The following is a 113,260-nucleotide window of genomic DNA, read 5'->3' on the forward strand; positions in this document are numbered from 1 at the left end:
CGCCCGACGTGCCCGGTTGACCCGGGCGATGTCGGTCTGGTCTCCACCGGGATCCGACGGGTCGCCGGGCTACGCCACCTCTCGGCGTCGGTGCTGGCCTCCGTGGCCCGGGCCCTCGACCTGGAGCCGGACGCCCACGACCATCTCTTCCGGCTGGCCGGGCTCTCCCCGGCGAGCAGCCGACAGGCGACCGCTCCCGGGTCGAGCAGAGCCTGCGGGACCTGCTCGACGCCTGGCCGGACACCCCGCCTTCGTCCTCGACCGTCGGCTCGACCTGCTGGCCGGCAACGCCCTGGCGGACGCCCTCTCCGCGGACTTCACCGAGGCGGACAACCTGGTCCGGATGACCTTCCTGGACCCAGCCGGTTCGACGTTCTTCGCCGACCGGCGACGGGCCACTGAGGCGTGCGTGGCGAACCTTCGGCTGGCCCTCGGTCACGACTCGCAGGACCGGCGGGCGCGGGACCTGGTCGAGGAGGTGGGCGCGGCCAGCGCGGAGTTCCGCCGACTGTGGAGACGTCATGACGTGCAGGGCAAGACGCACGGGGCGAAGACGTTGCGGCACGGCGCGGTGGGTGAACTGACGTTGTCGTACCACGCGTTCGAGGTCCGGGAGGCCCCCGGACAGCAGTTGATCGTCTACCGCGCCCAGCCGGACAGCCGCAGCGCCGAGGCGCTGCGACTGCTGGGCACCCTGGCCGCCAGCGGTTGGCTGCGATGACCCAGCAGGAGCAGGCGCCGGCGGGTCCCGCTGAGCACGGCCAGGTACGACTTCGATCGGTCAGAGGTGCGGAAAAGGCGTCGCGGTCGGTGCTGGTGGCCATCTAGTCTCGGTTTCGCCATGTCGACCACGGTAGGTATCCCGCCGGTGAAGAGCCTGGTCCTGGTACTCCCAGCAAGATCGCGGCCGGGCGGATAGCCGGACCGCACACCCGGGCCGCAGGGTACGTGGCACTCCCCTATGAGGTGGTTGCCTGATGTCCGATTCCTTCGTCGTCTGCTCGAACCTGAGCTTCTCCTGGCCGGACGACACCCCGGTGTTCCAGGACCTGTCCTTCACCGTCGGTGGGGGTCGCACCGGGCTGATCGCGCCGAACGGTGCCGGCAAGAGCACCCTGCTCAAGTTGATCGCCGGCGAGTACCGGCCCACCGCCGGATCCGTCTCGGTCCAGGGGGTGCTGGGCTACCTCGCGCAGGATCTGCCGCTGGTCGGTGACCGTACCGTGGCCGAGGTGCTGGAGATCGCTCCCCTGCTCGCGGCGCTGCACACCATCGAGTCCGGGGACGCCGACGAGGAGCACTTCACCACGATCGGCAACGACTGGGACATCGAGGAACGGACCCGTGCGCAGCTGGCTCGGCTCGGCCTCGGTGACCTCGCCTTCGATCGACGTCTGGACACCCTCAGCGGCGGGCAGGTCGTCTCCCTCGGTCTGGCCGCGCAGCTGCTGAAGCGGCCCGACGTGCTGCTGTTGGATGAGCCGACCAACAATCTCGACATCGAGGCCCGGCAGCGGCTCTCCGAGGTGCTGGAGCAGTGGACCGGTTGCCTGCTGCTGGTCAGCCACGACCGGGCGCTGCTGGACCGGATGGACCGGATCGCCGAACTGGACCGCGGCGAGCTGCGATTGCACGGCGGAAACTTCACCGCGTACGAGGCGGCGGTGCGGGCCGCGCAGGAGGTGGCGGAGAAGAACCTCCGCAACGCCGAGCAGGAGTTCAAGCGGGAGAAGCGGGAGTTGCAGGAGGCGCGTGAGCGGGCGGCGCGGCGGGCCGGCAACGCCTCCCGCAACCTCAAGAACGCGGGCCTGCCGAAGATCTTCGCCGGCACCCTGAAACGCAACGCCCAGGAGTCGGCGGGCAGGGCGGAGGAGCTGCACTCCGCCCGGGTCGGCGAGGCCAAGGCCCGGCTGGAGGAGGTGGGGCAGGCGCTGCGCAACGAGCAGCAGCTTTCCCTGGAGCTGCCCAACACCCAGGTGCCGGCCGGGCGTACGCTGCTGGCCGCGCAACGGTTGCAGGTCCGCTACGGCGGGCGGGCGGTCTTCGCCGGTGACGGCGTCGACCTGACGATCCGGGGTCCGGAGCGGATCGCCCTGCTCGGTGCCAACGGTGCCGGCAAATCCACGTTGCTGCGCCTGGTCACCGGCACCCTGGAGCCCGAGGGTGGCCGGATCAGGCGGGCCGAGGGCCGCATCGCGTACCTGTCGCAGCGGCTGGACCTGCTGGACGCCGACCGTACGGTGGCGGAGAACCTGGCCGCGTTCGCGCCGCAGGCACCGGACGCGCAACGGATGCACCTGCTCGCCCGTTTCCTGTTCCGGGGTGCCCGAGCGCACCTGCCGGTCGGGGCCCTCTCCGGTGGGGAGCGGCTGCGCGCCACCCTGGCCTGCGTCCTGGGCGCGGAACCGGCACCGCAACTCCTGCTGCTCGACGAGCCGACGAACAACCTGGACCTGGTCAGTGTCGGTCAGTTGGAGAGCGCGCTCAACGCCTACCAGGGTGCGCTGCTGGTGGTCAGCCACGACGAACGGTTCCTCGCGGAGATCAAGGTGAGTCGCTGGCTGCGGCTCGCCGAGGGACACCTGTCAGAGACCGGTCCCCCACACCTCGGACCGGGCGTGGCCATCGACGCAGGCTGAAGTTGCGGGGCGAGTCGCCGGTCGCGTTGAATGGGGCGATCGATTCGGTACGCAAAGGGCGGCACGATCTCGGTGATGGGTGCTCAAGGGCCGACGTTCGGCGCGGACACGTTCGGTGACGCGCTGAACAAGGGGCTGCCGCCGCTGTGCATGATGGCCGGCGGGCGCGAAGGTGCCGGGCCGGCGTCGTACTCGGCCGGCCCGACGTGATGCGCGCGCCAACTCCACCCTCGGTGCAGCGGCCGGTCATGCACAACGAGTGGAATTCGCTCACCTTCATCCACTGGCGCTATCCGCCGGATCTGATTCAGGCCCTGCTGCCCACCGGACTGACGGTGGAGACCGTCGACGGATCGGCCTGGGTCGGACTGGTCCCGTTCCTCATGGAGGGAGTCAGGCCGCCGGGGGTGCCCCGGCTGCCCTGGCTGTCGGCGTTCCCGGAGACGAACGTCCGGACCTACGTGCGGGACGACCGCGATCGCAGCGGGGTCTGGTTCCTATCCCTGGACGCGGCGCGACTGCCCGCAGTCGTAGCTGGGCGGACCAGCTACGGACTGCCCTACTTCTGGTCCGAGATGACGGTACGCCGCAGCGAGGACGTCATCTCCTACCGATGCTCCCGCCGCTGGCCCGCACCCCGCGGAGCCCGCTGCGACGTGGACGTACGGCTCGGCCCAGCGCTGAACGAACGAGAGCTGGACGAGCAGGCGTACTTTCTCACCGCCCGCTACCGGCTCTTCTCGGTCGTCCTCGGTCGGCTCGTCGCCGCCGAGGCCGAACACGTCGACTGGCCCCTGCACCGTGCCGAACTGCTGCACCTCGACCAGGACCTGCTGCCCGCGGCAGGTCTGCCGGCGCCCGACGGGCAACCCCTGCTCCATGCCTCACCTGGCGTGCCGGTGCGGCTGGGGATGTGGCATCGCTGATCGTGCACCGCTCGGCGTAGGTGTCGACTCGGACGACGCCCGCCGTCACCGTCGATCTCGGCAGCGCCAGCGCCGTCGCGGGCCGCCGCCGCAGCGGGATCTCTCCTCGGCGACGTCGACCGTGGTGGCGAAGACGGCACTGAAGGGTTGGCCCAGGGCCGGCGGCAGCGGGGTCCTGCTGACGCAGCGACGCAGCCGGGGCAGGGTCTGCCGGCCTCGTGCCGCATCGAGCAGGGCCGCGTACATCGCCGAGGTGCCGTGGAAGACGGTGACCTCCTCGCGGAGCATGAGGTCCAGTGCCGCCGCGCCGGTGAAGCGGCCCAGCAGCACCAGGCTCGCCCCGGCGGCGAAGGTGCCGGTCAGCGCGACGTCCTGCCCGAACCGGCCACCCAGCGGCAGACAGCTGAGCACCACATCGGTGTCGTCCGCCTCGACCGCGATCCGGCTCGCCGGTGCGCTGGCCGGGTCCGGGTCCGCGCCGATGCGGCCGGGTGCGGGGTCGCTGAGGTCTTCCAGCCGGGGTACGCCGGACGGGCCGCGGGTCGGTCCGATGGTGACCAGCGGTACGCCCGCCCGGGTGCTGACCCACTGCCCGGCGGCCAGTTGTGAGGTGTGGCAGACGAGCAGCCGCGCGCCGCGCAGCAGGTGAACCGTCTGCGGGCTGGTCGGCGCGCCGATCGGCACGGCGTGCGCACCGGCGGCGAGGGCGGCGTAGTAGACCCGGGGAAAGTCGACCACGTTCGGCGCGAGCAGGGCCACCGTGTCACCGGGGCGTACCCCGGCGGCGCGCAGCCCGGTGCCGTAGCACCGGGCCTCCCACCAGAGTTCGGCGTACGTGACGCGGACCCGACCGTCGACGACGGCCACGGTGTCGGCGTGCCGACGGGCGGAACCGGCCAGCACGGTCGCCGGGGAGAGCGTGGTCATTCCGGCGGCGCGGTGTACAGCCGGCTCACCGTCTCGGCCACGCAGACCGGCTTGTCGCCGCCGTCGCTCTGCACGGTCACCGCGGCGACCAGCTGCGCCCCGCCGTCGAACGGGGTGACCTGGTCGATGGTGGCGACGACCCGCACCGCGCTGCCGACCCGTACCGGGGCGGGGAACCGGACCCGGTTGAGGCCGTAGTTGACGCCCATCCGTACCCCTTCGACCCGGTACAGCTGGCCGACCAGGGCCGGCAGCAGGGAGAGGGTCAGGAAGCCGTGGGCGATGGTGCCGCCGTACGGTCCGGCTGCCGCCCGTTCCTGGTCGAGGTGGATCCACTGGTGGTCGTCGGTGGCGTCGGCGAACAGGTCGACCCGGCTCTGGTCGATGGGAAACCACGGGCCGGGGCCGAGGGGCTCACCGATCGCCCCGGCCAGTTCCTCGATGCTGGCGAAGGTCCTCATCCCAGGTGTCCTCCGATCTTGGTGAAGCCGCGCAGCAGGTCGCGGGAGATGATCAGGCGCTGCATCTCGTCGGTGCCCTCGAAGATCCGGTACAGCCGCACCTGCCGGTACCAGCGTTCGATCGGCAGTTCCCGGGTGTAGCCCATGCCGCCGTGGATCTGCATGACCCGGTCGACCACCCGGTTGACCATGCCTGCCCCGTAGAGCTTCGCCATGGAGGAGGAGTGCCGGGGGTCCATTCCGGCGTCGACCGTCCAGGCGGCCCGCAGGATCAGCCAGCGGGCGGCCTCCAGCTCGGTCTCCGAGTCGGCGATCATCCACTGGATGGCCTGGTTGGTGCCGATCTTGGCACCGAAGGTCTCCCGGGTGTTGGCGTGCTCGATGGCCATCTGCAGGGCCCGTTCGGCGATGCCGATGGCGTGCGAGGGGATGATGTAGCGCCCCTTGCCGATCCACTTCATACCCAGGGTGAAGCCCTCGCCCGGCTCGCCGAGGATGTTGCGGTGTGGCACCCGTACGTCGTCGAAGATCAGGGAGGCCGGACCCCCCTCGCCCATGGTGGGGATGAACTCCGACCGCCAGCCCATCGACCGGTCCACCAGGAAGGCGGTGGCTCCGCCGTTGCGGGCGCCCCGCTCCGGGTCGGTGACCGCGATGACGATGGCGAAGTCGGCCTCGTTGCCGCCGGTGATGAAGGTCTTCTCACCGTTGAGGATCCAGTCGTCGCCGTCACGGCGGGCCCGGAACCGGATGTTGGCCGCGTCGGAGCCGGCGCCCGGCTCGGTAATGGCGAAGCAGGAGATCCGGTCACCGGCGATGGTGGGCAGCAGGAACTCCTCCCGCTGCTCCTCGGTGGCGTGGAACAGGATGTTGTCCGCCTCGCCACCGAAGCGGAACGGCACGAAGGTGCGGCCGATCTCCGTCCAGATCAGGGACTGCATGACGGCGGGCAGGTCCATGCCGCCGTACTCCTGCGGGGTGGCCAGGCCCCAGAAGCCGAACTTCTGGGCCTTGAGCTGTAGTTCGCGCAGCTCGGAGCGCTCCAGGCCGGGCTGGTGGGCCCGCTCCCGGCGCAGCAGCTCCTGCTCCAGCGGCATGACCTCCCGGGTGATGAAGTCGCGGGCGGTGTCGCGGATGGCCCGTTGTTCGTCGGACAGCCCGAAATCCATGTGCTCACGGTTCCTCTCGGTCAGAAGGCGTTGACGCCGGTGAGCGCCCGCCCGATGAGTAGCTGCTGAATCTGGCTGGTGCCCTCGTAGAGGGTGGCGACGCGGGCGTCGCGCAGGTACTTGCCGACCGGGTACTCGTCGATGTAGCCGTACCCGCCGAAGACCTGGATGGCGTCGTTGGCCGCGCGGACGGAGGCCTCGCTGGCGAACAGTTTCGCCATCGATGCCTCGGTGGCGAACGGCTGCCCCCGGTCGATCAGGTCGGCCACCTGCCAGACCAGCAGCCGCGCCGCGGCGGTGTCGACCGCGATGCCGGCCAGCAGTTGCTGCACGAGTTGGTGCCCGGCGATGGGTTTGCCGAACTGGGTGCGGGTGCCGGCGTAGTCGACCGCGGCGTTCAGGCAGCCCTGGGCGATACCGACACATCCGGCGGCGACCGACATGCGTCCCTTGGCCAGGGTGCCCAGGGCCAGTCGGAAACCGGCCCCGCACTCGCCGAGCCGGGCGGCGTCGGGCACCCGTACCTCGTCGAGGGCCAGTTCGGCGGTGGCCTGTCCGCGCAGGCCCAGCTTGCCCTTGATCTCCGATCGGGACAGTCCCGGGCTGTCGGTCGGCACCAGGAAGGCGGTGATGCCCCGGTGCCCCGGGCCGCCGGTGCGGGCGAAGACGATCGCCACGTCGGCCGTGGTGCCGTTGGTGATGAAGATCTTGCGGCCGGTGAGCAGCCAGTCGTCGCCGTCGCGGACCGCCCGGGTGGCCAGGGCCGCCGCGTCCGAGCCGCTGTCCGGTTCGGTCAGGGCGAAGCAGCCCAGGGCGGCCCCCGAGCAGAGGGCGGGCAGCCACTGCTCGCGTTGCTCTCGCGTGCCGTGGGTGGCGATCGACTTGGCGACCAGGCCCAGGGAGACCGAGACGATGCCGCGTACGGCGGAGTCACCCCGGCCGAGTTCCTCCAGCACCAGGCAGTACGCGAGATGGTCGCCGCCGGAGCCGCCGTACTTCTCGTCGATGGTCAGGCCGAGGAAGCCCAGGTCGCCGAGCTTGCCGACGATGCCGGGGTCGACCGCCTCACGCCGGTCCCAGGTCGCCGCGTGCGGCACCACCTCGCGGTTGACGAAGTCGGCGGCGAGTTCCCGGACCGCGACCTGCTCGGCGGAGAGGTGAAGGTCCATGCGATTAAACTAGCGCTGCAAGTTTTATGCTGTCCAGACCCCGGTGTGGCACAGTTCCCGCGAACCACCCATCCGAAGGAGGACGCCCATGCCCCGGCCTCGACAGGCGCTGCTCAGCCGGGAGCGGATCGTCGAGACCGCCGCCGCGTTGATCGACGCCGACGGACTCGACGCGTTCTCCACCCGCCGACTCGCCGCCGCGCTCGGCGTCCGCGGGCCCTCGCTCTACAACCACTTCGCCACCAAGGACGAGATCCTCGACGCGGTAGCGGACAGCATCACCGGCCAGGTGGACGTGTCGTTCTTCGGCCAGGTCGACTGGCGCGAGGCCCTACGTCGCTGGGGGCACGGATTCCGCGCCGCCCTGGCGGCCCACCCGAACATCGTGCCCCACCTGGCGCAGGGCCCCGGTCGACGTCCGGCAGCCCTGGCCATGGCCGACGCCGTCTACGGCGGACTGGTCGCGGCCGGCTGGCCGCCCGCCCGGGCGACCCACATCGGTGCCCTGATGCGCTACTTCGTGACGGGTTCGGCGCTCGGGTCCTTCGCCCGGGGCTTCGTGGAGGACCCGGGCCTGTACGCCGCGCAGTACCCCCATCTGCGCCAGGCCCACCGGCTGGCCGAGCACCAGCAGCGGGTCGACGAGGGCGCCTTCGCCCTGGGCCTGGAGGCGCTGATCGAGGGGCTGTCGCACACCTACGAACGGCTCGTAGGTCCACTTGCCCCCCTCCCGCCGGAGGGCGGGACGCACTAGAGTCCAAACTTGCACCGCTAGTTTTAGGTCGAGGTGGAGGCTCATGGAATCCGTACGGACCGATTTCTACCTCGACGGCGGCTGGGTTCCCGCCGATGGCCGGCAGTCGCTGGAGGTGCACAACCCCAGCACCGAGGAGGTCATCGGCACCGTCCCGGCCGGCACGGCCGACGATGTCGACCGGGCGGTGGCCGCCGCCCGGGCCGCCTTCGAGGGCTGGGCCGCGACCGACCCCGTCGACCGGGCCGCCCACCTCGACCGACTGCACGCCGAGCTGACCGCCCGGGCCGAGGACATCGCCCGCACGGTCGCCACCGAACTCGGCACCCCGCTCAAGGTCGCCACCCGGGTCCAGGCAGGACTGCCGCTGACCGTGCTGCGCAGCTACGTCGACCTGGCCGCCCAGCCGCCGGCACCGCAGACCGTCGGCAACTCCCTGGTGGTACGCGAACCTGTGGGCGTGGTCGGGGCGATCACCCCGTGGAACTACCCGCTGCACCAGATCGTCGCCAAGCTCGCCCCCGCCCTCGCGGCCGGGTGCACGGTGGTGCTCAAGCCCAGCGAGTTGACCCCGCTGACCGCGTACCTGCTCTTCGAGGCCATCGACGCCGCCGGCCTGCCACCGGGGGTGGTCAACCTGGTAGCCGGCACCGGGCCGGTGGTCGGCGAGGCCCTCGCCGGACACCCCGACGTGGACCTGGTCTCCTTCACCGGCTCCACCGCCACCGGCCGACGCATCGCCCACCTGGCCGCCGACCGGATCGCCCGGGTGGCGTTGGAACTCGGCGGCAAGTCGGCCAACGTCATCCTCGACGACGCCGACCTGACCGCGGCGATCAAGGTCGGCGTCGGCAACGCGATGCTCAACTCCGGGCAGACCTGCACCGCGTGGACCCGGATGCTGGTGCACCGCGACCGCTACGACGAAGCCCTCGACCTGGCCGCCAAGGCGGCCGACGGCTACCGGCTCGGCGACCCCTTCGACCCGACCACCCGACTCGGCCCCCTGGTCTCCGCGCAGCAACGCGACCGGGTACGCGAACACATCGCCCGTGGCCTGGCCGACGGCGGCCGACTCGTCGTCGGCGGACCGGAGGCCCCGGTGCCGCAGCGCGGCTGGTTCGTCGCCCCGACGATCATCGCCGACGTCGACCCGGACAGCGCCCTGGCCCAGGAAGAGGTCTTCGGCCCGGTCCTGGCGGTCATCCCGGTCGACGACGACGACCACGCGGTCCGGGTCGCCAACAACTCCCGCTACGGGCTGGCCGGTGCGGTCTGGTCCACCGACGAGGAACGCGCGGTGCAAGTGGCCCGCCGGTTGCGCACCGGGGCGGTCGACATCAACGGGGCACCCTTCAACCCCCTGGCACCGTTCGGCGGCTACAAGCAGTCCGGCCTCGGCCGCGAGCTGGGCGCACACGGGCTGGCGGAGTTCTGCGAACTGAAGGCGATCCAGCGGTGAGGGGCCTCGTGGCCAGGGCCGCTGGCACTCCCCCGCGCGTCGAGCAGGTCGAACTGCCTGACATCGACGCCGGGCAGGTACGGGTGGCGATCCGGGCCGCCGGCGTCTGCCACTCCGACCTGTCCATGGTGGACGGCACCATCGCCGCCCCGTACCCGCTGCTGCTCGGCCACGAGGCCGCCGGTGTGGTCGTCGAGATCGGCGACGGTGTCGACCGGGTCGCGGTCGGCGACCACGTCGTGCTCAACTGGGCGCCACCCTGCCGGGCCTGCTGGTCCTGCACCCACGGCGAACCCTGGCTGTGCGAACACACCGGCATTCCGGCCACCGCCGCCGGGCACACCATCGACGGCGAGCCACTGCACGTCACCCTCGGCCTCGGTGCGCTGGCCGAACAGGTGGTGGTGCCGCAGCACGCGATGGTGGTCGTACCGGCGGAACTGCCCTTCCCCACCGCGGCGCTGCTCGGCTGCGCGGTGCTCACCGGCGTCGGCGCGATCCGGCGCACCGCCGCCGTACGCCCCGGCGACTCGGTAGCCGTCATCGGCCTCGGTGGCGTCGGCCTGTCCGCGGTCGCCGCCGCCCGCGCGGCCGGAGCCACCACCGTCATCGCAGTCGACGTCTCCCCCGCCAAAGCCGACCTGGCCCACGCCGCCGGTGCCACCGACTTTCTGATCGCCGACGACACCCTCAGCCGCGCGGTACGGAAGTTGACCGACGGTCGCGGCGTCGACCACGCGGTGGAGTGCGTCGGCCGGGCCGCCACCATCCGCACCGCCTGGCGGGCCACCCGTCGCGGCGGGCAGGTCATCGTGGTCGGCATGGGCGGCAAGGACGACATGGTCGCTCTCAGCGCGTTGGAGATCTTCCACTCGGCCCGGACACTGCGTTCCTCGGTGTACGGCTCCTCCGACCCGGACCGGGACCTGCCGGACCTGGCCCGCGCGGTGCTCGACGGCAGCTACGACCTCGACTTCCTGGTCACCGACCGGATCACCCTCGACGAGGCACCCGAGGCGCTCGCCCGGATGGCCCGCGGCGAGGGTGCCCGTACGGTGGTGCTGTTCGACTGACGTCCGGCGGCGAGGGGATCGATGTGGCGTTGACCAAGAAGGGCTCACGGCTCATCACGGTCGACGGCGTGGTCTACCGGTGGCGGGTGCGCGGGAGACCAACGTACGCCCAGGCGCTCGGTGAGCGACCACTCGCCCTCGCCGTCGAGCAGGCCGACCGCAAGGGCAGGGTACTGCTGGTCAGCCTGCCCCAGGACCACCCGAGCAACTGGTTCGGCGGCTTGCCGGTCCCTGTTCTCCCATCGACGGTCGCGGCAGTCATCCGCACGGCGCTGAGCGAGGGCTGGCGGCCCAGCCAACCGGGGGCGGCCTTCCACCGGAGGGCAACACCTGGTCAGGGCAACAAGTAACGCCGCAGTCGGCGGGGTTCTCGGGACGTGAGGATGAGACGGGCTGTGGCGGTCTCGCTCATCCGCCGCGCCGTACGAAGTCGGCCACCGAGGCCGGCAGTTCATCCTGCGGCATGTCTTCGCAGCCGGGACGGACGAAGTCGAACAGGAGCACGATGCGATCGCGGTTGCCGTAGTTCCACGCCTCATGCGTGACAGTGTCGTCGAAGACGACGGTTTCACCCTCGCGCCACTGTCGAGTCTCCTCGCCAACTCGCAGCGCACAGTCCGGCGGCACAACGAGTCCTAGATGCGCGCGGTAAACGGTGGTAACCCACCCCTGATGTGGCTTTATGTGGGTGCCAGGAGCCATCCGAGAAAACCCGGCGGCAACGTCGGGGGTGCGGGCCACGACGCCCATGAGCGTGCTCGTCTTCGTCGGTGGCAGCGAGCGTGAGGGCGGATCCGCTAGGCTGGCCGACTGCCGCACGGAAGGGCGAGTGTGCCAACTGACCGAGTCAATCTTCCCGAGCTCTGGCAACCCACCTATGGTTGAGCTCGCCACCGATGCCGACGGCCGCTTCGCGGAGACGGCAGCGGACGGTACGGGCGTACCGCCGGCCTGGCAGGCGGTTCAGGGCAACCGCCGAATCACCGTCTACCCGACGCCCCAGGACCGCCGTCTGCCCCATCCGAGACAGCTGAGCTGGGCGGACACCGACTACCCGGATCGGATCTTCGATCCAGAAACAGTTCGAGCGGTGGTGCGCGAGCTGGTCGCGGCGTCCGAACTCCCGTCAGCGGAGGCCGACTGGCGTCTCATTGACCTGTGGCTGGAGAACGTGTCGGCCGGGCTCGTCGACCGGTACGGGCGGTGGGCGGTGGGTTGGCGCTGGTCAGTCGGCGAGGGCGACTTCGATGGTGGCCCGGTTGGCTCCTGGTGCTGCTTCTCGCATTCGGTCACCACACCCGAAGCGACCGCGATCACGGTCTCCGCGGCCCTGATTGAGTGGCGCGACTGGCTGGACGATCTGGCGGAACGGTTCGACCGGTTCCTGCCGCTTCCCGCCGACGACCTGAACGGATGGGAGCGCGCGGTTGCTCACCTGGTGACAGCGGTCGGTGACCGCACGCAGTACGAGTCCGGCTGGTACGGCTGCTGCACGACCGTGCTCGGCTGGTTTCTCGACGCGGCCGGCATCGAGTCCACCCGCCGGGAGAAACTGCTCGAACACGCGGTCGGCGGCCGCTTCGACAGTTGGGTGGAGCCACCGAGAGCGGTCGTGGAGTCGGTAGCCGAGGACCTGGCCCGGCGGGTGGCCGTTGACCTCGCCTGATCACTTGGCACCATGGCAGCGGGTGCGGGAAAGCGTTGGCTGGCGGCTCCGGGGTCGTCGACTGCGCTACGGATTGGCGGTCTGCCGGATGAACGACAAGAGCCTCGGCAGGACGTAACAGAACTCGCCGCCGCCCCGGCCGTTAGGCTCCACATATGGTCCGGGATGAACTGCTGCGGCTGCGAGCGAGGGCCGAGGCCGAGGCCGTGACGCTGGCCCAGGATCTGGAGGCGCTGTTCCTGGCATCGCGTGATTCGAATGCCGACGACGAGCACGATCCGGAGGGCGCCACCATCGGCTTCGAACGCGCCCAGTTAACCGCGCTGCTGGCCGGGGCGCGGGAGCGGATCGCCGACGTTGACGACGCGCTGCGTCGGGTGGACGCGGCGACCTACGGCGTCTGCGAACGATGCGGGCAGCCGATCGGCGATGAACGGCTTGCCGCGCGGCCGTTCGCCCGCTACTGCATGGCATGCGCATAGGGCAGAGGGTTCGCGAACACTGGGAGCGCCCCTGATTCCAGCGAAGCTCTTACGCGGGCCACGACAAGGTCCGCCTAACTGCCGTGGACGCGCGTCACGGAGCGCAGCCGAGCCGATGCTTCCCATCGAGCGGCGGATGCCGTGCCGTTGGCAGGCGTCGGCGAAGTTGCTACTGCCCTGGGCTCCGCGGTCGCTGTGGAAGATCACGCCGTCGACCCGGCCGCCGCGGGCGGCGACGGCGGCGTCCAGGGCGTCGATGATCAGGCTGGTGCGCATATGGGTGTTGATCGACCAGCCGGTCAGGCGGCGGGTGGCGATGTCGATGACGGTGGCCAGGTAGAGCCAGCCGGCGCCGACGCGTAGGTAGGTGATGTCGCCGCACCACCGCTGGTCGGGTGCGGGGGGCGGTGAAGTCCCGGCCGATGAGGTCGGGTGCCGGCCCGGTGGCCGGATCCGCGATGGTGGTGCGTTTACGGCGGCGTAGGTGCCGGCCCACCACGTCGCGTTGCCGCATGATCCGCTCGACCCGCTTGCGGTTGACCCGCACGCCCTGGTGGTGCAGCTCGACGGTCACCCGTGGGGAGCCGTAGGTGCCGCCGGAGTCGGCGTGAATCCTGGTGATCTGCTCGGCCAGGGCGTCCTCGGCGGCGGCGCGAGCCTGACGGGACGACTCGCTGGCGACCCACCGGTAGAACGCGGAGCGGGACACGGCCAGGATCCGGCACAGCCGCTTGACGCTCCAGGTGGCGCGGTGGGTGGAGATGAACCGGAAGCGGCTGGTCACCGATCCATCTCCTTCGCGAAATAGGCGGCTGCCTTACGCAGGATCTCCTTCTCCTGCCGCAGCTGCGCCACCTCACGCCGCAGCCGGGCGATCTCCGCGTCCTTGTCCGCCACCGACGGCGTGTCCCCACCCGATGTCGAACCCGCGCCGGTCTGCCGCTCCTGCTTACGGACCCAGTGCCGCAGCGTCTCGTGACTCATCCCCAACTCACGGGCGACCTGGTTGATCGGCCGCCCCGACGAACGGACCAGGTCAACCGCGTCACGCTGAAACTCTTCCGTGTACTTCGATGGACGCCCCAACGGGGACACCCCTTTCTCTGGATCAACGTCCAGTCTCAGGGTGTCCACATCTCAGGGGGAAGCCCAGTCGCGGGTAATAGGGCGTGGCTACGCGTGGGGCAGGGCGGCCGGGTTCTCGGCGGGTGCCTGGTCGAACTCGTGGCGGTTGTGGAGGATGTCGCTCTGGTGGCCACGGACCCAGTGCGCGAGTCCGTCCACGGCCTCGCTCAGTGAGCGGCCGAGCGGCGTCAGGGCATATTCGACCCTCGGGGGTACTTCCGGGTATGCGGTCCTGGTCACCAGCCCGTCGCGGGTGAGTCCGCGCAGCGTCTGGCTGAGCATCCGCTGCGAGATGCCGGTGACCTGCTCGTGCAGCGCGGTGAAGCGCAGTGGGCCGGAGGCCAGGACCGTGATGGTCAGCAGGGTCCATTTGTCGCCCACCCGCGCCAGCACGTCGCGGACGAGTTCGATCGTCTGGATGCAGTCCGGCGCGACCCCACGCTGTGCGAGTTCGGTACCAAGGAGGCTTGTCACAGCTCTCTGTTCCTCGTGCGTCAGTAGCTGACTTCAAAGTGCGTATGGGCGAGCCGGACTAAATCCGCCAGCCGCACGTTTCTTACTGATCGTAACGGACGTACGGCCAACCCCTTAGTGGCTGTGACAGTGGGAGGACGGCATGGTTCGGCACGACACCTTCACGATCTCGCGGCACCTCGACGTGCCGCCGGACGAGGTCTTCACCGCGTTCGCCGACAACACGATCAGGCGGGGATGGTTCCGCCTTCCTGGCAGCGGAGCTTCATACGAGCACGACTTCCGGGTGGGCGGAGGCGAGACGGCAAGCAGCACCTTCACCGGGCTGGACACGGCGCCCGAGCGACTGGAGTACCGATCGCGGTACATCGACATCGCGGACGCACACCGGATTGTCTACGGCTACGAAGCCATCGTCGACGGCGACCTGCGATGGACCTCACTGGTCACCGTCCGGCTCGACGCAGAGACGGACGGAACCCGCCTGGAATGGACCGAACAGGTGGCATTCCTCAAGTGCACAGGGGACGGCAGTACGGACCTGGCGCACCTGCGCGGCGCGAGCCTGCTGCGGCTGAACGGCCTCGACGCGGTACTGCGATCCGGCCGGCAACGTCAGCAACGCCGGTGGTGAGCATCCGGGCCGGCCCGCCGAGCAGGTCGGCGTACCGGTCGACGTGGTGGTGTCCTGGTCGATGATCGGCGGGGTGGTGGCCGCCCACCGACGCGATCCGCGCGCCCGCCGAACCACCCTCTCAGTCCAGCTTCGGTTGTTCGTGCAGTTCGCGGGCGGACAGGTTCACCGCGCTGCCGTCTGCGAGGCGGACGGTCAGGGTGGTGGTGTTGCTGCTCGCCTCATCGGCGTCCTCGGGGTACCAGGCGCCGAAGTAACCGTCGCGAAGGGTTGCCCGCGCCGTCCGTGAATCGCCATCCACGGTCCGCAAGGTGATCTCCACACTCGTCACCTGTGAGCCAACATGTCCCGCCATGATCCGGACGTAACCTTCGTCGGTGCGTAGTTGACCCCACGAGTACAGTTCGACACCCCCGGCGCCGAGCCGCTCGGTGCTGGTCAGCACGGTAAGGATGCTGGTATTCCTCACGTCTCCGTTGCGATCGCGGAAGCACGTCTGGCTTCCGGCCGGCGACACGGCGTTCACGTATGCGTACTCGCCGCGTTTTTCACCGATGACCACCCTTGCGACGCTCGCGTCCCGGACAGGCAGGCATTTGCTGACGAGGTCGCGTGCCTCGGTATCCGAGATGGGACTCGGCTCGGGCGTCCACGACGCAAATGCGGGGCCAGCGTTGACAAGTGCCAGGGTGAAGGCGACAGCGGCGGCGAGCGCTCCGGCCGCGCCGGCGAGCGCCAGGCGAGGCCGACGGTGCGGTGTGCGCGCTGGTGCTGGGCGTGGTCGCCGATCCGTGGCGACGATCCGCTCAAGCAATTCTCGCGCGGGTTCCTGCCCGACGCGTGCGGGCACCGGGACTGCGGCAGAGCGGATTGCCTGGTCGAGGACATCGTCGTGGGTCATGCGGAGCCTCCGCCTCGTGAAGGGCCTGCCGGTGCAGGGACGTTTGTGGGTTCGCTAGTCGGCTGCTGACCAAGATGCTGACGCAGGCGGCGGCGGGCTCGCAGCAGGCGCAGACTGAACGCGGGCCGGGAAATGCCCAGTACGTGTGCTGCCTGCGGCCCGGTGAGGTCTTCGATCGCGGTCAGCGTCAGCACTTCCTGATCGGCGATTGACAGGCGCTGCCAAGCCTTCATCAGGTCGATGCGGGTAGCCGCGAGGTCGGCCTCGGCGCTGCTCGGAGCATCGGGTTCCCGTAGGACGCGAAGCGCGAGGCTCTGCTGCCGTTGGTCGCTGCGCTGCCGATTGTGCAGAACATTGCGGGCGACGGTGAACAGCCAGGCGCGGGCCTCGCCGAGTGATTTCGGTACTTCGTCCAAGCGGCGCCACGCTATCAAGAACGTCTCGGCGACCACGTCTTCGGCAACGGCGAGGTGTGCACGGCGTTCGACGAAGAGCAGCAAATCGTCGTACGCGGCCTCGAACAGCGCACGGAAGGCCGAATCGGCATCCGCGGTCGTTGGATCCACCCTCGTCCTCGTGTTCGGCGCGTTGCGTCTGCCGGTCATTGTCATCGCCGGTCCAATACGAAGTCGCGGATCAAGGGTGCGAGTGGGCGCTCGACGAAGCGATGGACAAGCCAGGCTGCCGCCAGCAGCCCAAGCACGGTGCCGCCGATCAGTGTCGACGCGGGGAGGCCGGTTTCCTCGTACGCGGTGCGGATCACGCTGTATCCAATGCGCTGATGCAGAAGGTAGAAGGGGTAGCTGAGTGCACCCGCGGTGGCCAGCCAACGCATCCTCACCCGGTCGGTGTAGCCGAGCGCGATGATGAGCATCAAGAGGTACACCCCGGTGAGCAGTACCGGCGCCGGCCAGACGGGCACCGCGAAGCCGGGCTTCAACTCCAGGGTCCGCTCGTGCACGCGCTGCAGGCTGACCAGCCACGCAGCGAGTAACAGCACCCACAGCCATCGATCGGATCGGTTGCGGCGAAGCAGGAACATGGTCATCCCGGCGATGAAGTACGGCGCAAAATCGGACATCACGACCTCGTCCAGGGCGGCACCCCGGAAAACGGGCATGATCACGGCGGCGGCCAGCCACCCGGCACCGAATATTTTCGCTCCCCGGTCGGTCAGCTTGGCCGCAAGAACGCATGCCGCGATCAGATAGAACCGGAGCTCGATCCAGAGGGTCCAGTACACGGTGTCGACAAGCGGCGTGTTGAGGGGCTCCGCCAACATGGTCAGGTTGACCAGCACGCCCCACCCGTCCGGCGGAGGTGGAAAAGGCAGCCCGCCACTGATCGGCAGCACTGCCGTTACGGCTGTCGTGGTCACCACACACACCCAGAACGCCGGATAGAGTCGCGCGGCGCGGGAGGCAGCGAACTCGCGAACAGTGCGCCCCCAGCCGCTCATGAGGATCACAAATCCGCTGATCAGAAAGAACGTCTCGACTCCGAGGAAGCCGTAGATCAGCACCGGTGCCGTGTCCGGCAGGAAGTATGTCGGCGGGCGCACCCCGTCCAACCTCCACGAGTCGCCGAAGTGGTATCCGGCCACCGCAAGAGCACAGATCAGCCGCAACCCGTCCAGCACGTACAACCGTGGCGCCCGCCGGCGAGGGCTGCTGACGGGCGGCGGCGTCGACGCGCGGTCGAGCATCGCGGTCGTCATACTCTTCTCCTGTCCTGGATGCACGACTGCATCCAGGACAGACATGTGCAGCACCCCGTCAAGTGCTACAGGTGATCACCGTCACCATCCTCTGACGAAGCCGGGCCAGTATCGCGAACCAGAACGCGGTCCCGCTGTGCGCGCACAGCCTCGGCAGTGAGGTGATCGTCGCTCGGGCGTGCTGCACCGACCGCGCTACCCACAGCAATGGCACCTTGGCCCCGACGGTGCGCGGTCGTGCGGATGGGCGTGTGTTCACGGTGAGGGCTGTCTCGTCCTGCGTTGTGGTTCGTTCGGGTACCGAAACGTGGTCGTGCCGTCTGATGGAGAACGCCATCATTGCTCCGTGACCAGCTTCCCGGCGCAGGCACGCCGCGTCCGCGACAGCACGCTCTCGCCGCAGCGCAGGCTTCGCGCATTGCGGCAATGCGCCGAGCACTGTGCCCCGTACGGATTCCGCGCCACCTGGCACCACCTGGTCGTCGCCGCCCGTATCCCGCGCAGTCTCACCGACGATCTCGACGCGCTCGTGCGTGCCGTCGACGAACTGCAGCGCGCACGCGAGGTGGTCCTGCCGCGCGCACAGGAGTACGCCGCCCTGCGGCGTCGAGAGAAAGCCCATGGCAGGCGACTCCCACGGACGCCGCCACCCTGGAACTCGTGGGGCTGGTCCCGGATCGCCTACTGTCCCGACCCTGAGCATCACCCGACGGGACCTCTCGCAACGGTCGTCCAAACGGTCCTCGATCGCCACGATGCCGGAATCAGCGTCGACCGGCACTGCCTGGTCTGCGGCATCGAAAGGCGCCGCCCGGGCCGCGCATGCCCGACCTGTGGCGTCCATCCGGACGGTCCCGTCGCACGCTGGTGTGCCTCCACAGCCGAGGAACGCTGGCGCCGTTCGTAGGCTCGGCCTTTTCACCGGTCGTCACTGTGGCGTGGATTGCTCGGATCGCCCGCCGTAGAGGGCTACGATGACGCGGTCCCGCAGGATCTCGTACTGCTGACGACATCGCCGAGGTGGGCCCGGCGGGCGTTGCTGGACCTGACCGCCGACAACGACTTCCGGTGGCTGGAACTGGTCAGCTGTCAGGTCGATCTCGCGGCCGTCGGCCAATCGATTCCAGTAGTGGTAGCCGACCCTGACGTCTCCGGCGAGGACCTCGCCGAGGATCAGCTCTCCGCCGAGCAAGTCCTGAATGATCAGAGCAGTCACCCCGCATTGACCACGGGCCGGGTTGCCGGTGTGCCAATCCTGCACATCGTGCGGGTCGCAGGTATCCGCTCCCCAGGCGCCGCGCAGTACCGGCCGCAGCATCTCCAGGTCAAGCGCAAGAGGGACTGATCGCTTGTCGCGTTCTTCAGACGTCACCCAGGAAGGGTCAGCCCTCGACCGGCTCGAGAGTCAAGGAATCCCCACCTCGGGTCTTGGCCGACCCAAATGGCACCACCAGGGCGGGTTCGACACTCGCCTGACCGAGCGGCACAGGTGACCCCGCACCGATGCACCGACGGTTGCGTCCACTTGCCCCTCTATGCTCCGAACTCGTTTCCCTGACCGCCCTTTCGATGCGAAGAGCACGGCGGCAGTATGTGCATGTGGCATCGACGAAGACTGAACAGCGGGCCCTTCAAGCGCGAGCAGCTCTGATTTTGGCAGCTCGCCGTCGCTCGCTGGTCACATACAAGGAACTGGGCCTGGCGATCGGCATGTCGGGAGTGGCCCTCAGCACCCATATGGGCCCAGTGCTGGACAAGCTTTCGGACCTGTGTATCGACGCCGGCGAACCATCGCTCGCAGCCCTCGTTGTCAACTCGACGACCGGGGCCCCCGGCAAGGGCTACGACGACGGTGGAACTCCCTGGCACAAGGCGGTACAGGAGATCTTTCGCTACTGGGCCAAGCAGGAATAAGGCGAGGCACCCGAGGCTCTCGCCCGGATGACCCGCGGCGAGGGCACTCGCATGGTGGTTTTGTTCGCCTGACACGCCCGACCCGATCGTTGTGAACCGGCACGATGTACAGCGACCAACTCGCCGTCAGAGTGTCGCCGAAGGACTTCAGGCCCGCGCTGCCCTGCCCGCCTCGGTGCAGGAGCTGATGGCCGACCACGAACTGCACCGGGTTCGGTGTGCCGCCGCCAGACGTGAGCGGTTGGACCCGGCGATTCGCAACGGGCGGTTGCTGTCACCATCGCTGTCGACAGCGACAGGAGGCGCCATGCCTGGCACACTTGCCGGTAGGCAGCAGGGTCGTCCGCACGGTAATGGGCGAAACCCGGGGTGCGATCTGGGCCGTCAGCCCTGCTGCCCCTCAAAGTGTTCGTGACTACTTCGTCCCGAAGGGACGATCATCCGTCGACGAAGCTGTTGTACTTCATCCCGCCCTCGGAGGATGTCGGTCACCGATACCCCGCACACCGGGCACCGGCCTTCATGGCGTGCCTGGTCGCGGTTGATTCGCCGGGCGGTGAGGGTGAGGCGGTTGCGGATCTGAGCCAGAGACAGGAATGGCGCGGTCATCTAGACCACCCCGAGGTCAAGAGCGAGCTGCGCGATCGTCGCGGGGGCGTCCGGGTCGCGGGCGACCTGGGCGACCAACTTCCGTCCCACCGGTCGGTGTCGGACCTCAGCCGACGCGATGCTGTCGGCCTTGACCAGCAGCCGAGCCGCGTTGGCGTGGTCATCAATCTGAAGGTACGCCCGAGCGGTGTCGACAAGGTGTGCGGCACGATGCTCGACGGGTAACCACCGCCAACCGTCACGCTCGATCGCCTCGGAATGACGTGAAACCGCCCCAGGTCCGTCGCCCAGTTCGACTGCGGCGGCGACCCGGGCCAGTTGGACGGCGGTCGGCCCGAAGGCGGTCCGGTAGTGGTCGTTTCCGTCGCCGATCCGGGCGGCCATCTCGGCGGACTCGTCCAGGAGTTCGCCTGCCGCACGTTCGTCACCTGCCCGGGCCGCGATCAGTGCCGCCTGTATGAGCAGTGATCCGCACAACGACAACTCCTGTGGTGATCCTGTGTCGAGGTCAGCAGGGGCGATCTGGTAGGCGGCGGCCAGCATCACCGACCTCGCCCGCGCCATCGCCCGAAGGACCTGGCCGAGTTGCACCGCCGCACACGCCAGCAACACCCGGTCACCTGCCGCTGCCGACATCGCCCGGTCTGCGGCCAACCACGCAAGGTTCGCCTCACCCAGCTTGACCAGCAGCGCCGCCGTCAACCGGTACGCCTCCACCACATGCACCCGAGCGGTTTCCGGGCCATGCGCCTGGGCGCGGTGGACCTCGGCCAACAGCACCGGCACCAACTCGACCAACTGTGGGTACCGGGCGTGCTGGTAGGTGATCCACCCGTGCTCCACCTCCCGGGCCAGCCGATCCGGCGACATCACGTCGCGGCGGGACCGGCTGCCCAGGGCCATTTCGTATGACGACAGCGCCGCCCGGATCCGGGCCACACCCTCACTGCGTTCGGCTACCTCAGCGGGCTTGACGTCACGACCCAACAGGGTTGCGGTATCGACCCGCAGGACGGCGGCAACGTCCCGGATGGTCGACACCCGCTCCAACGACCGCACCCCACGCTCGACCTTGTCCACCCAACTCTTCGACTTGCCCAGACGATCCGCGAAAGACTGCTGCGACAACTTCCGCCGCACCCGTAGATACGCCACCCGCCGGCCGATCGGCACCGGGTCACCGGCCACGACGCCACCGCCGATCCGGAATCGCCCGAGTGGTCTGCTCGGCCGGTATCCGTTCCGCCTCGGCCTGCGCCAGAATCCGTTGCTTCGCCGCCTCCCGTTCCGCCGCCTGTGCCCGCTCACCAGCGCTGTCGTCCGGAGCGTCGTCGCTCATCCCTACCTCCGCAGTGCTTCCGCTCCTGCTCAATGTGGGATCTACTCTGGTGACCGCACGACTACGCTCGGAAGTATCTCGATGCTTTCAGGACCTTTCACAGGAGGTCTGATGGATGACCTCGGTGCGCAATTGAGGCACGCTCGTATTGAAGTCGGCGTGACGCTGGCCTCCATCGCGGCGCGCACCTGCTACTCGGCCTCACACCTGAGCAATGTCGAAGCGGGACGCCGGACCGCGACGCCGGACATCGTGCTCGCATATGCGCGAGCGTTGGGAGAAGCGGACGTGAGACGCAGAAACCTACTCGCCGCAGCCACCATCGGCCCGCTCGCCGCCAACGACCTCATCCGTAACGGTTTCACCGCCGCACTCGCCGGCCACCGCGACAGCGCAGACCGCTGGCGCGACCGCGTCGACCAATACGGCCGCGACTACATGGAGATCGGCGCAGACTCCCTGCAAACCAGACTCGCCAACGACCTCGTGATCATGCAACAACAACTCGACAGCCCCACGATGTGGGCCACCGCCGCCCGCGCCCTCACCACCTACGGCAAGACCACCAAAGATCCCGCTGAAGCCATCAGTTGGTACGACACCGCCCGCATCGCCGCCGATCGCTCCGATGACCTCGCCGTCCGAGTCTGGGTACGCGGACGAGCCGCCATCGCCCTCGCCTACGAAGGTGCCGCACTTCCCGTCGCCCAACGCTATGCCGACGAAGCACTCGCCCTGTCCGACCGGCCCTCCCTCGGCCGACTCCAAGCGCTGATGGCCCGCGCACACGTCGCCGCCGGACGAGGCGACACCACCGCAGCCATCGCCGCCGACCAGGACGCCCAACGAGTCTTCGACCAGACAGCCTCACCCGACAACGAGATCTCCGACGCCGCCGTACCCGCCTGGCGCATGGCCACCTTCCGCTCCATGCTCTACGCCCGACTCGGCATCACCCGCACCGGCGAACAAGCCCAAACCGACGCCGACCGCCTCCGCCCACCGTCACTGACCCGCTTCGCCACCCACATCGAACTACACCGCGCACTCATGATGACCAAAGCCGGCGACCGCACCACAGGACTGGCCTACGCCCGACAAGCCTGGACAGCACTCCCAGCAGACCGCCGCTCACAAACCCTCGGACTCGTCCTAGGCGAAGTCGAAAGGGCTGCCCGACGGCGACACTGAGCAACCGGAGGGATGCGTGTTCTGGGTCGGGACTCCGCATGGCAGGAAGTGAATTGTTCTTGCCAGGTTCAACCCGATTGTTAGCCTTTGTAGCCTGCCTAGAATCGGCGCGAATTCACCGTGCCCAGTTCCTCAGGAGAGTTGGTGACTGGTCCTCTCAGCCGCTCCATGACCGGTAGCCCAAGCGCTCACTGGTCCGTTACTGCGGCTTTCGGCCCGGTGAACGCCGCCGCTACCGCACAATTGCCCGACGGCCGCACCGTCGCGATCTCCGGCAGCAACGACCGTGCGGTGCAGGTGTGGGACCTCACCGACGGAAGCCCGATCGGCGCACCCCTGACCGGCCACACCGATCTGGTGCTGGCGGTGGCAACCGCACAATTGCCCGACGGCCGCACCGTCGCGATCTCCGGCAGCAGCGACCGTGCGGTGCGGGTGTGGGACCTCACCGACGGAAGCCCGATCGGCGCACCCCTGACCGGCCACACCGGCCCGGTGCGGGCGGTGGCAACCGCACAATTGCCCGACGGCCGCACCGTCGCGATCTCCGGCAGCAACGACCGTGCGGTGCAGGTGTGGGACCTGACCGACGGAAGCCCGATCGGCGCACCCCTGACCGGCCACACCGGCTGGGTGCGGGGGGTGGCTACCGCACAATTGCCCGACGGCCGCACCGTCGTGATCTCCGGCGGCGATGACGGCACGGTACGGCTGTGGGACCTCACCGACGGAAGCCCGATCGGCGCACCCCTGACCGGCCACACCGGCCTGGTGCTGGCGGTGGCAACCGCACAATTGCCCGACGGCCGCACCGTCGTGATCTCCGGCGGCAACGACGGCACGGTACGACTGTGGGACCTCACCGACGGAAGCCCGATCGTCGCCGTTCCCGCGCACCGTGGCGCGATCACCTGTATCGCCATCGCTAATCTGCCGGCAGCAGCGGAACTGACGTTGGTCAGCGGCGGTGGCAACGGGTCCGTCAAGACGTGGGACGTGTCGTCGCTGATCGCAAGTCAGGCCACTGGCCTTGACGAAGTCTTCGCTGGGGAGAACACCGGCGCTGCTGACCGGCTGTCGCGAGCAGGTTTGGCTAGTCACATCGCTCAGCGGTTGAGGCAGTTGACCAGCGGGGAGCGTTCACCTTCGCCAGCGGCGGGTGATCCCTCAGGCAGTGCCATCGTGCATCTGGATGGGCGTTGGGGCGCGGGTAAGACCACGCTGGTCGAGCTTATGCTGCGAGAGCGGGCCGCTGACCTGGGGCAGCCGGTGGTGGTGCGGTACGACGCGTGGCGGCAGGCGGCAATCGCCCCGGAGTGGTGGTCGGTCGCTGCCGAGGTACGCCGCGCCGTTCACGGCAGCCGCGCCGCGCCTACCCGGCTGGTTCTGACACTGGTGGGGTTCACACGTCGGCTTGGGCGATCGACATCCACCTGGTTGGCCCTTCTCGTGGTGATCGCCGCTGCCGCCGCCGGGCGTTGGCTGGTCGCCGGATCGGGTGGCCTGCCCCAGCAGATGACGGCGGTCCTCGGTCTGCTGACCAGCGCGAGCGGCATCCTGGCATTCGTGTTCGTGATCACCCGGGGCCTGCTCTGGTCGGCACCGGTACTCGCGCGATTGCACGTACGCACCGACGACAATCCACTCGGGGAGATCAGCAGCATCGTCGGGCACCTACGACGATGGTCACCACGGGAAAACACACCACAGGCGCTGGCCGACTGGGCACTGACTGTCTGGCTCGTGGTGACCGTGGCAGGAGCGCTGTGGTGGAAGCCCAGCATCACGCAATGGCGTGCGCTGCCGCACGACACCCGCGAGCATCTCACTCGGACGGCGGCGATCCTGGCCATCGCCGGGGCGTCACTCCTGGCGTTACGACTACGACGCCGTCCCCGCACCCCACCAGTCAAGACCCGTTCTTCATGGCGTGCACAATTCATCAGTTGGTGGCGGACCAAGCCCAGTTGGTGGCGGACCAGGCCGTTGACCCGGCTGCGTCACAGGCTGATGACGCTACTCGTCGTGGCGGTCGCCAGCACGGTGGTGGCATGGGTCAGTTGGCCGCTGCTGTCCGACGGTGTCGACTGGTGGAGCGTGAACGTCGATCCGACAACCCGGGCCTGGATCCTGGCTGCCGCAGCAGGAATCATTGCCTACATCGCGTTCCTCGCCGGCACCGTCACCCGGCCCCGGCGGATGGTCCTTCTCGTCATCGACGACCTAGATCGCTGTGACGGCGACCGCGTCGTACGTCTCCTCGAAACCGTGCATACGGTCCTTCGTGAACGCTCGGCTCCGCGCTGGCTGCGCGGCTGGCGCGAACCCGCCCGCTTCGCCGTCGTCGTCTCCGCGAGCGGCCACTGGATCCGCGATGCCTTCACCGAACACTACGAAGTCTTCAACCGTGAAGCGCCGGACAATGCCGTGCACGATCTCGGCGCTGACTTCCTCCAAAAGATCTTCGACCACTCCGTCCTGGTGCCGAACCTCAGCCCGGAGCAAACCGAAGACCTCATCCATGTCGTGTCCGGGAGCCGCTACTACGCGGCTCCGCCCCGACCACCTCGCAAACTTCAAACGGCAGCGAAGGACACGCCATCCCACATTGACGACAGCCACCCGCCTGCCACAGAACTGCGCTCGCCCGACAGGCCCCACCCCACCAGCAACCCCACCAACTTTGCGGCCCACGGCCCGACACCCCGAACCTCGGGCTCTACACCCACACCAACCTCCCGTGTTCCGACCACCCCCCAGCCGACCCGCCCTTACGACGCACAGCGCCGCCGTGACGAACGGATGATCGCCGACACCAAGGCGGCGCAATCTGACCTCAGCATCAACGCCCAACTGCTCGTCACCCACCTCCTGACCAACTACGGGACCATCCTGCCCAACAACCCACGATTGATCATCAGAGTCGCCGCCGCGTGGGCAATGCTGCGCGCCGTCGCCCGCAGCATCAACCTGCAACATGACACGGAGCCGGCCAACGAGATCCTCGTCCGGGCAGCGGTGATCTGGGTCCGCTTCCCCGTCCTCGTCGACGAACTACTCGACGCCGACGAGCCGCCAATCATCGACCCGCTACACGACGGCTGCGCGCCGAAGTGGCGACGCCGAGACGTCCAACAAGTCCTCACCACGGACGACGGCCAGCAACTGCACATCGAAGACCTTGCCCTTTACTACGGCAAGTTCTTTGCACCGCCGACGCCGCGACCAGCAACAAGCAGAACCGGCGCGCAAGAATCGGAACAACCATCGACACCAACCGACACCGCCGCGCCACCACCAGCCGTGCCGCTACCAAGAGCAGGCGCATAGTTCACTTCGATGCTGCGACCAGGCAGCCCGCCGCACTCAACTGGCCGCCGACAAAGCGCTGATGGCACGCTGCGTCGGTCGCGGCCTCAGCCCAGCGCGCGGGCCAGTTCGGTACGGGAGCGGATGCCGAGTCGGTGGTAGATGTTGCGCAGATGGTGGTCGATGGTCCGGGTGGACAGGAACATCTGCATGGCTACCTCCCGGTTGGTGGCGCCGGCGGCGACCAGTTGGGCGATGCGCAACTGTTGACCGGTGAGCAGCCGCACCGCCTGCCGGTCCGGCGTACCGACGGACTCCCCCGCCGCGCGTAGCTCCACGGTGGTCTGCCGTGCCCACACGTCGGCACCGAGCAGGACGAAGGTCTGCCGGGCCCGGTGCAGGTGGTCGCGGGCGTCGCGGGGTCGGCGGTTGCGGCGTAGTTCCCGGCCGTAGAGCAGTTCGGTGCGGGCCCGTTCGAAGGCGGCGGCGTCGGCCGGGTGCAGGCACAGTGCTCGCTCGAAGTGCTCCTCGGCTTCGGCGCTGCCGCGCGGGGCCAGCAGCGCGTGGCAGCGGGCCGACAGCGCTCGGCGCAGCGGGCTGGCGGTGCTGCCTGCCCAGCGGTCGAAGACGGCGAGTGCGGCTCGGGCCCGGGCGGTCCTGCCGTCGTGGGCGGCGGCTTCCACCAGGTGGGGGGTGGCCATCACCTGGACGAGCACCTGGCCGCGTCCGGTGCCGGGTCGGGCCAGCGTGGCCAGCCGGTCGACCGCGTCGGCGTACCGGCCGTCGACCAGGTCCAGCACCCCGAGGGCCCACTGGGCGAGGGCGTACGGGCGGCTGCCGGGTGCGGCGGTGTCGCCCAGTTCGGCGACGTGGCCGAGGCAGGCGTCGTGGTCGGCACGCACGGCCGACAGCACGGCGAGCAGTCCGAGGTGTACGCCGGCGGTGGCGTGCTGTCCGGCGGCTCGGGCCACCCGCAGTCCTTCCCGGCAGCTTTTCGCTGCGGCGTCGTGCCGGCCCAGCCAGTATTCGCTCATCGCCCGCAGTTCCAGCGCCCTGGGCAGCAGTGACACCTCGCCTCGGTCGGTGGCCAGGTCGACGGCGTCCTCGGCGAGTCGGTACGCCGCAGCGTCGACCGCGACCAGCAGACCGGCCGCGGCCGCACCGGTCAACGCGGTCGGGGTGACTGCGGCACCGGTCAGCCGGCCACCGAGGGCCACCGCCCGGCGCAGCAGCGGGCCGCCGTGGGCGTGTTCGCCGCGCAGGGTGGCGGCGACCCCGGCGACCAGGGTGGTCAGCAGGTCTACCCACGGTGGATCCCCGTCGCGGTGAAGTGCCTGCACCCGGCGGGCCACCTCGGCGTAGCGGTAGTGGTCGCCGGAGAAACAGACGGCCTCACCCGCGCGCACCAGCGCGACCAGCGCCGATTCCCGGTCGATGTCGGCCAGCGCGGTGGCGGCGGTCAGCAGGGTCGACAGGGCGGTCGAGGCGCGCCCACAGCGCAGGTGCATCTCACCCCGCAGCAGCTCCGCCAGGCCACCCGTGGCAGCGGTCACCGGCGGGTCAATGGCGCTGCGCCCGGTCGACGCGGGTGCGGCAATCGGCAGGCCAGGGACGCTACAGCCGGTCGACGCGGGTCGGGGAATCGGCAGGCCGACAGCGCTGCGGCCGGTCGGCGCGGCCGGGGTCATCGGCAGGCCAGCGGTGCGGCAACCGATCGGCTGGGGTGGCGGTGCGCCGGTCGCGTCGGCGACCCGGTGCAGTAGCGCCTGGGCGCGTTCGGGTTGTCCCGCCTGCCAGGCGTAGCGGGCCGCGGTGACCTGCCGGGCGGTGGCGAGCGCCGGGTCGTCGCTGAGTTCGGCGGCCCGGGTCAGCGCGGTCGCGGCCACGGACCGGTCCTGGTGGGCTGCCGCCGCCTGCTCCAACTCGGTCGCCAACGCCGGATCATGCCCGGCGGTCACCGTGGCTTGATGCAGGGCCCGGCGCAGCCGGGAGCCGGGGCCGTCGAGGACGGCGGCGAGCAGCAGGTGGGCGTCGCGGCGGGCGGCGACGGAGGCGGTCGCCTCGATCATGCTGCGGGCCAGGCGTCGGGGAAAGTCGGCGCCACCGGGTGTGGTGATCCGGATCAGTCCGGCGGCCTCGGCGGGCGCCAGTGCCTCGACGCCGCTGCCGGCGGCGCGCAGTGCGCGGCCCAGGGTTAGCGGGTCCACGGCGGCGGCCCGGCCGGTCGGGGTCGGGTTGGCGGGGTCGGCTGCGGCGATCGCGGCCAGCAGCAACGCGCCTCGGGTGTCGCGTGGCAGGCGGGCCAGCACGGCGCGGTAGGTCCGGCCCAGGACCCCGTCGGCCGGGGGCATCGTCGGCAGGGGTTCCGCGCCGCACCACTGGCCGGGGGTGAGTGAGTCCGCCAGGTCGACCAGGGCCTGGGGGTTGCCGCAGGCCAGGCCGCCCATGGCAGCCAGCACCGGCTCGGGCGGGGGTGGCCCCGGGCAGCGGGCGGCCAGCAGGGCGAGGCTGTCGGTACGGTCCAGCGGCAGCAGGCGGTGGCCGGGTATCGCCTGCGCCGCCGTGTCGGTGGCGGAGGTGAGCAGCAGCACCACCGGCAGGTGGGCGAGCCGCCGGGCCACGAAGGTCAGCACCTGGGCGGTCGGCACATCCCCGGCGTCGAGGTCGTCCATTGTGCACAGCAGCGGACCGGCGTGGGCAGCGCTGGCCAGCAGTCCGAGGACGGCGGTGGAGAGGATGAGCCGGTCTTCCTCGGGGCAGCCCTCGCCGGCCAGGGCGCGGCACAGCACCTGCCGCTGCCGTTCGGGCAGCGCCTCGGCGTGGTCGAGCACGGGGTCGAGCAGGCGCTGCAATCCGGCGTAGGGCAGCGTCGCCTCGTCGGCCAGGCCAGCGGCGGCGAGCAGGCGGCGGCCTGCGCGGTGGCGGTGGGCGTACGCCAGCAGGGCGGTGCGCCCGGCGCCGGGTTCGCCGTGCAGCAGGAGCGCTCCCCCGGCCGGTGCGGCGAGCAGCGACCGGATCTCCCGGCACTCCCCCTGCCGGCCCCGTAGCACTTCTATTTGCACTGCTGATGCACTAACCATGCATCGAGTCTCGCCTATTGGGCAGCGCTTGAAAAGAGGCAAACTGCAACACTGCGGAAACCAACCCGTCAGGACACCCTGCGGGCCGGCGTCCCCCTCAGCCCTCGCCCACCTGCATCAGCAGTGCGCCGACGGTACGGGCCATCACCGCCCGAGCGGCGTCCACCCCCAGCCCTAGGCTGTCGCGCAGGGTGGACCAAACCGGCCAGGTGCTGGCCGCCACCACCGAGTTGATCACCTGTTCCCGGGCCGGGCCGGCGCGGTCGAGTTCCTCGGCGAACAACTGCTCTACCTCGTCGCGTACCCGGGCGATGTGCTTGAGCCGGTTGCGGCGCAACTGGGCGGAGTGGGGTTCGCGCAGTTGCGCCGCCCGCGCCGAGGGGGCGATCAGTTGCAGCAGCTTGGCCCGCTGCCGACAGAAGGCGTCGACCCGTTTGGCCAGCGGCAGGGTGGGCGAGATCGGCCGCCAGGCGGCATCCTGCTGGCGGAGCAGTTCCGCACCGCTGGCCTCGAACAGGGTCTCCATGTCCTTGAAGTTGGTCCACAGGGTGCGCAGGGAGATGCCGGCCCGTTCGGCGATGCGCTCCCCGGTCGGCCGCAGGTCACCCTCGGTGATGAGCGCCAGATGGGCCTCCACGATCGCCGCCCGGGTACGCTCCGCCCGCGCGGTACGCCCGTCGATCCGACCGGCCGCCTCGGCACTGACCATCCGCGCCCGTCTCCTCACCGCTGTGTTTCCTCGTGCCAGCCGAGTCTAGACGCGCGTCGGTTCGGCATCCGCGTCCCGATACCGGCGCAGTTCCCGGCGGGCCAGGGACTGCCGGTGCACCTCGTCGGGGCCGTCGGCGATGCGTACCGCCCGGGCCCGGGTCCAGAGCCGGGCCAGCGGGGTGTCCTGGCTGACCCCGGCCGCCCCGTGGGCCTGCACCGCCCGGTCGATGATCCATTCGACCGTCTCCGGCACGGCGATCTTGATGGCCTGGATCTCGGTGTGGGCGGCCCGGTTACCGACGGTCTCCATCAGCCAGGCGGTCTTGAGCACCAGCAGGCGGGCCTGTTCCAGGCGGACCCGGGCCTGGGCGATCCAGTCCCGCACCACCCCCTGCTCGGCCAGGGGCGCACCGAAGGCGTGCCGCTGGCTGACCCGTCGGCACATCAGCTCGGCGGCCCGTTCCGCCATGCCGAGCAGCCGCATGCAGTGGTGCACCCGACCCGGACCGAGCCGGGCCTGCGAGATGGCGAAGCCGGAACCCTCCGCGCCGATCAGGTTGGTCACCGGCACCCGTACGTCGATGAAGTCGATCTCCGCGTGGCCGCCGTGGTCGCTGTCGTCGTACCCGAAGGCCGTCATGCCTCGGCGGACGGTGACTCCCGGGGTGTCCCGTGGGATCAGGATCTGGCTGTGCTGCTGGTGCCGGGGGGCGCAGGGGTCGGTGCGGCCCATCACGATGAAGATCGCGCACTGCGGGTCCATCGCCCCGGTGACGAACCACTTGCGGCCGTTGACGACGTACTCGTCGCCGTCACGTTCGATGCGGGTGGCGACGTTCGTGGCGTCCGAGGAGGCCACGGCCGGTTCGGTCATCGCGAAGGCGGACCGGATCCGGGCGTCGAGCAGCGGGGTGAGCCACTGCTCGCGTTGCTGCGCGGAGCCGAACTGGGCCAGCAGTTCCATGTTGCCGGTGTCCGGGGCGGCGCAGTTGAGGGCCACCGGGGCCAGCCACGGACAGTGTCCGGTGATCTCCGCCAGGGGCGCGTACTGGAGGTTGGTCAGGCCGGCGCCGTGCTCGCCGGGCAGGAAGAGGTTCCACAGCCCGCGTCGCCGCGCTTCGGTCTGGAGTTCGGCCACCACCGGGGGGACCCGCCACGGCTCGCCCGGCTCCCGGGCCTGGGCCTCGAAGACCGGCTCGGCCGGGTAGACGCATTCGGTCATGAAGTCGCCCAGCCGCTCCCGCAGCCGCTCGGTGGTGTCGTCGTAGCGGAAGTCCACCTCAACCCTTCCCGTCCGGTTCGCCTTCGGTCTGTTGCTGGAGACGGTTCATCCCGCGCAGCCAGCGGTCCGGGTCGGCGGCCCGATTGGCGTACCAGGCGGCGACCTCCGGGTGCGGCAGGACGAGGAACCGTTCGTCGGTCAGGGCCGCCAGCACGCAGTCGGCCACCTGGTCGACCGTGACGGCGGTGGCCTCCAGCAGGGCACTGCCCATGGCGTCCGCCCCGGCCAGCATCGGGGTGCGGACCCCCTGGGGGCAGAGCACCTGCACCACCAGGCCCCGGTGGGCGTAGGTGGCCCGCAGCCACTCGGCGAAGCTGACGGCGGCGTGTTTGGTCACCGCGTACGGCGCGTTGCCGAGCATGGTCAGCAGGCCGGCGGCCGAGGCGGTGACCAGCAGCCGCCCTCGCCCGGCGGCCAGCCAGGAGGGCAGCAGTTCCCGGGCGGCGTACACGTGGGACATCAGGTTGATCCGCCAGGCCCGCTCCCAGCCGGCGTCGGTGTCATCGGCGGGCACCACTCCGGCGTTGGCGCAGTACAGGTCTACCCGGCCTAGCCGTCGGCGGGCCAGGTTCACCAGTTCGGCCACTGCGGCCGGGTCGGCGGCGTCACCGGGGCAGGCGTACCCCCCGATGCGCTCGGCCACCCGCTGCGCCGCCTCGGCGTCCAGGTCGTTGACGATCACCTCGGCACCGGCGGCGGCGAACCGCTCGGCCAGGGCCGCCCCGATGCCGGAGCCCGCGCCGGTCACCACCACGGCCGCCCCGGGCAGCCGCAGACCGGAGGTGGTGGGGTCGGGGGGTCTGTCGCCGGTGGGCATGGTCCTCCGTCCCGGGTAGGGCCTGGCCCGCACCCCCCGTTGGAGTGCGGACCAGGCGGGCGGCTCAGGCGGTCGGTACCCCGTTGGCCGGTGGGGTCACCGGCGCGACGGTGTACTCCTGGACCGGTCCGTCGTTCTCGTCGGTCTCGTAGGTCGGCCCGAAGAAGCTCTGCTTGCCCTCGGTGACCCGGGTCAGCCGGCCACCGCCGTAGCCGGAGTGGTCGGTGGCGGAGAAGCGCAGCGGCGCCACCCCCGGACCCTGGTAGCCGCCCTTGCGTACGGCCTCGATCAGCGACTGGCGGGTCAGGTCCTTGCCGGCGGCCTGGAGCGCCTGCACGAACAGGTAGCCCACCGCCATCCCGTAGACGCTGTTGCCGTCGAACTCCGCCCCGCTGTTGTGCTCAGTGTTGATCTTGTTGAACAGCTGGATCCAGGGGTTCTCGGTGTCGGTCTGCATCGGCAGATAGTTCAGGCCGACCATGCCCTCCAGCAGCCCGGCGGCGTCGCCGAGTTGCCGGGCCAGGGTCGGGTGGTCACTGCCGACGTTCGACACCACCCACTGGGGGCGGTAGCCCAGCCGGGCGGCGGTGCCGACGGACAGGGCGGTGAAGCCGGGCACGGTGGCGAGGATGACGACCTCGCAACCGGCCTCCTTGAAGGCGCCGATCTGGGGGGCGACATTGGTGTTGCTGGTCACGTAGGTTTGCTTGGCGGTCACCCCGCCGGCACCGAGCACCTTCTCCACCCCGACCAGGGCGTCGCGTCCGAAGTCGTCGTCCTGGCCGAGGAAGCAGACCTTGCTACCCGGCATGGTGCTCTTGACGTGGGTGGCCAGGATCTTGCCCTCGACGGTGTAGTCCGGGTTGAAGCCGAAGGTGTTCGGATACTTGTCGGGCTGGTCCCAGCTGCGGCTGCCGGAGGCCACGAAGAGGTCCGGCACCCGGTTGCTGTGCAGGAAGTCCAGCACACCGGTGTGGGTCGGGGTGCCGAGCCCGTTGATCACGGCGAAGACCTTGTCCTGGAGGACCAGCTGCCGCACCACCTGCTGGGTGGTGGCCGGGTTGTAGCCGTCATCCATGATCTTGTAAGTGATCTTGCGGCCGTGCACTCCCCCGTTGGCGTTGACGTAGTCGAAGTACGCCTTCGTCGCCGGGGCGATCTTCGAGTAGCCGGCGGAGGCCGGTCCGGTGAGCGGCATGTGGGTGCCGACGACGATCTCCGTGTCGGTGACCCCGGGAACCGGCTCCCCGGAACCGGGAGCGTCGTCCGCGCCGCAGGCGGTGAGGCCGAGCAGCAGGGTGAGGGTGGTGGCGATCACGAGACCGCGCCGTGCCGTGGTTCGCATGGGACACCGACCTTTCATCGGTCCGGTTGTGCGAGATGGGTGGGTGGGGGTGGGACGGTCACGACCGCCCGACCGGCCGGCGGGTGCGCAGCCGGTGGGTCAGCCGGGACAACAGACCCTGCACACCGCCGGGTGCGGCGATCATGACCACGATCAAGGTGGCCCCGAAGATCGCCAGCGGAAGGTTGCCCTCCAGCCGCTGCGCCGCCGCCGGTGACAGGGTGAACAGGTTCGTAAGCGAGTGGGTCAGGTCGGGCAGGGCGACCAGCAGGAGGGCGCCCCACACCGCACCGGCGAGTCGGCCCAGACCGCCGATGACGACCGCCATCAGCAGGAACAGCGACAGGGTCAGACCGAAGGCGCCGGGTGACACGCTCTGGGCCAGCACCGCCAGCAGGGCGCCGCCCAAACCGGCCCCGGCCGCGCTGACCACGAAGGCGATGACCTGGGTACGGGCCACATGGATGCCGGCCAGGCGAGCGGCCACCTCGTCGTCGCGGACCGCCCGGAACAGGCGGCCGTACCGGCTGCGGACCAGGTTGGCCAGCACCACCAGGCAGAGCAGGGTGGTCCCGGCGGCCACCCAGAGCTGCCACCGCTCGTGCGGGAAGTAGAGCCCCAGGCTCTCCGGTGCGGGCGCCACCGGCACCGGCAGGCCCTGCTCGCCGTTGAAGACGCCGTCCAGGGTGACCGTCAGGGCCGGCACCACCACCGCCACGGCCAGGGTGAGCCCGGCCAGGTAGGGCCCGCGTAGCCGGGCGGCGGCCACCCCGACGACCAGCCCCACCACGACGGTGACCAGCACCGCCGCCGCCAGCGACCCGATCAGGGTCAGCCCGGAGGTGACCCCCCGGTCGAAGAAGGCGGCCTGGCACAGGGCGACCGTGTATGCCCCGGTGGCCATCAGCGCCCCGTGCCCCAGCGACAGCTGCCCGCAGAGTCCGGTCAGGATGGTCAGCCCGGCGGTGGCGCAGAGGTAGGCGGCCACCGTGGCCAGTTGGAAGTTGCGGTACGAGTCGAGCTGGTAGCTGACCACCAGCACCGCCAGCCCCACCCCCGCCGCGACGAGGAGGTGCCGGAGCAGGGTCGGCATCGTACGGCCGGAACGGAGGGCTTCGGAGGCACGGACTCGGCGGGGCGGGGCCGAGGCCCGGGTGGCGCTCACACCTGCCTCGCGGTGACCGGGGCGAACAGCCCACCGGGGCGGACCAGCAGCACCGTCAGCAGCAGGGCGAGCACCGCCAGCGGGATGAGGTCTCCCCCGGCGTACCCGCTGACGTAGGAGAGCAGCAGGCCGACCCCCAGGCCACCGACGACCGCGCCGGGTGGGCTGTCCAGCCCGCCGAGCACCGCGGCGGTGAAGGCGGAGACGAAGACCAGGTCCATCGCGTGCGGGTGCAGGCCCAACTCGGTGGGGATGACCAGCATCCCGGCCAGCGCCCCGACCCCGGAGGCCAGGGCCCAGCCGAGGGTGAGCATCCCGCCGACGTTCACCCCGAGCAGCCGGGACACCTCCGGGGCGAAGGCCGCCGCCCGCATCCGTAATCCGATCGCGGTCCGGGTGAAGACCCAGACCAGGGCCGCCCCGACCACCCCCACGGCCGCGAAGACGAACAGGTCGTACGGGGACAGCACGGCCGTCCCGCCGACCGTCAGTGCGGTACGACTGAAGGGGGTCTGGGCGGGCAGGTACTCGTTGCCGTAGACCATGCCGAGGATCGCCTGGATCAGCAGCACCATGCCGAGGGAGACGATCACCGGGTTGAGGGGTGAGCGGTGGTCCACCAGCCGCATCACCGCCACGTCGACCAGGGCCCCGAGCAGCAGTCCGGCCAGCAGTGCCGCGGCGAAACCCAGCCAGTAGGAGCCGGTAGCGGCGGTGACGCTGTAGGCGACGTAGGCAGCGGCGACCGCCATCGCCCCCTGGGCGAAGTTGACGATCCGACCGGCGCGCCAGATGAGCACCAGGGCCAGTGCGAACGCGGCGTAGACCGCGCCCCTCGACAAACCGTCGAGGGTGAGGAAGAGGAAGCGGTCCACGGTCCTCCCAGCCTTCTTTCAGAATCCGAGGTAGGCGTGGCGCAGGTCGGTGTCGTCACGCAGCCGCTCGGCCGGGGCGGCCAGGACGACCCGGCCCAGCGACATCACGATGCCCTGGTCGGCCACGGCCAGGGCGCTACGCACGTTCTGCTCCACCAGCAGCACGGTCAGCCCGGTGTCGTCGCGCAGTTGGCGCAGCAACGCCATGGTCTGCGCCACCACCCGGGGGGCAAGGCCGAGGGAGGGTTCGTCCAGCAGCAGCAGGCGAGGGCGACCGACCAGGGCCCGACCGAGGGCCAGCATCTGCCGTTCGCCGCCGGAGAGCTGGTGGCCGAGGTGTCGCCGCCGTCGGGCCAGTGGCTCGAACAGCTGGTAGACCTCGTCCAGGGCGCGGGCGGCGTCGCCGCGATCGCGCCGCCACAGGGCACCCAGGCGCAGGTTCTCCGCGACGGTGAGTTCGCCGATCACGCCGCGCCCCTCCGGCACGTGGGCCACCCCCCGGCGGACCAACTGCTCCACCGGGGTGCCGCGCAGGTCCCGCCCGTCGAACAGGATCCGGCCGGCGGTCGGGCGCAACATGCCCGACAGGGTGCGCAGCAGGGTGGTCTTGCCGGCGCCGTTGGCACCGATCACGGCGGCGATGGTGCCGGCGGGCACCGTCAGGCCCACCTCGTGCAGCACCGGCACCGGGCCGTAGCCGGCCGCCAGGGCTTCGACGGCGAGCAGGTCGGCGGCCACTACGCGGCCTCGTCCACGGTCGCGCCGAGGTAGGCGTCGACCACGGCCGGGTCCTCCCGGACCGCCTCGGGTGGCCCGGCGGCGACCACCCGTCCGAAGTCGAGCACCACGATGCGGTCGCAGACCGCCATGACCAGGTCCATGTGGTGCTCCACCAGCAGTACGGCACAGGGGTCGGCGGCCCGGTGCGGCAAGCTCCGGATCAGCTCCGCCAGGGAGTCCACGTCCTCGGCTCCGAGGCCGCCGGCCGGTTCGTCGAGCAGCAGCAGGCGAGGTCGGGCGGCCAGCGCGCGGGCGAGCCCCACCCGCTGGCGTACGGCGAAGGGCAGGGTGCCCGGCATGGCGTCGGCGTACTTCTCGATGCCCAGCTCCGCCAGGACGGTGCGGGCGTGGTCGCGCAGCCGGCGCTCCTCGCGGTCGCTGCGGGGCAGCCCCAGCAGGGCCGGCAGCAGGCCGGTGCGGGCGGTGTGGGTGGCCCCGGTCATCACGTTCTCCAGCACGGTGAGCCCACCGAAGAGGCCGGTGGCCTGGAGGGTGCGGGCGATGCCCAGCCGGGTCAGCCGGTGCGGTCGGGGCCGCAGGGGCCGACCGTCGAGGGTGAGGGTGCCGGTGTTCGCGGCGACGAAGCCGCACACCACGTTGAACAGGGTGGTCTTGCCGGCCCCGTTGGGACCGATCACCCCGACCACCTCACCCGGACCGACCTCCAGGGAGACCTCGTCGAGGGCGGTGAGGCCGCCGAAACGGACGCCGACCTGGTGCAGTGCGAGACCCGCCGCCATCTACCCGCCCCTCGCCGCACGGCCAAACTTATTACACTGGGAGTGTACGTTTCTCGCGTGTTTCGTCAACACCTTCAATGTCGTTGTTCAGCCGGTGGGGCGGGCAGATCGACCATTCGGGCGAGGGCGGCCCGGTGCCGGTCGGCGGTACCGAAGCCGATCGCGGTGCTCTTGGCCCGCTTGAGATACAGGTGCGCCGGGTGTTCCCAGGTGAAGCCGAGTCCACCGTGCAACTGGACGCAGACCTCCGCTGCCCGCACCGCCATCGGCCCGCAGTACGCCTGGGCCAACGCGGCGGCCAGGGAGGACTCCGCGTCGGCCGCGCCGAGCCGGTCGGCCGCGTACCGGGCCACCGCCCGGGCCTCGGTCAACTCCACCCAGAGGTCGGCCAGCCGGTGCTTGACCGCCTGGAAGGAGCCGACCGGGCGGCCGAACTGGTGACGTTGCCGCACGTAGGCAACGGTCGTGTCCAGACACCACTGGGCCAGGCCCACCTGCTCGGAGGCGAGCAGGGCCGCCCCGGCGGTCAGCGCCGCCGTCACCGCCTCGGCGGCGGCCACCCCGGTGGCTACCGGTCGGGCCGGGGCCCCGGTGAACTCGATGTCGACAAGCGGCCGGGTGGCGTCCAGCGACACCACCGGGGCCAGCCGCACGGCCGGATCGGCGGCCTCGACGACGTACAACCCCTCACCGGCGGGAACCAGCAGCAGGCCCTCCGGCACAGCGTCGACCACCCCGGACACCGAGCCGGACACAGTGGGTCCGGGGCCGACCTTCAGCGGGTCGCAGCGCGTGTCGGGGGCGGTGGCGAACCCGACCGCCAGGGTCAGCTCGCATTTGGCGGTGGCCACCTGGCGCAGCAGGGTGTGCTCCCCGCAGGCCAGCAGCGCCCGGGTGGCCACGACCGTGCCCAGGAAGGGCACCGGGGCGACCGTCCTACCCAACTCCTCCAGCACCACGGCGACCTCGCGGAACCCCGCCCCGGCCCCCTCGTACTCGGTGGGCACGGCCAGGCCGGTGACCCCCAGCTGGTCGACCAGCCGACGCCACAACCCCAGGTCGTACGGGTCCTCGCCGTCCACGGCGGCCAGGGTCCGCTGCCAGGGGGCGTACGCGGTCAGCAGGGCCCGGACGCTGTCGCGCAGGGCCTCCTCGTCGGCGTCGTAGAGCAGGTCGGTCAACGGTCCCTCCGGGGTTCGGTGGGTAGCCCGAGCACCCGCTCGGCGATGATGGTGCGCAGGATCTCCGAGGTGCCGCCCTCGATGGAGTTGCCCCGGGCGCGCAGGTAGCGGTAGGTCGCGGTGCGGCCCAGCAGGTCGGGTTCGACCGGGCGGTGCATCGTCCAGTCGTCGTGCCGCAGCCCCTCGGCCCCGCGCAGCTCCACCTCCAGCCCGCTGATCTGCTGGCTCAGTTCGGCGAAGGAGAGCTTCACGGCCGAACCCTCCGGGCCGGGTTCACCGGCGGCGATGAGTTGGCGCAGCCGCAGCGCGCCCAGCCGGGCGGCTTCGGCGCGTACCCAGGCGTGCAGGACCTCCGCGTGCAGACCGGCGGTACGCAGGTCCGGCCGCTGCCGCCACAGCTGGGTCAGCACCCCCACCATGCCGCCTTCCCGGGGCAGGGGTCGCCCGCCGATGGCCACCCGCTCGTTCATCAGGGTGGTGCGGGCGATCGGCCAGCCCTGCCCTACCGCGCCGATGCGGTGGGCGTCGGGTATCCGGACCCCGGTCAGGAAGACCTCGTTGAACTCCGCCTCCCCGGTGATCTGCCGCAGGGGGCGTACCTGCACCCCGGGTGCGGTCATGTCGCAGACGAAGTAGGTCATGCCGTGGTGCTTGGGCGCGGCGGGATCGGTACGGGCCAGCAGGATCGCCCAGCGCGCCTGGTGGGCCAGGGAGGTCCACACCTTCTGCCCGTCGACCACCCAGTCGTCGCCCTCGGGCACTGCCCGGGTGCGCAGGCTGGCCAGGTCGGAGCCCGCCTCGGGCTCGCTGAACAGTTGGCACCACACCTCCTCACCGGTCCACAGCGGTCGCAGCCAGCGCCGGCACTGGGCCTCGGTGGCGTGCCGCAGCAGGGTGGGGGCGGCCATGCCGAGCCCGATGCTGTTGCGCCGGGGCCGGTTGTCCGGTGCGCCGGCCGCGGCGAAGGCCTCGTCCACCACGGGTTGCAGGTGCGCCGGGGCGCCCAGACCACCGCGACCGGGCGGGTGGTGCACCCAGGCCAGCCCGGCGTCGAAGCGGGCGCGCAGGAAGCCGGTGCGATCACCGGCCGGGTCGTGCGTCCGCAGGAACGCGGCGACCAGCCCGCGCAGCCCGTCAGCGGTATGGTCGGACACTCACCACCTCCAGCATTTCTGCACTGTCGATGCAATATACGGCCGCCGGTCCTCGGGACGGAAGACCGGCGGCCGAAGGATCCGGGGCGGCCTGCGTCACGGCCGCCCCGGAAAGACCCGTCAGTGCGGGCAGGTGTTGCGGTACTCCTCCACCGCCGAGCCGCTCGGGCCCGGGCAGAGGAACTGGTCGTAGCGGGTGTCGTCGTCGACGAACCGCTTCAGCCAGGACACCATCTGCTTGGCGGTGGGGGTGTTGACCGTGTTCGGGAAGAAGTGGCCCTCGTTGTTGAGTTCCAGGTACGCCTTCTCCGCCGAGGCCGGGATGCTGTTGTAGAACGGCTCGGAGTGCGAGGCGACCGAGGCGACCGAGTCGGTCTCACCGCCGATGATCAGGGTGGGCACCCGCAGGTTCGACCAGTTCTTGGTCAGGTTCCACGGTGCCAGCGGCACGGCGGCCTGCAACGACGGCCGGCTGGCCGCGGCCTCCAGGCTGCCGCCGCCGCCCATCGAGTGACCGGCCACGGCCAGCCGACTGGAGTCGATGCGGCTGCGCACCGAGCTGCGCTCGGTCAGGTAGTCCAGGGCGGCCAGCAGTTGCCGACCCCGGCTGCTCGGCTGGTCCAGGCGGGTGATGGTGTCGATGCCGATGACCACGAAGCCGTGCGAGGCGATTCGCGGACCCAGCCAGTCCAGGCTCGACCAGGAGGCGGTGTAGCCGGGCGAGATGGCCACCGCGCCGAAGGTGCCCGCGGTGGTGGTCGTCGGGTAGTAGATGACGCCGCCACCGAAGCCGCTCACCAGCGAGGAGACGTTCGTCGACGAGGTCGCGAAGGGGCCACGGGTGGCCTCCAGGATCGCGTGGGTCGGCGCCGGGCCCCGCTCGTACGGGTTGGCGGCCTGGGCAGTGGAGGAGGTGGCGACGACGCCACCGGCGGCCATGACGGCGACCATCGCCAGCCGGGCCAGGAGGGTGAGGGAACGGGGACGGGTGGTGGTGGTGGATCGCACGTCGGATACTCCCTTGGGTTTGGAGTGGTATCGACTGCGATCAGTGTTTGCGGCGTGGTGTCGACCCCGCATCGGTAGAATCACCAGTCACCCGCCCCGCGCGGGCTAACCGCCCCCCACCATCCGGTAGGCCGCACCCGCCTCGGTGAGGGTGCCGTCCTCCCGGTACAGACCGTGCGCCGCGTGCTCCCCGGTGGCCGGCAGGGCGAACCAGGCGTACCGCTCGACGTACGGGGTGGCCTGCAACGCGGCCGTCGCCTTGTCGATGAAGGTGACGAGTTGCTGCGGGGAGGGGTGGCGGGGTGCCCCCTGGCTGAAATCAATCAGGCCGAACTCGGTGATCCAGATCGGCAGCCGGTAGCGTTCGTAGACCGCGTGCACGTACTGCATCAGGTGGTTCGCCGCCTCGTCGCCGAAGTCCGAGCCGTACCAGTGCAGGGCGATGAAGTCCACCCGCAGTCCGCGTTCCCGAGTGCCGGCCAGGAAGCGGTCCAGCCAGCCGCCCGGGGTGTCGGCGCCGAAGGCGACCGCCGGGCTACCCAGCCGCATCCCGGTGTCCTGAAGCCGGGGCCACAGGTCCAGGGCGTGCTCCACCGACATGTTCGCCTGCCCCGGCAGATCCGGCTCGTTGAAGCCCAGCAGGGTACGCCCGGAGCGTTGGACGGTGGCCAGGTCGGCCTCGGTGACGAAGGTGGCACCCCAGATCATCGGCACGAACTCGGCCCCCGCCGGCACGTCATCGTCCGAGGTGGACCAGTCGTAGTACCAGGTGGCACCCACCTGGCGGATTCCCTCGCCGCCGGACGGGAAGGCCCAGGTGGCCACCCCCTTCTTCGCGGCCGGCCCGGTGACCTCCGGCCGTCCGCCCGCCGCCCAGGCCTGGGTGACCGCCCCGGAACACTCGCGGATCCGCAGCGCCGTCCCGGTGGCCGCGCCACCGGAGGCGTCCAGACACTTGCCGGACCCGGTGTTGATCAGCTTCCCCTGGTCCAGCAGCCAACTCTGCGCCGGCGTGCCGTTGCAGTCCCACAGTTGCACCCGGGTGCCGTCGTCATGAAGGCCGCCGGCCACGTCCAGACACTTGCCGAGCGCGCGCAGGGTGCCCTGGCGCCCCGCCCCGACCCAGTTCTGGGCGGCCGTGCCGTTGCAGTCCCACAGTTGGACCGTGGTGCCGTTCTCCGTCTGGGACCACTGGACGTCGACACATTTGCCGGCCACCCCGACGATCGGCGCGCTGCGGTCGGCCCGCGCCGAGGGTACGGCCGTCAGGCCCACCAGAATCGCCCCGCAGGTAAGGATCGCGCCTACCCACACGAGCCGTCTGCGGCTCACCCAACGTGAGATCATGAACAGTGCTCCTAGAAATCCGTGGCTGGTCGCGGGTACCACGACGGGCACCCCGCCCCGGTTCACCGATACGCGCCACGTTTTCCAGGGACACCTCAGCGGCCGTACGCCTCCAGGAGCCGCAGCCACACCTCGCTGACGGTCGGGTACGCCGGCACCGCGTGCCACAGCCGGTCCAGCGGGACCTCGCCGACGACGGCGACGGTAGCGGCGTGGATCAGCTCCGCCACGTCCGGACCGACGAGGGTGACCCCGACGATCACCTTCCGGTCCTCGTCGACGACCATCCGGGCCTGCCCCTGGTAGCCGTCCGCGTGCAGGGTGGCCCCGGCCACCCGGCCCAGGTCGTAGTCCACCACCCGGATGCGCAGCCCGGCCGCCTCGGCCGCCGCCGCCGTCAGGCCCACCGCCGCGACCTCCGGATCGGTGAACACCACCTGGGGTACCGCGCCCTCGTCGGCCGTGGCAACGTGCCGGCCCCACCGGCCGTCCTCGACCTTCTCCCCCTTGGCCCGGGCCACGATCACGTCGCCGACCGCGCGGGCCTGGTACTTGCCCTGGTGGGTCAGCAGGACCCGCCGGTTGACGTCACCGCCGGCGTACAGCCAGCCTCCGCCGTCGAGGACCCGCATGGTGTCGTCGACCGGCAGCCAGTCGCCGGGGGTCAGACCCACCGTGTCGAGGCCGATGTCCCCGGTGTTCGGGGTACGGCCGATCGCGATCAGCACCTCGTCGGCCTCGACCCGCTCACCCCGGGTGGTCTCGATGTGGACGGTTCCGCTGTCGTCACGGTGGACGGCCACGGCCTCCGCGTCGAGCTGGACGGTGACCCCGGCCTCGCGCAACGACTCCACGACCCGGTCGGCGGCGAACCGTTCCATCGACGGCAACACCCCGCTGCGGGCCAGCACGGTCACCGAGGACCCCAGGGCGGCGTACGCGGTCGCCATCTCCGTGGCCACCACCCCGCCGCCGATGATGGCGAGTCGGCGGGGCACCGACCTGGCCGAGGCGGCTTCGCGGCTGGACCAGGGTGCCGCCGCAGCCAGGCCCGGAAGGTCCGCCATCCGGGAGCTGCTGCCGGTGGCCACCACCACGGCGTGCCGGGCGGTCAGCCTGGTAGTGGCACCGTCGGCCCCGGTCACCTCGACCACCTTGGCGGAACTGATCCGGCCATGCCCTCGGTGCAGCACGATCCCGGCCGACTCCAACCAGGACACCTGGCCGTCGTCGCGCCAGTGCGCGGCAACGGAGTCCCGCCGGGCCAGCACGGCCGCCGAGTCCAGGTCTCCCGTCACCGCCTCCCGGGCACCGGGCACCTGGCGGGCCGCACGCAGCGCGGAACCGCTGCGCAGCAAGGCCTTGGTCGGCATGCAGGCCCAGTAGGAGCACTCCCCGCCGACCAGTTCCCGTTCGACGATGGCGGCGGTCAGTCCGCCCTGCACGACCCGGTCGGCGACGTTCTCCCCCACCGGCCCCGCACCGATCACGACGACGTCGTACTCCCACTCGGTCATGTCAGCTCCCCTTCGCAGCACGGCCGAGGCGGATCGCCGCGACGAGGAAGAAGATAGCGCCGGGGATGGCGTACGGAGGAACGCCGAACGGCGGCCTGCTGAACCAGTCAGGCCGCCGTTCGGTGAAGCGTGGATCAGAGTGCGCGGATGTCCGCCGCCTGCGGGCCCTTCGGGCCCTGGGTGATCTCGAACTCGACGCGCTGGTTCTCATCGAGGCTCCGGAAGCCGCTGGCCGAGATCGCCGAGAAATGGGCGAAAACGTCGGCGCCGCCGCCGTCCTGGCTGATGAAACCGAAACCCTTGTCACCGTTGAACCACTTCACGGTACCAGTAGCCATGTCTGCTCCTTCGCAGGCTGGTGGAGACCACACTGTGCGGCCTCACGTGCCGCTGCGTTGATAACCCGCGTCGGGAACGACACGAAAACGAAAAAAGCACCTGAACGGGTTTTGGTTAACCCATCAGGCGCCGAAACGTCAAACGGAAATCAAAACTGCAACGAGGCAACCGTAGCACAGAATTTGACGAGGTGCGGGCCACTCGCCGCTGGAGCCCGCGGGGTGAGGGCGGCTGACAGCACAGCGACAGCGGGTGATGGGCGTAGAGTGGAGGGGTAGACGACCACCGGCACCTCGGACGCACTGCCGGGTAACGCCACGTTGCGGGCGACGACCAGCGATGTCGTGAGGCAACCCATCGGAGGTCTGGCTGACCTCCAGTTGCGGGTCCCGCCATTTTCGGGCGGCCCTCCGGCACAGGAGAAGGAAATGACTCTCGCATTGGCCCCATCCACGGTCTCTTCCCCGGAGCCGCGCAAGCCCGTCAAGAACCTCCGCGAAAAGGGGGCGGAAAGCTTTCACTCCGCGCTCACCAAGGTGTTGACCACCGCCCTGGAGAATGCTCTTGAAGCGGGCGACCACCCGAAAGCAATCAGCCTGATCAACCGCGGCTTCGCGGAGGGAAGCGCCCAGCTGGGCTGTGATCTCCTCTGCCGGGCAATCGCCGTCGTCGGTACAGCCCGGACCTGGACCGTACAGCTCGCACCCCTGCGGTCACCGTAGTTCCCCGACCGGGACGACCCGCCGCTCACCGGCTAGGGATCTTTCGTCGAGACAGCTCCGAACCGACCGGAGCCGACAGCGGGAATGACTTGACGCCGGAACGCCGATCGAGCATCGTCGATTCAGATCGACCTCAGGGATACTCGAACGGGGAGAACCGATGAAGACTCTCGTCACTCTCGCTTCTGCTGCCGCCCTGCTCCTGCTGACCACCGGCAGCGCCCACCACCGCCCGCCGACCGCCGAGACGCCCTGCCGCGGGCAGATCCACACGAATCCGGGCTTCGAGCGCGGCACCACCGGCTGGACAGCCGGCCCCCGCATGGTCGTGCTCGGCGACGCGGCGCGGCCCGCCCACACCGGACGGGCGTACGCCACCTTCGCCGGGTTGGACGTCACCCGGTACGAACAGCTCGGTACCGAGGTGACCGTGCCGGCCAACTGCAACCTGACGGTCCGGTTCTGGGTCCGGACCCTGACCACGGAGACCCGCCGGGGCGACTTCCTGAACGTCGGGCTGGCGGTCACCGGGGAGCCCCCGAAGACGCGGTTCTCGCTGGCCTACGACAGTGGGCCGCAGTGGCGGGAGTACAGCATGTCCAGCGGGACGGCGACGACCGAGCGCACCGCATGGGCCAATTTCGTCGCCACCGAGATGGCCGGCAACGGGGTCACCGCCTTCGACGTCGACGACGTGACCTTCACCTTGAGCTGACCGGGCCGGTCAATACCGGCCGGGGGAGTCCGGATCGCCGTACTCCCCCGGTCCAGGTCCGGGCCGGTGGTCAGTCGGCGGCCAAGGCGGCGAAGATCCGGGCGGCGGCCCTGGGGTCGTGTTCCTTGCGGAAGGTGCGGGCGCACTCGCGCGCGGCGGACCGCCGCTCCGCAGAGGACAGCGATCCGCTGATCGCCTCGGCGATCACCTCGGGGGCGGAATCCCGGCGTACGCCGCAACCGGCGCCCAGTTCCTCCAGCCGACGGGCGCTGTTGAACTGCTCCTGGAAGGACGGGAAGATGATCGCCGGCGCCCCCCACAGCAGCGACCGCATGGTGGTGCCGAAGCCGCCGTGGTGCAGCACCAGGTCGGCGTGGGGCAGCCGCTCCTCCAGCGGAATGTAGCCGTACCCCCGGACGTTGGCGGGCAGGTCGGTGCGGTCGGCGAGCGACCCACCGAGGAACTCGAACTCGGTGTTCTCCACCAGCGCCGCGGCCTGCACCAGCGAGTCGACCAGCAGGGCCTCCTCGGGTTGGGCGGTGGTCGAGAGGCTGACGATGACCCGGCGCACCGGCCCGCCGGGAGGCTCGGGTAACTCGGCGGGGGGTTCCACCTGCGGGCCGATGTAGCGCACCTTCGACGGCACGGACGAGGAGGCCGGGTCGAAGGACGGGTAGCAGGTGATCACGACGGCGTCCGCGTGCTCGTACTGTTGCTGTGCCGTGGTCAGGGGCGGCAGGTCGAAGACGGCGCGGGCCTCGTTCAGGCGCGGCAGTCCCTGCGCCAGCATCCGGGTGAAGAGATAGGTGAAGGGGCCGTTGCGGGCGGCCCGAAGACCGGCGACCTCCACGGTCGGCAGGGGGTAGATGGTGTTCATCAGCACCACGTGCGGCAGGCCGAGCCGCTCGGCCGCCACCAGCGACCCGAAGAGGGTGTAGTCGGCGGCCAGCAGTTGCGCGTCGCACTCTTCGGCGGCCCGCAGGGTGTCCCGGGCCAACTCCACCGCCGGGCCGAACATGACCCGTTCCCTGATCAGGCGCGACGCCTCGGCCGGTGACCCGGCCTCCCACAGCTTCAACACGTCGGTGTCCCGGCTGCGCGGGTCGTGCCGGGGACCCAGGCGGAAGGGGGTGAACTCCAGGCCGGCCGCCCGGACCCGTTCGGCCACGGAATCGTTGGACAGCACCGTGACCGGGGTGCCCTCGGCGGCCAGCGAGCGCAGCATCAGCAGGGTGGTGGCGACATTGCCGCCGCCGTCCCACAGCGCGTAGAGCAGGCGTCGCTCACCCATCGGCGTGGAGTTGGTCGCGCAGCTTGCGGGGCAGCTTGGCGACCACGATGTCGTACGAGGCGTCGACCCATTCGAGGCTCTGCTCGACCGAGACCTCACCGGTGTAGTAGACGGTGTTGCAGAGGCGCTTGTTCGCGTAGTAGCCCGGCACCACGGATTCGTAGGTCTCGCGCAGCAGCAGCGACTCCTCCGGGTCGTAGGAGAAGGTCGCGTACTGGGGCCGGGCGTCCTGACCGACCAGCAGGAACACCTTGTTCATCACCCGGTAGACCGTGGTCTGCGGGCCGAAGACGTGGTCGAAGGTGGCGCCGGGCTTGGCCATGCAGTAGTCGTGCAGGATGTCGGAGGGCAGGACCTCCGAGGTGGAGCCTGCCGAGGTCGCCGGACCGGACGGGCTGTCGGAGGTGGTCATTCGGTGCTCCCGTCGACGTGGTACTCGGTGAGGTAGGACACCCGGGGCTGCATGGTGCCGTGCCGGACCGGTGGCACCCAGCGGCCGGAGATCCGCGAGACTATACCGGTCAGGGGCGTGGTCACCGGGATGTCGTCGGGGACGGCGGTGGACCATCGGGCCAGCGCGTTCATCGTCATCGGATCCAGCGGCACCCATTCGCCGTCGATCTGGATGTCGGCCCAGTGGTGCGGCGTGGAGAACGGCTCCGCCAGCAGCAGACCGAAGGACCTACGGGTCTGGTAGCCGAGCCGTTTGGCGCCGTGCAGCAGCAGGGTGGAGCTTCCACCGCAGTCGGAGATGCCGGTGGAACGCATGAACCTGGCGTCCCAGCGGATCGGCTCGGCCAGCAGGAAGAACCGCAGTCGGGCGATCTCGTGACACAGTTCGGCCAGGTCGTCCGGTATCGCCGGGGCCGGTGGCGGCGGGACGCTGTCCAGGACCACGGCGGGCGGCTCGTCGAGCGGGCCCAGGGTCACCTGTCGTCGCTGTCCGCCCGGCCAGGCGAACCGGTAGCGGCAGGGCCCCTCGTGGCCGGGGTCGGGACAGGACGGCACATAGCGTACGAGGTGTCGCCCGGTTCCCCGGCGGCAGCGCGCCCAGGTGCGGCCCCAGGAGCGGATGGCCATCCGTTGCACCGAGGACAGACCTAGGTGCAGGGAGAGGTTGCCCAGGTCGAGACCGTCGTAGCGGCGTTCACCGTCCACTTCGCGGTACTTCAACCCGGCGCGGGTCAGCCGTTCCAGCAGTTCGGCGCTCATCCCGTGCTGGGTCCGGGCCTCCCACGCCCCGCAGGTGTAACTGCGGTAATCGTCGGGCACCCGCGCGATGTCGGCCATCAGTTCCTCGATCGCCGCGTCGGATACCGATGAAGCGCCGCGCGCCGCCGTGGCTGTCACGCGGGCCGCACTTCGGCAGCCGACCGACGATCGGGCACCTGCGGCGGTATCCCGACGGTCATCAGACCCCTCCCCCTGCCGTACATCTCCCCAACACAACTACCCTAATTGACTGGAGTCATCAAGCCTTCTAGGCTCCGATGACAAGAGTTGAAGGGTAGCTCAGGACGTCGTGCTCCGACTGACAGAGTGAAGCGGGGACCGGACCGCGTCGGCACCGGGAGGGGAACGACCATGGGCGACCGCGCCGCGCGAATACTGGCCGAGGTGCGTCAGCTGCACCGCGAGGAGGAGAACACCGGGGAGTTCGAGCCCGGCGTGACCGAGATCTACCCCTCGGGTGCCGTCCTGGACGAGAACGACCGGGTGGCCCTGGTCGAGGCGGCACTGGGACTACGGATCGCCGCAGGGGCCCATTCCCGGCGGTTCGAGTCGGCCTTCGCCCGCACCCTGGGCCTTCGCAAGGCACACCTGACGAACTCCGGCTCCTCGGCGAACCTGCTGGCGATGGCCGCGTTGACCTCGCCGTCCCTGGGGGACCGCCGACTGCGGCCGGGCGACGAGGTGATCACCTGCGCGACCGGCTTTCCCACCACGGTCAACCCCATCATCCAGCACGGGCTGGTGCCGGTCTTCGTCGACATCGAACTCGGCACCTACAACGCCACCGCGGACGACATCGCCCGCGCCATCGGACCGCGTACCCGGGCCATCTCCCTGGCACACACCCTGGGCAACCCCTTCCAGGCGGCCGAGATCGCCGAGCTGGCCAAGGCGCACGGGCTGTTCCTGCTGGAGGACAACTGCGACGCGGTCGGCTCGACCTACCGGGGTCGGCTGACCGGCACCTTCGGCGACATGTCGACGGTCAGCTTCTACCCGGCCCACCACCTGACCATGGGCGAGGGTGGCTGCGTGCTGACCTCGAACCTGGCCCTGGCCCGGGTGGTGGAGTCGCTGCGTGACTGGGGCCGGGACTGCTGGTGCGAGCCGGGCGAGAACGACAGGTGCCTCAAGCGCTTCGGATACCAGATGGGGACCCTGCCGGAGGGCTACGACCACAAGTACATCTTCTCCCACGTCGGATACAACCTGAAGACGACCGACCTCCAGGCCGCGCTCGGGCTCAGTCAGCTAGCCCGGCTGGAGGAGTTCGGCGAGGCCCGTCGACGCAACTGGCGCCGGATGCGGGAGGGCCTGGACGGCCTGCCGCACCTGCTGCTGCCGGAGCCGACCCCGGACAGCGACCCGAGCTGGTTCGGCTTCGTGATCACCATCGCGACCGACGCCCCGTTCACCACCGCCGAACTCGTCGCCTTCCTGGAGCAACGCAAGATCGGCACCCGTCGGCTGTTCGCCGGCAATCTGACCCGTCATCCGGCGTACCAGGACGTCCAGCACCGGGTCTCGGGTGAGCTGACCAACAGCAACATCGTCACCAGCCAGACCATCTGGACCGGCGTCTATCCGGGGCTGACCAGCGAGATGCTCGACTACGTCGTCGCCTCGATCAAGGAGTTCGTCGCGGCCCGCAGCTGACCGGGCACGCCGGATTGGAGCACCTGTGCGCGTACTGTTCTGCATCTTCCCCCACACCTCCCACATGCACCCGGTGGTGCCGCTGGCCTGGGCGCTGCAGAACGCCGGGCACGAGGTACGGGTGGCCCTGCACCCGGACGCGCTGTCGTTGGCGACCGAGGCGGGACTGACCGCGGTGGCGATCGGTGAGCGCGAGCACCTGTCCGAGATCGTCGCGGCCAACCCCGATCCGACCAAGCTGCCCCGGCTGACCGGGACCATGGCCCTGGACTTCGAGGCGGGACCGAACCGCTGGCAGGCCCAGTGGATGCGCTACGTGGCGATGCTCTCCGGGTACCTCCCGGTCGTCGACGACCTGGTGGCCCTGGCCCGGCGGTGGCAGCCGGACCTGGTCCTGTGGGACCCGCTGTGCGTACCGGCCGCGGTTGCCGCCGAGGTGACCGGCGCCGCCCACGCCCGGTTGCTGTGGGCCCAGGACAACATCGCCTGGCTGCGCAAGAAGCAGCTCGACCTGGCCGCCACACCGGGTGCCCGGGTGCGCCGGGATCCGGCCCTGACCATGATGCGGCCGATGTTGGAGGCGTACGACCTGCCGTTCTCGGAGGAGTTGCTGCTCGGCCAGTGGACCATCGACCCGAGCCCGGAGGCCATGCGGCTGCCGGCCGATGTGCACTACGAGCCGATGCGCTGGGTGCCGTACAACGGGGGGGCCGAGGCCCCGGCCTGGCTGGACGAGCCGCCGCGTGGTCCCCGGGTGGCCCTGACCCTGGGCCTGGGCGGCCGGGGACGGCAGCTCTACGAGGAGTCCGGAGTCTCCTTCACCGAGGTGGTCGAGACCATCGCCGGGCTCGGCGCGGAGGTCGTCGCCACCGGGCACCCCGGCCGGCCGGAGGGGGCCAAGCCCCTGCCGGAGGGGGTCCGGCTGGTCGACTACCTGCCGCTGACCCAGCTGCTGCCGAGCTGTTCGGCCCTGATCCACCACGGCGGGGCGGGCACCTTCGCCGCCGCGGTGGCGTACCGGGTCCCCCAACTGATCACCTCCGTGCCCTTCTGGTCGGAGGGTGACCTGGCCCGGCACGTGGTGCAGCGGGGCGCCGGCCTGGCCCTGGACGTGCAGGAGTTCAGCGTCCCGGCCCTGGCCGACACGCTGGGCCGACTCCTCACCGAGCCGACCTTCGCCGCCGGGGCCGAGCGGCTGGCCCGGGAGGCCGCCCAGGCCCCCAGCCCGGCCGAGCTGGTCGGCACCCTGGAGAAGCTCACCGCCCGGCACCGGCGATGAGTACGGCGACATCTACCGGTCACTGGGCCGGCCGGAACGTCGTCGTCACCGGGTGCGCCGGTTTCATCGGCTCACACTTCGTCGAAGGGCTGCTGGCCCGCGGCGCCTCCGTGCTCGGCCTCTACCGCCGGGACAACCGGCGGGTGCTGTCCCAGTTGGCCGCCGACGACCGGCTGAGGACCGTACGGCTGGACCTGCTCGACGAGGCCGCAGTGCACGAGGCGGTCGCCGGGGTGCCCGGCGGGGTCGACGCGGTCGTGCACTGCGCCGCGCTGACCGGCAACCTGACCTACCGACGTGAGCACCCGGCGACCATCCTCGACGCCAACATGCGGACCGTAGCCGTCATCCTGAACTGTGCCCGGCGGCACGGGGTCGCCGACATCGTCCTGCTCAGCTCCGGCGAGGTCTATCTGCACGCCACGGAGCATCCGACCCGGGAGGAGGACGACTTCCGGACCGCCATGAGGTACGCCCCGGACGGGTACTACCTGTCGAAGAACTACGCCGAGATCCTGGCCGAGACCTACGCCCAGGAGTACGGCATGCGGATCTTCCGGCCCCGGCTGACCAGCATCTACGGCCCCCGCGACAACTTCGAGCCGGACACCGACCGGGTGGTCCCGCAGATGTTCGCCAAGGCCCTGGCCGGTGAGGCCATCGAGATCTGGGGCGACGGCAGCCAGACCCGGACGTACCTGTACGTCACCGACCTGGTCGACGCCACCCTCCAGATGGTCGAGAGGAACAAGCACCCCGTAGTGAACATGGGTACCCCGGAGGCGATCTCCCCGGTGCAGCTCGCCAGGTCGATCTGCGCCGCCCTCGGCCTTCCGGAGAGGATCACCTTCGACCGCACGAGGTCCGGTGGACGACCGAATCGGACGTTCGATCTCAGCAGACTCCACGAGATCATCGACTTCCGACCGCGAACCCTTCAGGACGGACTGCGGCTGACCGCCGATTGGTACCGGGAACACCGGCTACAACGCGCTTAACGCATCCCGCAGGCGAAGGGTCGACCGCCCGGACCCCCGACAGAAAGCTACCTGGCATGTCAGATTGTCGTATATGTGGTGGCCCGGTCCAGGAATTCTTTGATTTCGGACCCCAACCGGTGTCGGACGTGTTCCCCAAGCCGGCCGACATCGGCACGGAGCACTTCTACCGGCTGGCCGTAGGGTTCTGCGAGCGCTGCACCATGGTGCAGCAGTTCGAGGAGGTGTCGCGGGAGCGGATGTTCCCCGCCGACTACCCCTACCGGTCGTCGGGTTCGGCGCTGATGCGGCGCCATTTCGAGCAGGCCGCCGCCCACTACCTGGCGACCGAGTTGTCCGGCCCGGACCCCTTCTACGTGGAGATCGGCTGCAACGACGGCATCATGCTCAGCTCGGTGCAGGCCGCCGGAATCCGGCACCTCGGCGTCGACCCGGCCGAGGAGGCCGTGAAGGTGGCCGGCGCGAGTGGCAGCCGGGTCCATGTCGGCTTCTTCGAGGAGGCGACCGCACGGCGCATCCGGGAGACCGACGGGCCGGCGAACCTGATCTTCTCCGCCAACACGATCAGCCACATCGCCTACATCGACTCGGTGTTCGCCGGGGTGCACGCCCTGCTCGCCGAGGGTGGCATCTTCGTCTTCGAGGACCGGTACCTCGGCGACATCATCGCCAACACCTACTTCGACCAGATCTACGACGAGCACTTCTACCTGTTCTCGGTGCGCTCCGTGCAGGCGATGGCCGAACGGTTCGGCTTCGACCTGGTCGATGTGGAACCCCTGCCGGTGCACGGCGGCACCATGCGGTACACCACCGCCCGCAGAGGCGAGCGCCAACCGACCCCGGCGGTGGCCCGGTGGTTGTCGAAGGAACAGGAACAGAAGCTCGCCGAGCGGGCCACCTACGAGAGCTTCGGCGCGAAGATCGAGTCGAACTGCGAGGAACTGAAGGCGCTGCTCACCCGACTGCGCGACGAGGGCGCCCGGGTGGTCGGCTACGGCGCCACCTGCAAGAGCGCCACGGTCACCAACTACTGCGGGATCGGTCCCGACCTGGTGCCCTTCATCTGCGACTCCACCGTGGAGAAGCAGCATCGGGTGACCCCGGGATCGCACATCCCGATCCGGCCGCCCGCGGCGTTCAGTTCCCCGTACCCGGACTACGCGCTGCTCTTCGCCTGGAACCACGCGGCCGAGATCATGGCCAAGGAGCAGGAGTTCAGGGCGGCCGGCGGCAAGTGGATCCTCTACGTGCCGGACGTGCACATCGTCTGACCGGCCGGTGGGCATCGATGCGGCGCTCCCCCGGAGGAACCGGGGAGAGCGCCGAACCACCGTCAGGCCAGGGAACGGGCGATGTCCATGACGTACCGCCCGTACTCCGAACTCTTCATCTTCAGGCCCAGCTCATAGCAGGCCTCGGAGTCGATGAACCCCATTCGCAGGGCCACCTCCTCCAGGCAGGCCACCCGTACCCCCTGGCGGTGCTCCAGGACCTGGACGTACTGACTGGCGGCGAGCAGCGACTCCGGGGTGCCGGCGTCGATCCAACTGAAGCCGCGACCCAGTTCGATCAGCCGGGCCCGACCCTGGGCCAGGTAGACCTGGTTCACGTCGGTGATCTCCAACTCCCCCCGTGCGGAGGGCTTGAGATCACGCACGATGTCCACGACGTCCGGGCTGTAGAGGTACAGCCCGGTGATCGCGTTGTCGGAGCGGGGCCGCAGCGGCTTCTCCTCGATCGAGATCAGTTCTCCGGAGGCGTCGATCTCGGCGATGCCGTACCGACCGGGGTCGGAGACCGGGTAGCCGAACAGGGTGCACCCGTCGATCTTCGCCTGCGTCTCCTGAAGGAGGGTGGGGAAGCGCGCGCCGTGGAACACGTTGTCGCCGAGGATCAGCGCGGAGTCGTCGGTGCCGACGTGGTCCGCGCCGATCAGATAGGCCTCGGCGATTCCTCGGGGTGCCGACTGGGTGGCGTAGGTGACGTTCAGTCCCAGGTGGGAACCGTCACCGAACAGGGCCCTGAGGGCAGGCACCCCGTCGGGCGTGGAGATGACCAGGATGTCCCGGATGCCGGCGAGCATGAGCACCGACATCGGGTAGTAGACCATCGGCTTGTCGTAGACGGCCAGCAACTGCTTGGTGGTCGCCAGGGTCAGCGGATACATCCGCGTCCCGGAGCCCCCGGCCAGAACGATGCCCTTCATGGCTGTCCTCCCGCCCCTCAGGCCTCAGGCCCGGCTCGTCGCCCGCTTCGCCGCGATGCTCGCCCAGAGCAGCATCACCAGGGCGAACCCGGCGCCCACCGCGAAGCCGATCGCCAGCGACCGGCTGTCCCAGCCGGTGGTCAGCAGCCCGCGCATGGCGTCGAGCAGGTAGGTGGCGGGGTTGGCGTGGGCGGCCACCGCGATCCAGCCCTTGAGCTGCTCCTGCGGCATCAGGGCGGGCGAGATGAACAGCAGCGGGAAGAAGATCAGGGTGGCCGCGTTCGCCGCCGCGGCGTTGCCGGTGATCATCGCGGTGGCGGCCGAGTAGCCGGCGATGCCCAGGCCCCACAGCAGCGACAGCGCGAAGACCACGAGCATCCCCAGGACGCCGGTGGCCGGGTCGAGCCCGATCAGCAGGCTGAGCAGGGTCACGATGATCGCCTGTACCAGCACGACTAGGGCACCCAGCAGCATGAACGAGGCCATCAGGGCGGTCCGCGACAGCGGCATGGTCAACTGGCGCCGGAAGTGGCCTGCCTCGATGTCCTGCACCAGGGTCATGCCGGCCACCCCGCCGGACAGGGAGGTGAACAGCAGGATGATCGGGAGCAGGAAGTTGGTGTAGTTGCCGCCCGGCACCTCCTGCACGGCGGCCGAGCCGCCCAGCAGGCCGTCGTACACGAACAGGAAGAAGGTGCCGATCATCAGGTTCGGCAGGGAGGCCGCCGGGTTACGCAACGCCTCGCGGAACAGCCGGGCGAACAGCAGCCGGGTCTGGGTGAGTACGGAGGCGGCCCCCGGCCCCTTGGCGGCGGGGGCCACCTGCGGCAGGACCTTCTTCTGCTCGACGCTGCGAGTCTCCGTACCCGGATCGGGGTCTTCCTGATCGTCGTCGCTGGTCGTGATGCCGTGCCCGGTGAGGGCGATGAAGACGTCGTCCAGGGTCGGACGCTTGATCGTCGTCTCTCGGGGCTGGATGCCCACCCGGCTGAGATCGGCCATCAGGGCGGGGACCGCCGCGGCGGCGTCCTGCACCCGGTAGCGGACCAGTTGCCCGGCCTGTGCGCCGGGAATGCCGCCCGCCTGCACCTCCTGGGCTGCCCGGGCGGCCTCGGCCCGGTCGGCGAAGAGCACCTCCACGGTGTCACCGGAGTGGTTGCGCTTCAACTCCTCCGGGCTGCCGAGCGCGATGACCTCGCCGCCGTCGATGATCGCCACCCGGTCGGCGAGTTGGTCGGCCTCCTCCAGATACTGGGTGGTCAGCAGGATCGTGGTGCCGCTGTCGCGCAGCGCGCGGATCTGCTCCCACAGCGCCCGGCGGGACACCGGGTCCAGGCCGTTGGTCGGCTCGTCCAGATACAGCACCGGCGGCCGGTGCACCAGCGCCAACGCCAGGTCCAGGCGACGCTGCATACCCCCGGAGTAGGTCTTGATCAGACGGTCCGCGGCCTCCTCCAGGTCGACCAGGGCCAGCAGCTCCACGGCCCGCGCCGCAGCCTCCTTGTGCGACATGCCCCAGAGCTGCCCGGCGTGCCGCAGCGCCTCCCGCGCGGTCATCATCTCGGCCAGGGCGGTGTCCTGCAGGGCCACCCCGATCCGGCTGCGGACCTGCTCGGCGTCCTCGACGATGTCGTAACCGGCGATCCGCACGGTGCCGCCGGTCGGGCGCATCAGGGTGGAGAGCAGTTGGACGGTGGTGCTCTTGCCGGCTCCGTTGGGGCCTAGCAGGCCGAAGACCTCCCCCGGCTGGACCTCGAAGGAGACAGAGCCGAGAGCCACCACGAGCGCCGCCTTGCCGCGGGCCGGGTACTCCTTGCGGAGACCCTCCACCCGGATCATTGGCTCTCGGACAGCCGTATCAGTGATGGTCATGGAACTCCTCCGGTGCGGATGTGTCGATGGTCGAACGGACGCTTAGCCGGCGCGGTCCGGCATCAGCAAGGCCGCGAGGTGCGACAGGTCGGTGGTCATCACCGAGTAGTGATCGCCCCGCACGGGGTGGACCTGCACGCCTGCCGTCGGGTCGCCGGTCCCTGTCCATGCCTCGTCGAGGGGTCGCAGACCGGGAAACTCGGCGTCGGTGCGCTGCGTGCAGCGCACCAGCACCACCTCCGCGCTCGGTGGCGTCGGCCGGTGGCGCAGCAGGGCCCGGTAGTTGAGCAGGTAGCGGTCGAAGGCCTCGGTGAGTTCCGCCGGGATCTCCGCGGGTGCCGACCCGGGTGCTCCACCGTGCAGGTCGGCCAGGAAGGCCCGGACGGCGTCGTCCCCGTCATGGTGGTACGAGTCGTCCTCGGGATCGGCGGCCAGGTAGCTGTCCACCGCGACCACCCGGTCGACCCGGTGACCGGCGGCGGTCAACCGGCGGGCCGCCTCGATCGCCAGCACCCCGCCCATCGACCACCCGGCCAGCACCAGCCGTTGCGGGGTCGACCCTAGGGCCGGGGAGAGCTCCTCGACGTACCGTTCGACGAGTTCCTCGACGCTCTCGGCGCGGTCACCGGGCGGCGGTGCCTGCACCCCCAGCACGTGGGTCTGCGCGGGCAGGGTGGCGACGAGTTGCCGGTAGCAGAGCACCCCGCCGCCGACCGGGTGGAACAGCACCAGGGTGTCGGCGCCCGGCTGCCCGCTCAGGGTGACCACGCTCGCCGGTGCCGGTCGACCGGCCGCCGGATGTCCCGCGCCGCCAGGTCGTACCAGATCTGAGATCAGCGCCGCCTGGCCGGCCAGGGTGGGCTCGCGGAGCAGGTCACCGAGGGAGGGACGCACCCCCAGGGTGGCGGTGATCCGGCTGACCAGCCGCGCCGCCAGCAGCGAGGTGCCGCCGCAGGTGAAGAAGTCCGCCTTGCGGTCGAGGATCGGCTCGCCGAGGACCTCCTGCCAGACCCGGGCCAGGGTGGCCTCGGTGCCCGGCCGGGGCGGATCGGCCACCACCGTCGGCAGGTCGGTGGCCGCGTGCCGACGCAGGGCGGCCCGGTCGACCTTGCCGTTGCCGGTGATCGGCAGCGTGTCCAGTACGACGAACCGGGCGGGCACCATGTAGGTCGGCAGGGCCTGCCCGGCGGCGGCCTGGAGTCGGTCGACCAGTTCGGCGCGGTCCGCCTCGGACAGGGCCTCCGGTCCGGCCGGGACGACGAAGGCCACCAGGCTGCGTTGCGCGGCCCGGTCGCCGTGCACGTCGACGACCACGGACCGCAAGGTCAGATGGGCCGGCAGGGCGGCTTTGAACAGGGTCGCCTCGATCTCGCCCAGTTCGATGCGGAAGCCTCGGATCTTGACCTGGGTGTCGATCCGGCCGAGGAACTCCAGGGTGCCGTCGGGTCGGTAGCGGGCCCGGTCCCCGGTGCGGTACATCCGCTCGCCGGTGCGGGGGTGCCGCAGGAAGGCCGCCGCCGTCAGCTCGGGCTCCCGGTGATAGCCGCGGGCCAGCCCGGCGCCGGTGATGTAGAGGTCACCGGCCACCCAGTCGGGTACGTGGTCCAGGTCCCCGTCCAGGACGTGGAAACCCTGGTTGGCCAGCGGACGCCCGTACGGCACGCTGTTCCAGCCCGGCAGCGGCCGGTCGATGATGTGCACATTGGACCAGATGGCCGCCTCGGTGGCGCCCCCCAGACCGGCGACGGTGGCCCCCGGTGCCACCGCCCGGAGCCGGTCGGCCAGGTCGAGCGGGATCCAGTCACCGCTGAGCATGACCAGCCGCAGCCTCGCCAGCCGACCGGGGTCGTGCCCGGCTTCCAGGGCCATGTCCAGCAGCGCGGGCACGGAGTTCCACACGGTGACGCCGTGCCGGGCCGCCGTGTCCAGCCAGGCGTCCGGGTCGGGTCCGGCCAGGTCCTCGGGTGGCAGCACCACGGCGCCGCCCACGGCCAGGGTGCCGAAGATGTCGAACACGGACAGGTCGAACCCGAGGGAGGACAGTGCCAGCACCCGGTCGGTGGTGTCCAGGGTGAAGCGGTCCACCAGGTCGTCGATGGTGTTGACGGCCGCCCGGTGTTCGATGGCCACCCCCTTGGGCTCCCCGGTGGTGCCGGAGGTGTAGATCACGTAGGCCAGGTCCTCGGGGTGGCTGTGCACCGCGAGTTCCACCCCGGCGGACGCCCCGGCCAGGGCCTGGGTGAGATCGGTGCACCGCAGACCGGGCACCGGGTCGGTGCCGGTGGCCAGGGTGGTGACCGTGGCCAGGCCACGGCCGTCGGCCAGGACCTGCCGCACCCCGGCGTGCCGCAGCACCCGGGCGGCCCGCTGGGCGGGCAGGCCGGCGGCCAGGGGAACGTATCCACAGCCGGCGTAGAGGACCGCCAGGGTGGCGACGACCTGCCGCCAGCCCTTGTCGGCACAGACCCCGACCAGGTCACCCGGCTCGGCGCCCTCACGGATCAGGCCGGCGGCCAGGGTGGTGGCCGCCTCCCAGAGCTGCCGGTAGGTCAGGGTGCGCTCATCACCGATCACCGCGGGGTGGTCCGGATACCGGCGGCGGGCCTGCTCGAATCCCTCGTGCAGCAGCCGGGCCGGCAGCGGCCGGGTGGTGCGGTTGGCCGCCATCCGCGCGGCGAGCAGACCGGCGGGCAGCGCGGGTCGCTCCGGCTGTTCCCAGGTGTCCTCGGGGTCGGTCAGCCACCGCAGTTGATGCTGATAGGTGGCGAGGAAGTCGGCTACCAGCCCCGGCGGGAACACCTCGCGCACCACGTCGATGTTGAGACCGATCTCCGTGCCCACCTCGTACACCTGGTGGTCCAGCCACACCTGGGGGGTACGCATCCCACCGGGCATCGGTCGGGCGCCGGGGAAGGGGCCGTCGTCGTCCGTGCCGTCGGAGGAGGAGCCGATGCCGATGGTGCTGGTGAAGACCACCGGCATGAGGGTGCCCGCGCCGCCGCGCATCGCCCGGATGCGGCGCAGCACCTCGATGCCGGAGACCGCGCTGTGCCCGTACGCGTCGTGCAGCTCCCGCTGCACCGCGGCGGCGCGCTCGGCGAAGGTGCCGGCCGAGGGCGGTATCGCCACCAGCACGGTGGTGCCGTAGTTGCCGATGACGTCGGCGTGCCGGGCGGTCGGGGGGCGTCGTGAGACGAGCACGTTCAGGCAGAAGGTGTCCTGGGTGCACCAGCGGCGTACCACTTCGGCGTAGGCCGTGCACAGCACGGCGTTGACCGAGAGCCCTCGGGAACGGGCCCGCTCGTACAGCCGCCCGGTGCGTTCCTCGTCCAGGGTCCAGGTGTGCCGCTCGAAGGAGTCCCCAGTCGCCGGCCGGGTGCCACCGGCCGTCGGCAGGTCGGGTGGGTCCGGCAGGTCCGCCAGGCGGGTCGACCAGTACTGCTCGTCGGCGCGGCGGGCCCGGCTGGTCGGGTCGGCCGATCGGGTGACGAAGTCGCGGTACGAGCCCCGGGGCTCGGGCAGCTCGGTGTCCGGGTCTCGGTACCCGGCGGCGAGGTCACGCAGCAGCACCCCGACGGATGCGGCGTCGAAGGCGAACAACCGCACCGCCAGGGCGACCAGCATCCGGTCGCCGCTGCGCGCGACGCCGCAGCTCAGTGGCGGCCCGTCGGCCAGATCGGGCAGTACGCCCAGGGTCTCGGCGCGCAGCCGGTCCCAGTCCTGCTCCCGGTCCCCGATGCCGCCGCTGAGGTGATGCAGCGGCACGGTGGCCTGCTCGGCGATGATCTGCTCACCGGTCGGCAGCACCCGTACCCGCAGCATCTCGTGCCGCGCGACGCACCGGGCCAGCGCCCGTTGCAGGGCCGCCACGTCAAGCTCGGCGACCTCCCAGCCCAGGGCCAGGTAGCCGGGGGTGGACAGTTCGTAGGCGCCCTGCTCACCGACCCAGTAGGCGTGTTGCAGGTCGCTGAGCGGGAACGCCGCGACCTGCTCGGCCACGGCGGTCACGACACCGAGTCTCCGGCCGGTTCGTCCAGATACGCACTCAGCGCCGTGGTGAACCCGCCCAGGGTGGGATTCTGCAGCAGCAGACGTACCGGGATCTCCTCGCCCAGGGCGTCGGAGAGTTCGGCGGTGACCATCAGGGCCAGCAGGGAGGTGCCCCCGGCCTGGAAGAAGTCCGCCTCCGGGTCCGGCCCGGCGGCGTCGGCGGAGGCGCCGGGCATACCGTCGAAGGCCGCCACCCAGGCGTCGCGTACGGCGTCGGCCACCTCAGTCATGCCGGGCCCCCGCCTCCAACGCGGCGTACCGGCTCTCGGCCGGTTCCACGGTGTCCAGGGCCGACACCTCGCCGTACCCGGTGGTCTCCGACATCGCCACCACGGCGGACTCGGCAATCTCCGGCTCCGGCACCCCGGCAGAGTCCGGGTTCTCGGTCAGGCCGGACTCTGCCTGGTCCGCAACCGACTCGGCCGGGTCCGTGATCTCGGCGGTGGTCTCCGGGGTGGCCGGGACCGCGTCGGCCTCGGCGGACTCCGCAGCGACCGGGGCGACCGATTCCGACGCGGCGTCGAAGGTCTCGCTCTCCAGGTTCAGCTTGATCCGGTGCGGCTGGGTCAGCAGCCCGGCGACGGCGGAGCGGCGTACCGCCTCGCGCACCAGGTCCCGCCAGTCCTCGGGGGCGCCCTCCGGTTCGTCCACCGTCAGGTGCAGATCCTGTACCTGGGGCGGGATCCCGGGTTCGGTCATCAGCAGGCCACGCACGTCCACCCGACCGCTGGCCCGCGCCTGCCACACCAGCGGCGGCAGACCTTCCTCGGCGACGATTTCGGCCAGCCGTTGCACCACACAGGCGGCCAGCGCCATCAGCATGTACTCCTGGGGGTTGGGCCCCCAGTCCACGCCGCCCATCTGCTTGGCCTGGTCGATCCGCAGCTCGGTGCCGTCGATCGGGGCCCGGAACTGGACCCCGTACGACCATTCGATGTGCTGTTCGACGGTGTGACCGGCGATGGGGGCGGCCGGTATCCGGATGCCCTCGACGGTCTCCGGCTCACCACCGAGGCTCAGGGTCAGGGCTTGCGGGTCGATGACCGTACGGTGGTTGGGGCTCTGCTGGACGACGAACTCGACTACCTCGCCCAGATCCACCCCGTTGACCGCGGCCCGGCTCTCGATGGTGTACGTCAGGTCGGACAACCAGCGGGCCCCCCACCGGCGGCGATGGTAGGCGCTCAGGTGCAGACGCAGATGCTCGAAGGTCACCCCGCGGGCGCTGGCACCGGCGATCAGGGTGGTCAGCGCGCAGGACCCGAGAGCGGTGAGGGCCAGCCGCACCGGGTCGGCCACCCCTGCGCCGGGGTCGACGGTCGGATGGTCGGCGATGGTGAAGGTGAACCGTCGGGGCGACTTCACCGAGCCCAGCAGGGCCGGTTCGGACCGGCCGGTCGTGCCACGTCCCGGTCGCCAGGCGGCCGAGGCCGCGTAGCGGTACTGCGCCTCGTCTGCGGAGGCTTCCACCTCGTGTACGAGTTCGCTGACACCGGCGATGTTCAGTCCGTTGCGCATGCCGCCCCCTGCTCCAGTGCCGCATACAGGTCGTTGATGAGATCGGGCAGGTCCTCGATGCCGGCGGAGTAGCGGATCAGCCCTTCACCGATGCCCGCGGCCGCCCGTTGGGCCCGGGTCAGTGAACTGTGCGAGGTGTTGAACGGCATGCTGACCAGCGACTCGACGCCGCCCAGGCTGGTCGCCACCCGAGGGATGCGCAGCGCCTGCATGGTGGCCAGCGCCGCCGCGTCTCCCCCGGCCACCTCGAAGCTCACCATGCCGCCGAAGCCGCTGGCGTACTCCCGTACGTGCGGATAGGGGTAGTCCGGGAGGCTGGGGTGGTGCACGGCGGTGACGCGCGGGTGCCGGGCCAGCGCGGCGGCGATGCCGGCCGCGTTCTCGTTGTGCGCCCGCATCCGGACGGCGAGGGTCTTCAGGCCCCGCTCCAGCAGGAAGCAGGAGAAGGGCTCCAGGGTGCCGCCGAGGCGCAGTCCCTGGGCCCAGATCCGGTCGACGAACTTGCGGCTGCCGGCCACCACTCCCGCGGTGAGGTCGCTGTGGCCGTTGAGGTACTTGGTGGCGCTGTGCACGACCACGTGCGCGCCGACCTCCAGGGGACGCAGGCAGGTGGGGGTGAGGAAGGTGTTGTCCACCACCAGCAGGATGTTGTGCTCTGCGGCCAGCTTCGCCAGTTGCGGCAGCGGCGGCGCCTTGAGCAGCGGGTTGGTCAGCCCCTCGACGAGCAGCATCTGGGTTTCCGGCCGGATGGCCGCCGCCACCGCCGCCAGGTCGGTGGTGTCGATGAAGGACACCTCCCGGCCCAGGGCGTGCATGTCCTCCCGCATCAGGTTGTACGTGCCGCCGTAGACGTCGTAGCCGGTGATGATGTGGCCACCGGGGTTGGTCAGGGCGATCACGGTCGTACTGATGGCGGCCATGCCGGAGGAGGTGACCAGAGCGCTCTGGGCCCCCTCCAGTACGGCGATCTTCTCCTGCACGCTCCACTGCGACGGGTTGCCGTAGCGGGTGTAGATGGCCACGTCCCGGGTGACGCCTTCGAAGAAGGCCCGGTAGCTGGTGTCGTGCAGCAGGAAGGTGCTGGTCTGGAAGATCGGGGTGCCGACCGCCCCGGTGGTCGGATCACAGTAGGTGCCGCCGTGCACGGCGTTGGTGGAGTTGCCGGCCTGGGTGTCGCGCTCCGCCTGCTGGGGCAGCCGCGGCCCCTCGGTGCGTTCCCGTTCCAGGTCGTTCATCCACCGGGCGTCGGCCCGGGGCGACGGTAGCGATCCGATCGCCGTGCCGTTGTGTTCGCGCATGCGTCACCCCTCATGGGCATCGGGTGGGCGAGGGTGGGTGGTGGTCGGTGGGTCAGGGACGCAGCACGCCGGACAGCCGCAGGGTCACGTCCAGACCCTCGTCGCAGGAGTGGCTGATGCGCACGTCACCGCGGGCGTAGCGGTAGTTCTCCGTGCCGCCGGTGATGGCCAGCAGGCCGAGCTGGTCCTCCACGAAACCCTGGGCGGTGATGCAGCCCTCGGGCAGTTCCATGGTCACGTTGACCTGCCAGCTGGTCTCGGTGACCAGGGTGCAGGTGCCGGCGTCGCGCCCGACGACGTTGTCGTTCATGTCCCGCAGGAGGTCGTGGTAGACGAAGTGGTCGCCGAGGGTGGTCTCACCCTCCTGCTGCGCGAACGGCTTGAAGCCGGCTCCCACGGACAGGAAGCGGAGAACCTGCTCGGTGTCCGTGCCGGGGGTGGGGTGCTCCGGCGTGTCGACCGTCATGGGCCCTCCTGAGGTGCGCAGGCGTCTAGAGTGAACCAAAGTCAATCAGCGCTGTTTACTATAGTCAAGTGAGTCACACACTCCAGTAATTGCTGATCAAGCGGAGGTCGACCGGATGTCCGATCACCGGAACAGCTCGGTCGATCATCTCCAGGTCATCGGCTTCGGCGCGGCCGCTCTGGGCATCCCGATCGCCGCCGACCGCCAGGGACGACTCACCGATCTGCTCGGGCGCGGGTGCGTGTTCTTCGACAGCCGCCGCCCCCGGGAGTGGACCAGCCTGGGCTACGACATCCTGTCCAACTCGGCCGGTGCGGACTTCCTGGTCGGCATCGACCCCGCCGGCGCCTTCGCCGAGGCCCTGGACACCCCGCAGGCACGGTCGTTGCTGGCCGCCGGCACCCGACCGGTGCCCCTGCCGACCGCCTCGGTCTTCCTGCACGACCTGGCCGGCCGGGTGGCCGAGCACCTCGCCGGCCTCGGCGATGAGGTGCGCTTCGGCAGCCGGGTGGACCACATCGTGGTCGAGCCGGGCGGGGTGTTCCGCAGCCACGACGCGCAGGGGCGCACCCTGGCCCGCTCGCGGCACGCCGTACTGGCCGTCGGGGCGGCACCCCGACCGGCCGGTGCCGGCTGGTTGACCTCCGAGGCATTCCTGCGCGGGCACTGCCTGACCCACGCCAAGACCGCCGTCGCCGAAGGACACCGCATCCGGATCGTCGGGGGGTCACACAGTGCCTTCTCGGTGGCCGGCATGGTGCTGCGGGAGTGGGGTGACGAGCTGACCACCGGGCAGGTGTGGATCGACGCCCGCCGCCCGGTGCGCCTCTACGGCGCCAACCTGAAGGATCGGCACTCACCGGCCGATGTGGTGGATCCCGACACCGGCGAGGTCAACCGGTTCTGCGGGTTGCGCGGCCCGGCCCGCGACCTCTACCAGGCGGTGGTACGGGGCGACGAGCGGCGGGTGCTGCTCACCGAGGGAGGCGGTGAGCCGCGCCCTGCGGTCAGGCCGGAGCTGACCGTCTCCGCGCAGGGTTACCGGGCCCGCCCCGTACCGGTGCGGACCGAGCAGGGGGAAGTCCTGGTCGGTCCCACCGACCCGGCGGTGGACCGCGACGGACGCCTTCTGGACGCCCGGACCGGCAACCCGGTGCCCGGTCTGTTCGCCCTGGGCCTGGGGTACCGGCACATCGCCCCGGACGGCACCGCCGGTTATCCCCGGGCGGCCCTCAACATCTTCCACGGCGACGCGGCCGACCGGATCCTTGCCACACTGTAGATGACCATGGCGGTGTCGGATCGGCACCGCCGCCAACCCCTGGGAGAGAGAACACCAGATGCGACTGAGTTACGTGCGACTCATGGTCGAGGACTACGCCACCTGCTTCACCTTCTACCGGGACGTGATCGGGCTGAAGGTCACCTACGGCGACGAGCACTCCCGCTACGCCGAGTTCGAGATCGGCTCGGGTACCCAACTGGCGCTCAACAAGCGCGAGGTGATGGCCAAGGCCCTCGGCACCGAGCACGCCGATCACGCCCTGCCGGGGCAGGACCGCTTCGCCCTCATCCTGGAGGTCGAGGACGTCGACAGCACCGCGGCCGAACTGGTCTCCCGGGGCGCCAACATGATTCAGGGCCCCTCGGACCGGCCGGGCTGGGGCATCCGGTCGGCGTACTTCCGTGACCCGGACGGCTACCTGATCGAGATCAACAAGCAGCAGCCCGAAGAGGACTGAGCACCGGTCAGCGCAGCGGTCGGTCCTGCACGTAACGCAGGCCCAACCGCAACGCCGTCTCCGCCTTGCCCAACTCGGTGCCCAGGTAGCCGGCGTGCGACAGCTCGTCCACCAGGTCGTGGCGGATGGCCGCCAACAGCAGGGCCTCCGCACTGTGACTACGCAGCTCATGCCCACCGCGCAGGTCGTGATGGTAGTGCTGGAGCACGATCTGGTGCGCGTCACGGTCGACCGACACGACGAAGAAGTCGCCGTCGGCCCGGTTGATCGGCGAGCGTCGTCCGCCGGCGGGCAGGGGCACCAGCCGCACCCCACCGGCGGAGGTCGGCTGGGTCGACTCGGGCGCCGGATCGGCCACGGGCAGCAGGTCCAGTTCGGCGCCGAGCCGGACCACATCGGTCACCCCGATCCGATCCAGCACGACCACCCGGCGGCGGAATACCTCGACGAGGGTGGGTCGTACGCTCAACCGCGGTCGGTAGCCCTGCGCACCGAGGATGGTGCCGTCGGCCCGGCAACCGTGCGCGGCGAGCGCCAGCAGGCTCTGCCCCTGCCGGAACAACGGCGAGTCCGTGCCGCAGATCACCAGGGTGCTCACCTCGGGGTGCGCGGCCAGGGTGGTGACCAGTTGGTCGATGCCGAGGTTTGCCGTGGCCAGCGGCCTGGCCACGGCGACCCGAGGGTGCGACGACAGCGCCTCGGCCAGCGCGTGGTCGGTCAGCGTGCAGACCGCGACGGTCGCCGTGCCGGTGCGACGGTCGCCGACCCGACGGGCGGCCCGCGGTGCTGGGGCGCGGGCCGTCCGTCGGTCACCACGTAGCGGCGCCACCGTTGTAGCTGCGAGGTGCCCCACCGGGCGTCACCGGCGGCATGGTCGAGCTGATCGCCGACACGTCGTGGCCCAGTCGGTGCAGCCGCATACCCACCCGAAGCTGCTCGTTGCGGATGGTGTCGATGCAGTTGCGGAAGCGCTGCTCGACGTCGGCCACCTGACGGTGGCGGTCCCACTTGCTGTCGTCGCCGCCGTCGAGGACGTGGTGCAGGTTCTCCATGAAGAACTCGTAGTTCGCCTGCCCCATCCGCTGCCGGATCTCGTGCAGGAAGGACTTGAACCCCTCCAGCACCTCCACCGCGCGGGGGTCGGCGTGGACCCGGCGGTACAGCCGGGACACGAAGGTCTGCACCACCACGTTGAAGGTCTCGAACTCGAAGACGGCCGACTGGTCGGTCAGCACCCCGCGCTCGTGGTAGTCGTCGTTGTTGTACAGCGAGGCGTAGTGCAGGGCCAGCCGCTGCACCCGCTCGTCCTGGTACCGGTAGTCGTACGGGTCCAGGGTCTTGTGGAAGCCCTCCCCCAGCAGGCCGTCGGCCGCCAACCGGTCCGCGATGCCGGTGCCCGGATAGACCTCCAGCCGCTCGGTGAGCCGACGCAGGTTGTGGCCGGCGTGCGCGCGCAGGAACTCGGCGTTCTGCACCAGGGTCTCCACCGTGGCGTACGGGTGGAAGGGGATGAAGCCCATCGCCAGGTAGATGCCGTGCTCCCGGAGCATCCGGATGATGGTGATGTTGTCCTCGACGGTGGCCCGCTTGTCCCACAGCAGCAGTTCCTCGGGCACCCCCGACTCGATGCCGACGTTGACCTTCTCCAGGCCGCTGCGGACGAGCAGATCGAGCAGTTCGTGATCCTCTTCGGTGTCGTGCCAGTTCTCGGCCCGCATGCAGACGTTGTAGTAGATGTCCAGGCCACGGTCGAGGATGCCCTGGGCGATGGCCCGGACCCGCTTCTTGCCCACCCGGCCGCCGTCGGGGTCCTCGAAGGTCGAGTCGACGAAGTCGAAGGTGCGGAACCGGTGCTCGCGGACCAGGTACTCCACCTCGTCGAGGACGGACTCCGGGCTACGGCCGCGCCACGCCTTGCCGGGCTGGATCCGGTTGCCCAGGTTGGGTGCGGAGCAGAAGGTGCACTGGGCCACGCAGCCACGGCTGGTGCTGACCCGGACGTACTCCAGCTTGTTGCCGTGGGCCACCAACTGGTCGCGGGCGGGGTACGGCAGCACGTCGAGGTTGTGCACCAGGGGACGGGGCGGGTTCTGCCGCAGCGAGCCGTCCGCCGCCCGGTAGGCGATACCGGGGCAGTCCTCGACCGACTCGCCGAGGGTCAGCCGCTGGACCAGGTCCAGGATGAGGGGCTCCCCCTCGCCGATCGCCACCAGGTCGACGTAGGGGTTGCCGCGCAGCACCTCGGTGCCGGTGAAGGTGCCCGCCGGGCCGCCGCAGGCGATGACCACCTCCGGGTCGGCCGCCCGCAACGCGGCGGCGAACTCCAGGCAGCTCGGCACGTTCAGGCTCATCAGGGTGAAGCAGACCAGGCGGGGCTGGTACGCCAGCAGTTCGGCCACCGCCTCGGCGTGCCGGCCGTGCTCCACCTCCCGGATCTCGCAGGTGTAGCCGACCTGGCGCAGCACCCCGGCCATGTAGGCGACCCCCAGGTGCTCCGGTGACATCACCAGATCGCCGTCCAGCAGGATCACGAAGCTGACCCGGAAGGCACCCGGGTCGGTGATGCGTTCGTCGAGGGTGATGGCGAACTCCCCCGGCTTGGGCCGGGTGCGCTCGATGCGTAGCGGTGTGCTCACCGGTTACTTCCCTCCGCCGTTCGGGATTCGGTGGTCGATGTCTGCTGGTCTCGTACGTCGATCCCCTCCATGCCGGGGATGGGGTCCAGTCCGAGCATGGCCAGGACGGTCGGCGCCACGTCGCGCATGTGCACCCCGCCGGAGCCGGTGTCGCCCCGGCACCAGAAGGTCGCCCCGTCCCGGGTGTGGGTGCCGGTGAACGGTGCCGGAAGGACCAGTTCGTCCGTGGTCCAGGCGCCCCGGATCTGGGTGCCCAGGGCCGGCATCGCCACCAGGTCGGGGGCGTCCACGCTCCACGGCCCGTGGTAGAGCTCCGCGCCGCGCAGCACCTGCGCGACCACCTGCTCGCCCTCGCCGCCCTCGGTGACCGACCCGTCGGCGGCCCGCCGCAGCCGCAGCAGCCGCTCGGACATCTCGTCCAGCAGGGCGTCGACGGAGCCCAGGTCCCGCCCGCGCGGGAACCGGCCGCGCCGGTTGAGGTAGATGCGACCCGGGTCCAGGGCGAAGGCCGTGGTGTCCTGGTCGATCTGGTCCAGCGAGTCCGCGTCGGCCGGCAGCGCCAGGTAGCCGGCCCGGCGCAGCCAGGCGTTGAGGTAGAGCTGGGTGTGGGCCGGGCCGAAACCGTGGTCGCTGACGATCGCCAGGCCGCCGTCACCGGCGTACGGGACGATCTGGGCGATGGCCTCGTCGACCCGGCGGTAGAAGTCCATGATCCGGGGGTGCAACCGGCTGGTCGGGTCCATCACGTCCCGCCACAGGAAGTGGTGCACCCGGTCGGTCTCGGTCAACACGCAGACCGCCAACTGCCACCGTTCCTCGGCGAGCAGGTACTGGAAGGCCTGGCGACGGGCCTCCAGCGCCGCGTCCACCCGGTCCAGGAAACCGTCCGGGTTCGTCGCCGCGTCGCCCACCTCGACGTCCAGGGAGTACCCGAAGTTCCGCAGCGGCTCGCGCAGCCGGGCGGGCGACACGGCCCGGTCGAACTGCGGGGCCACGAAGCCCGACACCAGCACCCCGTCGATGTCCGCGGCCGGGTAGGTGCCCGGGACGTTGAGGATCAGGCTGGCCGCACCGGAGTTCTGCACCGCTTCCCAGAAGGGGGTGGCCCGCAGATCGGGCAGTTGCGGGAAGTAGGTGCGGTACCCGCCGGGAAGGAGGTCGATGAACCCGTAGATGCCGTGCCGGCCCGGGTCCGTGCCGGTCAGGAAGCTGGCCCAGGAGGTGGAGCTGATCTCCGGCACGGGCGCCATCAGGGAGCGCAGGGAGCCCTGCGGCAGCAGTTGCGCCACCGTGGGCATCACCCCCCGGTCGGCCAGGTCACGAAGCAGCCAGTACGGCATCCCGTCCAGGCCGATCACCACGGCCCGGTCCGTCGCGCTCATCGGGTCACCTTCCCGGCCGCCACGGCCACGGCGGCCGACTCGGCCTGCACCTCGTCGACGATGCCCAGTGCCAGGGCGTGTCCGGCGGCGTCGCAGAGCATGAAGCGGCCCAGCGGCGGGCAGACCCGGACGTTGTCCGCCGGTGCCGGGACGGACAGCAGCAGCTCGACCGCGGCGATCTCGCTGAACTCGACCGTGCCGAGGTCATCGGTGGGCCGGCCGGCCACCGGAAGTCCGGTCGCGCTGTTCCAGCGTTGCTCGATCCGCTGCACCGTGCCGGTGACCGTGGCGGAGGAGTACCGCACCACGCAGGGGGCACCGGCCCGCACCCCGTCGGGGGCGGTGACCAGGATGCGGGTACGCCATCGTCGGCCGACCTGCGGCCGTTGCTCGGGCGGGGCCAGCACGGTGCCCGGCTCCGGTTCCTCCCCGCGTACCGTCAGACCCACGCTGTCGCCCGCAGTGGCCTGCGACAACGGGGGTTCCCCGAACCGTTCGATCGCCTCCACGACGCAGTGCCGACCGGCCGCGTCGACCAGTTCGGCGCCGACGCGCAGGGTACCGCTCTCCACCCGGCCGGTCACCCGACGTCGGGGGGCCCGGCCGACCACCGCCTGTACGGCGAAGCGCAGCAGGGCGGAGCTTTCCCGGCGTACCCCGACGGTGTGCAGGACGGACAGCAGGGGCTGCCCGTCGTACCACGGCAGCTCGGTGGCGGCGGGACCGGTGACGTTGACCCCGGCCAGGGCGCTGACCGGGACGACCGCGGCCAGTTCGATGCCGCACTCTCCGGCGACCGTGGCCAGTTCCCGGGCCACCGCCAGGAAGGTCTCCTCGCGGTAGCCGGCCAGGTCCATCTTGGTCACCGCGCCCACGCAGGTCGTCACGCCGAGCAGTTCCAGGACCCGCAGGTGGCGGCGGGTCTGCTCGGCGGCGCCCTCGGTGCAGTCCAGCACGACCACGCCGATGTCGGCCCGGGAGGCGCCACTGGCCATGTTCTTCAGCAGCTCGGCGTGGCCGGGTACGTCGATGAACAGGAAGTGCCGCTCGGCGGTCTCCACCACGGACTGGGCGGTGTCCAGGGTGATCAGGCGTTGCCGCTCCTCGCTCAGCCCGTCGAGCAGAAAGGCCAGACCACCCTCGTCGACGGCCACGTCCAGCCGGTCCGGGGTGATCGCGCCGGTGTCGTACAGCACCCGCCCGAGCAGGGTGGACTTGCCGTGGTCGACCTCGCCCACGAAGGCGACGCGCAGGGTGTCACGGGCGGTGCCGTGGCCCGCCACGGGGGAAGGCGATGTCTGCATGGTTCTCATTTCTGGCCTTCGTGACTTCGACGACCGGCTCGTTGCTACATGTAGCCGAGGGCCCGCAGCTTCTGCATGGCTGCCTGGTCCTCCTTGTCCTGGGCCCGTCCGGCGCGCTCGCCGTCGCGGGCGGTACGGACCTCCAACACGATGTCGACCAGGGTGCTGGAGCCGCTGGACACCGGCGAGCAGCAGCAGGCACAGCCGATGGAGCGGTAACGCTGCCCGTCCTTGGCGAAGTAGAGATCCGGGACCGGGATCTCCTCCTGCTGCACGTACTCCCAGATGTCCACCTCGCGCCAGCGCAGCAACGGGTGTACGCGGATGTGCCCGTCGGCGGCCACCGCGTCCTGGTGCAGGTCCCAGAACTCCGGCGGCTGGTTCTGGTAGTCCCAGTTGAAGGAGGCGTCGCGGGGGCTGAAGACCCGCTCCTTGGCACGTACCCCGTGCTCGTCGCCGCGGATGCCGGCCAGCACGGCGTCATGCCCACCGGCGGCGATGGCCTGCTGCAACGCGACCGTCTTCAGGGCGGTACAGCATTCGAGCTTGCCACCGCGCTGGGGTCCCATGCCGGCGGCCAGCGCCTCCTCGTTGCGGTGCACCCGCAGGTCGAGGCCCCACTCGGCGGCGTACCGGTCGCGGAAGGCGTACATCTCCGGGAACTTGTACGAGGTGTCGATGTGGATCACGGGGAACGGGATCTCACCGAAGAACGCCTTGCGAGCCAGCCACATCAGCGTGGTGGAATCCTTGCCCATCGACCACAGGATCGCGGGACGCTCGAAGCGCTGCTGCACTTCGCGCAGGACGTGGACGGCCTCGTTCTCGAGGTCGCGCAGAGCCTCACGCAACTGGGGCTCCTTCCGATCGGGCTTCGGTGCCGGACGGTCCGGCAGGTTGACGGGTCGGTGCGCTGCCGTCGGCCGGGTGCACGCCGACGACGAGCGGATGGCAGCCGCGGAAGCGGCCGGGGAAGCGGCCGTTGGGCTTGGTCAGCCCTACCGCCAGGAACAGGGCGGGGGCGTCCGGGCCGGCCAGGGCCGGTGCCACGTCGTCGGGATCGGCGGCGGTGGCGAAGTCGCGCAGCATCCGGACGTCGCGCACGATCCAGTCGTACTCGGTGTCGCAGGCGTCGACGAAGGTCAGGCGCAGGAAGGTCCGGCCGCCGGTGGCGCGACGGTGGTGCAGCCGCAGGGGACGCACCTCGACGAGGCCGGCGCTGCGTTCGCCGCCGAAGGCCTCCTCGACGGTCGCGTCGGTGTACCGGCGCAGCAGGGCGGCCCGCCGCGCCTGCGGCACGAAGGCCCCGGGGCGCGGGTCGGCCAGCACCGCGCGGTCCTCGGGTCGGGCATCCGGCTCGGTGCCGGCCCCCAGGTCGAGGGTGACCACCCGGAAGAAGTCGTAGACCGGGTCCTCGCCGGTCACCTGGGCGGCGGTGACCGGTTCGGGTCGCAGCCAGCTGCCGTCGTCGGTCAGCCCGGCGACGCAGGCTCCCTCGCCCTCGGCCAGGGTGACCGCCAGCGGCACGAGTTCGACCCGGGTGGCTGTCATGAGCTCGCCAGACAGCGGCCGGGCAGCTCGTCCAGCGCCGGCAGACCGAGCATCCGCACCACGGTCGGCGCCACGTCGACCGTGACGGCCGGCTGGCCCGTTCCCGCGGAGAAGGACGGGCCGACCCCACCCCAGTACGAGTCCCGCCGGTGCCAGGCGCTCTGCAACCGTCGATTCACCTTCGCCGACCAGAAGGTGTCGCCCAGCGGCAGGTAACGCCAGTCGTACGGTTCGAGGATCAGGTCCGGCGCGGCCTCCATGGCCGGGCCGGGGTGCAGGTCCTCGCGGCGCAGCACGTCGGCGAAGAGGGGGCCGCCGGTCAGCGGGTTGATGTGGGCCAGCAACGCGGTGCGGACCTCGTCGAGCACCCGTTCCCGATCCGCCGACGGCACCGTCCCGTGCTTGTACCGGCCGATCAGGTTGACGTTGACCCCCTGGGAGCCCTGCACGGACTCGAAGGCCCGGGTCCGCCGCCAGTCCGGCCGACCGGCCGGGTCGTACGCGAGCAGGCCCGCGGCGGCCAGGACGTCGTTGACCGAGCAGTAGGCCCGCAGCGGACCGAAGCCGATCTCCGAGAAGGCCAGCACGTCGGTGTGCTCGTCGACCCGGTCAAGCAGGCGGCCGAGCACGGCGTCGGTCTGCTGGTACGCCCGCAGCACAGCCCGCTCGTGTTCCGGCACCGGGCTGCCCTCCTCCAGCTCCTGCCAGTAGACGTGCGACAGCCGGTCGATGGCGGTCAGGTTCAGCACGGTCAGGTCGGGTGCCTGTCCGGCCCCACCGTCGAACAGGTGCAGGGCGGCGTCGGCTCGCGCGGCGTCCGCGGCCAGGACCTTGGGCACGAACTCCTCCCGGTCCCCGCCGGTGAACCAGACCGTCACGTCATGGATGGTCGGGATGCCCGCCTTGGACAGGGTCACCGGCAGGGTGCGGGGGTGGCACACGTGCATGCTGCTGCGCATCGGGTAGGCGATGCAGTAACCGTTGACCGGACGCACCGGATGGGTGCCGAAGACGTTGACCACCGCCACCGTGCGGTCGGCCAGCTCCGGGCGGTGCCACAGCAGCTCACGGCGGGGCGAGCCGCTGTCCAGCACCACGGGTTCGTAGTCCGGGCTGTGCACATCCCAGTACGAGAAGCAGCCGTGCTCGCTCGGGCCGTATCCGGTGAAGGCGCTGAGCAGCCCGGAGGGCTCGTACGGCACGTGTTCACCCCGCATGGTGCCGTAGGCGCCGTCGCGCCGGAGCCGGTGGAAGGCCGGCAGCAGTTCCGGTCCCCACCGGTCGAGCAGCGCCGGTTCGGCGCCCTCGGTGATGCACACGACCGCCCTACGGCGCGTCACGGGACCGGCTGACCCGCGTCGTCGGTTGCGGCCATGCGCCCCTCCACGTAGGTGGCCAGGGTGTCCAGGGAGTCGACCAGGGCCACGCTGAGGTCCTCGTCGTCGATCTGGATGCCGAACTCGTTCTCCACCCAGATCAGGAACTCCAGGCCGGAGACCGAGTCGATGTCCAGCGCCTCGCGCAGGCCCTCGTCGGGGATCTCCTCCGGCGTACGGTTGAGGCGCAGTGCCTCGACCAGCACCCGGCGCAGGCGTTCTTTGGTGTCGGACATGTTGCTGCTCCTTCTACAGGTAACCCATCGAGCTGAGCGCTCGGGCGGTGGCGTCGTCGTCCCGCAAGAGCCGCGCGGTGTCTGACGGGGATGCGGGCAGGGGGACGTCGTCTAGGAAGGGCAGCGGGGCGGTGCCGTTGTCCCGCACCGCGGCCACCGGCCGGCCGTGTGCGCCGGCGGACTGCCGCAGCCCGAGATCGTGCAGCAGGGTCGGCACCAGGTCACACAGGGCGGCCGGGGTGTCCAGACGGCCCGGGGTCACCCGGGGTGACCGGTAGGACCACATGCCGGCGTACCGGTGCATGCCGGTCTGCTCGCTCGGCCGCCAGATCCCGCCGTCCAGGCCCGGATCGGCCAGCACTCCCTCGTCGGCCGGGATCAGCAGCAGGTCGGGGGCGCGGTGCATCATCGGTCCGGGGTAGGCGTCCTCACGGGGCAACGCCGCGGCGAAGACCGGCCCGCCGTCGGGCGAGCGGAGGCCGAGGAACATGTCGCTGAGTTCGCTCAGCAGCTTCGGCGCCTCCTGCTCGGTGACCATGCCGTCGCGTTGCCGCCCGGCCCGGTTGAGGTTGACCGCGTAGCAGCCCGGGGTCGGCATGTAGGCACGGGTGCGGCCGAAGTCCACACTGCGTCCGGCGCCGTTGAACCAGGGTGCGTGGTCTCCGCCGCCGTCGCGGGTGGCCAGCAGGCCGCTCTCGGCCAGCAGGGCGTTGACCCCCAGGTTGAGCCGACCCGGGCCGAAGCCGTGGTCGGAGACCACCAGCACGGGGGTGTCCTCGTCGAGTTCGGCCAGGATCTCCCCGAAGACGTCGTCGATGGCCCGGTAGGTGGCGCGTACCGCTTCGGCCCAGGCCGGTTCGTCGGCCGCTTCGTGCCGGGGGTGGCAGCCGTCCATGAAGTGCCAGTAGTGGTGGCAGATGCGGTCGATCTCGGTGATCACCGCCATCACGACGTCCACCGGCCGGTGGGACATCAGGTACTGGATCGACCGGCCGCGGGCCTGCACGTTGGCCAGGGCGGTGTCGAGGTAGCCGAGGTCGTCGCGGTACATCATGGAGATGTCCGGCCGGAACGGGGCGCCGGCCCGGGCCAGTTCGCCCAGCAGGGTCGACGGGCTGCTGTACCGCAGGGTCTGACTCAGCGGCCAGGTCACCTGGTAGCCGGGCAGGTCCCGCGGTGGGTGGGACATCGGGACGTTGATCAGGCCGACGCTGAGGTCCTGTCGGGCCAGCCACTCCCACACGGTGTCGCAGCCGAAGTTGCCGGTGCCGGTGAGCCGGTCGCCGTACTCCGGGTCCTGGGTGTCGAAGAACTGGTAGACCCCGTGACCGCCGGGCTGGCGGGCCGTCACGAAGGTGCTCCAGCCGGGCGCGGTGTGCGCCGGCCAGGTGGTCGTGGTCGTTCCGTGCAGGCTCTCGGCGAGCAACGCGCCGATGTTCGGCAGTGACCCGTCCGACACGAGTGGTTCGATCAGATCGAGGCTGCCGCCGTCGATTCCCAGGATGACGGCTCTGGGATGCATCCGCGCCATGGCGCTCCCCCCTTGACAACCACGAGGCTAGTGCTGAGCCTTTACTACAGTCAACAGCCTGATGAGATGTCAACAACAACAGTCAAACACTGGCTGCCGTTCTGCTCCCCGACCGTCACGCCGGGCCAACGGAGGTCCCATGTCACCCATCGACCCCGGACGAATCGCCGCCGTAGTGTTCGACCTGGACGGTGTTCTGCTGGACACCACCGAGAACATGCGGATCGCCTTCACCGCCGCCTGGCAGGCCGCCGGTCGCACCACCGAGCCCCCCTTCACGGAGTTCCTGACCCGGATGGGTGCGCCGCTGTCCGAGATCCTGAACGCCTTCGGCCTACCGCCCGCCACGAGCGCGGTCTACGCCACGGCCAGCAGCGCCCACCTGGACCTGGTGCACGCCTTCCCCGGGATCGTGGAGCTGCTGCAAGGCCTGCGGTCGATCGCCATGCCGGTCGCGGTGGCCACCGGAAAGTCCCAGCAACGGGCGTTGCAGGCCCTCGACGCCGGCGGCCTGAGCGACTACGTCGACGTGGTGGTGGGCAGCGACCGGGTCCCCCACCCCAAGCCGGCACCGGACTCCCTGCACCTGGCCCTGGCGGAACTGGCCCGGGCCGGATACCCCCCGGCGAGCACCCGCGACACGGTCTTCATCGGCGACAGCGTGCTGGACATGCGCTGCGGTCGGGCGGCCGGCGCCATCGTGGTGGGGGCCGGCTGGGGCCAGACCGACCCGACCACCCTGCTCGCCGAGGGGCCGGACGCCCTAGCCCCCACCTGCGCGGACCTGGCGGCGCTGCTGGGCCGGCAGACGACCACCACCGGCGCGGCGGGCGGAGTGATCCGATGACCGGCTCCGACTTCGGCCACGCCGGGGACATCCTGCTGCTCAACGGCCCCAACCTGGCCCAGCTGGGCACCCGCAAACCCGAGGTGTACGGCACCACCACCCTGGCCGAGATCGAGAAGCGGGTAGCCGAGTTCCTCGGGACCCACGGTTACCGGCTGACCTGTGTGCAGAGCGAGGACGAGGGCGACCTGGTCCGGGCCGTGCACCGGGCTTCCGAGCACGCCGCGGCGATCGTCAATCCGGGTGCACTGATGATGGCCGGCTGGAGCCTGCGCGACGCCTTGGAGATGTTCGAGGGACCCTGGATCGAGGTGCACCTGAGCAACGTCTGGGCCCGCGAGTCCTTCCGCCACACCTCGGTGCTGTCCCCACTGGCCACCGGGGTGATCTGCGGCCTGCGCGCCGAGGGCTACCTGCTCGCCGCCCGGGCCCTGGTCGATCTCCTTGCCACGCAGCGGTGACCCGACGGCTGCTGATCAGCCCGCACCCGGACGACGCCGTGTGGTCCTGCGGCGGGGTGATGGGCGAGTGGGCCGCCGCGGACCAGTCGCTGACGGTCGTCACCGTCTTCGACGGTGACCCCTCAGCACCGGGTCCAGCCGCCCGAGGGGCCACCGAGCCGGCCCTGCGGCGTCGTGAGGACGCCGCCGCCCTGGCCCGCTGGCCGCTGACCCGGATCAGCCTGGGACTACCGGAGGCCCTGTTCCGGCATGACCCCGACGGCCGGGCCCTGTACCCCGGCCCACTGGCGGTGCGCCGCCGGGTGCATCCGGCCGACGAGTCGCTGACCGTACGGGTGGCGCAGGCCCTGCGTCCGCTGCTGATGCGCTGCGACGAGGTGCTGCTGCCGCTGGCCGCCGCCTCTCACGTGGATCACGTGATCGCCCGCGAGGCCGCCGAATTCGCCCTGGGTGACCTGGCCCCACCTGCGGTGCGCTACTACGCGGAGTTCCCCTACCCCACCCGGCTCCCGCAGGGGCTGACCGCGCACCGCCAACCCGCCGACTTCGACGCCTGGCTGCGGGCCGCCCTGGTCTACCGCAGCCAGGTCGAGGGCATGTTCGGCTCCGCGCCACGGCTGGCCCGGGCCCTGTTCCGGCACGCCTACGAGGCGGGCACCCCGGTCTGGCGGTCCTGGACCCCGAGCGCCGCCAGGTACTGACGCACTCCCCCGCCCTCGCCGAGCAGTACCGGCAACAGGCGGACCGCAGGGAGGTCATGCAACCCGACGAAGCGCTCCAGGTTCGCGTCGTGTTGGCTCCAACGTCCGGGGCGGGCATGGGTCAGGTGCACACCGGCCGCCCGGTCGACCACCCGAGCGGCCAGGCCCGCCGCCACCAGCCGTACCCCCAGTTCCAGGTCCTCGCAGCCCCACCCGAGGCCGAAGTCCTCGTCGAAGCCACCGACCGCCTCGAACACCTTCCGGGGTACGGCGGTGTTGGCCCCGATGCAGGCCAGCCACGGCGCCACCGGCGGCACCCGCTGCTGTCCCATCGCCAGCACCAGGGTCTCCAGGGTGTTGCGCAGCAGCCGATGGCCGTCTGCGGCCAGCACCTGGGCGGCGTACCGGGCCAGTTCGGCCGGCGGGGTGTCGACGTGCTCGGCCAGCCAGCGGCGGGCGGCCGGGAACTCCCGCAGCGGCCCGTGCACGAAGGTGTCCGGGCGGGCACTCGCCCGATGGGCCAGCAGGAAGGTCCGCCCGACCAGCACGTCGTCGTCGAGGAACACCAGTTGCCGACCGGTGGCCGCCGCTGCTCCCGCGTTGCGGGCCGCCGCCCGTCCCCGACGCGGACCCGCGACGACGGACCACCCCGGTCGGTCGACGAAGGTGTCCAGCACGGCGGCCGTACTGTCGTCCGAACCGTCGTCGACGACGATCACCTCGGTGTCGGCCGGAACCACGGCGGCCGCCAGAGCGCTCAGGGTGGCCCGCAGCGACGCCGCCTTGTCCCGGGTGGGGATGACGACGCTGAGCTCAGCCACGGACCGCGACCCGGGCAACGGGCACCTCCACGACGGCCTGCGGTGCGTCCGGCGTGAGGGGCCGACCGGCGACCCGGTAGGCCGTTTCCAGCAGCCCGAGCACCCAGGCGCTGCGGCGTAGCTCCGCGGTGTCGGTCCGCTCCTGGTCGGCCAGCAGCACCGTGGCGGCCACCTGCCGGTCGAACTCCGCCCCGATCGGTGCCGTCACCGGCAGGCGGGTGGACCGGTCACCGACGCGGGTCTCGAGGAAGGGCTCGGCTACCCGGTTCGGGCTGAAGCCGAAGGTCGTCTCCAGGGTCAGCACGGCGTCCCGGCCGTCCGCGGTGCGCCCCCGCACCTCGAAGCGGGTGGTGTCCACCGCGACGTCGCAGGCCCAGGCCGCCCGCAGGTACAGGGTGGAGCCGTCGGTGAACCTAGCCCGCAGCTCACCGTCGGTCTCCACGTCGACGACCGCGTCCGTGGCGGTCCGCCCCGGGTCGTCGCGACGCCAGGCCGCTTGCAGCGCCGAGGCGTCCGCACCGGTGGTCAGCGTCGCGTCGACCTGCGCCAGGGCCGCCTCGCCGAGCAGCCCGGCCGCCACGTCGGCCAGATGCCAACCGAGGTCGACCAGGGCGCCACCGCCGGCCTGCGCCCGGCGGGTGAACCAGGACCCCGGCCGGGGTACCCCCTGTCGGCGCAGCCAGGTCGCGTGCACCTGAACCGGCCCGACGAGCAACTGCGCCACCAGGGCGGTGAGCTGTTCGACATCGTGACGTCGGGGCGCCGGCCGGCTCACCTGGAAGCCGACCCGACCCTGGGTGGCCTGCCGCACCAGACCGGCCAGTTCGGCGCTGGACAGGCACAGCGGCTTCTCCACCACCACCGGCACCCCGGCGCTCAACAGGAAACCGGCGGCCTCGGCGTGCAGATGGTTCGGCGTGGCCACCACGGCCAGGTCCAGTCCCGCCTCGACGAGCTGCCCCAGTGAGCCGACCCGGGTCAGCCCCGCCACCGGCGTCGTGAGGTACGGATCGTGGACGGCGACCATGTCACAGTCCGGATGCTGCTGGAGCCGTGGCAGCCACACCGACCTGCTGACCCAACCGAAGCCGACCAGTCCGCTCCTGAGGCGCCGACCCATCAGCGGGACCGCTCGACCGCCGTCAACGCCGACACCACGGTCCCCGCCAGCCGCTCCACCACCGTCGGCTCCGCCAGCAGGGTCCGGTGGTGCAGCCACAGGCCCAGGTCACCGAAGAGTTCGGACTCCGCACACCGCTCGGCCAGTTCCTCGGTGGAGGTCTGCGGTGCCGGCCCGGCCCGGAAGGACTTGGTGCGGTACACCGGCGGGAAGTTCACGCAGGCCGGAACGCCCCGCGCCTTGAGTTCGTCCACCAGCCGGTTGCGGTCCTCGGTGGTGTACCGGTCCGCCTCCAGCCTCAGCAGATACATGTACTGGGTGTGCACGTCGACCCGCGGGTCACGCTGCTGGGTGCGCAGTCCCGGCACCTCGGCGAGCAGGCCGTCCAGCAGCGCCGCGCGCTCCTTGCGGATCGCCGTCTGCCGAGGCAGTCGGGCCAGTTGGGCGCGCAGCACGGCGGCGGAGAACTCGTTCATCCGCGCGTTCGTGCCGCCGGTGACATGCTGGTAGGTGACGTCGGCGCGCGGACGCCCGCAGGTGTGCAGCAGGTACGCCCGCTCGTAGGTCTCCTCGTCCGGCAGGGTCACCGCGCCGCCCTCGCCGGCCGTCATGAGCTTGCCGTTCTGGAAGCTGTAGCAGGCGACACTCGGGGCCGCGCCGACCAGCACGCCGTCGCGGGAGGCACCCTGCGAGTGGGCCGCGTCCTGGATCAGTACGCAGCCGTGCTCGTCGGCCAGCGCGGCCAGTCCGGCCAGGTCGGCGACGTGGCCGGCCATGTGCACCGGCATGATCGCCCGGGTACGCGGGGTGATCGCCGCCCGGCAGGCCTCCACGGTCAGGCAGCCGTGGCCGCCGTCCACGTCCGCCGGCACCGGCACCGCCCCGAGGTTCTGCACGGCCAGCGAGGTGCTGACGAAGGTGAAGGCCGGGACGATCACCTCGTCACCGGGGCCGATGCCGTGCACCCGTAGGGCCAGCTCGATGGCGGCCGTGCCGTTGGTGACCGCCACCGCGTACGGTGCGCCGTTGAAGGCGGCGAACTCGCTCTCGAACTCCTCCACCTCCCGGCCCCCGACCCGCCACCACTGGCCCTGCTCCAGGGCCCGGATCAGGGCGTGACGCTCGGTGTCGTCGTACTGCGGCCAGACGGGAAGTTCGTCCGGTTCCAGCCGGTCCACCGCGGGCAGCGCCGTCTTCTGGGTGATCATCGGGGTCGTCTCCTTAGGCTCTCGTGGTGGGCGGTTAGGCGGGCGCCCTCCAGGGACGATCCGGCGCCGTGTGCCGCCGGCCGTACCCGCGGTACCGGTGTGCCGGCTCGCATCCGACGTCTGATCTGACCGGCCAGCAGTTCGGGCAGCTCGGCGGAGGCGGCGGCGAGACCGCCGCCGAGCACCACGGAGTGCACGGGTTGCAGTTCGGCGCTGTTGGCGACCGCCAGCGCGCAGGCGTCCGCGGCCTCCGCCAACGCGGCGGACCGGCCCACCTCGGCGCTGCGGCGGTGCACCGCCCGCCCACTGGCGTAGGCCTGTAGGCAACCGGGGCGCCCACAGTCGCAGCGACGGTCGGAGTCCGGGTGGACCACGACGTGGCCGAGTTCATGGGCGCGCAGGTCCTCGGGGCACAGTGGTCGGTCCGGCGGACCGGGGCGGACCGGGGTGTAGGCGCCACCGACGCCGGTACCGAGCCCCAGATAGAGCAGGCCGTCCGGTCGGGTCCCGCTGGCGGCCAGGGTGGTGGCCTCGGCGTACCCGGCCAGCAGCGCGTCGTCATGCACCTGCGGCCGGCAGTCCCACCGGTCGGTGAGGACGTCGAGCAGGTCCAGCCCGGCCCAGTCCGGCCGGACCGGCCACCGCTGCACCCTGCCGGCGGGGTTGAGGCTGCCGGGGAAGGCCACCACGGCGACCTGCGGCCGTTCGGCGCCGGCGGCCCGCAGGGCCTGCCCGGCCACCTCGAACACCAGGTCGAGATCCGCCTCCCGGTCGGACTTCGCCGGCCAGGTGCGGGTGACCACGGCGCTCTCGGTGGCGGCGCTGGATCGTGCCGCCACCTTGGTGCCGCCGATGTCGACCGCCAGCAGTACGGTCACCACCGCGCTCCGCCGTCGACCAGCAGGGTCTGCCCGGTGAGGTAGCCGGCGCCGGGGCCGGCCAGGAAGGCGACCACGGCGGCCACTTCGGCCGGGGCACCCAGCCGACGCAGCGCGATCCGCCCGACGACCTCCTGGTTCTCCCGGTCGGAGTAGACCGCCGGGGCCTGCGGGTCCGGCTCGACGGCGCCCGGTGCGACCACGTTGACGGTGACGCCGAAGGGCCCGAGTTCCCAGGCCGCCGAGGTGGCCCAGGCAGACAGCGCGGCCTTGCTGGCCGCGTAGTCGGCCTGGCCGGGCATGCCGTGGGTGCCGGCCCGGGAGCCGAGCAGCACGATGCGGCCGTGCCGACGACGCAGCATCTGCCGGCCGGCGGCACCGGCCAGGGCGACACTGGCCGACACGTTCAGCCGCCACAGGTCCCCGGCGTCGGAGCCGGGGCGGGCGGTCACCACCGGGCGGCGCTCGGTCACCCCGTGGGCGCACACCAGGATGTCGAGGGCACCGGCCACCTCGGTCATCGCGGGCAGGAGTCCGGCGACGGCCGTACCGTCGGAGAGGTCCACCTGGTGCGGGATGACGCCGTACTCGTCGGCGAGGGCCTGGATCCGCTCGGCGCCGCCGCGGTAGGTGCCGACGACCCGGGCACCCTGGGCCGCCAGGGCCCGGCACACCGCCCCGCCGAGGTGTCCGCTGGCGCCGGTGACCAGTGCCGTGCGCCCGTCCAGTTCGGTCATCTGCCGGCCTCCGGTCCGTCGGCGTCGGCGACGATCAGGGTGCTGGTGGGCTTGCCGACATGAACCACCCGCCGCACGGCCACCCCGGCGCGGGCCAGCCCGGCGATGGTGGCCTCCTCGGTCGGCCAGGACAGACCGCCGTGGGTCAGCCAATCCAGCCGGACGTCGCCGGGCACCCCGCCCGGTGCGTCCAGGAAGACGTCGTCGATGAGCAGCCGCCCGCCGGGTGCCAGCAGCCCGGCCAGGCGGGGCAGGTCGGCACCGGGCCCGGCCAGGTGGATCGCGTTGCAGACCACCACGAGATCGAAGGTCTGTCCCAGGTCCGGCAGGTCACCGGTCGGGGCGGGGTCGCCGCCGGCCAGCGCACCGACCCGCACCAGGCGGCCCTCGGTGGTGTCGGCGGCCGTCAGGTACCGACCGGAACCGCAGGTGATCTCCAGCAGGGACCCGCCCTGGTAGCCGGCCAGCCGCAGGCCGAGCCGGCTGCGCCGGTCGGCTCCCGGTGAGTGCATCGCGGCGGTGTACGCCCGACGCAGGTCCTCGTCGGGGCCCTTGCGGTCGAAGGCACGCCCGTGCAGGCCGTCCCGGCCCACCTCGGTCAACTGCTCCCGGGTGACCCAGGATCGGGACAGCTGCTCCTCCAGGGCGATGACCGCGCACGCCTCGGCGAGATCGGCCTCGGCAGCCTCCTCGTCCGTCGCCACCCGCACCAGACCGGTGTCCTGGGCGGCGCGCAGCAACTGCTCACAGGTGTGCGGATCGAGATCCAGCCGGGCGGCCAGGGTGGGCGCGTCCGCGGGTTCCGTGGCCAGCGCCGCCAGCAGACCCAGCCGATGCAGGGTGAACAGCAGTTCGCTGCGCTTGTACGCCTGCGCGGCGGCCATCAGGTCCGCCGGGTCGGCCGGCTTCAGCCGCTGCGGGGCGCGGAGCTTGCCGGAGGGTCCGCGCTCCAGGCTGCCCACCGGGATCACCCGGTCGGGCACCTTGTGTGCGGCCAACGCCGCACCGGCGTGGCGTTGAATCGTCCGGGTGTCGGCGTGCACCCCGCGCAGGTTGACCACGGTGGCGTGCAGCGCGGGTGCGGGCCGCCCGGGTCGGGACACCGCCGCCACCCGGGCCTCCAGGACGTCCGGATGGGCGCGCAGCACCTCTTCGATCTCGTCGGGCGAGATCCACCGGTCGCCCCGCCGCACCGCCCGGGTCTGCCGACCGAGGATGAACAGTCCGTCGGGGGGTTGCCACCGCACCCGGTCCCCGGTGTTGCGCCATTCGGTGTCGTCGTCGAGGCGTACCTCAAGCACCCCGGGGGTGCCGGGCGGGACGGGGCGCCCCTGCTCGTCGAGCACCCGGAACTGGACCCCGGCCAGCGGTTCGCCGACGCAGCCGGCGGGGAGGTCGGCGGGTGCGCTGAACAGTGAGCCGGTCTCGGTGGAGCCGTAGTCGCGGGCCAGCCCGATCCCGAAGGCCGCCCGGAAGCGGTCGTCCAGCTCGTCGGTGACCGCGCCGGCCCCGACCATCGCCAGCCGCAGCCGGTGCCCGGGCCGCAGGGTCCGGGCGGCACGGGCGGCCAGCAGGGCCGCCGTCGTCGGCACCAGCGGCAGGACGGTGGCACCGGCGTTGAGCAGTTCGACGACCCGACCCAGGTCGGTGGGGCCGGTGCTGGTGAGACGGCAGCCGGCAGCCAGGCAGGTGTGGACCCAACCCAGCGCGTACGCGTGCCACATCGGCAGCGCCAGCACGACATGGTCCTGGGCGGTCAGGTCGGCGAAGCGTACGTGCCGGCCGCCCTCGGCCTGCAACGACGCCAGGGTACGGCGGACCAGCTTGGGTGCCCCGGTGGTGCCGGAACTGCACAGGAGCACGGTGCCGGCGGTGCCGGCCGGTGCGCTCTCGACGCCGCTCAGTTCGAAACCCGGGCCGGTGGCGGAGAGCAGCCGACCGCCGCCGGCCCGAACGAGCCACCGACGCGCCTCCTCATCGGGCACCTCGGCGTCGAGCAGCAGGGGCACCGCACCGAGGTCCAGCAGTGCGCGGTACGCCGCCAGCCACCGGGGGCCGTTCAGGGCGCGCAGGGCGACCACCTCACCCGGCCGTACGGTGGAGAGGTCCGGGCCCTCGGCGAGGCTGTCAGGTTGCGCAGGTGCCGGTGTCGACCTGAGGGTCATGCCATCCCGCCGGCAAGGGGTGCCGCCGGCGCACCGCGCTCCCGGTCGTACTGCTGCTTGCGCTCGAGGATCATCTGGCGGATCCGCGGCGGCGAGTAGGTGGGCGCCGCGCACAGCTCGTCGAGGGTGATCTCGTCGTCGAAGTACATCGACAGGGTGTCCCACGGCGTGAAGCAGCCTCGGCAGGCGTTGAGCCGGGGCCGGGGCGCCAGCAGGGCCTGGTACAGACCGGTCTTGCCGACTCGGGACAGGGTGTCCTGCCAGTCGTCGTTGAGCAGGTTGCCCATGTTGGAGAACCAGATGTTCGGACACGGGGTCACGACACCGTCGCTGAAGGTGGAGATGACCATCCGAGGCAGGTGGCAGCGGAAGGTCCGACCACCCTCGCGGTAGAAGCTGAGCAGCCGGTCCAGGTACGCCCGCGGCGGCAGCACGGAGGCGTACCGGTCGTAGTTGGCGGCCAGGGCCTCGATGTGCTTCACCTGATCGGGGCGGATGGCGAAGCCCTCGGAGTCCGGTCCGCGCACCGGGAAGGGGAACAGGATCGGGGGCTTGCTGCGGTCGCCGAGCCAGGCGGCGAACTCCTCCAATTCGGTGACGCTACGGTCGTTGAGCACGCCGTAGATCTCGACCTCCAGGCCGCTGTCGATGATCGCCTCGATTCGGCGGACCACCTTCTCGTGCAGCGACTCGCTGTGCACCCGGTAGGAGTTGCCCTGGAACAGGTGGCTGTCCAGGGAGACCTGCACGACGACGTTGCCCCACTCGGCGAACTCCGCCAGGTGTTCGTCGCGCACCAGTACGCCGTTGGTCTGCACGACCAGCACCTCGTGCTCGGCCGCCTGCTCGCGCAGGAAGTCCATCACCCCGGCGACCAGGAACACCTCGCCGCCGGTCACCTTGAGCAGGGGAACGCGGAAGGTGTCGTCGATCCGCTTGTCGATCACCGGCAACCGGCGGCCGAGCGGAGTGCCCTCGCCGTAGCGGTCGCGCACCGGCGGGCCGAAGATGAGCTGCGCGGAGTGCGACTGCTTGAGGTTGCTCTGGCCGGTCAGGCAATACGTGCAGCTGAGATTGCACGAATCCTCGTTGACCACCAGGTCGTTACCGATGAGTCCGTCGATCATGCGACCCCACTCTCCGAGGATCTCGGTCGGCGCGAGAATGCCCGGAAGGGGCACGTATCGCCAGCCCGCACATCATTACAGTTGTTGTTAACTACAGTCAACAACTATCTGCGATACTCGATGCGGCCGGATTCCAGGGTCGCGCCCGACCCGATCCAGCCCACTCCGCCAGGCAAAACCAACGAGATTACCCCGCAGTAACTCAAGTCTCAACAGGTGAACCCGAGCCCTGACCGGTGTGTTGGGTCACCGGGCAACCCCCAATAGTTAAGTTTGCGACTAAAGTAGGTGAGCGATGGACAGTATGAGCAAGGTGGCGCAACCAGAGTTTGGGCAGCGCATCCGACAGCGCCGCCAGGAGTTGGGGCTGTCCCAGCGCGAGGTGGCCGGTGAGCACGTCACCCCGAGTTACGTCTCCCTGCTCGAGTCCGGCAACCGGATGCCGACCCTGGACGTCATCATCCATCTGGCCCGCGCCCTCCAGATATCGCCGCAGGAGCTGACCGGGCGCAGCCTGGTCGACCTGGTGGGTGAGGGCATCGGCACCGAGACCCCGGCCAAGGACAGCAGTTCCGTGCCACCCTTCCCGCTGGTGACCCGGGCCCTGATCCACAGCGCCGTCGAGGCCGAGGACCTGGCCACCGCGGCCGAGTTGACCCTCCAGGTGCTCACCCACGCCCGCGACAGCCAGGACGAGGAGCAGTTGCTGAGCATCGGCATCGAGGCGTCCTCCCTGCTGCGCTCCGCCGGCCGCCACAAGGAGCGGCTCGCGCTGCTGCTGGAGCTGTCCCAGTTGGGCCTGGTGCGCCGCTCCGACCAGTTCCAGGTCATGCTGCTGCCGGATCTGGCCAGCGCCCAGCGTGAGGCCGGTCAACTGCTGGAGGCCCGCAGCACCATCGAGTCGCTGCTCCCGCTGGTGCGGCAGGAGAACCACGCCGGCACCTGCGAGCACGTCCGGGTACTCGGCGTCTACATCTCCATCCTCTGCGAGATCGGCGACACCGAACCGGTCGGGGCGCTGGTGGAGCAGATGCTGGCCCTGGCCGCGAAGCTGGACCGCCCCGCCGTGGCCGGCCGCGCGCAGTGGATCGCCAGCATGGCCTACCTCCAACTCGGCGAGCACGAGGCGGCGTACGCCCAGTTCACCGACGCTCGTCGGACCCTGGCCTCGCCCAACATGCCGCTGGCCGACTGGCTGCGGTTCTGCCGCTCCTCCGCCGGCCTGCTGCTCACCGTCGGACAGATCGCTTCGGCGCGGGAGTGGATCGACGAGGCCGAGGGCACGGTCAACCGGCTCGGCATCCCCGCCGAGCGCGCCGCCGTCCTGGCGTTGCGCGCCAGGTATGAGGCCGTGGTCGGCAACCTCGACGAGGCGCTCACCCACTACACCACCCTGACCGGACCGGACTCCCCCCTGACCGGCCTGGACCTGGTGCGGGTCGAGATGTCGATGGCCACGGTGCTCCAGCAGCTCGACCGGCCCGACGAGGCCGTCGAGTTGCTGCGCGACGCCGCCAAGCGCTGCGAGCAGTTGGGCCGCTATCAACTCGCCGTACAGGCGTGGCGGATGGTCGACGAGCTACGTCGCTGAACAGCGGCTGACCCGACCGGAGGCGACTACCGCAGATCGTCTCCGGCGTTCTCGACCGGCGTTGGAACGGGTCACCATGGCCAGTCGCTCCCCCCGTACTCGACGGCCTCGGGCCCCACCATCCCCGTGGACGCCCCTCGCCGGCCGTAGGGCGAATGCGGCATTGCGATGGGCCCGACGGAAATCAGTGTGAGCACGACATGAATCAAGAATCAGCCCCCCGGGCGATCGATCTTCCAGACCCAGTTTTTACTACAGTTGACGGACTTTCCAAAGCGCACGAGAGCCACCGAGCGAACACCGTAAGTACAACCGGGACCGATGTCGGAAATAGCCGGGTCGTGTGCTCTGTCCACTTAACAGAGTGTGGCGAGCGCCAGATTCAGGTCCGCTAGCAGCGGATATAGACGGGGCTTGACCAATGTGACCAGTGGCCACATACCCCGACTCTGCACGAGAGAGGGTGCTCCGGCTGCCGCAGAAACTGTCGGCCACGATGTCTGCTCGGTCAGAGTATTGACAGGGGCGGAGCAGACATAACTAGAGTTATGTCTGCTCCTGGCCCGGGTTCACAGCTTATTCCCAGGTTCCGCGTGCGAGGAAAGTGAGGAACGCCCGTGACGGTGGATGCCCTGTCCCAGCTCCAGGCCGCCCGCAAGGTACTCGCCGCGGTGGAGGCGGCCGACTCCGCCGGTGTGTTCGACGCCGTCCTCGACCGGCCGCACACCCTCGGCGGCATCGCCGAGCGACTGGAACTGTCCGCCGAACCGCTGCACGCCCTGCTGCGGGTGCTGTCCTGGAACGGCGTGCTCTGCGAGCAGGACGGCGAGTGGTCGGTCACCGACCAGTGGCGGAGCCTGCTGGGTGGGCCGGTCGGCCGCACCCGCCGGCCCCTGCTGCGGGTCGAATCCTGGGCCGCCAAGGACCACCTGAACGCCGAAGGGCTGGTCGCCGCCCTGCGCGGCAAACAGCGTCCTTCCGAGATCCCGGACCACCAGGTGCCCGACCTGGCCGGTGCCATGCTGGCCGGGGCACGGGCGTCCGCCCCACACATCGCCCGACTTCCCGAACTACGCTCCCGCCGCAGCCTCGGTGACGTGGCCGGTGGCAGCGCCGGCTACGCGGTGACCCTGTGCCGGATGTTCCCCGGGCTCACCGCGACGGTCTACGACCGTCCGCCGATGCTCGAGCATGCCGTCGAGGTCGTGGCCGCCGAGGGCATGCCGGACCGGATCGCCCTGAAGCCGTGGAATCTGCACACCGACGCGATCGACACCGGCCACGACGTCGTGCTGTTGTCGCACATCCTGCACCTGCTGGACGCGGCGGCCCGGGTCGATCTGCTCAGCCGGGTACGCGAAGCCCTCGACGACGACGGGGTGCTGGTCGTCCACGACTTCCTCTACGACCAGCCGCCCGCCGGGTCGCCCCTGGCCGCCTCGGCCGTCGACTGGCTCTCGCTCGGGGCGGTGTTCCACGCCGACCGGGACATGCTGGCCGAGGAACTCGACGCCGCCGGCTTCACCGTCGACCGCACCGTGCCGATCGCGTCGAGCGGGACCGCCCTGACCGTCGCCGCTCCGCGGCAACGCGGCGGTGCCCCCCGGCGTACTCCCGCCGAAGCCACCACCGGGACCACTCCCACGACACCGCAGGCCGCCACGACACCGGAGGCCGGCAAGGTCGGCGACACGGCGCCGAAGCCCACGACCATGCCGAAGATCAATATCTTTCAACCGATGCTCGGCGGCGCGGAACTCGATGCCGTCGCGGAGGTCTTCGAGAGCGGCTGGCTCGGCGCCGGTCCCCGCACCCTGAGCTTCGAGGCCGCCTTCGCGGATCACCTGGGCGTCAACCCGGCCGACATGATCTTCATCAGTTCGTGCACGGCCGGTCTCTTCGCGGCCATCGACCTGATCGACATCAATCCCGGTGACGAGATCGTGCTGCCCTCGATCAGCTTCGTCGCCGACGCCAACGCCATCGTGGCCCGTGGTGGCCGGCCGGTCTTCTGCGACGTGGACCCCCGCACCCTCAACGCCCGGCTGGCCGACGTGGACCGGGTGCTGACCGAACGCACCCGGGCCGTGCTGCTCCTGCACTACGGCGGATACCCCGGGGAGATCGCCCAGATCGCCCAGCGGTGCCGGGAACGGGGCATCACCCTGATCGAGGACGCGGCGTGCGCGGCGGCCTCCCGGGTCGACGGCCGGGCCTGCGGCACCTTCGGCGACATCTCGGTGTGGAGCTTCGACGCCATGAAGCTGATGACCACCGGTGACGGCGGAATGCTCTACGTACCCGACCCCGAGCTCAACCGGCGGGCCCGGCGGCTGGTCTACCACGGCCTGGACGGCAGCGCCTTCACCAAGGCCACCAAGGCCACCAGGACCCGCCGCTGGTGGGAGCTGAACGTGCAGGACGTCGGCTACCGGGCCATCGGCAACGACCTGACCGCCGCCATCGGGTCGGTGCAACTACGCCGGCTGGCGGACTTCGTCGAACGCCGACGCCAGATCGCCGCCTTCTACGACCAGCAACTGGCGTCGGAACCAGGGCTGGAGCTTCCGCCACCCCTACCACCGGGGCACGAGTCCTCCTACTACTTCTACTGGGTCCAGATGGATGCCGCGATCCGCGACGAGGTGGCCGCGCAGCTCTACCAGGCCGGGGTGTACACCACCTTCAAGTACGCCCCGCTGCACCGGATCCCGCTCTACGGTGGCGCGGAGGATCTACCGAACGCCGAGCAGGCCGCAGATCGTACGCTGTGTCTGCCCCTGCATCCCGCCCTCGACGACGAGGCCATCGCCACGGTCGTCAGCGAGCTACGCAAGGCGCTGCGGTCATGCCGGTAGCCGACGCCGTACGACGTGACCGTTCCGCCACGGCCGAGACCCACTCCCGGTTCGCGGAGATGTCGGAGTTCTGGGCCTGGCTGGCGGAACGTCGCGAGGCCAGCCCGTACCACATCGAGACGGTGGGGCTGGACCGGCTCGACGCCTGGCACCGGGAGCCGAACAGCGCAGACCTGGTGCACCGAAGCAGGCGGTTCTTCGCGATCCGTGGTCTGCGGGTGAGCACCGACCATCGGAAGGTGACCGGCTGGACCCAGCCCATCATCGACCAGCCCGAGGTGGGGATCCTCGGCATCCTCACCCACACCTTCGACGGCATCCCGCACTATCTGATGCAGGCGAAGATGGAGCCGGGCAACATCAACGGGCTCCAACTGTCCCCGACGGTGCAGGCCACCTACAGCAACTACACCGGGGTGCACCGGGGTGCCGCCGTGCACTACCTGGAGTACTTCCTCGACCGGGGCCGCTCCCGGGTCGTCTACGACGCCCTGCAATCCGAGCAGGGAGCCTGGTTCCTGGGCAAGCGCAACCGCAACATGATCGTGGAGGCCTCCGGTGACATCCCGGTCCACGAGAACTTCTGCTGGCTGACCCGCGAACAACTGGTTCGGCTGCTGCGCGAGGACAACCTGCTCAACATGGACTCCAGGTCCGTGCTCAGCGGCATCACCGGCGAGACCCACTCCACCGACAACGGCCCCGCCCTGCACTCGACGACCCAGTTGCTGAGCTGGCTCACCGAGACCCGCAGCCGGTACCGGCTGGACCGTCAGGTCATCGCGCTGTCGGCGCTCGACGGCTGGGTGTCGAGCCCGGACCGGATCCGCCGCGACGACGGCCGGTTCTTCGAGATCATCGGGGTCGATGTGACGGCCACCCACCGGGAGGTCAGTCGCTGGTCGCAACCCATGCTGGCCCCCTGCGGCCGGGGCCTGAACGCCTTCCTCGGTCGCCGCATCGCCGACCGGTTCCACCTGCTCGTGCAGGCCCGCACCGAGGCCGGCACCTTCGACGTGGTGGAGTTGGGCCCGACGGTGAGCTGCATCCCGGACAACTACCGGGCCCTGCCCCCGGACCGGCAGCCACGGTTCTTGGACGTCGCGCTGGCCGCCGGCCCCGGACAGGTGCTCTTCGACGCGGTGCACTCCGAGGAGGGCGGCCGGCTGTACCACGCCGAGAACCGCTACCTGATCGCCGACGTGGGTGAGGGTTTTCCGCTCGACGTGCCTGACGACTATCTGTGGATAACCCCCGCCCAGTTGGCCGGTCTGGCCCGGTACGGCAACGTGGTCGACGTGGCGGCCCGCTCCCTGCTGACCTGCCTGGCCCTGTGACCACCACCGCCCACACCCCGCCACCGGTACGGATCGGCCTGCTCGGCTGCGCCGACTTCGCGATCCGCCGGATGCTGCCGGCCATCGACCGGTGCCCCGACACCCTGCTGACCGCGGTGGCCAGCCGTGACCGGAGCACCGCCCGGAACACCGCGCAACGCTTCGGGGCCTGCGCAGCCGAGTCGTACGAGGCCGTCCTTGCGGCCCCGGACGTCGAGGCGGTGTACGTTCCGGTCCCGGCGGCCCTGCACGCCAGTTGGGTGGAGCGGGCCTTGCTGGCCGGCAAGCACGTCCTGGCCGAGAAGCCCCTGACCACGGCCTACTCCGACACCCTCCGGCTGGCGGCCTTGGCGCGGGAGGCCGGCCTGGTACTGGCGGAGAACGTGCTCTTCGTCCACCACGGGCAGCACGCCCACGTACGGCGGCTGCTGGCCGACGGCGCGATCGGCGAACTCCGGGCCGCCTCGGCCACCTTCACCGTCCCGGCCCGCCCGGCCGACGACATCCGCCTCCGCCCGGAACTGGACGGGGGCGCCCTGTGGGATGTCGGGGTCTACCCGCTGCGGGCCGCCATGCACCTGCTCGGCAACGACCTTGAGGTGATCGGCGCTACCCTCACCCACCATCCGGAGTACGAGGTGGACCTCGGCGGCGCCGCCCTGCTGCGCCGCGCCGACGGAGTCACCGCCCAACTGACCTTCGGCCTGGATCACCAGTACGAGTCCAGCTACCGCCTCGTCGGCAGCACCGGGCGGATCGAGTTGACGCACGCCTTCACGCCACCGGCGGAGCACCGCCCGACCATCCGGTTGACCACCTCCGCCGGGGTCCGTGAGATCACCCTGGATGCCCAGGACCAGTGCACCCGCGCGATGGCGTCCTTCGCCGCGGCCATCCGCGAGGGCCGCCCCGGCACGGAGGATGCCGTGGTGGCCCAGGCCCGGTTGCTCGACGACCTCCGCCGGCGGGCGACCACCTCCCCTGCCCCGGAGGCCCCATGACCGAGAGCAACGATCTTTCAGCACCCGACCGTCCGCACACGGTCACCGTGTCCCTCGGTGACCGCAGCTACGAGGTGACGATCGGTGCGGGCGTACGACATCTGCTGCCGCAGGTCATCGCCCGGCTCGGCGCACGACGGGCCGTCGTGGTCTCCGCCCGCCCACCCCGGTGGGCACCGGAGACCGGGGTCCCCACCCTGCGGATACCGGCGCGCGACGGGGAGGTGGACAAGACCCTGGCCACGGTGGAGCGGCTCTGCCAGTCCTTCGCCGACTTCGGGCTTACCCGCTCCGACGTCGTCGTGTCGTGCGGCGGTGGCACCACCACCGACACGGTGGGCCTGGCCGCCGCGCTCTACCACCGGGGTACCCCGGTGGTGCATCTGCCGACCACCCTGCTGGCCCAGGTGGACGCTAGTGTGGGTGGCAAGACGGCGGTGAACCTGCCGCAGGGCAAGAACCTCGTGGGCGCGTACTGGCAGCCGGCCGCCGTGCTCTGCGACACCGACCACCTGACCACCCTGCCGCCCCGGGAGTGGACCAACGGGTACGGCGAGATCGCCCGCTGCCACTTCATCGGCGCCGGCGACCTGCGCCCCCTGCCGCTGCACGAGCAGATCGCGGCGAGTGTGGCCCTCAAGGCCGAGATCGTCGGTGCCGATGAACGGGACACCGGTCGGCGGCATGTGCTCAACTATGGTCACACCCTGGGGCATGCCTTGGAGCACCTCACCGGCTACCGGCTGCGCCACGGCGAGGCCGTCGGGATCGGCACGGTCTTCGCCGGCCGCCTGGCTGCGGCGTTGCACCGTATCGACCAGGCCCGAGCCGAGGAGCATCTGACGGTGGTACGGCACTACGGGCTGCCGACCGCCCTGCCCCCGGAGGCCACCCCCGAGGCGGTGCTCCCTCTGCTGCGGCGGGACAAGAAGGCCACCGACGGCCTGACCTTCGTCCTGGACGGACCCGAGGGGCCGGCCCTGATCGCCGACATCCCCGCCGAGACGGTAGCGGCGACCCTGGCCGCCATGCCGACGGAAGCGGCCGTGACCGACTAGCGGAAGCCGCTCAGAACGGCGAGAGAGCCAGCAGGTCGGCCGGGTGGTCCAGGACGACGTCCGGTTCGGCGGTCAGCAGGGTGGCCCGGTCCGTCTCTCCCCAGGTGGCCGCGACGGACACCACCCCGGCCGCTCTGGCGCAGGCGATGTCGGCGACCGCGTCACCGACCATCAGGGCGGCAGGGGCCTCGATGCCGAGCAGGGCCAGGGTACGCAGCACGATGTCCGGAGCCGGCTTGGGTCGATCCACCTCGTCGGCCCCGAGCACATGCGCGAACACCGGCAGGATGCCGAGTTGGTCGAGCAGGGTGCGGGCCCGGACGCCGTCCTTGCTGGTGGCCACCGCCATCGGGATGCCGCGCCGGCCCAGCACTTCCAGCAGGTCGATCACCCCGGGCATCAGCCGCACCTGACCGGCGAGTCGGTGGCTTTCCCGGACGAACGGCGACGCCATCGTGGCGGGCAGCCCCATCAGCCGCAGCACCTCGACAAGGTGCCGTCCCGGGTACCGGCAGTACTCGTCCACCGGGGCGACGCCGTCGCCGACCACCTCGTCGTAGGCGATCCGGAAGGCTTCCCGGGCCACCGCGATGCTGTCGACCAGCACCCCGTCCAGGTCGAAGATGACCGCTCGTACGGCCTCCGGGTGCCGCACCCACGCGGACAGGGTCGCCCCCCGGGCGGTCAGAATCTGGGCCACTGTCTCCTCCGGACCGCCGAAACCTGAGGCGAACGCTACTTCACCACTGCGCCCCGCCGAAACGGCGGTTTTCAGCCGGTGTCAGGTCTTCCGCGAGTCAGGGATGCGGCCCTTGGGTCGGGAGCGGAGCAGGTGGCCGAACCCGGCGCGGTCCAGCCGCTGGACCAGCCCCTGCGGATCGGTACGCAGGGCGGCGGCGGTGCTCTCCAGGTGCCAGTCGTGGGCGGCCAGTTGGGACAGCAGGTGTCCCCGGCGGGTCTGCGCGGCCGACAGTCGGAAGGTCTTGAGGTAAACCAAGCGACCGGTCTCGTCGGTGATGGTCTCGCCGATGTGGTTGTCGGCGTCCGGGTAGAAGGCGGGCAGGAACCGGGCCAGGGTGAAGCGGCCCATCCGCTGCACCGGGGTGACGGTGAGCCGCTGGGCGGCGAACAGCCCCTCGGTCATCAGGGTGTGGAAGCTTCGCCAGTCGGCCGCCACCCGGGTCAGTTGAGCGCGCAGGTCGGCGATGCCGGCGATGGCCGTCTCGTCCAGGCGGAAGGTGAAGTCCGGTACGGCCGGATACAGGTGGGCGTAGTGGAACAGCAGTTCGCCGTAGAGGTCCTGCAACAGGGTGGGGTGCAGGGTCCGGTAGTCGTCCGGGTGTCCGACGACGAAGGCGGCGGCCAGGGTGTCGGCGACGTGCAGCACCATGCCGCACTGGTCGGGGTGGATCTCGAAGACCCGCAGGGCGTCGTCCAGCCCGGGGATGGTGGCTCCGGTGTAGCCGGCCTCCACCCGAGGGGACAGACCCCGGGTGACCGCCTGCCGGGTCCAGTCCTGCCAGGCGATGGGCGGTCCCCCGAACTGCAACGCCAGGTACCCCTCCAGGGCCAGGTGCAGCGGCAGGAAACGCAGCCGACGCCGATCCTCCCGGCGGGCCATCCGGCGGCGGAACGCCAACCGGATCCCCTCGGGAGGGTGCGGGTCGGTGGGTTCGCGCAGCTGGGTGCCGTAGGCGGCGACCGGGGTGCCGTCGGTGGTCCAGTCGGCGACGAACCCGTGCGGGATGACCGAGATGTACGCCGTACGCGGTGCCGTCTGCACGATCGACAGGGCCTCGGGATCGTAGAGCCGGGCGTGCAGGCGCAGGTCGGTGATGGGGCTGTCGCGCAGCAGAGGGACCAGGCGGATCGCCCCCCAGGTCTGGGCGGGGCCGACGGTCAGCCCGGTCAGGTCGAGGCACTCGGCTCCGGTGGTCACGACCCGGCCTCCTCGGGGTCGAGGAACCGCTCGACCCGGTCGGCGAGATGACGGCGCAGCTCCTCGAAACCGGCGTCGCCGGTGGCGAAGCGGGCCAGTTCGACCAGCGCCGCGGCATCCTCGGCGTCCCGCACCCCGACGGTGGCCACGTTGGGAGCGAGTCGGCGTACCTCGAAGGTGTCGGCGTCGTAGACGGGGTTGAGGTGCACGATGCTGGTGTGCTGGTCGGGATCCAGGCGGGTGCGCCAGATCCGCAGCACCTCTGCGGCCTGCCCGGGTGGGGCGTTGTCCCAGCCGTCGGAGACGATGACGAGCCGGTCCGGGCGGTGTTCGAGCGCGTCCAGGAGGCGTGCCCCCAGTCCGGTGGCCCCGATGGGATGGACCAGCAGGGGGTCCCCCCGGTGGTGCAGCCACAGCCCGGTGAAGTCGGCGGCCAGGGCCTCCAGCAGATAGTGGGTGGCCAGGGCGACGGCCAGGGGTCGACGACGCTTCGCCCCGGAGCCGACGGCGGAGTAGCTGTCGTCCAGGACGGCCACCACCCGTCCCCAGGTACCCGCCTGGCGGCGCGCGGCTCGACGGGCCGCAGCCCGCAGGGCGCCGGTCAGCTCCTCGCTCCGCTCGGCGCGTTCCGCCCGGGGCAGCGACAGGGTGTAACCGGCCAGGCGGGTCAGGGGTGCGGTGGCCAGGTCCATCGCGACGCCGGTGACCTTGTGCCGGACGGCGCTGCCCTGCAACCGCAGCCGTTCGGCGGCGGTGAGCCTGGGTGCGATGCCGGACAGGAACCGGGCCCGACCGATGCCGTGCTGGGCGGCCAGTCCCTCGGCGACGGTGTACGGCAGGTCGTACAGGGCCCGCTGCTCGTAATGGGCGCGCCGCCACGCCTCCAGGATGGGGGTCTCGTAGCGCTTGGGTCGACGCCAGTCGAACAGCACCATGCCGACCTCGCCGGGAAGCGGCAGGTGGGCGTGCCGGGCGGCGACCGACAAGGATCGGCGGTACTTGATCGCGTCGAAGGCCGGGTCGGGTCGGGCCGCCACCCAGTCACGCGCGATGGCACGGGTACGCCGGTTGTTGATCCCCAGGCGGCGCAGCTCGCGGAACACGCCGTACACCCGTTGCGGGGGCAGGGTCCGCAGCCGTGCCGCGATCAGTCGCCCTTCCAGCGCACACTGTGTGCGGCTCGCCTCCCGGGCGGTGCGCAGCAGATTCGTCACCACCATGGTGGCGTTGAGGTGGTTGATGTCCAGGGCCAGAGTCGCGGCGTACAGGTCGCGGTAGTTGCCCAGCACGTACTCGTGCAGGAAGTCCAGGGACAGTCGCTGCGCGGGCGCTGCGGAGCTGAATTCGCGCTGGGCCGTCGCGGCGATCGCGGCGTTGACGAACATGACCACGTCCTCACACGCGACCCGATCCGCCCGCGACATGACCGCTACTCGACCTTCTCTCGTGACCGGGGTGCCGGCCGGGGAATGGGGGCACGAACTGCGAAGCATCGCTTCAGAGGCGGGTTCCGGAAGTCGCACCGAAGTCCCGCGGCCGGCCCGGCCACGATACCGCTCACGATCAACCCGATTCGATACGGATGGACGTCGCGCAGGCCCATCAGGGACAGTCACACCCATGGAGAACTCTGTCGCCGTACGGCATCGCTCGATGGACGAGATCATGGCAGGGCTGCACCTGGTGCGGCAGTCCCCCCGCGACGGCGGCACCCTGGCCCTGGCGGTACGCCGTCCGGCCGTCGATGCCCGGGAGGTGCTGTCGGAGGCCGAACTGGACCTCGACGCCGGGCTGCTCGGCGACAGTTGGAGTCAACGACCCAGCAAGCGTACGCCCGACCGGTCACCGCACCCCGACATGCAGTTGAACGTCATCAACTCCCGTTTCGTCGAGCTGATCGCCGGTGCCGATCCGCAGGCCTGGGCGCTGGCCGGGGATCAGCTCTATGTCGATCTGGACCTGAGCGTGGAGGCCCTGCCGGCCGGTACCCGCCTGGCGATCGGCGACCGGGCGGTCATCGAGGTGACCGACCAGCCACACAACGGCTGCGCCAAGTTCGCGGCCCGGTTCGGACGGGACGCCCACAAGGTCGTCTGGACGGAGGAGGGTCAGCGACTGCGGTTGCGCGGCCTCAACGCCCGGGTGGTCGTCGGTGCGACCATCCGGGTGGGCGACGCCATCCGGCAGCTTCCGCCCGGTCAGCCGCTGCCATGACCTCGGGAAACGGCTGCGGAAGGTGACCCGCCATCTTGTCGTGCCCGGTCGAGGTGTGCCGTTACCCGACCACTGGTCGCGCAGGTGGGTCAGGGACCGTCCGGGGTTCCAGTGGGCGCCGGAGCCGCCCGGGCCGCCGTACGTCGCCACCGAACGGGTCGCCGCGCTGCACGCTGCCATCAGCGCTGATCGTGAGCCGGTGATCCTGGTGGCGCACAGCGCGGGATGTCTGACCGTGGCCATCTGGGCCCGTCAGCACATCGGTCCCGTTCGGGCGGCCCTGCTGGTCACGCCGCCGTACCTGGATCCGGACTGGCGACCCGGCCCGGGCGAGAGCGTCGATGTCGTCATCGACCATGTGCCACGCGAGCCCCTGCCCTTCCCCTCGGTCCTGGTAGCCAGCCGCACCGACCCGAACGCCACCTTCGCGCAGTTCGAGGCGTACGCGCGGGACTGGGGCTCGGAGCTGTTCGACGCCGGCGCGGTCGGGCATCTGGACTCCAAGACCGGGTTCGGTCCCTGGCCCGACGGCGAGGATCTGCTCCGGTCCCTGACCTCACCCTCCTCGCGGTGACAGGCTGACCCGGGCTGGTCAGGGTTACGCTGCCGGGATGCGGATCGCGGTGGTGCACGAGACCGGTCCGGCCACCGGCCGGGAGGGTCGCTGCACGGCCCGCTTTCCCGACTGCGACCTGCTGGTCTTCGGGCACTCCCACATCCCCTGGGACAGCGAGGCCCCGGGCGGTCTGCGGCTGCTCAATCCCGGCTCGCCGACCGATCGGCGGCGTCAGCCGTACGCGACCTATCTGACCGCCCGCCGAGTTGGCCGACGGCCGGCTGGAGGCCGTCACCCTGCACGAGGTGATGCCGTCCAGCCGGCCGCAACGCCGGGTGACGCCCTAGGGCGCCGTCACCGCCGCCGCGTTGCCCGGCATCCGGGTCACGCTGGGCAGCTGCGGCGCGGGCTGCACCGACCGGCTGTTCATCTCGCCGGTCGGGCACAGCGCGGTGAGCAGGAAGGTCTGCCAGGCGATGTCGATCGGGTGCGGGTCGGGGAAACCGATCTGATAGTGGCTGATGTTGATGCCGGAGGACACCTGGCGGGTGCCGTCGCGGGTGTGCAGCGAGTAGGTCAGGTGACCCATCACCGCGCCGTCGTGCCCCCAGAACTCCCCGCACGGGGTGGGCAGCGAGTAGATGCCGAGGCCGTAGGTGCCGGCTTCGGGCAGTTCCGGCAGCATCGGCACCCCGTCGAGCATCTGCTTGAGGGTGGCGGGGCTGAGCAGGTCCCCGTCGAGCAGCGCGCGGAAGAAGGTGTTCAGGTCCGCCATGGTGGAGATCATCTCACCGGCCGTCCACGCCCAACTCATGTTGAACTCGCTGAGGTCGCGGACCCCGAAGGGGGCGAAGTAGGCGCCGCCGTGCGGGCCGCGGATCGTCGGATCGGTGCCCGGGAAACTCGTCCCGGTGAGCCTCAACGGCCGCAGGATCCGCCGCTGCACCTCGGCCGGGGCGTCGTTGCCGGTGACCGCCTCGATCAGCAGTCCGGCCAGGACGTAGTTGGTGTTGGAGTAGCTGAACCTCGCGCCGGGCTCGCCGGTCGGGGGCATGGCCAGGCCGATGGCGACCAGGTCCGCCGGGGGGTACGTGGTGACCTGCATCTGGTTGATCGCCGCGTACGAATCGATCATCGCGTTGGTGTAGTTGCCGATGCCGCTGGTGTGGTTCAGCAGCATCCGGACGGTGACCTGGTCGCCGCGCTCCCCCGGCACGGTGTCGGGGAGCCACTTGCCGATCGGGTCGTCCAGACCCAACCGTCCCTCGTCGACGAGTTGCAGCACGGTGGTGGCGACGAAGGTCTTGGTGATGCTGCCGATGCGGTGGCGCATCTGTGGCTGCATCGGTCGAGGTTTGGTCAGATAGGCCTGGCCGGCGGCGCCGCGCCAGTCATGCCGGCCCTGGCGCACCTCGGCCAGAACGCCGGGCACCCCGGCCTCGGGTACTGCGGTGAGCGCGGCGCGTAACTCGGCGCGGTCCGGTCTGTCGGCGGACGGCCCGGGCTGCGCTGCGGCGGATGCGGGTAGGACAGCGATCGTGGCCGCCAGCATCACGCCGGCGGCCACGAGCTTCCGTGTCCGAAGAGTACTGAACATAGCTACATGATCGTTGTGTCCTCGGCGATCCGCAGCCCCTGCGGTGAAATCACCGACCGACTCGTACCGTCAACCGGTCGAGGTACTTCACCTGTAGCAACACGAACACGGCCAGGAAGATCAGCATCATCGGTAGCGGCAGAACCGCGCCGAGGGCCAGCCCGTCGCCGTCGCCGCGCATCCCCCATCTGGCGAACCCCGAGAGGGCCTCCAGCGGCGCCGGTCGATACGTCGGGGTCGACGCCACGAGCATCGGCCAGAGCACCTGTGCGGCGGCTACCAGCCAGGTGACCAGCCCGACCAGCACGACCATCGGCGCCGCCGGGGCGAGCATGGTGGACCAGAACCCACCGCCCGCCCGCCACCGGGGTTCCAGTCCGCGGAACAGCACGGTGAACAGGAACAACGCCGGAATGCTGACCCAACCCGGAGGCACCAGCCCGAGGAAGGTGTTGAGCTGCTCGAGGTCGCGGGCCCGCAGGAAGGACTCGATGGCCAGCGGCCCGGTGCCGACGAACAGCCACGGCGCGAAGGGCAGCAGGAGCAACTCGCTGAACCGACCGAGGGGACGCAGGCCCCCGATGGCGAAGCCGGCCGCCGCCGCGACCGCGACCGTGACCATCGCCGACAGCAGGGTCGGCAGCCAGGTCGCCGTCAACATGCCGCCCAGGTCGGGGGCCGGCATCGGCACGGTCTCGGTGGTGAACCTTAGGCTGCGGCGCAGCCACGGCCAGGCCACCCACAGCATGACGACGAACACTAGCGCCCCCGCGACCGCCAGCCCGATCCGGGCCTGCCGGTTACCGGTCGACCCGGTGGCCGGGCCGGACTCGGTGACCGGACCGGACTTGCTGACCGCGTCCTCCGGGTGCTCGCGGTGGGTGACGGCCTCGTCGACCACCTCGATGCGGACCCTGGTGAGCAGCAGCAGGGCCGTCGCCGCCAGGCCCAGCAAGGCCAGTGGGATCAGCAGCAGCACCGCTGCGGCGGAGCCGCCACCGAGGTTCATCTGCTGCAGGGATTCGGTGACCGCGTACGTCAGGGGGGTGCGGATTCTGCCCGTCAGCAGCGGCGCGGTGTAGGTCTGGAGGGCGGCCGCGATGATGCCGAGCACCAGCAGACCGGCGACGGTCAGCGCCGCCGGCAGGGCGTCGCGACGCTGCCCCCGGCCGCGCAGGGTGCTGAGGAAGGCCGTGGTGGCGACCGCCACGACCAGCCCGGCGCCGGTGACTGCGGTGAGCTCCGCGAGGGTCGCCACGGGACGGTCCAGCATGGTGCCGGGTTCCATCCGGTCGAGGCGCCAACCGATGAGCAGCGCCACGGGCGCGTACCCGGCGACCGGGAGCACGACCAGGGCCCGCAGCGCCAGCCGGGCCCGGCGCCCGGCGCGATCGGCGAGCAGCGCCAGCGCCGGTGCGACCAGCAGCGCCAAGGCCAGTGGCACCAGCGCCAGGAGCAGGGCCGAGCCCATGTCACCGAGGAATCCCTGGGCGAAGAGGCCCTCGTAGTTGGCAGAGCCCACACTCTCCACCGGGCCGATCAGTCGATCACGCTTCGTCGAGCGCGACACCGCCTGCAGGGTGGGGAGCAGATACGACCAGGCGAGGGCGATCAACGCGGGCAACAGCAGGACGAACCCGACACCGATCCGGATGCCCATGTCCGGTCCGGTACGGGCCGCTGTCATCGTGGGTGCTGCCATATTCATGGTGCTCCTCGCCTCTTCGGTCCCATGGCCGGTCCCGACGATAGGACCAGTGATCACGCCGCGCCACTCGTCCCGACGGCATATCTCGTCGATGTGGTCGCCGTTGAGTACCGGCACGTCGGCATCGTTGAGTACGGATACTCAGGGGCGGGCAGATCGCGTCCTCAGGTCCCGCCCGGCGCGTCATCCAGACGGCGGAACGGGCCCGTCGGGCGTCGCTCGGGGAGTGGGGAGAACAAGCTCCGGCGGGGGTCGTCGCGTCGCGGGGAGTGACGGCCGCCGCTGATCGGGCCACTGGCCGAAAGCCCCGGCCCGGACTCCGTAGCCTGGGCCGGTGACATCGGTGCGGGAGCGGATCAGGGCGGTTCTCGCCGGGGCGATCGACTACGAAGCGGGGCTGGACGCCCTGGCCGTGGCCCCGTCGACCGAGGTCGATCCGGAACTGGTGGCCGCGAAGGACGAGGCGTGCGCGCGGCTGTGGCAAGGCGGATGGCAGCCGACCGAGTTGCACCGGGTCGTCGCCCGACGGGGCCAGCCGCGCCAGGCCGACCTGGTGACCGACGCGGTCGCCGGGTACCTGCGACAGTTTCCCGCGGACACGGTCGACCAGCGGTGGCGGGCGCAGGCGGAGAGCCTCGGCGCGCAGGTCTGGTGGTCCAGCGACGCCAGCTACCTCGACGAACTCGCGGCCCGCTGGCGGCTGGACCGGGTGGCCGTACTCGATCTGGTGTTGGGTCTGCTCGTCATCCTGGCCTCCCTCCCGCCGATCGAGGTGCTCCTCCCCCCACCTGGCTCCCCCGCGACCGGGGACCGCTCGGGTACGACGGGATCGTCCCGGGTCGACGCCCGGCTGCTGGATCGGGTACGCGCCCTGCTGGCGAAGGCGGAGTCCACGACCTTCCCGGCCGAGGCCGAGACGTACACCGCCAAGGCCCAGGAACTGGCCACCCGGCACAGTCTGGACGAGGCGCTGCTGGCCGCCCGAAGCGCCGACCCGGCGCCGGTGGTGCCGTACGCGCGGCGCATCGGGGTGGACCACCCGCACGAGAAGGAGAAGGCCTCCCTGCTGGACGTGGTCGCCCGGGCCAACCGCTGCCACACGGTCTCCTCACCGGAGTTGGCCTTCAGCACCGTCTTCGGCTTCGACACCGACATCGAGGCGGTCGACCTGCTCTACACCTCCCTGCTCGTGCAGGCCCACCGGGCGATGGCCCGGGCGGAACCGCCGGGCGGCAAGGCGGGGCGGCGCCGCCTCAAGGCGTTCCGACAGTCCTTCCTGGTGGCCTTCACCGTCCGCATCGACGAACGGCTGACCGAGGCTGCTCAGCTGGCTCTGGCGCAGGTTACCGGTCCGGGCGACGCGGCGGGAGGGGCCGACCCGGCCGATCTGCTGCCGGTGCTGGCCGCCCGGGACGAACAGATCCGCGACACCATGCGGCGGGTCTTCCCGCACACCGTGCGGGCCCGAGGCAGCCGGGTCGACAGCCGCGAAGGCTGGGAGTCCGGCCGGCAGGCCGCCGACCGGGCCACCCTGCCCACGGACACCGGCCGGCACTCCTAGTGCCCCGCGCCTACTCCCGCCAGCCGGTCAGCTCCACCCCCTTGGCCAGTTCCACCCGGAAGCCCAGCGCGATCTCACCGCTGTCACCCGGGGCCAGAGACAACCGCCAGGTCAACTCCCCCAACTCCGTACGCTCGACCGGCGGCGGCACCAGGGTGGTCTCCCGCACCACCACGGCCTCGTCACGGGAGACCGGGAGCTGATCACGCACCTCGACGGTGGCCGGGCGGGGGGTGTGGTTGGCGACCGTGATCAGGTATTCCACCTCCCGTCGCCGGGTCGACCCCAGGGTGGCCTTGGTCTCGGTACGCCGGTGCAGCTTCCGCTGCACCCGCAGCCGGTCGTCCACCCCGAGGGCCAACTCGGTCTCCTCCCCCGGTGCCCACATCGGCAGCCGGATGGAGGCGATGAAGTCGGCGTCGTGGAACACCGCGGCCGGGCCGGGCAGCAGGGTGTGCACGGAGGTGTTGCGGACGGTGGCCCGCAGGTGCGCCTCGGTGGCGCGCAGCGGCACGGTGACATGGTCGAGCCGGGCCGGCAGTTCCAGCACGGCGATGGTGGCCCGGTGCGCGCTGCCGTCGGCCGGCACCGCCACCGGCCGGGCGGGCCGGTAGGTGGCCGCGCTGACCCCCTGCTCCACCTCGGCGACGCTCTGCTGCAGCTTGGGACGGGCCGCCCCGGCCCGGGCCGGGGCCGCACCGACCGGAGCCCCGCCGGGGGCCGGCGGGACCACCATGCCGACCGACATCTGCGCCGACATCACCAGGGGCGCCGCCGGCCGGAACCGGTCCAGATACCACGGCGACAGCTCGGGTACCCCGGTGGTGGCCGCCGGTCGGGCGGTGGACAGCTGAAGCTCGCACTCCGGCCAGTCCTCCCCGGTGCTCTGGCTGACCGCCCCGAACCAGGTGACCGTGACGGTGTCCTCGACCAGCCGCACGTCATAGGAGGGTTGCCAGCCGGCCCCGTCCACCAGGTAGGTCAGCTCCAGCTCGACCTCGGCCTGTTCTTCCTGCACCGCCACGATCACCTCGACGGCCAGCCGGTCCGGTGCCCGCTTGCCCCGGGCGGCGTCCAGCTCCCGCCCGAGGGCGGCCAGTTCCTCGGTCAGCTCGGTACGCCGACGGGCCAGCTCGCGCCGCCGGGTCCGCGATTCGGCCAGCTGCGCGGCCACCGAGTCGGTGAAGACGGCCACGTCCCCGGGGGCCGCGTCACCGGCGGCCAGGGCACGGGCGTAGGTGCCGCCGGCCCGCTCCGCCAGTCGGGTGAGGAACTCCCCGCGCTGCTGCTCGATGGCGTCGGTGTCCTCCGCCTCGGCCAGGTCGTCGGCCAACTCGCGGCGACGCTGCTCCAATGCGACCACCTGGGCGTCCGTGCTGCGGGCCTGCCGCCAGGTGGTCACCTCCACGCCGAGCACCACGGCCGGCCCGCGACCGCCGACCCGCACCGAATCCCGCCGTAGGCCGAGCGGGAGGGGGGCGACACGCACCCGGTGCTGGCCGGGGGTCAGTCGGAGGCCGCCGCGCCGGGTGACCCGGGCCCGGTCCGGAAAGACGGTGACGCCGACGACGGGTGCATCGATCTCCGTGGTGTCCACGCCGGGGAGGGTAGCCGAGCCCGGCCCGCCGCACCGACCCGTGACGGTACGGTCCGGTTCAGCGTCGGCGCAGCACGGCGTAGACCACCCGGTTGCTGGTGAACTCGGAGACGGTCACCAGTTCCCAGCCGTACGCCTCCAGCACCTCCGCCGCCGCGACGGCCTGGGTCACCTGGTCACCGCCGATGCCGTGGTGGGCCACCACGCACAGCAGCCGATAGGGGTAGCCGCGAAGATCCGCCCGGTTGCCGAGGATGGTGCCGGCGGACACGGTGCGGGTGCGGGCGATGTCCTCGGGGGTTTCTCGGGGGGCCACATCGGCACCCTAGCGGTGGCCGACAGGCCTGTCCCGCTGGTGGGAAACCGGTACGGTCGAGGTCGTGCCTGACTCCTTGTGTGGTCGCCGTCTGGGCGTGGCCCTGGTCGCCGTCGCCGCACTCGCCGGTTGTGACGCGCAGACCCCGGTCGCCGCCCCCTCGGCCCCGGCGCAGACCTCGGCCACCGTCCCGAGCGCCACCCCCTCGCCTGCCGGCCCCTCCTACTCGGCCGCCGAGTTGGACCTGTGCGCGCGCACCGACCTGGCGCCGCTGGCGGACCTGGCGTTGACGGTTACCCGGACCGACCCGAAGCCACCGCCGGGACGGCCCGGGGCGGCCTGTCTGTTCGAGATGCGCACCAGGTCAGGCCATGAGGCGAACCTGCTGGTGGAGGCCTCGACTCCGGCCACCGCCGAGGAGGCCCGGCTGCTCTACCTGGGCACCCGGGAGGCTACCGGGATGACCCCGGCGGGCCCGGTGGCCCAGGTGGGTGAGGAGGCGGAGGCCTTCACCAAACGCTCCACCCCGGGCTTCCGGTACGCCGAGTACATGGTGCATTCCCGCACCGGCAACCTGGTGGTGAAGGTGTGGCTGGCCGTCGGCGGCGAGTCCTACCTTCCGACGGAGACCCTGGCCTCGGCCTCCCGGGTGATCCTCACCGCTACCCGGTCCGCCGTGCCGAGGATCTGATCAACCCCGTACGGCCTGCGGCCACTGCCCGCCGGGCAGCTTCGAGTGGTCACCCACCTGGGTGGCGATGTCCCGCACGTTGCCCAGCGCGTCGACGAACCGCTGCCCGATGGTGAGCAGGGTGTTCAGGCCCGCGGTGACGAGGTCACCGATCGACTTGGCGAGGGTGGAAATGGCCCAGGGCAGGTCGATCACCGTGCTGGCCTCCGCCACGGCCTGCACGAGTTTGCCGGTGAGCCCGGTGACTATCTTGGCCAGTTCGACCGCGTAGTCGACATTGGCCTTGGCGATGTCGAACAGCCACTGGCTGATGAACTCCGCCTTGACCACGGTCTCGTCGACCGCCGCCTTCTGCTTGATCGCCTTGGAGTTGTAGGCGCTGGCCGCGTCCCCGGTCCACTTGGCCAGGTTCTGGTTGTCCGGCTCGGTGGTGACGAAGGACAGGTTCGACACCGGAGACTTCACATCGGTGACCCAGCGGAAGCTGATGTTGATCAGTGAGAGCACCGGCAGTTGGTGCTCCAGGGCGTGATCGACCCGATCGAGAACGTTGTTCAGGCCGCCCCGGACGTCGTCCAGATTGTTTTTGATCCACCACAGCGCGGCCGGCCCGAGCAGCCACTTCCAGCTGTTCACCTTGTCCACCAGCTGGTTGAAGCTCTCGATCGCGGTGTTGATGCCGGTACGGATCTGGTCGAAGGCCTTGTTGAACGGCTCGCCGTACTCAAGCTGACTGGTTGTTGGCTGCACCCTGTCGTCCTTCGCGCTCAGTGGGTGTAGATCTGGTTGAGGTCCAGAGAGATGACCGCGTCGGCGTCGTCGTACTCGTCGGCGATGCGCCGAAGGGCCTCGCCGATCTGCTCGAACTCGGTCACCGCCCCGCCGAGGACACCGACCAGGAAGCGGTGGAAGTCCCGGTAGGCCGCGGAGTGCAGGACGACGTTCGCGTCCCCGATGAAGAAGGCCGAGGCGTCCAGGTGCAGCTGGTCCGCGGCCAACTTGATCAACTGCGCCCGGTCGGACAACCTGAGCCACTTGCCGCCTTCGTCGCGCACGGCCTCGGTGATGACGGAGACTTCCTGCATGTCGAAACCTCAGGGTCGATTCTGGGAGCGGACCAGAGCGTACGTCCGGAACAGGGCATGCGCCTCGTACCGCAGGGCGGCGGCATCCAGCTGACCGATCCGGCGGACGTCACCGACGATCGAGACGACACCCCCGTCGCGCATCCGCAGGGTCAGCACCCCGGACGGGCTGGCGACCTCCTGTTCGGACGCCATCTGCGGCGGGCGAGCCAACCCTTCGAGCTCGATGTCGAGGTCGTGCAGGGTCTGCCAGGTCTGCCGCAGCCACTGCTCGTCGTCGGGTCCAACCTCGCTGGTGCTGGCGGCCTCGCCGGTGTTGTTCGGCTGCGGCCGGGCGGCCTCGTTGGAGTCTGCTCGCAGCTGCCGCAGGGCGACGGTCTCGACGGCCGCCTGCACCGCGGTCGTGTACGCCGTGAAGAGGGCCTCCGGGGCACCGCTGACCCCCACCCGGCTGCGCCAGTCGCGGGTCACGGTCACGTCCTCGACCTGACCGGCGGAGTCCACGACCACGGTGATGGCACCCGTGGGGTCCTGACCGGAGTGGGCGCTGGGCCGCCGATCGCTCTCCGCCCGACGCAGGGCCAGGGTGACCTGTTCCCGCAGTTCCTCGTCGCTGCCGAGGGAGTCCAGGGTGGCCAGGGACAGGCGTATGTGCCGTCTGTCTTCGCCCATTTCTCCCACCCCGTAGCGTCGACGAAACACATCGATACCGTCTTCGAACGCGAAGCAGGGTCACCGTACCGCAGAAGGGTGACGGCTTCGATCCCCTGGCCCCGCTGGGCGACGCCCTGGTCAACGCCATGTACGACCCTCCCCTGCGCCGCGCGATGCGGGTCGCCCCCCCGGCCTGGCTGATCCGGGCCGGGCTGCACCTGGCGCTGAAGACCCGCGCCCGGCTGCTGCGCTGGTTCGGCAGGCCCCGGGCCACACCGTTGTTCGCCGACGGCATCCACACCAGGACCTACCCCGAGGGGCACGACATCAGCCGACTCGGCCCACCGGAGCCCGCCGCACCCCCGCCGCCCGGACTGAGTCACCTCCCAGCCGGCGGACCGCAGGTGGCCTGCACCGTTCAGCGCCGGACGGTCAGGGCGGACCTCCACTCCTCGGCCGGGGTCAGGGGGACGGGTGCGGGGCGTTCGGCCGTCGTGGTCAGCTCGATCCGTCGGCCCTCTTCGGCCGAGCGGAGCAGGGCGGTCATGATGTCGAGTACGTGCAAAGCCAGTTCACCGCTCGCCCGGGGCGGACGGGTGTCGTCGGCCCGGACCAGGTCGATCAGGCCGACCCCCCGGGCGGCGGCCACGTAGCCGGCCCGCGGTTCCAGGGGACGCCACTCGGGGTCGCTGAGGGCCCGGCGGCGGACCGTGCCGTCGAAGTGGTTCGGATCGGGTACGGCCAGGGTGCCGGCCTCCCCGTGCACCTCGATCGGGGCGGCCGTCGTTCCGACACCGTCGAAGCTGGTCGTCAGGGTGGTCAGGGCACCGTCCGCGTGTTCCAGCACCCCGGTCACATGGGTCGGCACCTCGACCGGGATCCGCTGCCCCTGGCGGGGACCGGAGCCGATGATCCGGACATCCCGCAGCCGACTGGCTGCCCCGATCACCGCCCGGACCGGCCCTAGCAGGTGCACCAGCGCCGAGAGGTAGTACGGCCCCATGTCCAGCAGCGGGCCCCCGCCGGGGGCGTAGTAGAAGTCGGGTTCGGGATGCCAGCGCTCATGCCCGGGGGTGACCATGACGGCCGATGCGGCCAGCGGACGGCCGATCAGCCCACCCTCGATCGCCGCGCGGGCGGTCTGGGTACCGATGCCCAGCACGGTGTCCGGGGCACACCCGACCCTCACCCCGGCCGCAGCCGCCCGGTCGATGATCGACCGGCCCTGCGGAAAGGTGGCCGTCAGGGGCTTCTCGCCGTAGACGTTCCGGCCGGCCTCGATAGCGGCGCCCGAGATCTCGGCGTGCGCCGCCGGGATGGTCAGGTTGAGCACGGTGGTCACCTCGGGGTGGCGCAGCAAGCCCTCGACACTCACCGCCTCGGCACCGGGGATCGCGGCGGCGGCCGCGGCGGCCCGGGCCGGGTCCAGGTCGGCCACCGCGACGATCCGCACGGCGGGATGCCCGACGAGGGTCTCCAGGTACGCGCGGGAGATGAACCCCAGACCTACGATGCCGACGCCGTGCGGGTCGCCCACACCATTCCCCTCTCGATGACGGTACGCACGCTCGCGTGCTCCAGCACGTCGAGGCTGTGTCCCGGGGTGGTCACGACGATCCGCCCGGCGCCCCAGTGTCGGGTCCAGATCGCCGGCGAGGTGACCGGCCGGTGCCACGGCTGCCATTCCCGAATGGGGTGGGTGGTGGTGGCCAGCACCTCGATCAGGTCGTCGTGCAGCACCCAGTACTGCTCGGTGACCAGTTCGAAGTCCTCGATCCCGGCGGTGATCGGATGCTCGGCACCCAGGGGGGTGATGGTGATCGAATGGGGGAGGAAGTTGTCCTGCTCGGTGCCGCAGCGGTCCTGCGGCCGGACCCCGGGGTGGGTGGCGAACTGGCCGCCCACCAGGTGCAGGTACTCCGCGTTGGCCCGGAAGGAGTCGACGATGCCGCCGTGCCAGCCGGTGAAACCCGTACCGGCGGCGACCGCGGCGGACAGCCCGGCCACCTGCTCCGCAGTGATCTGCGACATCGTCATGCACTGCACTATCAGGTCGGTGTCGGCCAGTTCGGCGGCATCGGAATAGATCTCTGTCGACTCCTCCACCCGGACCGTGTATCCATTGCCTTCCAGGAAGGGAATGAACAGCTCCGTAGCCTCGACCGGCCGGTGTCCCTCCCACCCACCTCGGACCACCAGGGCTCTGCGCCGCGCCACTGACCCTCCTTTCCGGTTCGTCGCTGGGGGGTCACTGCTCCCACCCGGCCGACGCCCGCATCATCCAGCGACAACCGTACCCGTCTTGCGGTCTCCACAGTGGCGCAGCCGAGGCACCCTGCGGGACCGGACGGATACCCGGTTTGTCGTGGAGTCGACTCAGGTGGACGCCCCAGTCCGACATACGACGGTAAGGAAGCCGAATTCGCTTCGGGGTATGGCTACACTCTGTCCGGCCCTCGGCTCAAGCCGATCGGCCGCCCGCGATCCGGTAGGGACGAGGAGACGAACTGTGACCGGTCCAGAAGCGGCTCCGCCGGGGGTCGACATGAACGCTCCGAGCATCGCCCGGGTCTACGACTTCTTCCTCGGCGGCAAGGACAACTTCGCCGTGGACCGCGCGGTCGCCGAACACGCGGTCCGGATAACCCCGGACGGCCCGCAGGCCGCGCAGGCCAACCGCGCCTTCCTGCGGCGGGTGGTGCGCTTCCTCACCGCCGAGCAGGGGGTCAACCAGTTCCTGGATCTCGGCTCGGGCCTGCCCACCCAGGGCAATGTGCACCAGGTGGCGATGCAGCACGACCCCCAGGCACGGGTGGTCTATGTCGACAACGACCCGATCGTGCTGGCCCACGGGCGGGCCCTGCTGGCCGGCGACGGCGCCACCACGGTCGTCCAGGCCGACATCCGGTCGCCGGAGGCCATCCTGCAACACCCGCAGGTGCGGCAGGTGCTGGACTTCGACCGCCCGATCGGGTTGCTGCTCTTCGCGATCCTGCATCACCTCAGTGACGACGAGGACCCCAAGGGGGTGGCGGCGAAGCTGATCGAGGCCCTGCCCTCCGGCAGCTACGTGGCGATCTCCCACTTCCGTGATCCCGGTGAGCGGCACCCGGAGGCCTCCCGTAAGGCCCACGAGGTGGAACGGGTCTTCAACGAGTCCCTCGGCACCGGCCGGTGGCGTACCGATGAGGAGATCCTCTCCTTCGTCGAAGGCCTGGAGGTGCTGGAGCCGGGGCTGGTGCCGCTGCCCGAGTGGCGGCCGGAGCCGGACGAGACCACCGCGGACCAGAGCGACACCTACCACACCTTCATCGCGCTGGTCGCCCGCAAGCCGTGACGCCGACCCGGCGGCGGCCGATCTCCCTACGGGTGGATCGGCCGCCGCCGGCGCGTCAGGTCGACCTGGCCGGGCACCGGTCAGAGCGGGCGCCAAGCCCGCCCGCTCCGACTCCCTGGCGCAGGACTACCGCTTGCGTACGGTCAACTTCTGGTGGTTGCCGGCGTGCCCCTGGTAGGTCGGGTTGCCGGAGTAGGCGACATGCACCTGGTACTGGCCGGGTTGCAGATCGGCGGTCGGCAGGTCGACGACCACCTTGCCCTCCACCAGCGACACGACCTGCACGGCTCCCCCGAAGGTGACCGTGACCTCCCCGGTCGGGGTGGCGGCCTGCTTCTTCGGCCCGCCGGCCGGCTCGACGGTCACCTTCAGCTCGAAGGTGCCGCCACGGGCGACCGACGCCGGGGCGGCCTTCGCCTTGACCTTGACGGCCTTGGATCCGGCGGGCACCTGAACTGAGGCCGTACCTTCCGAGGCCTTCAGGTAGTCGTGGCCGAGGTACTCGGCCTTGACCGTCCGGGTGCCCGCGGGCAGGCCGGTCGGCAGGGTGACCGTGGCCGCGCCGTCGTCCAGGTAGGCGACCGTCGACCAGGAGCCCAGGCTGAACCGCACCTGACCGCCGGTCTGGAACCCGTCAGCCGCGGTGACCGTGGCGGTGGCCGTGGTGGTCTGGGCCCCGCTGGCGTACGCCTCGACGGTCACCTCCGTGGTGGTCGTGACATCGCTGTTCGGGATCCCCCGGATGTCGTTCCACTCCCGCAGGGTCAGCGGGATCACCGTGCCGTGCCGGGGACGGACGACCCCGGCGTTGGTCATCGTGATCGCCTTGGGGTTCCAGGTAGGTGCCTCGATGTCCTCGTGGCAGGCGGCCTGGTAGCCACCTCCGTTGGTGTACCGGTCACCCCACAGGTAGAACTGGCCGGGGCAGGCGGTGTCGCCCGGGTTGGCCTTGAAGATGATCGGCCCCTCGTAGCCCTGGTTGGCGACCCAGGTGGTACGCCCCAGAGCCGGGGCGAGCAGGGTCCAGTTGTCGATGTCGCTGTCCAGGAAGTCGGTGTGCTTTTCGGAGAAGATGTCCGAGCCCTGGTTGCCGGCCTCGTTCTTGGTCACCCGGTAGTAGTGGTCGCCGACCTTGATGGCGGTCGTGTCGATCCGGGACAGGGGGGCCGGGTCCTGCCAGACCTGGGGAGGGGAGAAGGTCTGGAAGTCACGGGTGGTGGCGTACCACATCTGGGCGTTGCCCTGACCGGTCCGGTTAACCGGGTCGTCCCACAGGGACTGGGCCCAGAACACGACGTAGGCGCCGATCTCCTCCACCCACAGGGATTCGGGGGCGAAGGCGTTGCCGGCGTCGTCCGGGGCGACCTTCACATGCCGCTGCGGGGTCCAGTTGACCAGGTCGTGCGACTCGAACACCTCGATGTACTGGGTGTCGTTGATGTTGTACCCGCCCTGGTCGTACCAGTTCAGGTCGGTGGCGATCATGTAGAAGGTGTCGCCGTCGGGTGAGCGGACGATGTGCGGGTCACGAAGGCCCTGGTCTCCCAACTGGGAGATCAGGGACGGGCGGCCTCCGGTCAGACCGGTCCAGTCCAGGGCGGTGTTGCCGTTGGAGGTGGCGAACATGATCTGCTCGCCGTCGGCGATGCCCTCACCCTTGAAGTACCCCAGGAAGTACCGCTCGTACTCCTCGGCGCGGGGCATGGCGGTGATGGTCACCGGGAAGGACTTCGTCTTCGAGGTCCCGCCCTTGGTGATGGTCGCGGTCAGGGTGGCCTCGACATCGGCACGGCCGAAGGCCGGGCGGGTCACCTCACCGGTCGGGGTGACCAGGTCGGTGGTCGACTTCCAGGTGATGGTGGAGCCGAACTCACCACCGGCCGGAAGGTGCAGGTTTCCGCGTACGTCGTCGGTGGCGTACAGGGTCAGGTCGAAGGTGTCCCGGTCGACCGCCTGGGCGTCATCGAACTCCGCCTTGACCACCACGGGGATCTCCCGGGTGACCACCTCATCGGCGCCCTTGCGCAGGGTGGCCGTGAGGGTGGCGGTCGCGTCGGGCTGGCCCTGGGCGGGTCGGGTGATCCGGCCGGTCACCGCAACCTTGCGGGCACTGGGCACGGCCGGCGGGGTGTAGACCTCCACGACGGAGGGGTCCGAACTGGTCCAGGTGATGGCCGAGCCCGCCACCGAACCCACCTTGGGCAGCACGATGTCCCGTACGATCGCGCTGGTCAGGCCGAGGTCGATGGCCTCGGCGTCCGCGCGGACCCCGATGGCGACGGTCCGTTGCGCCAGGGCCCGGGTCTCCTCGACGCTGACGGCCCGGTCGTAGATCCGAAAGTCCCGGAGGGTGCCGCGGAAGGAGTAGTGGCCCGAGTTCTGCGAGCGGGCTAGGAAGTTGCAGGTGGTGCCGGCGGCGTTCACCGAGGGCGGGGTGCTCAGGTTGGGCGCCGTGGCGTGCAGCACCCCGTCGAGGTACAGCCGGCCGGTCCAGCTCGTGCCGTTCGGGTTCAGCGACTGGGTGTAGGTGACGTGGGTCCACGCCCCCTCGGTCATCCGGACCCGGTTCTGTTGCAGGTTCGTGGAACCGACGGCCACCCGGAACCGCTGGGTGTTCGAGGCGAAGATGGCCCCCTGGCCCCCGGTGTCGGCGTCACAGGAGCCGGACTTGGCGCCGAAGCTCCACATCTGGTGCTCGCCGACGTTCGCCGGGTCGATCCACACGTCATAGTCGACCGTCAGGTTGGTCATGCCGGCGGTGAGATTGTCCGGCAGCTTCACGTAGGCACCTTCGAGAGCGCCTTCGTACGACTCGGGGTTGAACCTGACCCCGTCGCCGGTCAGTGTCGCCTTCTGCGGATTGACCAGGGTGGCGTTCGCCGCCGAGCCCGCGCTACCGGAGTTGACCAGTGTCGTTCCGCTGGTCTCGTCGAGGGCGAAGCGGTGCACCAGGCCCTCGTTGAGCTGATCGTCGGCGGCGTGGGATGGCGTCGGTGCCAACGACGCCGCGGCAAGCGCACCCAGTGCGATGATGGCGATGGCTCTACCCTTTCCTGACCTTCGCTGACCCGATCTCAATGGCCCTCCCAGGTGGTGGTGGACTCTCTGGAGTGGACGAGCGTTGTTAACGCTAACTTTGACGTACTGACAGGTCAACAACACCGTCAGTGACCGACCGAGGTGCCATCAGCCGGTCCGGACGTCCAGCGGGTAGGTCGATGCCCCGCCGTGCCGCCGAGGGTGACACCGCCAACGACTTCGGAGGAGGCCGCCGTCGACGAGGAGGCGCTCGCCGCGTGGCGCAAGGCCGCGGCGCATGTCGACCGGCATGAACTCGGTGCGGCGCAACGGCTGCTACGCCCATGGGTGGACCGCGACGATCTCAGCCCGTACGCCCGGGCCCGAATCCTGCTGGACTGGAACTGGCTGTTGGCCGCCCGCGGCCGGCGGGCGGAAGCCGCCGCCGGCTACCAGACGGTGATCGAGCTGGCTGCCGCGGAGGACCTGGGGGAGCTGCGGTCCGAGGCGTTGCTGGAGGCGGGCATCCTGGCCCGCAACGACGGGCGGCTCCCCGACGCCGAAGAACTGCTGGTGCGGGCCGGTGAGGTAGCGGCCCAGCAGGAGGACTGGCTGCGGGCCGGACAGGTCCTGGCCCAGCGCGCCGCCGTCGCCCACCAGGGCTACCAGTTCCTGCCCGCCCGGGAACGGCTGGCCGAACTCGCCGAGGTGCTCCAGCGGTGTCCACCCT

The 113,260-nt window shown here is 70.8% G+C and carries 105 protein-coding genes and 4 pseudogenes (2 of these 109 only partly in view); 39 read left to right on the forward strand and 70 right to left on the reverse strand.

Annotation, left to right across the window (positions count from 1 at the left end; translation table 11 throughout):
• The 4 genes from ABZ795_RS10420 to ABZ795_RS10435 form a co-directional block, all read left to right on the forward strand.
• Nucleotides 1-721 carry the 3' portion of a transcriptional regulator gene (locus tag ABZ795_RS10420; RefSeq protein ID WP_357530073.1) on the forward strand. It extends 32 nt beyond the left edge of the window, so only the last 721 of its 753 coding nucleotides appear in the window; its start codon lies beyond the left edge, outside the window; it ends in the stop codon at nt 719-721.
• A gap of 256 nt (nt 722-977) precedes the next feature.
• Nucleotides 978-2,639: a ribosomal protection-like ABC-F family protein gene (gene abc-f / locus ABZ795_RS10425; protein WP_357530074.1), complete on the forward strand. Its 1,662-nt coding sequence runs from the start codon at nt 978-980 to the stop codon at nt 2,637-2,639.
• Nucleotides 2,640-2,714: 75 nt separating this feature from the next.
• Nucleotides 2,715-2,849, forward strand: a complete 135-nt coding sequence (locus ABZ795_RS10430) for a hypothetical protein (RefSeq protein ID WP_357530075.1) — start codon at nt 2,715-2,717, stop codon at nt 2,847-2,849.
• Between the two features lie 38 nt (nt 2,850-2,887).
• Complete coding sequence (locus ABZ795_RS10435) at nt 2,888-3,565, forward strand: DUF2071 domain-containing protein (RefSeq protein ID WP_357530076.1); 678 nt, start codon at nt 2,888-2,890, stop codon at nt 3,563-3,565.
• 45 nt (nt 3,566-3,610) lie between these two features.
• Here ABZ795_RS10435 and ABZ795_RS10440 read toward each other — a convergent pair whose 3' ends face one another.
• Genes ABZ795_RS10440 through ABZ795_RS10455 form a run of 4 tightly spaced genes read right to left on the reverse strand, consistent with a single transcriptional unit; the run spans nt 3,611 to nt 7,291 of the window.
• Complete coding sequence (locus tag ABZ795_RS10440) at nt 3,611-4,492, reverse strand: AMP-binding protein (RefSeq protein ID WP_357530077.1); 882 nt, start codon at nt 4,490-4,492, stop codon at nt 3,611-3,613.
• On the reverse strand, nt 4,489-4,953 hold the full coding sequence (locus tag ABZ795_RS10445; RefSeq protein ID WP_357530078.1) for a MaoC family dehydratase: 465 nt from the start codon (nt 4,951-4,953) through the stop codon (nt 4,489-4,491). Before ABZ795_RS10445 ends, ABZ795_RS10440 begins: the two co-directional genes overlap by 4 nt.
• Nucleotides 4,950-6,122, reverse strand: a complete 1,173-nt coding sequence (locus ABZ795_RS10450; RefSeq protein WP_357530079.1) for an acyl-CoA dehydrogenase family protein — start codon at nt 6,120-6,122, stop codon at nt 4,950-4,952. The genes ABZ795_RS10445 and ABZ795_RS10450 overlap by 4 nt, the downstream gene beginning before the upstream one ends.
• A gap of 20 nt (nt 6,123-6,142) precedes the next feature.
• Nucleotides 6,143-7,291, reverse strand: coding sequence for an acyl-CoA dehydrogenase family protein (locus tag ABZ795_RS10455; protein WP_357530080.1), 1,149 nt, complete (start codon nt 7,289-7,291; stop codon nt 6,143-6,145).
• A gap of 88 nt (nt 7,292-7,379) precedes the next feature.
• Here ABZ795_RS10455 and ABZ795_RS10460 point away from each other — a divergent pair, with 88 nt between their 5' ends.
• The 4 genes from ABZ795_RS10460 to ABZ795_RS10475 are packed head-to-tail and all read left to right on the forward strand — an operon-like array spanning nt 7,380 to nt 10,930.
• Nucleotides 7,380-8,045 (forward strand): TetR/AcrR family transcriptional regulator, encoded by a 666-nt coding sequence (locus ABZ795_RS10460; protein WP_357530081.1) that lies wholly within the window; start codon nt 7,380-7,382, stop codon nt 8,043-8,045.
• A gap of 43 nt (nt 8,046-8,088) precedes the next feature.
• Nucleotides 8,089-9,507: an aldehyde dehydrogenase family protein gene (locus tag ABZ795_RS10465; protein WP_357530082.1), complete on the forward strand. Its 1,419-nt coding sequence runs from the start codon at nt 8,089-8,091 to the stop codon at nt 9,505-9,507.
• 8 nt (nt 9,508-9,515) lie between these two features.
• The gene (locus ABZ795_RS10470; protein WP_357530083.1) at nt 9,516-10,580 is read left to right on the forward strand and encodes a zinc-binding dehydrogenase; all 1,065 of its coding nucleotides are present in this window, start codon (nt 9,516-9,518) and stop codon (nt 10,578-10,580) included.
• Nucleotides 10,581-10,603: 23 nt separating this feature from the next.
• Nucleotides 10,604-10,930, forward strand: a complete 327-nt coding sequence (locus ABZ795_RS10475) for a hypothetical protein (protein ID WP_357530084.1) — start codon at nt 10,604-10,606, stop codon at nt 10,928-10,930.
• A 58-nt stretch (nt 10,931-10,988) separates the two neighbouring features.
• Here ABZ795_RS10475 and ABZ795_RS10480 read toward each other — a convergent pair whose 3' ends face one another.
• Nucleotides 10,989-11,474, reverse strand: a complete 486-nt coding sequence (locus ABZ795_RS10480) for an aspartyl/asparaginyl beta-hydroxylase domain-containing protein (RefSeq protein WP_357530085.1) — start codon at nt 11,472-11,474, stop codon at nt 10,989-10,991.
• Between ABZ795_RS10480 and ABZ795_RS10485 the strand changes: the two genes are divergently transcribed.
• Both ABZ795_RS10485 and ABZ795_RS10490 read left to right on the forward strand, forming a co-directional pair.
• Entirely contained in the window at nt 11,458-12,246 is a 789-nt protein-coding gene (locus ABZ795_RS10485; RefSeq protein WP_357530086.1) for a hypothetical protein, read from the forward strand. The two genes, ABZ795_RS10480 and ABZ795_RS10485, sit on opposite strands and share 17 nt — an antisense overlap.
• A gap of 155 nt (nt 12,247-12,401) precedes the next feature.
• On the forward strand, nt 12,402-12,728 hold the full coding sequence (locus ABZ795_RS10490; RefSeq protein WP_357530087.1) for a TraR/DksA C4-type zinc finger protein: 327 nt from the start codon (nt 12,402-12,404) through the stop codon (nt 12,726-12,728).
• Between the two features lie 168 nt (nt 12,729-12,896).
• Here the strand turns inward: ABZ795_RS10490 and ABZ795_RS10495 are convergent.
• From ABZ795_RS10495 to ABZ795_RS10510, 4 genes and pseudogenes are all read right to left on the reverse strand, one after another.
• Nucleotides 12,897-13,181 (reverse strand): annotated as a pseudogene (locus tag ABZ795_RS10495) (DDE-type integrase/transposase/recombinase); the annotation flags it as partial.
• A gap of 31 nt (nt 13,182-13,212) precedes the next feature.
• Nucleotides 13,213-13,512, reverse strand: a pseudogene (locus tag ABZ795_RS10500) (IS3 family transposase); the annotation flags it as partial.
• Entirely contained in the window at nt 13,509-13,862 is a 354-nt protein-coding gene (locus ABZ795_RS10505; protein ID WP_357530088.1) for a transposase, read from the reverse strand. The gene ABZ795_RS10505 and the pseudogene ABZ795_RS10500, both read right to left, overlap by 4 nt.
• Nucleotides 13,863-13,901: 39 nt before the next feature.
• Nucleotides 13,902-14,327, reverse strand: a complete 426-nt coding sequence (locus ABZ795_RS10510; protein WP_357530089.1) for a helix-turn-helix domain-containing protein — start codon at nt 14,325-14,327, stop codon at nt 13,902-13,904.
• 142 nt (nt 14,328-14,469) lie between these two features.
• On the opposite strand from ABZ795_RS10510, the gene ABZ795_RS10515 reads away from it, so the two are divergent.
• The gene (locus ABZ795_RS10515) at nt 14,470-14,961 is read left to right on the forward strand and encodes an SRPBCC domain-containing protein (protein WP_357530090.1); all 492 of its coding nucleotides are present in this window, start codon (nt 14,470-14,472) and stop codon (nt 14,959-14,961) included.
• A gap of 121 nt (nt 14,962-15,082) precedes the next feature.
• Here ABZ795_RS10515 and ABZ795_RS10520 read toward each other — a convergent pair whose 3' ends face one another.
• Genes ABZ795_RS10520 through ABZ795_RS10530 form a run of 3 tightly spaced genes read right to left on the reverse strand, consistent with a single transcriptional unit; the run spans nt 15,083 to nt 17,579 of the window.
• A complete protein-coding gene (locus ABZ795_RS10520; protein WP_357530091.1) occupies nt 15,083-15,862 on the reverse strand; it encodes a hypothetical protein in 780 nt (259 codons plus the stop codon).
• Nucleotides 15,859-16,428 (reverse strand): sigma-70 family RNA polymerase sigma factor, encoded by a 570-nt coding sequence (locus ABZ795_RS10525; protein ID WP_357530092.1) that lies wholly within the window; start codon nt 16,426-16,428, stop codon nt 15,859-15,861. Before ABZ795_RS10525 ends, ABZ795_RS10520 begins: the two co-directional genes overlap by 4 nt.
• 41 nt (nt 16,429-16,469) lie before the next feature.
• Nucleotides 16,470-17,579, reverse strand: coding sequence for an acyltransferase (locus ABZ795_RS10530; RefSeq protein WP_357530093.1), 1,110 nt, complete (start codon nt 17,577-17,579; stop codon nt 16,470-16,472).
• Nucleotides 17,580-17,925: 346 nt separating this feature from the next.
• Between ABZ795_RS10530 and ABZ795_RS10535 the strand changes: the two genes are divergently transcribed.
• Nucleotides 17,926-18,486, forward strand: coding sequence for a hypothetical protein (locus ABZ795_RS10535; RefSeq protein WP_357530094.1), 561 nt, complete (start codon nt 17,926-17,928; stop codon nt 18,484-18,486).
• A gap of 21 nt (nt 18,487-18,507) precedes the next feature.
• On the opposite strand, the gene ABZ795_RS10540 is transcribed toward ABZ795_RS10535, so the two are convergent.
• On the reverse strand, nt 18,508-18,951 hold the full coding sequence (locus ABZ795_RS10540) for a hypothetical protein (protein WP_357530095.1): 444 nt from the start codon (nt 18,949-18,951) through the stop codon (nt 18,508-18,510).
• Between the two features lie 227 nt (nt 18,952-19,178).
• Between ABZ795_RS10540 and ABZ795_RS10545 the strand changes: the two genes are divergently transcribed.
• A complete protein-coding gene (locus ABZ795_RS10545) occupies nt 19,179-19,493 on the forward strand; it encodes a hypothetical protein (RefSeq protein ID WP_357530096.1) in 315 nt (104 codons plus the stop codon).
• A 384-nt stretch (nt 19,494-19,877) separates the two neighbouring features.
• Here ABZ795_RS10545 and ABZ795_RS10550 read toward each other — a convergent pair whose 3' ends face one another.
• The 3 genes from ABZ795_RS10550 to ABZ795_RS10560 are packed head-to-tail and all read right to left on the reverse strand — an operon-like array spanning nt 19,878 to nt 21,441.
• A complete protein-coding gene (locus ABZ795_RS10550) occupies nt 19,878-20,102 on the reverse strand; it encodes a hypothetical protein (RefSeq protein ID WP_357530097.1) in 225 nt (74 codons plus the stop codon).
• Complete coding sequence (locus ABZ795_RS10555) at nt 20,103-21,290, reverse strand: helix-turn-helix domain-containing protein (RefSeq protein ID WP_357530098.1); 1,188 nt, start codon at nt 21,288-21,290, stop codon at nt 20,103-20,105. It lies immediately after the preceding gene.
• The gene (locus ABZ795_RS10560) at nt 21,280-21,441 is read right to left on the reverse strand and encodes a hypothetical protein (protein WP_357530099.1); all 162 of its coding nucleotides are present in this window, start codon (nt 21,439-21,441) and stop codon (nt 21,280-21,282) included. Before ABZ795_RS10560 ends, ABZ795_RS10555 begins: the two co-directional genes overlap by 11 nt.
• A 111-nt stretch (nt 21,442-21,552) precedes the next feature.
• Between ABZ795_RS10560 and ABZ795_RS10565 the strand changes: the two genes are divergently transcribed.
• Both ABZ795_RS10565 and ABZ795_RS10570 read left to right on the forward strand, forming a co-directional pair.
• Entirely contained in the window at nt 21,553-22,632 is a 1,080-nt protein-coding gene (locus tag ABZ795_RS10565) for a helix-turn-helix transcriptional regulator (protein WP_357530100.1), read from the forward strand.
• A 219-nt stretch (nt 22,633-22,851) separates the two neighbouring features.
• Nucleotides 22,852-25,962 (forward strand): P-loop NTPase fold protein, encoded by a 3,111-nt coding sequence (locus ABZ795_RS10570; RefSeq protein WP_357530101.1) that lies wholly within the window; start codon nt 22,852-22,854, stop codon nt 25,960-25,962.
• Between the two features lie 86 nt (nt 25,963-26,048).
• Here the strand turns inward: ABZ795_RS10570 and ABZ795_RS10575 are convergent, their stop codons facing one another.
• The 15 genes from ABZ795_RS10575 to ABZ795_RS10645 form a co-directional block, all read right to left on the reverse strand.
• The gene (locus ABZ795_RS10575; RefSeq protein ID WP_357530102.1) at nt 26,049-29,003 is read right to left on the reverse strand and encodes a LuxR C-terminal-related transcriptional regulator; all 2,955 of its coding nucleotides are present in this window, start codon (nt 29,001-29,003) and stop codon (nt 26,049-26,051) included.
• Nucleotides 29,004-29,118: 115 nt separating this feature from the next.
• Nucleotides 29,119-29,730, reverse strand: coding sequence for a TetR/AcrR family transcriptional regulator (locus tag ABZ795_RS10580; RefSeq protein ID WP_357530103.1), 612 nt, complete (start codon nt 29,728-29,730; stop codon nt 29,119-29,121).
• A gap of 45 nt (nt 29,731-29,775) precedes the next feature.
• Nucleotides 29,776-31,011 carry an acyl-CoA dehydrogenase family protein gene (locus ABZ795_RS10585; RefSeq protein ID WP_357530104.1) on the reverse strand — a complete coding sequence of 412 codons (1,236 nt, stop codon included), beginning with the start codon at nt 31,009-31,011 and terminating at the stop codon, nt 29,776-29,778.
• A 1-nt stretch (nt 31,012) separates the two neighbouring features.
• The gene (locus ABZ795_RS10590; RefSeq protein ID WP_357530105.1) at nt 31,013-31,831 is read right to left on the reverse strand and encodes an SDR family oxidoreductase; all 819 of its coding nucleotides are present in this window, start codon (nt 31,829-31,831) and stop codon (nt 31,013-31,015) included.
• Between the two features lie 64 nt (nt 31,832-31,895).
• On the reverse strand, nt 31,896-33,176 hold the full coding sequence (locus ABZ795_RS10595; protein ID WP_357530106.1) for an ABC transporter substrate-binding protein: 1,281 nt from the start codon (nt 33,174-33,176) through the stop codon (nt 31,896-31,898).
• A 58-nt stretch (nt 33,177-33,234) separates the two neighbouring features.
• A complete protein-coding gene (locus tag ABZ795_RS10600; protein ID WP_357530107.1) occupies nt 33,235-34,269 on the reverse strand; it encodes a branched-chain amino acid ABC transporter permease in 1,035 nt (344 codons plus the stop codon).
• 68 nt (nt 34,270-34,337) lie between these two features.
• Nucleotides 34,338-35,216, reverse strand: coding sequence for a branched-chain amino acid ABC transporter permease (locus tag ABZ795_RS10605; RefSeq protein ID WP_357530108.1), 879 nt, complete (start codon nt 35,214-35,216; stop codon nt 34,338-34,340).
• A gap of 18 nt (nt 35,217-35,234) precedes the next feature.
• Complete coding sequence (locus ABZ795_RS10610) at nt 35,235-35,954, reverse strand: ABC transporter ATP-binding protein (RefSeq protein WP_357530109.1); 720 nt, start codon at nt 35,952-35,954, stop codon at nt 35,235-35,237.
• On the reverse strand, nt 35,954-36,736 hold the full coding sequence (locus tag ABZ795_RS10615; protein WP_357530110.1) for an ATP-binding cassette domain-containing protein: 783 nt from the start codon (nt 36,734-36,736) through the stop codon (nt 35,954-35,956). Before ABZ795_RS10615 ends, ABZ795_RS10610 begins: the two co-directional genes overlap by 1 nt.
• A gap of 74 nt (nt 36,737-36,810) precedes the next feature.
• Nucleotides 36,811-37,917: an acyl-CoA dehydrogenase family protein gene (locus ABZ795_RS10620; RefSeq protein ID WP_357530111.1), complete on the reverse strand. Its 1,107-nt coding sequence runs from the start codon at nt 37,915-37,917 to the stop codon at nt 36,811-36,813.
• Nucleotides 37,914-39,071 carry an acyl-CoA dehydrogenase family protein gene (locus ABZ795_RS10625; RefSeq protein ID WP_357530112.1) on the reverse strand — a complete coding sequence of 386 codons (1,158 nt, stop codon included), beginning with the start codon at nt 39,069-39,071 and terminating at the stop codon, nt 37,914-37,916. Before ABZ795_RS10625 ends, ABZ795_RS10620 begins: the two co-directional genes overlap by 4 nt.
• A 120-nt stretch (nt 39,072-39,191) precedes the next feature.
• Complete coding sequence (locus tag ABZ795_RS10630) at nt 39,192-40,022, reverse strand: alpha/beta hydrolase (RefSeq protein WP_327027149.1); 831 nt, start codon at nt 40,020-40,022, stop codon at nt 39,192-39,194.
• 162 nt (nt 40,023-40,184) lie between these two features.
• Entirely contained in the window at nt 40,185-41,426 is a 1,242-nt protein-coding gene (locus tag ABZ795_RS10635) for a glycosyl hydrolase (RefSeq protein ID WP_357530113.1), read from the reverse strand.
• Nucleotides 41,427-41,521: 95 nt separating this feature from the next.
• Nucleotides 41,522-42,943, reverse strand: coding sequence for an NAD(P)/FAD-dependent oxidoreductase (locus tag ABZ795_RS10640; RefSeq protein WP_357530114.1), 1,422 nt, complete (start codon nt 42,941-42,943; stop codon nt 41,522-41,524).
• Between the two features lie 134 nt (nt 42,944-43,077).
• Nucleotides 43,078-43,281: a cold-shock protein gene (locus ABZ795_RS10645; RefSeq protein WP_327026447.1), complete on the reverse strand. Its 204-nt coding sequence runs from the start codon at nt 43,279-43,281 to the stop codon at nt 43,078-43,080.
• Between the two features lie 429 nt (nt 43,282-43,710).
• Here ABZ795_RS10645 and ABZ795_RS10650 point away from each other — a divergent pair, with 429 nt between their 5' ends.
• Both ABZ795_RS10650 and ABZ795_RS10655 read left to right on the forward strand, forming a co-directional pair.
• The gene (locus ABZ795_RS10650) at nt 43,711-44,004 is read left to right on the forward strand and encodes a hypothetical protein (RefSeq protein WP_357530115.1); all 294 of its coding nucleotides are present in this window, start codon (nt 43,711-43,713) and stop codon (nt 44,002-44,004) included.
• A 160-nt stretch (nt 44,005-44,164) separates the two neighbouring features.
• Nucleotides 44,165-44,719: a hypothetical protein gene (locus tag ABZ795_RS10655; RefSeq protein WP_357530116.1), complete on the forward strand. Its 555-nt coding sequence runs from the start codon at nt 44,165-44,167 to the stop codon at nt 44,717-44,719.
• Nucleotides 44,720-44,789: 70 nt separating this feature from the next.
• Here ABZ795_RS10655 and ABZ795_RS10660 read toward each other — a convergent pair whose 3' ends face one another.
• The 3 genes from ABZ795_RS10660 to ABZ795_RS10670 are packed head-to-tail and all read right to left on the reverse strand — an operon-like array spanning nt 44,790 to nt 47,300.
• Nucleotides 44,790-46,010, reverse strand: a complete 1,221-nt coding sequence (locus ABZ795_RS10660) for a nucleotide disphospho-sugar-binding domain-containing protein (protein ID WP_357530117.1) — start codon at nt 46,008-46,010, stop codon at nt 44,790-44,792.
• Nucleotides 46,003-46,422, reverse strand: a complete 420-nt coding sequence (locus ABZ795_RS10665; protein ID WP_357530118.1) for an MmcQ/YjbR family DNA-binding protein — start codon at nt 46,420-46,422, stop codon at nt 46,003-46,005. The genes ABZ795_RS10660 and ABZ795_RS10665 overlap by 8 nt, the downstream gene beginning before the upstream one ends.
• On the reverse strand, nt 46,419-47,300 hold the full coding sequence (locus ABZ795_RS10670; RefSeq protein WP_357530119.1) for a hypothetical protein: 882 nt from the start codon (nt 47,298-47,300) through the stop codon (nt 46,419-46,421). Before ABZ795_RS10670 ends, ABZ795_RS10665 begins: the two co-directional genes overlap by 4 nt.
• A 294-nt stretch (nt 47,301-47,594) precedes the next feature.
• Between ABZ795_RS10670 and rfbH the strand changes: the two genes are divergently transcribed.
• From rfbH to ABZ795_RS10690, 4 genes are read left to right on the forward strand one after another with little or no spacing between them, the layout of a single operon-like run.
• Nucleotides 47,595-48,899 carry a lipopolysaccharide biosynthesis protein RfbH gene (gene rfbH / locus ABZ795_RS10675; protein WP_357530120.1) on the forward strand — a complete coding sequence of 435 codons (1,305 nt, stop codon included), beginning with the start codon at nt 47,595-47,597 and terminating at the stop codon, nt 48,897-48,899.
• A gap of 25 nt (nt 48,900-48,924) precedes the next feature.
• Complete coding sequence (locus ABZ795_RS10680) at nt 48,925-50,178, forward strand: nucleotide disphospho-sugar-binding domain-containing protein (protein WP_357530121.1); 1,254 nt, start codon at nt 48,925-48,927, stop codon at nt 50,176-50,178.
• Nucleotides 50,175-51,176 (forward strand): NAD(P)-dependent oxidoreductase, encoded by a 1,002-nt coding sequence (locus ABZ795_RS10685; protein WP_357530122.1) that lies wholly within the window; start codon nt 50,175-50,177, stop codon nt 51,174-51,176. The genes ABZ795_RS10680 and ABZ795_RS10685 overlap by 4 nt, the downstream gene beginning before the upstream one ends.
• Nucleotides 51,177-51,232: 56 nt before the next feature.
• A complete protein-coding gene (locus tag ABZ795_RS10690; RefSeq protein ID WP_357530123.1) occupies nt 51,233-52,450 on the forward strand; it encodes a class I SAM-dependent methyltransferase in 1,218 nt (405 codons plus the stop codon).
• A gap of 62 nt (nt 52,451-52,512) precedes the next feature.
• On the opposite strand, the gene rfbA is transcribed toward ABZ795_RS10690, so the two are convergent.
• Genes rfbA through ABZ795_RS10725 form a run of 7 tightly spaced genes read right to left on the reverse strand, consistent with a single transcriptional unit; the run spans nt 52,513 to nt 62,589 of the window.
• The gene (rfbA, locus tag ABZ795_RS10695) at nt 52,513-53,385 is read right to left on the reverse strand and encodes a glucose-1-phosphate thymidylyltransferase RfbA (RefSeq protein WP_357530124.1); all 873 of its coding nucleotides are present in this window, start codon (nt 53,383-53,385) and stop codon (nt 52,513-52,515) included.
• Between the two features lie 24 nt (nt 53,386-53,409).
• On the reverse strand, nt 53,410-55,257 hold the full coding sequence (locus ABZ795_RS10700; protein WP_357530125.1) for an ATP-binding cassette domain-containing protein: 1,848 nt from the start codon (nt 55,255-55,257) through the stop codon (nt 53,410-53,412).
• 42 nt (nt 55,258-55,299) lie between these two features.
• A complete protein-coding gene (locus tag ABZ795_RS10705; protein ID WP_357530126.1) occupies nt 55,300-59,265 on the reverse strand; it encodes an amino acid adenylation domain-containing protein in 3,966 nt (1,321 codons plus the stop codon).
• Nucleotides 59,262-59,537, reverse strand: coding sequence for an acyl carrier protein (locus tag ABZ795_RS10710; protein ID WP_357530127.1), 276 nt, complete (start codon nt 59,535-59,537; stop codon nt 59,262-59,264). Before ABZ795_RS10710 ends, ABZ795_RS10705 begins: the two co-directional genes overlap by 4 nt.
• Nucleotides 59,530-60,825 carry an OsmC family protein gene (locus ABZ795_RS10715; protein ID WP_357530128.1) on the reverse strand — a complete coding sequence of 432 codons (1,296 nt, stop codon included), beginning with the start codon at nt 60,823-60,825 and terminating at the stop codon, nt 59,530-59,532. Before ABZ795_RS10715 ends, ABZ795_RS10710 begins: the two co-directional genes overlap by 8 nt.
• Nucleotides 60,810-62,123 carry an aminotransferase class I/II-fold pyridoxal phosphate-dependent enzyme gene (locus tag ABZ795_RS10720; protein WP_357530129.1) on the reverse strand — a complete coding sequence of 438 codons (1,314 nt, stop codon included), beginning with the start codon at nt 62,121-62,123 and terminating at the stop codon, nt 60,810-60,812. The genes ABZ795_RS10715 and ABZ795_RS10720 overlap by 16 nt, the downstream gene beginning before the upstream one ends.
• Before the next feature lie 52 nt (nt 62,124-62,175).
• Nucleotides 62,176-62,589: a hypothetical protein gene (locus ABZ795_RS10725; protein WP_357530130.1), complete on the reverse strand. Its 414-nt coding sequence runs from the start codon at nt 62,587-62,589 to the stop codon at nt 62,176-62,178.
• A gap of 115 nt (nt 62,590-62,704) precedes the next feature.
• Between ABZ795_RS10725 and ABZ795_RS10730 the strand changes: the two genes are divergently transcribed.
• Together ABZ795_RS10730 and ABZ795_RS10735 are read left to right on the forward strand one after the other, a co-directional pair.
• Nucleotides 62,705-63,871 carry a hypothetical protein gene (locus tag ABZ795_RS10730; protein WP_357530131.1) on the forward strand — a complete coding sequence of 389 codons (1,167 nt, stop codon included), beginning with the start codon at nt 62,705-62,707 and terminating at the stop codon, nt 63,869-63,871.
• Nucleotides 63,872-63,929: 58 nt separating this feature from the next.
• On the forward strand, nt 63,930-64,331 hold the full coding sequence (locus tag ABZ795_RS10735) for a VOC family protein (protein ID WP_357530132.1): 402 nt from the start codon (nt 63,930-63,932) through the stop codon (nt 64,329-64,331).
• Nucleotides 64,332-64,338: 7 nt separating this feature from the next.
• Here ABZ795_RS10735 and ABZ795_RS10740 read toward each other — a convergent pair whose 3' ends face one another.
• The 9 genes from ABZ795_RS10740 to ABZ795_RS10780 form a co-directional block, all read right to left on the reverse strand.
• Nucleotides 64,339-65,160, reverse strand: a complete 822-nt coding sequence (locus tag ABZ795_RS10740) for a hypothetical protein (protein WP_357530133.1) — start codon at nt 65,158-65,160, stop codon at nt 64,339-64,341.
• Nucleotides 65,141-66,967 carry a radical SAM protein gene (locus ABZ795_RS10745; RefSeq protein WP_357530134.1) on the reverse strand — a complete coding sequence of 609 codons (1,827 nt, stop codon included), beginning with the start codon at nt 66,965-66,967 and terminating at the stop codon, nt 65,141-65,143. Before ABZ795_RS10745 ends, ABZ795_RS10740 begins: the two co-directional genes overlap by 20 nt.
• Nucleotides 66,964-68,349 carry an alkaline phosphatase family protein gene (locus ABZ795_RS10750; RefSeq protein ID WP_357530135.1) on the reverse strand — a complete coding sequence of 462 codons (1,386 nt, stop codon included), beginning with the start codon at nt 68,347-68,349 and terminating at the stop codon, nt 66,964-66,966. The genes ABZ795_RS10745 and ABZ795_RS10750 overlap by 4 nt, the downstream gene beginning before the upstream one ends.
• Nucleotides 68,346-69,632, reverse strand: coding sequence for a GTP-binding protein (locus ABZ795_RS10755; protein ID WP_357530136.1), 1,287 nt, complete (start codon nt 69,630-69,632; stop codon nt 68,346-68,348). Before ABZ795_RS10755 ends, ABZ795_RS10750 begins: the two co-directional genes overlap by 4 nt.
• A gap of 65 nt (nt 69,633-69,697) precedes the next feature.
• Complete coding sequence (gene cysD / locus ABZ795_RS10760) at nt 69,698-70,504, reverse strand: sulfate adenylyltransferase subunit CysD (RefSeq protein ID WP_357530137.1); 807 nt, start codon at nt 70,502-70,504, stop codon at nt 69,698-69,700.
• Complete coding sequence (locus ABZ795_RS10765; protein WP_357530138.1) at nt 70,497-71,204, reverse strand: hypothetical protein; 708 nt, start codon at nt 71,202-71,204, stop codon at nt 70,497-70,499. The genes cysD and ABZ795_RS10765 overlap by 8 nt, the downstream gene beginning before the upstream one ends.
• Nucleotides 71,201-72,544 carry an alkaline phosphatase family protein gene (locus tag ABZ795_RS10770; RefSeq protein WP_357530139.1) on the reverse strand — a complete coding sequence of 448 codons (1,344 nt, stop codon included), beginning with the start codon at nt 72,542-72,544 and terminating at the stop codon, nt 71,201-71,203. The genes ABZ795_RS10765 and ABZ795_RS10770 overlap by 4 nt, the downstream gene beginning before the upstream one ends.
• Nucleotides 72,541-72,816: an acyl carrier protein gene (locus ABZ795_RS10775; RefSeq protein ID WP_357530140.1), complete on the reverse strand. Its 276-nt coding sequence runs from the start codon at nt 72,814-72,816 to the stop codon at nt 72,541-72,543. Before ABZ795_RS10775 ends, ABZ795_RS10770 begins: the two co-directional genes overlap by 4 nt.
• Nucleotides 72,817-72,829: 13 nt before the next feature.
• Entirely contained in the window at nt 72,830-74,347 is a 1,518-nt protein-coding gene (locus ABZ795_RS10780) for an alkaline phosphatase family protein (RefSeq protein ID WP_357530141.1), read from the reverse strand.
• Nucleotides 74,348-74,486: 139 nt separating this feature from the next.
• Here ABZ795_RS10780 and ABZ795_RS10785 point away from each other — a divergent pair, with 139 nt between their 5' ends.
• From ABZ795_RS10785 to ABZ795_RS10795, 3 genes are read left to right on the forward strand one after another with little or no spacing between them, the layout of a single operon-like run.
• Nucleotides 74,487-75,194, forward strand: coding sequence for an HAD family hydrolase (locus tag ABZ795_RS10785; protein WP_357530142.1), 708 nt, complete (start codon nt 74,487-74,489; stop codon nt 75,192-75,194).
• Complete coding sequence (locus tag ABZ795_RS10790; RefSeq protein WP_357530143.1) at nt 75,191-75,655, forward strand: type II 3-dehydroquinate dehydratase; 465 nt, start codon at nt 75,191-75,193, stop codon at nt 75,653-75,655. Before ABZ795_RS10785 ends, ABZ795_RS10790 begins: the two co-directional genes overlap by 4 nt.
• Nucleotides 75,652-76,356 carry a PIG-L family deacetylase gene (locus ABZ795_RS10795; RefSeq protein WP_357530144.1) on the forward strand — a complete coding sequence of 235 codons (705 nt, stop codon included), beginning with the start codon at nt 75,652-75,654 and terminating at the stop codon, nt 76,354-76,356. The genes ABZ795_RS10790 and ABZ795_RS10795 overlap by 4 nt, the downstream gene beginning before the upstream one ends.
• Here ABZ795_RS10795 and ABZ795_RS10800 read toward each other — a convergent pair.
• The 7 genes from ABZ795_RS10800 to ABZ795_RS10830 are packed head-to-tail and all read right to left on the reverse strand — an operon-like array spanning nt 76,299 to nt 84,412.
• A complete protein-coding gene (locus tag ABZ795_RS10800) occupies nt 76,299-77,177 on the reverse strand; it encodes a glycosyltransferase (protein ID WP_357530145.1) in 879 nt (292 codons plus the stop codon). The genes ABZ795_RS10795 and ABZ795_RS10800 overlap by 58 nt on opposite strands.
• On the reverse strand, nt 77,170-78,297 hold the full coding sequence (locus ABZ795_RS10805; RefSeq protein ID WP_357530146.1) for a Gfo/Idh/MocA family oxidoreductase: 1,128 nt from the start codon (nt 78,295-78,297) through the stop codon (nt 77,170-77,172). Before ABZ795_RS10805 ends, ABZ795_RS10800 begins: the two co-directional genes overlap by 8 nt.
• Nucleotides 78,297-79,505: a DegT/DnrJ/EryC1/StrS family aminotransferase gene (locus ABZ795_RS10810; RefSeq protein ID WP_357530147.1), complete on the reverse strand. Its 1,209-nt coding sequence runs from the start codon at nt 79,503-79,505 to the stop codon at nt 78,297-78,299. Before ABZ795_RS10810 ends, ABZ795_RS10805 begins: the two co-directional genes overlap by 1 nt.
• The gene (locus tag ABZ795_RS10815) at nt 79,502-80,383 is read right to left on the reverse strand and encodes an ROK family protein (RefSeq protein ID WP_357530148.1); all 882 of its coding nucleotides are present in this window, start codon (nt 80,381-80,383) and stop codon (nt 79,502-79,504) included. Before ABZ795_RS10815 ends, ABZ795_RS10810 begins: the two co-directional genes overlap by 4 nt.
• Entirely contained in the window at nt 80,380-81,120 is a 741-nt protein-coding gene (locus tag ABZ795_RS10820) for an SDR family oxidoreductase (RefSeq protein WP_357530149.1), read from the reverse strand. Before ABZ795_RS10820 ends, ABZ795_RS10815 begins: the two co-directional genes overlap by 4 nt.
• Entirely contained in the window at nt 81,117-83,285 is a 2,169-nt protein-coding gene (locus ABZ795_RS10825; RefSeq protein ID WP_357530150.1) for an AMP-binding protein, read from the reverse strand. The genes ABZ795_RS10820 and ABZ795_RS10825 overlap by 4 nt, the downstream gene beginning before the upstream one ends.
• Nucleotides 83,282-84,412: a radical SAM protein gene (locus ABZ795_RS10830; RefSeq protein WP_357530151.1), complete on the reverse strand. Its 1,131-nt coding sequence runs from the start codon at nt 84,410-84,412 to the stop codon at nt 83,282-83,284. The genes ABZ795_RS10825 and ABZ795_RS10830 overlap by 4 nt, the downstream gene beginning before the upstream one ends.
• 295 nt (nt 84,413-84,707) lie before the next feature.
• On the opposite strand from ABZ795_RS10830, the gene ABZ795_RS10835 reads away from it, so the two are divergent.
• The 5 genes from ABZ795_RS10835 to ABZ795_RS10855 all read left to right on the forward strand — a co-directional run bounded on the left by ABZ795_RS10835 (nt 84,708) and on the right by ABZ795_RS10855 (nt 92,257).
• The gene (locus ABZ795_RS10835; protein ID WP_357530152.1) at nt 84,708-86,003 is read left to right on the forward strand and encodes a helix-turn-helix transcriptional regulator; all 1,296 of its coding nucleotides are present in this window, start codon (nt 84,708-84,710) and stop codon (nt 86,001-86,003) included.
• A 617-nt stretch (nt 86,004-86,620) separates the two neighbouring features.
• Nucleotides 86,621-88,861 carry an aminotransferase class I/II-fold pyridoxal phosphate-dependent enzyme gene (locus ABZ795_RS10840; protein ID WP_357530153.1) on the forward strand — a complete coding sequence of 747 codons (2,241 nt, stop codon included), beginning with the start codon at nt 86,621-86,623 and terminating at the stop codon, nt 88,859-88,861.
• A complete protein-coding gene (locus tag ABZ795_RS10845) occupies nt 88,852-90,198 on the forward strand; it encodes an NDP-hexose 2,3-dehydratase family protein (RefSeq protein WP_357530154.1) in 1,347 nt (448 codons plus the stop codon). The genes ABZ795_RS10840 and ABZ795_RS10845 overlap by 10 nt, the downstream gene beginning before the upstream one ends.
• On the forward strand, nt 90,195-91,199 hold the full coding sequence (locus ABZ795_RS10850; RefSeq protein WP_357530155.1) for a Gfo/Idh/MocA family oxidoreductase: 1,005 nt from the start codon (nt 90,195-90,197) through the stop codon (nt 91,197-91,199). Before ABZ795_RS10845 ends, ABZ795_RS10850 begins: the two co-directional genes overlap by 4 nt.
• Nucleotides 91,196-92,257 (forward strand): 3-dehydroquinate synthase family protein, encoded by a 1,062-nt coding sequence (locus ABZ795_RS10855; RefSeq protein ID WP_357530156.1) that lies wholly within the window; start codon nt 91,196-91,198, stop codon nt 92,255-92,257. Before ABZ795_RS10850 ends, ABZ795_RS10855 begins: the two co-directional genes overlap by 4 nt.
• 10 nt (nt 92,258-92,267) lie before the next feature.
• Here the strand turns inward: ABZ795_RS10855 and ABZ795_RS10860 are convergent, their stop codons facing one another.
• The 3 genes from ABZ795_RS10860 to ABZ795_RS10870 form a co-directional block, all read right to left on the reverse strand.
• A complete protein-coding gene (locus tag ABZ795_RS10860) occupies nt 92,268-92,948 on the reverse strand; it encodes an HAD-IA family hydrolase (RefSeq protein ID WP_357530218.1) in 681 nt (226 codons plus the stop codon).
• 90 nt (nt 92,949-93,038) lie between these two features.
• Nucleotides 93,039-94,196, reverse strand: a complete 1,158-nt coding sequence (locus ABZ795_RS10865) for a hypothetical protein (RefSeq protein WP_357530157.1) — start codon at nt 94,194-94,196, stop codon at nt 93,039-93,041.
• On the reverse strand, nt 94,193-95,620 hold the full coding sequence (locus ABZ795_RS10870; protein ID WP_357530158.1) for a hypothetical protein: 1,428 nt from the start codon (nt 95,618-95,620) through the stop codon (nt 94,193-94,195). The genes ABZ795_RS10865 and ABZ795_RS10870 overlap by 4 nt, the downstream gene beginning before the upstream one ends.
• A 196-nt stretch (nt 95,621-95,816) precedes the next feature.
• Between ABZ795_RS10870 and ABZ795_RS10875 the strand changes: the two genes are divergently transcribed.
• The 3 genes and pseudogenes from ABZ795_RS10875 to ABZ795_RS10885 all read left to right on the forward strand — a co-directional run.
• Nucleotides 95,817-96,410, forward strand: coding sequence for an MOSC domain-containing protein (locus tag ABZ795_RS10875; protein WP_357530159.1), 594 nt, complete (start codon nt 95,817-95,819; stop codon nt 96,408-96,410).
• 40 nt (nt 96,411-96,450) lie between these two features.
• Nucleotides 96,451-96,984, forward strand: coding sequence for an alpha/beta fold hydrolase (locus ABZ795_RS10880; RefSeq protein ID WP_327026451.1), 534 nt, complete (start codon nt 96,451-96,453; stop codon nt 96,982-96,984).
• 37 nt (nt 96,985-97,021) lie between these two features.
• A pseudogene (locus ABZ795_RS10885) lies at nt 97,022-97,162 on the forward strand (YfcE family phosphodiesterase); the annotation flags it as partial.
• 147 nt (nt 97,163-97,309) lie between these two features.
• Here ABZ795_RS10885 and ABZ795_RS10890 read toward each other — a convergent pair.
• Together ABZ795_RS10890 and ABZ795_RS10895 are read right to left on the reverse strand one after the other, a co-directional pair.
• A complete protein-coding gene (locus ABZ795_RS10890; RefSeq protein ID WP_357530219.1) occupies nt 97,310-98,533 on the reverse strand; it encodes a serine hydrolase domain-containing protein in 1,224 nt (407 codons plus the stop codon).
• Nucleotides 98,534-98,612: 79 nt separating this feature from the next.
• Complete coding sequence (locus ABZ795_RS10895; protein WP_357530160.1) at nt 98,613-100,265, reverse strand: sugar ABC transporter permease; 1,653 nt, start codon at nt 100,263-100,265, stop codon at nt 98,613-98,615.
• Between the two features lie 340 nt (nt 100,266-100,605).
• Between ABZ795_RS10895 and ABZ795_RS10900 the strand changes: the two genes are divergently transcribed.
• Nucleotides 100,606-101,832 carry a DUF2786 domain-containing protein gene (locus ABZ795_RS10900; RefSeq protein WP_357530161.1) on the forward strand — a complete coding sequence of 409 codons (1,227 nt, stop codon included), beginning with the start codon at nt 100,606-100,608 and terminating at the stop codon, nt 101,830-101,832.
• Between the two features lie 10 nt (nt 101,833-101,842).
• Here the strand turns inward: ABZ795_RS10900 and ABZ795_RS10905 are convergent, their stop codons facing one another.
• Both ABZ795_RS10905 and ABZ795_RS10910 read right to left on the reverse strand, forming a co-directional pair.
• A complete protein-coding gene (locus tag ABZ795_RS10905; protein WP_357530162.1) occupies nt 101,843-103,429 on the reverse strand; it encodes a mucoidy inhibitor MuiA family protein in 1,587 nt (528 codons plus the stop codon).
• 58 nt (nt 103,430-103,487) lie between these two features.
• Nucleotides 103,488-103,745, reverse strand: coding sequence for a transcriptional regulator (locus ABZ795_RS10910; RefSeq protein WP_357530163.1), 258 nt, complete (start codon nt 103,743-103,745; stop codon nt 103,488-103,490).
• Nucleotides 103,746-103,809: 64 nt separating this feature from the next.
• Between ABZ795_RS10910 and ABZ795_RS10915 the strand changes: the two genes are divergently transcribed.
• Nucleotides 103,810-104,436 carry a hypothetical protein gene (locus ABZ795_RS10915; RefSeq protein WP_357530164.1) on the forward strand — a complete coding sequence of 209 codons (627 nt, stop codon included), beginning with the start codon at nt 103,810-103,812 and terminating at the stop codon, nt 104,434-104,436.
• On the opposite strand, the gene ABZ795_RS10920 is transcribed toward ABZ795_RS10915, so the two are convergent.
• The 3 genes from ABZ795_RS10920 to ABZ795_RS10930 are packed head-to-tail and all read right to left on the reverse strand — an operon-like array spanning nt 104,437 to nt 106,193.
• Nucleotides 104,437-105,186, reverse strand: coding sequence for a hypothetical protein (locus ABZ795_RS10920; protein ID WP_357530165.1), 750 nt, complete (start codon nt 105,184-105,186; stop codon nt 104,437-104,439).
• A gap of 17 nt (nt 105,187-105,203) precedes the next feature.
• Complete coding sequence (locus tag ABZ795_RS10925; protein WP_357530166.1) at nt 105,204-105,521, reverse strand: hypothetical protein; 318 nt, start codon at nt 105,519-105,521, stop codon at nt 105,204-105,206.
• Nucleotides 105,522-105,530: 9 nt separating this feature from the next.
• A complete protein-coding gene (locus tag ABZ795_RS10930) occupies nt 105,531-106,193 on the reverse strand; it encodes a hypothetical protein (RefSeq protein WP_357530167.1) in 663 nt (220 codons plus the stop codon).
• 95 nt (nt 106,194-106,288) lie between these two features.
• Between ABZ795_RS10930 and ABZ795_RS10935 the strand changes: the two are divergent.
• Nucleotides 106,289-106,522, forward strand: a pseudogene (locus ABZ795_RS10935) (DUF2236 domain-containing protein); the annotation flags it as partial.
• Between the two features lie 71 nt (nt 106,523-106,593).
• Here ABZ795_RS10935 and ABZ795_RS10940 read toward each other — a convergent pair.
• Both ABZ795_RS10940 and ABZ795_RS10945 read right to left on the reverse strand, forming a co-directional pair.
• A complete protein-coding gene (locus ABZ795_RS10940) occupies nt 106,594-107,712 on the reverse strand; it encodes a Gfo/Idh/MocA family oxidoreductase (protein ID WP_357530168.1) in 1,119 nt (372 codons plus the stop codon).
• Nucleotides 107,682-108,392: a ThuA domain-containing protein gene (locus ABZ795_RS10945; protein WP_357530169.1), complete on the reverse strand. Its 711-nt coding sequence runs from the start codon at nt 108,390-108,392 to the stop codon at nt 107,682-107,684. Before ABZ795_RS10945 ends, ABZ795_RS10940 begins: the two co-directional genes overlap by 31 nt.
• 292 nt (nt 108,393-108,684) lie before the next feature.
• Between ABZ795_RS10945 and ABZ795_RS10950 the strand changes: the two genes are divergently transcribed.
• Entirely contained in the window at nt 108,685-109,512 is an 828-nt protein-coding gene (locus tag ABZ795_RS10950) for an SAM-dependent methyltransferase (RefSeq protein WP_327026461.1), read from the forward strand.
• A gap of 126 nt (nt 109,513-109,638) precedes the next feature.
• On the opposite strand, the gene ABZ795_RS10955 is transcribed toward ABZ795_RS10950, so the two are convergent.
• Complete coding sequence (locus ABZ795_RS10955; protein ID WP_357530170.1) at nt 109,639-112,512, reverse strand: immunoglobulin-like domain-containing protein; 2,874 nt, start codon at nt 112,510-112,512, stop codon at nt 109,639-109,641.
• 240 nt (nt 112,513-112,752) lie between these two features.
• Between ABZ795_RS10955 and ABZ795_RS10960 the strand changes: the two genes are divergently transcribed.
• Nucleotides 112,753-113,260, forward strand: the 5' portion of a protein-coding gene (locus ABZ795_RS10960) for a CHAT domain-containing protein (protein WP_357530171.1). 2,084 nt of this gene lie beyond the right edge of the window; 508 of the gene's 2,592 nt are visible here — the first part of the coding sequence; the start codon lies at nt 112,753-112,755; the stop codon falls past the right edge of the window.

Source organism: Micromonospora sp. NPDC047134, assembly GCF_040643455.1.
Classification (GTDB): Bacteria; Actinomycetota; Actinomycetes; order Mycobacteriales; family Micromonosporaceae; genus Micromonospora.

Bases quoted from the DNA above. Each gene is read 5' to 3' on its own strand.
- abc-f (WP_357530074.1), top strand. From the start codon at position 978: ATGTCCGATTCCTTCGTCGTCTGCTCGAACCTGAGCTTCTCCTGGCCG.
- ABZ795_RS10430 (WP_357530075.1), top strand. From the start codon at position 2,715: ATGGGTGCTCAAGGGCCGACGTTCGGCGCGGACACGTTCGGTGACGCG.
- ABZ795_RS10435 (WP_357530076.1), top strand. From the start codon at position 2,888: ATGCACAACGAGTGGAATTCGCTCACCTTCATCCACTGGCGCTATCCG.
- ABZ795_RS10440 (WP_357530077.1), bottom strand. From the start codon at position 4,492: ATGACCACGCTCTCCCCGGCGACCGTGCTGGCCGGTTCCGCCCGTCGG.
- ABZ795_RS10445 (WP_357530078.1), bottom strand. From the start codon at position 4,953: ATGAGGACCTTCGCCAGCATCGAGGAACTGGCCGGGGCGATCGGTGAG.
- ABZ795_RS10450 (WP_357530079.1), bottom strand. From the start codon at position 6,122: ATGGATTTCGGGCTGTCCGACGAACAACGGGCCATCCGCGACACCGCC.
- ABZ795_RS10455 (WP_357530080.1), bottom strand. From the start codon at position 7,291: ATGGACCTTCACCTCTCCGCCGAGCAGGTCGCGGTCCGGGAACTCGCC.
- ABZ795_RS10460 (WP_357530081.1), top strand. From the start codon at position 7,380: ATGCCCCGGCCTCGACAGGCGCTGCTCAGCCGGGAGCGGATCGTCGAG.
- ABZ795_RS10465 (WP_357530082.1), top strand. From the start codon at position 8,089: ATGGAATCCGTACGGACCGATTTCTACCTCGACGGCGGCTGGGTTCCC.
- ABZ795_RS10485 (WP_357530086.1), top strand. From the start codon at position 11,458: ATGGTTGAGCTCGCCACCGATGCCGACGGCCGCTTCGCGGAGACGGCA.
- ABZ795_RS10490 (WP_357530087.1), top strand. From the start codon at position 12,402: ATGGTCCGGGATGAACTGCTGCGGCTGCGAGCGAGGGCCGAGGCCGAG.
- ABZ795_RS10515 (WP_357530090.1), top strand. From the start codon at position 14,470: ATGGTTCGGCACGACACCTTCACGATCTCGCGGCACCTCGACGTGCCG.
- ABZ795_RS10520 (WP_357530091.1), bottom strand. From the start codon at position 15,862: ATGACCCACGACGATGTCCTCGACCAGGCAATCCGCTCTGCCGCAGTC.
- ABZ795_RS10530 (WP_357530093.1), bottom strand. From the start codon at position 17,579: ATGACGACCGCGATGCTCGACCGCGCGTCGACGCCGCCGCCCGTCAGC.
- ABZ795_RS10550 (WP_357530097.1), bottom strand. From the start codon at position 20,102: ATGACCGCGCCATTCCTGTCTCTGGCTCAGATCCGCAACCGCCTCACC.
- ABZ795_RS10560 (WP_357530099.1), bottom strand. From the start codon at position 21,441: ATGAGCGACGACGCTCCGGACGACAGCGCTGGTGAGCGGGCACAGGCG.
- ABZ795_RS10565 (WP_357530100.1), top strand. From the start codon at position 21,553: ATGGATGACCTCGGTGCGCAATTGAGGCACGCTCGTATTGAAGTCGGC.
- ABZ795_RS10580 (WP_357530103.1), bottom strand. From the start codon at position 29,730: ATGGTCAGTGCCGAGGCGGCCGGTCGGATCGACGGGCGTACCGCGCGG.
- ABZ795_RS10590 (WP_357530105.1), bottom strand. From the start codon at position 31,831: ATGCCCACCGGCGACAGACCCCCCGACCCCACCACCTCCGGTCTGCGG.
- ABZ795_RS10595 (WP_357530106.1), bottom strand. From the start codon at position 33,176: ATGCGAACCACGGCACGGCGCGGTCTCGTGATCGCCACCACCCTCACC.
- ABZ795_RS10600 (WP_357530107.1), bottom strand. From the start codon at position 34,269: ATGCCGACCCTGCTCCGGCACCTCCTCGTCGCGGCGGGGGTGGGGCTG.
- ABZ795_RS10615 (WP_357530110.1), bottom strand. From the start codon at position 36,736: ATGGCGGCGGGTCTCGCACTGCACCAGGTCGGCGTCCGTTTCGGCGGC.
- ABZ795_RS10630 (WP_327027149.1), bottom strand. From the start codon at position 40,022: ATGGTCGCCGTCATGGCCGCCGGTGGCGTCGTCGCCACCTCCTCCACT.
- ABZ795_RS10635 (WP_357530113.1), bottom strand. From the start codon at position 41,426: ATGATCTCACGTTGGGTGAGCCGCAGACGGCTCGTGTGGGTAGGCGCG.
- ABZ795_RS10640 (WP_357530114.1), bottom strand. From the start codon at position 42,943: ATGACCGAGTGGGAGTACGACGTCGTCGTGATCGGTGCGGGGCCGGTG.
- ABZ795_RS10645 (WP_327026447.1), bottom strand. From the start codon at position 43,281: ATGGCTACTGGTACCGTGAAGTGGTTCAACGGTGACAAGGGTTTCGGT.
- ABZ795_RS10650 (WP_357530115.1), top strand. From the start codon at position 43,711: ATGACTCTCGCATTGGCCCCATCCACGGTCTCTTCCCCGGAGCCGCGC.
- ABZ795_RS10655 (WP_357530116.1), top strand. From the start codon at position 44,165: ATGAAGACTCTCGTCACTCTCGCTTCTGCTGCCGCCCTGCTCCTGCTG.
- ABZ795_RS10660 (WP_357530117.1), bottom strand. From the start codon at position 46,010: ATGGGTGAGCGACGCCTGCTCTACGCGCTGTGGGACGGCGGCGGCAAT.
- ABZ795_RS10665 (WP_357530118.1), bottom strand. From the start codon at position 46,422: ATGACCACCTCCGACAGCCCGTCCGGTCCGGCGACCTCGGCAGGCTCC.
- ABZ795_RS10670 (WP_357530119.1), bottom strand. From the start codon at position 47,300: ATGGCCGACATCGCGCGGGTGCCCGACGATTACCGCAGTTACACCTGC.
- rfbH (WP_357530120.1), top strand. From the start codon at position 47,595: ATGGGCGACCGCGCCGCGCGAATACTGGCCGAGGTGCGTCAGCTGCAC.
- ABZ795_RS10685 (WP_357530122.1), top strand. From the start codon at position 50,175: ATGAGTACGGCGACATCTACCGGTCACTGGGCCGGCCGGAACGTCGTC.
- ABZ795_RS10690 (WP_357530123.1), top strand. From the start codon at position 51,233: ATGTCAGATTGTCGTATATGTGGTGGCCCGGTCCAGGAATTCTTTGAT.
- rfbA (WP_357530124.1), bottom strand. From the start codon at position 53,385: ATGAAGGGCATCGTTCTGGCCGGGGGCTCCGGGACGCGGATGTATCCG.
- ABZ795_RS10700 (WP_357530125.1), bottom strand. From the start codon at position 55,257: ATGACCATCACTGATACGGCTGTCCGAGAGCCAATGATCCGGGTGGAG.
- ABZ795_RS10710 (WP_357530127.1), bottom strand. From the start codon at position 59,537: ATGACTGAGGTGGCCGACGCCGTACGCGACGCCTGGGTGGCGGCCTTC.
- ABZ795_RS10715 (WP_357530128.1), bottom strand. From the start codon at position 60,825: ATGCGCAACGGACTGAACATCGCCGGTGTCAGCGAACTCGTACACGAG.
- ABZ795_RS10720 (WP_357530129.1), bottom strand. From the start codon at position 62,123: ATGCGCGAACACAACGGCACGGCGATCGGATCGCTACCGTCGCCCCGG.
- ABZ795_RS10725 (WP_357530130.1), bottom strand. From the start codon at position 62,589: ATGACGGTCGACACGCCGGAGCACCCCACCCCCGGCACGGACACCGAG.
- ABZ795_RS10730 (WP_357530131.1), top strand. From the start codon at position 62,705: ATGTCCGATCACCGGAACAGCTCGGTCGATCATCTCCAGGTCATCGGC.
- ABZ795_RS10735 (WP_357530132.1), top strand. From the start codon at position 63,930: ATGCGACTGAGTTACGTGCGACTCATGGTCGAGGACTACGCCACCTGC.
- ABZ795_RS10750 (WP_357530135.1), bottom strand. From the start codon at position 68,349: ATGAGCGCGACGGACCGGGCCGTGGTGATCGGCCTGGACGGGATGCCG.
- ABZ795_RS10765 (WP_357530138.1), bottom strand. From the start codon at position 71,204: ATGACAGCCACCCGGGTCGAACTCGTGCCGCTGGCGGTCACCCTGGCC.
- ABZ795_RS10775 (WP_357530140.1), bottom strand. From the start codon at position 72,816: ATGTCCGACACCAAAGAACGCCTGCGCCGGGTGCTGGTCGAGGCACTG.
- ABZ795_RS10780 (WP_357530141.1), bottom strand. From the start codon at position 74,347: ATGGCGCGGATGCATCCCAGAGCCGTCATCCTGGGAATCGACGGCGGC.
- ABZ795_RS10785 (WP_357530142.1), top strand. From the start codon at position 74,487: ATGTCACCCATCGACCCCGGACGAATCGCCGCCGTAGTGTTCGACCTG.
- ABZ795_RS10790 (WP_357530143.1), top strand. From the start codon at position 75,191: ATGACCGGCTCCGACTTCGGCCACGCCGGGGACATCCTGCTGCTCAAC.
- ABZ795_RS10805 (WP_357530146.1), bottom strand. From the start codon at position 78,297: ATGGGTCGGCGCCTCAGGAGCGGACTGGTCGGCTTCGGTTGGGTCAGC.
- ABZ795_RS10810 (WP_357530147.1), bottom strand. From the start codon at position 79,505: ATGATCACCCAGAAGACGGCGCTGCCCGCGGTGGACCGGCTGGAACCG.
- ABZ795_RS10820 (WP_357530149.1), bottom strand. From the start codon at position 81,120: ATGACCGAACTGGACGGGCGCACGGCACTGGTCACCGGCGCCAGCGGA.
- ABZ795_RS10825 (WP_357530150.1), bottom strand. From the start codon at position 83,285: ATGACCCTCAGGTCGACACCGGCACCTGCGCAACCTGACAGCCTCGCC.
- ABZ795_RS10830 (WP_357530151.1), bottom strand. From the start codon at position 84,412: ATGATCGACGGACTCATCGGTAACGACCTGGTGGTCAACGAGGATTCG.
- ABZ795_RS10835 (WP_357530152.1), top strand. From the start codon at position 84,708: ATGGACAGTATGAGCAAGGTGGCGCAACCAGAGTTTGGGCAGCGCATC.
- ABZ795_RS10845 (WP_357530154.1), top strand. From the start codon at position 88,852: ATGCCGGTAGCCGACGCCGTACGACGTGACCGTTCCGCCACGGCCGAG.
- ABZ795_RS10855 (WP_357530156.1), top strand. From the start codon at position 91,196: ATGACCGAGAGCAACGATCTTTCAGCACCCGACCGTCCGCACACGGTC.
- ABZ795_RS10870 (WP_357530158.1), bottom strand. From the start codon at position 95,620: ATGTCGCGGGCGGATCGGGTCGCGTGTGAGGACGTGGTCATGTTCGTC.
- ABZ795_RS10875 (WP_357530159.1), top strand. From the start codon at position 95,817: ATGGAGAACTCTGTCGCCGTACGGCATCGCTCGATGGACGAGATCATG.
- ABZ795_RS10895 (WP_357530160.1), bottom strand. From the start codon at position 100,265: ATGGCAGCACCCACGATGACAGCGGCCCGTACCGGACCGGACATGGGC.
- ABZ795_RS10925 (WP_357530166.1), bottom strand. From the start codon at position 105,521: ATGCAGGAAGTCTCCGTCATCACCGAGGCCGTGCGCGACGAAGGCGGC.
- ABZ795_RS10930 (WP_357530167.1), bottom strand. From the start codon at position 106,193: ATGGGCGAAGACAGACGGCACATACGCCTGTCCCTGGCCACCCTGGAC.